92 protein-coding genes are annotated in these 105481 nt (G+C 61.3%); 40 read left to right on the top strand and 52 right to left on the bottom strand.

The genetic code is table 11. From position 1 onward, the window contains the following. From IE093_RS15745 to IE093_RS15735, 3 genes are all read left to right on the top strand, one after another. Window positions 1-94: transposase domain-containing protein (locus tag IE093_RS15745; protein ID WP_189470829.1), on the top strand; the 94-nt coding region annotated here is incomplete at its 5' end. A 360-nt stretch (window positions 95-454) separates the two neighbouring features. Beyond that, window positions 455-1462 carry a TAXI family TRAP transporter solute-binding subunit gene (locus tag IE093_RS15740; RefSeq protein ID WP_189470827.1) on the top strand — a complete coding sequence of 336 codons (1008 nt, stop codon included), beginning with the start codon at window positions 455-457 and terminating at the stop codon, window positions 1460-1462. An 86-nt stretch (window positions 1463-1548) separates the two neighbouring features. Continuing rightward, window positions 1549-3630 (top strand): TRAP transporter permease, encoded by a 2082-nt coding sequence (locus IE093_RS15735; protein ID WP_189470825.1) that lies wholly within the window; start codon window positions 1549-1551, stop codon window positions 3628-3630. 16 nt (window positions 3631-3646) lie between these two features. Here IE093_RS15735 and nirD read toward each other — a convergent pair whose 3' ends face one another. The 3 genes from nirD to IE093_RS15720 all read right to left on the bottom strand — a co-directional run bounded on the left by nirD (window position 3647) and on the right by IE093_RS15720 (window position 7879). After that, window positions 3647-4036, bottom strand: a complete 390-nt coding sequence (gene nirD / locus IE093_RS15730) for a nitrite reductase small subunit NirD (protein ID WP_189470823.1) — start codon at window positions 4034-4036, stop codon at window positions 3647-3649. Between the two features lie 76 nt (window positions 4037-4112). After that, window positions 4113-6629, bottom strand: a complete 2517-nt coding sequence (nirB, locus tag IE093_RS15725; protein WP_189470821.1) for a nitrite reductase large subunit NirB — start codon at window positions 6627-6629, stop codon at window positions 4113-4115. Next, window positions 6626-7879, bottom strand: coding sequence for an NAD(P)/FAD-dependent oxidoreductase (locus IE093_RS15720; RefSeq protein WP_189470819.1), 1254 nt, complete (start codon window positions 7877-7879; stop codon window positions 6626-6628). Before IE093_RS15720 ends, nirB begins: the two co-directional genes overlap by 4 nt. Window positions 7880-8466: 587 nt before the next feature. Here IE093_RS15720 and IE093_RS15715 point away from each other — a divergent pair. Both IE093_RS15715 and cobA read left to right on the top strand, forming a co-directional pair. Then, on the top strand, window positions 8467-11181 hold the full coding sequence (locus IE093_RS15715; RefSeq protein ID WP_189470817.1) for a nitrate reductase: 2715 nt from the start codon (window positions 8467-8469) through the stop codon (window positions 11179-11181). Then, a complete protein-coding gene (gene cobA / locus IE093_RS15710) occupies window positions 11138-12055 on the top strand; it encodes a uroporphyrinogen-III C-methyltransferase (protein ID WP_189470815.1) in 918 nt (305 codons plus the stop codon). Before IE093_RS15715 ends, cobA begins: the two co-directional genes overlap by 44 nt. An 11-nt stretch (window positions 12056-12066) precedes the next feature. Here the strand turns inward: cobA and IE093_RS15705 are convergent, their stop codons facing one another. Further along, complete coding sequence (locus tag IE093_RS15705; protein ID WP_229803640.1) at window positions 12067-12507, bottom strand: cupin domain-containing protein; 441 nt, start codon at window positions 12505-12507, stop codon at window positions 12067-12069. A 202-nt stretch (window positions 12508-12709) separates the two neighbouring features. Further along, complete coding sequence (locus IE093_RS15700; RefSeq protein ID WP_189470814.1) at window positions 12710-13663, bottom strand: DMT family transporter; 954 nt, start codon at window positions 13661-13663, stop codon at window positions 12710-12712. Between the two features lie 107 nt (window positions 13664-13770). On the opposite strand from IE093_RS15700, the gene IE093_RS15695 reads away from it, so the two are divergent. After that, window positions 13771-14676 carry a LysR family transcriptional regulator gene (locus tag IE093_RS15695; protein ID WP_189470812.1) on the top strand — a complete coding sequence of 302 codons (906 nt, stop codon included), beginning with the start codon at window positions 13771-13773 and terminating at the stop codon, window positions 14674-14676. Between the two features lie 76 nt (window positions 14677-14752). Beyond that, window positions 14753-14896, top strand: coding sequence for an alternative ribosome rescue factor ArfA (arfA, locus tag IE093_RS15690; RefSeq protein ID WP_189470810.1), 144 nt, complete (start codon window positions 14753-14755; stop codon window positions 14894-14896). Between the two features lie 490 nt (window positions 14897-15386). Here the strand turns inward: arfA and IE093_RS15685 are convergent, their stop codons facing one another. The 5 genes from IE093_RS15685 to IE093_RS15665 form a co-directional block, all read right to left on the bottom strand. Further along, a complete protein-coding gene (locus IE093_RS15685; RefSeq protein WP_189470808.1) occupies window positions 15387-16739 on the bottom strand; it encodes an FAD-binding oxidoreductase in 1353 nt (450 codons plus the stop codon). A 132-nt stretch (window positions 16740-16871) separates the two neighbouring features. Next, a complete protein-coding gene (locus tag IE093_RS22780; RefSeq protein ID WP_189470806.1) occupies window positions 16872-18509 on the bottom strand; it encodes a LuxR family transcriptional regulator in 1638 nt (545 codons plus the stop codon). A gap of 173 nt (window positions 18510-18682) precedes the next feature. Beyond that, a complete protein-coding gene (locus IE093_RS15675) occupies window positions 18683-19201 on the bottom strand; it encodes a GNAT family N-acetyltransferase (protein ID WP_189470804.1) in 519 nt (172 codons plus the stop codon). Window positions 19202-19281: 80 nt separating this feature from the next. After that, window positions 19282-19758 (bottom strand): peroxiredoxin, encoded by a 477-nt coding sequence (locus IE093_RS15670; RefSeq protein WP_189470802.1) that lies wholly within the window; start codon window positions 19756-19758, stop codon window positions 19282-19284. Next, window positions 19755-20204 (bottom strand): GFA family protein, encoded by a 450-nt coding sequence (locus tag IE093_RS15665; RefSeq protein ID WP_189470800.1) that lies wholly within the window; start codon window positions 20202-20204, stop codon window positions 19755-19757. Before IE093_RS15665 ends, IE093_RS15670 begins: the two co-directional genes overlap by 4 nt. A gap of 155 nt (window positions 20205-20359) precedes the next feature. On the opposite strand from IE093_RS15665, the gene IE093_RS22675 reads away from it, so the two are divergent. Next, window positions 20360-20482: a hypothetical protein gene (locus tag IE093_RS22675; protein WP_268247405.1), complete on the top strand. Its 123-nt coding sequence runs from the start codon at window positions 20360-20362 to the stop codon at window positions 20480-20482. On the opposite strand, the gene IE093_RS15660 is transcribed toward IE093_RS22675, so the two are convergent. Next, window positions 20472-21878, bottom strand: coding sequence for an NAD(P)/FAD-dependent oxidoreductase (locus IE093_RS15660; RefSeq protein WP_189470798.1), 1407 nt, complete (start codon window positions 21876-21878; stop codon window positions 20472-20474). The genes IE093_RS22675 and IE093_RS15660 overlap by 11 nt on opposite strands. 137 nt (window positions 21879-22015) lie before the next feature. On the opposite strand from IE093_RS15660, the gene IE093_RS15655 reads away from it, so the two are divergent. Next, a complete protein-coding gene (locus IE093_RS15655) occupies window positions 22016-22216 on the top strand; it encodes a hypothetical protein (RefSeq protein ID WP_189470796.1) in 201 nt (66 codons plus the stop codon). A gap of 14 nt (window positions 22217-22230) precedes the next feature. Here the strand turns inward: IE093_RS15655 and IE093_RS15650 are convergent, their stop codons facing one another. From IE093_RS15650 to IE093_RS15640, 3 genes are all read right to left on the bottom strand, one after another. Next, on the bottom strand, window positions 22231-24030 hold the full coding sequence (locus IE093_RS15650) for an ABC transporter ATP-binding protein (RefSeq protein ID WP_189470832.1): 1800 nt from the start codon (window positions 24028-24030) through the stop codon (window positions 22231-22233). A 160-nt stretch (window positions 24031-24190) separates the two neighbouring features. Continuing rightward, window positions 24191-25057 (bottom strand): class I SAM-dependent methyltransferase, encoded by an 867-nt coding sequence (locus tag IE093_RS15645; RefSeq protein WP_189470794.1) that lies wholly within the window; start codon window positions 25055-25057, stop codon window positions 24191-24193. Between the two features lie 179 nt (window positions 25058-25236). Then, window positions 25237-26583, bottom strand: coding sequence for an MFS transporter (locus IE093_RS15640; protein ID WP_189470793.1), 1347 nt, complete (start codon window positions 26581-26583; stop codon window positions 25237-25239). A gap of 540 nt (window positions 26584-27123) precedes the next feature. On the opposite strand from IE093_RS15640, the gene IE093_RS15635 reads away from it, so the two are divergent. The 3 genes from IE093_RS15635 to IE093_RS15625 all read left to right on the top strand — a co-directional run bounded on the left by IE093_RS15635 (window position 27124) and on the right by IE093_RS15625 (window position 28994). After that, window positions 27124-27699, top strand: coding sequence for an ANTAR domain-containing response regulator (locus IE093_RS15635; protein ID WP_189470791.1), 576 nt, complete (start codon window positions 27124-27126; stop codon window positions 27697-27699). Between the two features lie 223 nt (window positions 27700-27922). After that, on the top strand, window positions 27923-28267 hold the full coding sequence (locus IE093_RS15630) for a hypothetical protein (RefSeq protein WP_189470789.1): 345 nt from the start codon (window positions 27923-27925) through the stop codon (window positions 28265-28267). 106 nt (window positions 28268-28373) lie between these two features. Beyond that, on the top strand, window positions 28374-28994 hold the full coding sequence (locus IE093_RS15625; RefSeq protein WP_189470786.1) for a TetR/AcrR family transcriptional regulator: 621 nt from the start codon (window positions 28374-28376) through the stop codon (window positions 28992-28994). 27 nt (window positions 28995-29021) lie between these two features. Here the strand turns inward: IE093_RS15625 and preA are convergent, their stop codons facing one another. The 4 genes from preA to IE093_RS15605 form a co-directional block, all read right to left on the bottom strand. Beyond that, complete coding sequence (preA, locus tag IE093_RS15620) at window positions 29022-30314, bottom strand: NAD-dependent dihydropyrimidine dehydrogenase subunit PreA (protein WP_189470784.1); 1293 nt, start codon at window positions 30312-30314, stop codon at window positions 29022-29024. Then, on the bottom strand, window positions 30311-31690 hold the full coding sequence (locus tag IE093_RS15615) for an NAD(P)-dependent oxidoreductase (protein WP_229803638.1): 1380 nt from the start codon (window positions 31688-31690) through the stop codon (window positions 30311-30313). Before IE093_RS15615 ends, preA begins: the two co-directional genes overlap by 4 nt. A 47-nt stretch (window positions 31691-31737) precedes the next feature. Continuing rightward, on the bottom strand, window positions 31738-33180 hold the full coding sequence (gene hydA / locus IE093_RS15610; RefSeq protein ID WP_189470783.1) for a dihydropyrimidinase: 1443 nt from the start codon (window positions 33178-33180) through the stop codon (window positions 31738-31740). A gap of 62 nt (window positions 33181-33242) precedes the next feature. Next, window positions 33243-34109 carry a nitrilase-related carbon-nitrogen hydrolase gene (locus tag IE093_RS15605; protein ID WP_189470781.1) on the bottom strand — a complete coding sequence of 289 codons (867 nt, stop codon included), beginning with the start codon at window positions 34107-34109 and terminating at the stop codon, window positions 33243-33245. Between the two features lie 563 nt (window positions 34110-34672). Between IE093_RS15605 and IE093_RS15600 the strand changes: the two genes are divergently transcribed. Then, window positions 34673-36175: an NCS1 family nucleobase:cation symporter-1 gene (locus IE093_RS15600; protein WP_189470778.1), complete on the top strand. Its 1503-nt coding sequence runs from the start codon at window positions 34673-34675 to the stop codon at window positions 36173-36175. A gap of 102 nt (window positions 36176-36277) precedes the next feature. On the opposite strand, the gene IE093_RS15595 is transcribed toward IE093_RS15600, so the two are convergent. Then, window positions 36278-37714, bottom strand: a complete 1437-nt coding sequence (locus IE093_RS15595; protein ID WP_229803636.1) for a peptidoglycan DD-metalloendopeptidase family protein — start codon at window positions 37712-37714, stop codon at window positions 36278-36280. A 55-nt stretch (window positions 37715-37769) separates the two neighbouring features. Between IE093_RS15595 and IE093_RS22495 the strand changes: the two genes are divergently transcribed. After that, window positions 37770-37994, top strand: coding sequence for a hypothetical protein (locus IE093_RS22495; RefSeq protein ID WP_229803635.1), 225 nt, complete (start codon window positions 37770-37772; stop codon window positions 37992-37994). A 237-nt stretch (window positions 37995-38231) separates the two neighbouring features. Here the strand turns inward: IE093_RS22495 and IE093_RS15590 are convergent, their stop codons facing one another. Further along, the gene (locus IE093_RS15590; RefSeq protein ID WP_189470774.1) at window positions 38232-39077 is read right to left on the bottom strand and encodes a pirin family protein; all 846 of its coding nucleotides are present in this window, start codon (window positions 39075-39077) and stop codon (window positions 38232-38234) included. Window positions 39078-39176: 99 nt separating this feature from the next. Between IE093_RS15590 and IE093_RS15585 the strand changes: the two genes are divergently transcribed. Further along, window positions 39177-40127 carry a LysR family transcriptional regulator gene (locus IE093_RS15585; RefSeq protein WP_189470772.1) on the top strand — a complete coding sequence of 317 codons (951 nt, stop codon included), beginning with the start codon at window positions 39177-39179 and terminating at the stop codon, window positions 40125-40127. Between the two features lie 48 nt (window positions 40128-40175). Further along, window positions 40176-41177: a glutathione S-transferase family protein gene (locus IE093_RS15580; protein ID WP_189470770.1), complete on the top strand. Its 1002-nt coding sequence runs from the start codon at window positions 40176-40178 to the stop codon at window positions 41175-41177. 192 nt (window positions 41178-41369) lie between these two features. Here the strand turns inward: IE093_RS15580 and IE093_RS15575 are convergent, their stop codons facing one another. Genes IE093_RS15575 through IE093_RS15545 form a run of 7 tightly spaced genes read right to left on the bottom strand, consistent with a single transcriptional unit; the run spans window position 41370 to window position 47562 of the window. Beyond that, window positions 41370-41819 (bottom strand): YaiI/YqxD family protein, encoded by a 450-nt coding sequence (locus IE093_RS15575; protein WP_189470769.1) that lies wholly within the window; start codon window positions 41817-41819, stop codon window positions 41370-41372. A 56-nt stretch (window positions 41820-41875) separates the two neighbouring features. Continuing rightward, window positions 41876-42706, bottom strand: a complete 831-nt coding sequence (locus IE093_RS15570; RefSeq protein WP_189470767.1) for a phosphodiesterase — start codon at window positions 42704-42706, stop codon at window positions 41876-41878. Continuing rightward, a complete protein-coding gene (locus tag IE093_RS15565; protein ID WP_189470765.1) occupies window positions 42699-43781 on the bottom strand; it encodes an ABC transporter ATP-binding protein in 1083 nt (360 codons plus the stop codon). The genes IE093_RS15570 and IE093_RS15565 overlap by 8 nt, the downstream gene beginning before the upstream one ends. 34 nt (window positions 43782-43815) lie before the next feature. Further along, the gene (locus IE093_RS15560; RefSeq protein ID WP_189470763.1) at window positions 43816-44604 is read right to left on the bottom strand and encodes an ABC transporter permease; all 789 of its coding nucleotides are present in this window, start codon (window positions 44602-44604) and stop codon (window positions 43816-43818) included. Next, a complete protein-coding gene (locus tag IE093_RS15555; RefSeq protein ID WP_189470761.1) occupies window positions 44601-45503 on the bottom strand; it encodes an ABC transporter permease in 903 nt (300 codons plus the stop codon). The genes IE093_RS15560 and IE093_RS15555 overlap by 4 nt, the downstream gene beginning before the upstream one ends. Window positions 45504-45505: 2 nt before the next feature. Then, window positions 45506-46522 carry an ABC transporter substrate-binding protein gene (locus IE093_RS15550; RefSeq protein WP_189470760.1) on the bottom strand — a complete coding sequence of 339 codons (1017 nt, stop codon included), beginning with the start codon at window positions 46520-46522 and terminating at the stop codon, window positions 45506-45508. Continuing rightward, the gene (locus tag IE093_RS15545; RefSeq protein ID WP_189470758.1) at window positions 46519-47562 is read right to left on the bottom strand and encodes a LacI family DNA-binding transcriptional regulator; all 1044 of its coding nucleotides are present in this window, start codon (window positions 47560-47562) and stop codon (window positions 46519-46521) included. Before IE093_RS15545 ends, IE093_RS15550 begins: the two co-directional genes overlap by 4 nt. A gap of 572 nt (window positions 47563-48134) precedes the next feature. On the opposite strand from IE093_RS15545, the gene IE093_RS15540 reads away from it, so the two are divergent. Together IE093_RS15540 and IE093_RS15535 are read left to right on the top strand one after the other, a co-directional pair. Then, complete coding sequence (locus tag IE093_RS15540) at window positions 48135-49838, top strand: DEAD/DEAH box helicase (protein ID WP_189470756.1); 1704 nt, start codon at window positions 48135-48137, stop codon at window positions 49836-49838. 125 nt (window positions 49839-49963) lie between these two features. Next, window positions 49964-50935, top strand: coding sequence for a DMT family transporter (locus IE093_RS15535; RefSeq protein WP_189470754.1), 972 nt, complete (start codon window positions 49964-49966; stop codon window positions 50933-50935). Here the strand turns inward: IE093_RS15535 and IE093_RS15530 are convergent. Beyond that, the gene (locus tag IE093_RS15530; protein WP_189470751.1) at window positions 50905-52095 is read right to left on the bottom strand and encodes a fumarylacetoacetate hydrolase family protein; all 1191 of its coding nucleotides are present in this window, start codon (window positions 52093-52095) and stop codon (window positions 50905-50907) included. The genes IE093_RS15535 and IE093_RS15530 overlap by 31 nt on opposite strands. A 324-nt stretch (window positions 52096-52419) precedes the next feature. On the opposite strand from IE093_RS15530, the gene IE093_RS15525 reads away from it, so the two are divergent. The 5 genes from IE093_RS15525 (at window position 52420) to nanR (ending at window position 57339) form a co-directional block, all read left to right on the top strand. Further along, window positions 52420-53415: a sialic acid TRAP transporter substrate-binding protein SiaP gene (locus tag IE093_RS15525; protein WP_189470749.1), complete on the top strand. Its 996-nt coding sequence runs from the start codon at window positions 52420-52422 to the stop codon at window positions 53413-53415. Window positions 53416-53487: 72 nt separating this feature from the next. Further along, entirely contained in the window at window positions 53488-54039 is a 552-nt protein-coding gene (locus tag IE093_RS15520) for a TRAP transporter small permease (RefSeq protein ID WP_189470747.1), read from the top strand. A gap of 23 nt (window positions 54040-54062) precedes the next feature. Next, a complete protein-coding gene (locus IE093_RS15515; RefSeq protein WP_189470745.1) occupies window positions 54063-55448 on the top strand; it encodes a TRAP transporter large permease in 1386 nt (461 codons plus the stop codon). A gap of 9 nt (window positions 55449-55457) precedes the next feature. Then, window positions 55458-56558 (top strand): Ldh family oxidoreductase, encoded by a 1101-nt coding sequence (locus tag IE093_RS15510; RefSeq protein ID WP_189470744.1) that lies wholly within the window; start codon window positions 55458-55460, stop codon window positions 56556-56558. Window positions 56559-56619: 61 nt separating this feature from the next. Next, complete coding sequence (gene nanR, locus IE093_RS15505) at window positions 56620-57339, top strand: transcriptional regulator NanR (RefSeq protein ID WP_189470743.1); 720 nt, start codon at window positions 56620-56622, stop codon at window positions 57337-57339. Between the two features lie 53 nt (window positions 57340-57392). On the opposite strand, the gene IE093_RS15500 is transcribed toward nanR, so the two are convergent. The 9 genes from IE093_RS15500 to IE093_RS15460 all read right to left on the bottom strand — a co-directional run bounded on the left by IE093_RS15500 (window position 57393) and on the right by IE093_RS15460 (window position 67810). Next, window positions 57393-59033: a UxaA family hydrolase gene (locus IE093_RS15500; protein ID WP_189470742.1), complete on the bottom strand. Its 1641-nt coding sequence runs from the start codon at window positions 59031-59033 to the stop codon at window positions 57393-57395. After that, a complete protein-coding gene (locus IE093_RS15495; RefSeq protein WP_189470741.1) occupies window positions 59030-59887 on the bottom strand; it encodes a fumarylacetoacetate hydrolase family protein in 858 nt (285 codons plus the stop codon). The genes IE093_RS15500 and IE093_RS15495 overlap by 4 nt, the downstream gene beginning before the upstream one ends. A 37-nt stretch (window positions 59888-59924) precedes the next feature. Beyond that, on the bottom strand, window positions 59925-60674 hold the full coding sequence (locus IE093_RS15490; RefSeq protein ID WP_189470740.1) for an SDR family oxidoreductase: 750 nt from the start codon (window positions 60672-60674) through the stop codon (window positions 59925-59927). 285 nt (window positions 60675-60959) lie between these two features. Further along, window positions 60960-61166, bottom strand: coding sequence for a hypothetical protein (locus IE093_RS15485; RefSeq protein ID WP_422730989.1), 207 nt, complete (start codon window positions 61164-61166; stop codon window positions 60960-60962). A gap of 141 nt (window positions 61167-61307) precedes the next feature. Continuing rightward, window positions 61308-62885 carry an aldehyde dehydrogenase (NADP(+)) gene (locus tag IE093_RS15480; protein ID WP_189470739.1) on the bottom strand — a complete coding sequence of 526 codons (1578 nt, stop codon included), beginning with the start codon at window positions 62883-62885 and terminating at the stop codon, window positions 61308-61310. A 131-nt stretch (window positions 62886-63016) separates the two neighbouring features. Further along, a complete protein-coding gene (locus tag IE093_RS15475) occupies window positions 63017-63904 on the bottom strand; it encodes an NAD(P)-dependent oxidoreductase (RefSeq protein ID WP_189470737.1) in 888 nt (295 codons plus the stop codon). 174 nt (window positions 63905-64078) lie between these two features. Further along, window positions 64079-65656, bottom strand: a complete 1578-nt coding sequence (locus IE093_RS15470) for an aldehyde dehydrogenase (NADP(+)) (RefSeq protein ID WP_189470735.1) — start codon at window positions 65654-65656, stop codon at window positions 64079-64081. Between the two features lie 16 nt (window positions 65657-65672). Continuing rightward, window positions 65673-66659, bottom strand: a complete 987-nt coding sequence (araD1, locus tag IE093_RS15465) for an AraD1 family protein (RefSeq protein WP_189470734.1) — start codon at window positions 66657-66659, stop codon at window positions 65673-65675. Window positions 66660-66790: 131 nt separating this feature from the next. Further along, window positions 66791-67810, bottom strand: a complete 1020-nt coding sequence (locus tag IE093_RS15460) for a TRAP transporter substrate-binding protein (protein WP_189470732.1) — start codon at window positions 67808-67810, stop codon at window positions 66791-66793. Between the two features lie 177 nt (window positions 67811-67987). Between IE093_RS15460 and IE093_RS15455 the strand changes: the two genes are divergently transcribed. Further along, window positions 67988-68914 (top strand): Gfo/Idh/MocA family protein, encoded by a 927-nt coding sequence (locus IE093_RS15455; RefSeq protein ID WP_189470730.1) that lies wholly within the window; start codon window positions 67988-67990, stop codon window positions 68912-68914. Window positions 68915-68916: 2 nt separating this feature from the next. Here IE093_RS15455 and IE093_RS15450 read toward each other — a convergent pair whose 3' ends face one another. Then, window positions 68917-69873 (bottom strand): LysR substrate-binding domain-containing protein, encoded by a 957-nt coding sequence (locus IE093_RS15450; protein WP_189470728.1) that lies wholly within the window; start codon window positions 69871-69873, stop codon window positions 68917-68919. A gap of 170 nt (window positions 69874-70043) precedes the next feature. On the opposite strand from IE093_RS15450, the gene IE093_RS15445 reads away from it, so the two are divergent. The 6 genes from IE093_RS15445 to IE093_RS15420 all read left to right on the top strand — a co-directional run bounded on the left by IE093_RS15445 (window position 70044) and on the right by IE093_RS15420 (window position 78301). Beyond that, window positions 70044-71036: an arabinose ABC transporter substrate-binding protein gene (locus tag IE093_RS15445; RefSeq protein WP_189470726.1), complete on the top strand. Its 993-nt coding sequence runs from the start codon at window positions 70044-70046 to the stop codon at window positions 71034-71036. Window positions 71037-71234: 198 nt separating this feature from the next. Next, a complete protein-coding gene (gene araG, locus IE093_RS15440; RefSeq protein WP_189470724.1) occupies window positions 71235-72728 on the top strand; it encodes an L-arabinose ABC transporter ATP-binding protein AraG in 1494 nt (497 codons plus the stop codon). A gap of 36 nt (window positions 72729-72764) precedes the next feature. Continuing rightward, complete coding sequence (gene araH / locus IE093_RS15435) at window positions 72765-73793, top strand: L-arabinose ABC transporter permease AraH (protein WP_189470723.1); 1029 nt, start codon at window positions 72765-72767, stop codon at window positions 73791-73793. 27 nt (window positions 73794-73820) lie between these two features. Continuing rightward, the gene (locus tag IE093_RS15430) at window positions 73821-75566 is read left to right on the top strand and encodes an IlvD/Edd family dehydratase (RefSeq protein ID WP_189470721.1); all 1746 of its coding nucleotides are present in this window, start codon (window positions 73821-73823) and stop codon (window positions 75564-75566) included. An 11-nt stretch (window positions 75567-75577) separates the two neighbouring features. Next, window positions 75578-76471: an SMP-30/gluconolactonase/LRE family protein gene (locus IE093_RS15425; RefSeq protein WP_189470719.1), complete on the top strand. Its 894-nt coding sequence runs from the start codon at window positions 75578-75580 to the stop codon at window positions 76469-76471. A gap of 18 nt (window positions 76472-76489) precedes the next feature. After that, the gene (locus IE093_RS15420; protein WP_189470717.1) at window positions 76490-78301 is read left to right on the top strand and encodes an IlvD/Edd family dehydratase; all 1812 of its coding nucleotides are present in this window, start codon (window positions 76490-76492) and stop codon (window positions 78299-78301) included. 79 nt (window positions 78302-78380) lie between these two features. On the opposite strand, the gene IE093_RS15415 is transcribed toward IE093_RS15420, so the two are convergent. Beyond that, window positions 78381-79139, bottom strand: a complete 759-nt coding sequence (locus IE093_RS15415; RefSeq protein WP_189470715.1) for a FadR/GntR family transcriptional regulator — start codon at window positions 79137-79139, stop codon at window positions 78381-78383. Window positions 79140-79220: 81 nt separating this feature from the next. Then, the gene (argE, locus tag IE093_RS15410) at window positions 79221-80384 is read right to left on the bottom strand and encodes an acetylornithine deacetylase (RefSeq protein WP_189470713.1); all 1164 of its coding nucleotides are present in this window, start codon (window positions 80382-80384) and stop codon (window positions 79221-79223) included. Between the two features lie 119 nt (window positions 80385-80503). Between argE and IE093_RS15405 the strand changes: the two genes are divergently transcribed. The 7 genes from IE093_RS15405 (at window position 80504) to IE093_RS15375 (ending at window position 87020) form a co-directional block, all read left to right on the top strand. Next, complete coding sequence (locus IE093_RS15405; RefSeq protein WP_229803632.1) at window positions 80504-81250, top strand: FadR/GntR family transcriptional regulator; 747 nt, start codon at window positions 80504-80506, stop codon at window positions 81248-81250. Window positions 81251-81443: 193 nt separating this feature from the next. Beyond that, entirely contained in the window at window positions 81444-82394 is a 951-nt protein-coding gene (locus IE093_RS15400; protein WP_189470712.1) for a Bug family tripartite tricarboxylate transporter substrate binding protein, read from the top strand. Between the two features lie 100 nt (window positions 82395-82494). Further along, complete coding sequence (locus IE093_RS15395; protein WP_189470710.1) at window positions 82495-84033, top strand: tripartite tricarboxylate transporter permease; 1539 nt, start codon at window positions 82495-82497, stop codon at window positions 84031-84033. After that, the gene (locus IE093_RS15390) at window positions 84030-84485 is read left to right on the top strand and encodes a tripartite tricarboxylate transporter TctB family protein (RefSeq protein ID WP_189470708.1); all 456 of its coding nucleotides are present in this window, start codon (window positions 84030-84032) and stop codon (window positions 84483-84485) included. Before IE093_RS15395 ends, IE093_RS15390 begins: the two co-directional genes overlap by 4 nt. A 10-nt stretch (window positions 84486-84495) precedes the next feature. Further along, window positions 84496-85662, top strand: coding sequence for a mandelate racemase/muconate lactonizing enzyme family protein (locus IE093_RS15385; protein ID WP_189470707.1), 1167 nt, complete (start codon window positions 84496-84498; stop codon window positions 85660-85662). Window positions 85663-85795: 133 nt separating this feature from the next. Then, the gene (rhuM, locus tag IE093_RS15380; RefSeq protein ID WP_229803631.1) at window positions 85796-86338 is read left to right on the top strand and encodes a RhuM family protein; all 543 of its coding nucleotides are present in this window, start codon (window positions 85796-85798) and stop codon (window positions 86336-86338) included. A gap of 385 nt (window positions 86339-86723) precedes the next feature. Beyond that, window positions 86724-87020, top strand: coding sequence for a hypothetical protein (locus tag IE093_RS15375; protein WP_189470705.1), 297 nt, complete (start codon window positions 86724-86726; stop codon window positions 87018-87020). Window positions 87021-87046: 26 nt separating this feature from the next. On the opposite strand, the gene IE093_RS15370 is transcribed toward IE093_RS15375, so the two are convergent. Both IE093_RS15370 and IE093_RS15365 read right to left on the bottom strand, forming a co-directional pair. Continuing rightward, complete coding sequence (locus tag IE093_RS15370) at window positions 87047-87364, bottom strand: CcdB family protein (protein WP_189470703.1); 318 nt, start codon at window positions 87362-87364, stop codon at window positions 87047-87049. Then, window positions 87364-87609 (bottom strand): type II toxin-antitoxin system CcdA family antitoxin, encoded by a 246-nt coding sequence (locus IE093_RS15365; protein ID WP_189470701.1) that lies wholly within the window; start codon window positions 87607-87609, stop codon window positions 87364-87366. Before IE093_RS15365 ends, IE093_RS15370 begins: the two co-directional genes overlap by 1 nt. Before the next feature lie 92 nt (window positions 87610-87701). On the opposite strand from IE093_RS15365, the gene IE093_RS15360 reads away from it, so the two are divergent. After that, window positions 87702-88721: an SWIM zinc finger family protein gene (locus tag IE093_RS15360; protein ID WP_189470699.1), complete on the top strand. Its 1020-nt coding sequence runs from the start codon at window positions 87702-87704 to the stop codon at window positions 88719-88721. Window positions 88722-88867: 146 nt separating this feature from the next. Further along, window positions 88868-89428 (top strand): hypothetical protein, encoded by a 561-nt coding sequence (locus tag IE093_RS15355; protein WP_189470697.1) that lies wholly within the window; start codon window positions 88868-88870, stop codon window positions 89426-89428. A 166-nt stretch (window positions 89429-89594) separates the two neighbouring features. Here the strand turns inward: IE093_RS15355 and IE093_RS15350 are convergent, their stop codons facing one another. The 5 genes from IE093_RS15350 to IE093_RS15330 form a co-directional block, all read right to left on the bottom strand. Beyond that, entirely contained in the window at window positions 89595-91565 is a 1971-nt protein-coding gene (locus tag IE093_RS15350) for a putative bifunctional diguanylate cyclase/phosphodiesterase (RefSeq protein ID WP_189470695.1), read from the bottom strand. A gap of 92 nt (window positions 91566-91657) precedes the next feature. Then, window positions 91658-92170: a YfiR family protein gene (locus IE093_RS15345; protein ID WP_189470693.1), complete on the bottom strand. Its 513-nt coding sequence runs from the start codon at window positions 92168-92170 to the stop codon at window positions 91658-91660. Beyond that, window positions 92167-94146, bottom strand: a complete 1980-nt coding sequence (locus IE093_RS15340) for a TonB-dependent receptor plug domain-containing protein (RefSeq protein ID WP_189470691.1) — start codon at window positions 94144-94146, stop codon at window positions 92167-92169. Before IE093_RS15340 ends, IE093_RS15345 begins: the two co-directional genes overlap by 4 nt. A gap of 362 nt (window positions 94147-94508) precedes the next feature. Then, window positions 94509-94610, bottom strand: coding sequence for a type II toxin-antitoxin system YoeB family toxin (locus tag IE093_RS15335; protein ID WP_189470689.1), 102 nt, complete (start codon window positions 94608-94610; stop codon window positions 94509-94511). Next, the gene (locus IE093_RS15330; protein WP_308427206.1) at window positions 94607-94837 is read right to left on the bottom strand and encodes a type II toxin-antitoxin system Phd/YefM family antitoxin; all 231 of its coding nucleotides are present in this window, start codon (window positions 94835-94837) and stop codon (window positions 94607-94609) included. Before IE093_RS15330 ends, IE093_RS15335 begins: the two co-directional genes overlap by 4 nt. Window positions 94838-95068: 231 nt before the next feature. Between IE093_RS15330 and katG the strand changes: the two genes are divergently transcribed. After that, window positions 95069-97282 carry a catalase/peroxidase HPI gene (gene katG, locus IE093_RS15325; protein WP_189470687.1) on the top strand — a complete coding sequence of 738 codons (2214 nt, stop codon included), beginning with the start codon at window positions 95069-95071 and terminating at the stop codon, window positions 97280-97282. A 77-nt stretch (window positions 97283-97359) separates the two neighbouring features. On the opposite strand, the gene IE093_RS15320 is transcribed toward katG, so the two are convergent. The 5 genes from IE093_RS15320 to IE093_RS15300 all read right to left on the bottom strand — a co-directional run. Next, on the bottom strand, window positions 97360-100656 hold the full coding sequence (locus IE093_RS15320) for an AAA family ATPase (RefSeq protein ID WP_189470685.1): 3297 nt from the start codon (window positions 100654-100656) through the stop codon (window positions 97360-97362). After that, window positions 100653-101921 carry an exonuclease SbcCD subunit D gene (locus tag IE093_RS15315; RefSeq protein ID WP_229803627.1) on the bottom strand — a complete coding sequence of 423 codons (1269 nt, stop codon included), beginning with the start codon at window positions 101919-101921 and terminating at the stop codon, window positions 100653-100655. The genes IE093_RS15320 and IE093_RS15315 overlap by 4 nt, the downstream gene beginning before the upstream one ends. Before the next feature lie 207 nt (window positions 101922-102128). Then, the gene (locus IE093_RS15310) at window positions 102129-102833 is read right to left on the bottom strand and encodes a DMT family transporter (protein WP_189470681.1); all 705 of its coding nucleotides are present in this window, start codon (window positions 102831-102833) and stop codon (window positions 102129-102131) included. Window positions 102834-102864: 31 nt separating this feature from the next. Beyond that, the gene (locus IE093_RS15305) at window positions 102865-103881 is read right to left on the bottom strand and encodes an IS30 family transposase (RefSeq protein ID WP_189470679.1); all 1017 of its coding nucleotides are present in this window, start codon (window positions 103879-103881) and stop codon (window positions 102865-102867) included. A 493-nt stretch (window positions 103882-104374) separates the two neighbouring features. Then, window positions 104375-105481 (bottom strand): MFS transporter (locus IE093_RS15300; RefSeq protein WP_229803625.1); only part of this gene is annotated, 1107 nt, incomplete at its 5' end.

Genomic DNA, 105481 nt, shown 5'->3' with positions numbered 1-105481 from the left:
TGCCTACCTGAAAGATGTACTGGCTCGGCTGCCGACCCAGAAGGCCAGCCAGATCCACGAACTCCTGCCTCAGAACTGGAAGCCGGTCGACTGATCACTCGCGAAGGGTGATGACCGGCCGCTTACCCATCGTGGTGAGTTGGATCCTCAAGGGCGACAGGCGACCTGCCCAATACGCTGCTCGGGTGGTTGCTGGCAAGATCGAGTAATGTGCATCGAGGAAAGGAATGTTCAGGGAGACCATCGAAGGGCCTTCCGCCTACGAGTCGTTGGTCGTCATTCGGGCTGAGCATGGCAGCGTGGCCGATGGCAGGGCCCTGTGCCCTATGGCCATACCTGCAACTGAGCTTATTTGCGCTTCCCCCTATCGCCCATTAGCTTTAATCAAGAAGTGTCATGTTCACGTTTACACCCTGAAAAATGGCCACATTCAGGCAACACGGGGGGTAGAACAATGAATCTGAAATTAGGCAAACGATTATTGACGGCGGCCTTCGGTCTGGTTTTGACAACGACCATGGCCTGGGCCCAATCGACCACCTTCATCACCATTGGCTCTGGCTCCACATCTGGCTTGTATTATCCCACCGCCGTTGGCATGGCAAAGATCCTTACCGAAGCGGATGTCGGACTGCGCGCCAACGCGCGCTCTACCGGCGCGTCGGTATTCAATGCCAATGCGATCGGCGAGGGCTCCCTGCAGATGGGGCTGATGCAGAACAACATTGCCTATTACGCCTACAACGGGACCGGCGTAAGGGCATTCGAAAACAACAAGATAGAGAATCTGCGCGGGTTGATCGGCTTGTATCCCGAGGCCATCCATATCCTGGCTCGGGAAGATGCGGGTATCGACAGTGTCGACGACCTGGCCGGCAAGCGAGTCTATGTCGGTGACGTGGGGTCGGGCACCGAGCAGGATGCCATGAATATCATGGGCGTTTACGGTGTGACAGTCGACGATCTGCAAGGGGCGGTACGTGGCAGTTCAGGCGATGCGGTGGGCCTGTTGCGCGATGACCAGATTGCCGCAATGTTCTACACCGTGGGCCTGGGGTCGGCGGCGATCGTCGAGGCGGCGCAGACGGCACCGATCACCGTCATACCGATCTCGGACGATCAACTCACCCAGCTTCAGGAAGAATATGGCTTCTATACACCATTCACGATTCCCGCTGGCACCTATCCCGGTGTCGATGAGGACGTGCAGACGGTGACCTTGACGGCCATGCTTGGTGCCGCCGCGGAGCTGTCCGAAGACGATGTCTACACCTTCATGAACACGGTGTTCAACGAGCATCTGGATACCTTCTACAGGGACGTCCAGAATCCCAACCTGGACAAGTTCTTTACCGTCGAGAAGGGGATCGAGGGGATGCCCATTCCCTTGCATCCCGGTGCGGTCAAGTTCTATGAGGAGCAGGGTGTCGAGGTTCCCGACGACCTGATACCGTCCGAATAACACTGGGCCTGGCGAGCCCCGTAAAAAGGCGGGGTTCGCCGGTTGCAGCGAACGGCTCGGAACGGGTTCGGGGGAGCTAAGGCACGATGGCCGAACAGCCAGCTCATGGGACTACCGACAAGGAACGTGCCGAGGCTCAGCGTATTGTTCAGGCGAGCGAGTTCGGTGCGCGAGTGCCGCGGCGGCCGTGGCTGCGCTGGCTGCTGGTTCTGATCGCGGTCGGCTGGAGTCTGTTCCAGCTTTACGCCACCTACTTCGGTGCAATCACCCCGCAGAAGCTGGGTGCCATCCATTTGGCATTCGGCTTCGCGTTGGCATTCCTGGCCTATCCGGGTAAGAAGGGGCCTGCCGAGCGTATTCCGTGGAGTGACTGGCTGCTGGCTATTGCCGGGGTCGTTACGTCGTTATATATCGTCGTCAACTACTATAATCTGGTCGCCGTCCAGGGCGGGCTGCCGATAACCCGCGATGTATGGGCGGGATCGGTCCTGTTGATCGTCCTGGCGCTCGCGGCGTCACGCCTCGTCGGCATCGCCCTGCCGATCATCGCCGGTATCGCCATCCTGTATGGTGTTACCGGTCCAGCCGGCATCATCCCGGTGACCCCGCCCGACGTGATATTCCTGCACAACGGCTACGATTGGCGGCAGATCGTCCAGCAACTCTATATTACCACCGAGGGCATCTGGGGGACGCCCATCCAGGTGTCGGCATCCTTCGTGTTTCTGTTCGTGCTGTTCGGGGCGCTGCTGGATCGGGCTGGTGCGGGGCAGTATTTCGTGGATCTGGCCTATAGCGGCCTTGGCACCTATCGCGGCGGTCCGGCCAAGGCGGCGGTCGTGGCGAGCCTGCTGACCGGGATCATTTCCGGCTCGTCGACTGCCAATACGGTGACCACGGGCACTTTTACCATCCCGTTGATGAAAAAGATCGGCTATCCGGCAGTCAAGGCCGGTGCGACCGAATGCGCAGCCTCGACCAATGGCCAGTTGATGCCTCCGATCATGGGGGCCGCGGCCTTCATCATGGCCACTTTCCTCAACATTCCCTATTCCCAACTCATCCTCTATGCCATCGTCCCCGCGCTGCTGTCGTATATCGGCCTCTTGTTCACCGTGCATCTGGAAGCACTCAAGCTGAACCTGGCTGGGATGCCCAGGGCCGAGCTCCCACCGTTCTGGTCGACGTTCATGAAGGGTGCTCATTACCTGATCCCGGTGGCATTTCTGCTCTATGAACTCATGTGGGTCCAGCTCACTCCGGCGCGCAGTGCACTCAATGCATTGCTCATGTTGATCGTCCTGATCCTGATTCAGGAGGTTTGGCGCGGCATGCGTGGCGGAGAGGGGGTGGCAGCGGGGCTGTGGAAGGGCGTCAAGGCGGTCTTCCAGGGCCTGGAGATGGGCGCTCGCAACATGACGACCATTGCCATTGCCACCGCGGCTGCCGGCATCATCGTCGGTATGGTCACCATGACCAACCTGGGCTACGGCTTGACCCAGGTCATCGGTGTGCTTTCCTTCGGCAATATCTGGCTGGTGCTGATTCTGGCGGCGGTGACGTCACTGATATTGGGCATCGGGTTACCGACCACAGCCAATTACATCGTGATGGCGGCGCTGGTGGCGCCGGTGATTGCCAACCTGGCCGGCGATGCCGGCATCGCCGTGCCTATGGTGGCCATTCATCTGTTCGTTTTCTATTTTGGCATCCTGGCCGATGACACGCCGCCGGTGGGTCTGGCTGCCTATGCAGCCGCGGCCATCTCCAGGGCCGATCCGATACGTACCGGCGTTCAAGGGTTCACCTATGACTTGCGCACGGCAATCCTGCCGTTCATGTTCTTCTTCAATCCGGAACTGCTACTGTACGAGGTGGAGAGCTGGTATCGAGGCGTCTGGGTGATCTTCACGGCGATGACGGGCATGTTGGCCTTCGTTGCCACGATACAGGGGTATCTGGTGACCTGGGTGCGCTGGTACGAGCGTCTGCTGATACTGGGTGGTGCCTTGCTGATGATCAAACCAGGCCTGATGACCGACATTCCTGGCCTGATTCTGTTGGCTCTGGTGTTCATCTACCACCGGCATCGCTCCATCTCCGGCGGTGGGCCATCGGCACTGTTCGGCAAGGGAAGCTACCCGGCCAGACAAAGGTCGGCCGGATAGTGTTGGAAATGCCTGGTTACAGCGCTTCGATGGCGATCATTACCTGATCGCCCTCGAAACGTACCGGCCAGGTGCGTAGTTGCACCGATTCGTCTTCCAGACATACGCCGTCCTTGAGGCGGAAGTGCTGCTTGTAGATTGGAGAGGCCACCACCGGCTGGCCCTTGAGGTCGCCGACGATGCCGCGCGCGATGACGTTGGCGTTGGCGAAGGGGTCGTGATGGTCCACGGCGTAGAGTTCGGTTTCGTGACCCGGCAGATAGAACAGTGCCACCTGGGCCGGGCCCTCGGCGGTTTCGATCCACGCGGCAACCCCGGAAAAGGCCACCAGGTCGCTCTTGATGCAAAGTGTTTGCCAGCTCACGTCAGCCTCGGTCTCGGTCTTCAAAACGGTTGCGGTGCTCATATCGTTATCCTCGTTATATCCGGTTGTTGATTTGTGCTGAAAGTCGGCGAGCGAGCGCCGCTCTTTTCAGCGCAAATCAAGCGGGGCGCAGTTGGCCGCGCTCTTCTGTCACGATGATATTGGGGTCGGGACGATCGTCATTGACGTAGCTGCGGAAGCGCTTGAGCTTTGCCGGGTCCTTGAGCGCGTTGGCCCATTCGCACTCGTAGCGATCCACGACTTCTTGCATCTGGCTCTCGAGTTCTTCGCCGATCCCCAGGCTGTCATGGATGATCACGTCCTTGAGGTAATCGAGGCCGCCATCGAGGTTCTCGCGCCACACCGAGGTGCGCTGCAGGCGGTCGGCGGTGCGGATGTAGAACATCAGGAAGCGGTCGATGTACTTGATCAGCGTCTCGTCGTCGAGGTCGGTGGCGAACAGTTCGGCGTGACGCGGACGCATGCCGCCGTTGCCGCACACGTAAAGGTTCCAGCCGTTCTCGGTGGCGATTACCCCGACGTCCTTGCTCTGCGCCTCGGCACATTCACGGGTGCAGCCTGAGACTGCGAACTTGAGCTTGTGCGGCGAGCGCAGCCCCTTGTAGCGGTTCTCGATATGCAGCGCCATGCCTACACTGTCCTGTACCCCATAGCGGCACCAGGTGCTGCCGACGCAGGACTTCACGGTACGCGTGGCCTTGCCATAGGCGTGGCCGGTCTCGAAGCCGGCATCGATCAACTCCTGCCAGATGTCTGGCAGGTCGTGGAGCTGGGCGCCGAACAGGTCGACACGCTGGCCGCCGGTAATCTTGGTGTAGAGCTGGTATTTCTTAGCCACCTCGCCGAGCGCGATCAGCTTGTCGGGGGTGATTTCGCCGCCAGGCACGCGCGGCACCACTGAGTAGGTGCCGTTCTTCTGCATGTTGGCCATGAAGGTGTCATTGGTGTCCTGCAGCGGGATGTGCGAGGCGTCGGTAATCGGCTCGTTGAAGCACGAGGCCAGAATCGAGGCCACCGCTGGCTTGCAGATGTCGCAACCGAGGCCCTGGGTTTGTGAAGAGCCGTGCTTTTCGATCAGCTCGCTGAAGGTCTTGATGCCCTCGACGCGCACGATGCCGTAGAGCTCCTGACGGGTATAGGCGAAGTGTTCGCAGATCGACTTGTCGACCTCAACGCCGCGAGATTCCAGCTCATGGTCTACCACGCTCTTGAGCAGTGCCGCGCAGCCGCCACAGCCGGTGCTGGCCTTGGTTTCGAGCTTGACCGCGCCAAGGTCGGTGCAGCCGGCGTCGATGGAGGCGCAGACGTCGCCCTTGGTGACGTTATGGCAGGAGCAGATGGTGGCTGTCTCGGGCAGTGCGTCGGCACCCAGGGCCGGTGCACCCTCGGTGCTAGGCAGAATAAGCGAAGCCGGATCTTCGGGCAGTTCCAGGCCGTTGCTGTAGTACTGCATCAAGGTGTCGTAGTAGCTGTTGTCACCGACCAGCATGGCGCCAAGCAGCTTCTTGCCGTCGCTGGAGACCACCAGCTTGCGGTATTCCTGCTTGATCTGGTCCAGATAGCGGAACATGCGCGCACCGGGCGAACGGTCGCCGTGGGCATCGCCGATCGAGCCGACATCGACACCCAGCAACTTGAGCTTGGTGCTCATGTCGGCGCCACGGAAGGTCAGTTCTCCTTGGGTCAGGGTGTAGGCGGCGGCCTTGGCCATCTGGTAGCCGGGGCCTACCAGGCCGAAGATGCTGTTGTTCCACAATGCCACTTCCCCGACGGCGAGAATCGCCGGGTCGCTGGTCAGACAGTGGTCGTCGATCACCACACCGCCGCGCTCGCCCATTTCCAGGCCGCATTCACGGGCCAGTTCATCACGCGGTCGGATCCCGGCGGAGAACACGATCAGATCGGTTTCCAGCACCTTGTCGTCCTGGAACACCATGCGATGGAAGCTGGCTCCGCCGTCCTCGATGCGTTGGGTAGCGCGTTCGGTCAGTACCTGCACCCCCAGCGACTCGATCTTCTCGCGCAGCAGCTCGCCACCTTCGCTGTCGACCTGCATCGGCATCAGCCGGGGGGCGAACTCCACCACCGCGGTGTCCAGGTTCAGCCCACGCAGGGCGTTGGCGGCTTCTAGGCCCAGCAGGCCGCCGCCGACCACCACGCCGGTGGTAGCCTTTTCTGCCGCTGCGCGGATGGCGTCGAGATCTTCCAGGGTGCGGTAGACCAGGCAGTTGGGGCGGTCGTTGCCAGGAATCGGCGGCACGAACGGATAGGAGCCGGTGGCCAGTACCAGGCGGTCGTAAGCGTAGCGGCCTTTGTCGGTCACCACTTCGCCGTTGTCGCGGTCGATCCCGGTCACCGCCTCGCTGAGACGCAGCTCGATGCCATGCTCGGCGTAGTAGTCGGAAGCGCACAGCGCTAGCGACTCGGCGTCGCGGCCGGCGAAGTATTCGGAGAGGTGGACCCGGTCGTAGGCCAGGTGGCGCTCTTCGCCGAACACGATGATTCGATACGCCTCGGTGGCGCCGCGTTCGACGAGTTGCTCGACCAGGTGGTGGCCGACCATGCCGTTACCGATGACGATCAACTGTTGTTTGTCGGAATGGGAGATGTTCATGCGGCCTCCTCCTCGAGGGGGATGGGGAATTCGAGAAACGGTTTGGCATCGCTGGCACCGAACAGCAGTGCCTGGCGACAGGGCCGGACGTCGCGGCCGGCCAGCGATTGTTCGAAGTACCAGGGGCCGGCCGAGGTGTCGCCGTAGAGCACGGCACCCTCGATGCGACCCTCGCGCAGCAGCAGTCGGCGGTAGTCGCCATGCTGGGGGTCGTGATAGGTCAGCACCTCATGGTCGTCATCGGCATCGATGCGACCGAAGGAGTACAGCGAGACGCCACTGATCTTGAGCTTGGTGGCAGTGGGGCGTTCGACATAACCGGTGACCGGTTCGCCGCAAAGACGAGCGGCCAGGACGTCGACCTGGCGCCAGATGGGTTCCACCAGGCCATAGGTCAGGCCCTGGAATTCGCAGCATTCCCCCACGGCATGGATCATGGGGTCGGAACTGGTCAGGAACTCGTCGACGACGATGGCGCGATTGACCTCGAGTCCGGCGGTGTTGCCCAGTTCGATATTGGGGGTGATGCCGGCAGCAATCACCACGCAGTCGGCGCCCAGGAAACGGCCGTCCTCGAGCCAGGCACCGGTGACATGACCGTTACCGTCGTCTTGCAGGGAAACCAGGCTGCCGTTGGTCACGATCTTCAGGCCGCGGCATTCGAGCTCGCCTTCGAGCAGGCGAGCGGCGGTGACGTCGAGCTGACGGTTCATCAGTCGGTCGTCGCGTTGCACCACGCTCACGGCCATGCCGCGCTTCCTTAGGCCCTCGGCAGCTTCCAGCCCCAGCAGACCACCACCGATCACCACCGCCTGGCTACCGCGCTCGGCGGCGCGAGTCAGTGACTCGGCATCGTCGAGATCGCGGAAGCCATGCACGCCATCGAGGTCGGTGCCAGCCACTGGCGGTATGAAAGGGCGCGAACCGGTGGCCAGCACCAGGCGGTCGTAGCTTATCCGGCGGCCGGTAGTGGTGGTCGCCATGCGTGCGCGGCGATCGATATTCTCGACGCGCTCACCCAGTATCAGCTCGACACCCTGCTGCGCGTACCACTCCGTGTCGCGCAGTGTCAGTGCCTGACGCTGTGTTTCGCCGGCCAGCCAAGGCGATAGCAGGATACGGTTATAGGCTGGCGCTTGCTCGGCACCGATCACGGTGATCCGTGCCGGGCGCCTGGGCTTCTTGAGCAGTGACTCCACCAGGCGGTGTCCAGCCATGCCGTTGCCGATGATCAGCAGGTGCTCGCTCATGTCTCTCCCCCACAAACGACAATGGCGCCTGACGCTAGGGACCTCGGGTCCGCTTGCGCCAGGCGCCATTGCCTGAATTCGCTACTGCCTTGCTTGTGTCGTGTTGCTGGCTTTCGGTAGCCAGCAGGCGGTAGTCGGCTTTCGGGAATCGTCTTTGATCCGTGATTACCGCGTTTGCCCTGATCAAAGCGAATAGCGTGCCGACAATTCCAATAGACAATAAAAGTCAATGAGTTACTGGAGGCGTGGAAAGCCAGGAGAGAATGAGCGAGGGGGAGGATGGTCTTCTGCCGTGCATGGTAGGGGAAAAATGCACCAGCATGGCGCATGGGGCGTGGTTTCCATGCGGGAAATGGTGTCCCGCAAGCTGCGTTTCTCTAGTAATTGCATGAAATTAAAGGGCTTGATGGATGGTGGTCAGGAGTTTGCTACCCATGACGTAACATTTTCCAATTCGTGTTCTGCCCATCACCGCCGGTTTGGCGGTGGCGCCAACGGCGGCGATGGCGGAGACGTTCGTGATACAAGGCAAGGGGGCCTGACGCTGCTAGCGGCGTCAGGCCCCCTTGCGTTAAGGAGGGAAGGTCATGCAAACGTCTACGACGTGTCCCTATTGTGGTGTCGGCTGTGGGGTGCTGGTCGACCATGATGGCAACACCATTCACCATGTCGAAGGTGACCGCGATCATCCAGCCAACTTCGGCCGGCTCTGCGTCAAGGGCTCGGCGTTGCACGAAACCTTGGGTTGGCATGGCCGCCTGACGCGACCCCGCGTCGACGGCCTCGAAGTCGATTGGGACACCGCACTCGACGCCGTGGCTGGCCGGCTCGACGCCACGCGTGCCGCTCATGGCAACGGATCCGTGGCCGCCTATCTCTCCGGACAGTTGCTGACCGAGGACTACTACGTCGCCAACAAGCTGTTCAAGGGCTTTCTCGGCACGCCGCATCTGGATACCAACTCGCGATTGTGTATGGCCTCGGCGGTGGCCGGCTACAAGCGCGCCTTCGGTGCCGATGCGGTGCCGTGCAGCTACGAGGACCTGGAAGACGCCGAGCTGGTGGTGCTGGTCGGCTCCAACCTGGCCTGGAACCACCCGGTGCTTTATCAGCGCCTGCGTACTGCGAAGACCCGCAACCCACTGATGCGGGTGGTGGTGATCGATCCGCGCGTGACCGACACCTGCGAGATCGCCGATCTTTATCTGGGCCTCAAGCCCGGCAGCGATGCTCGGTTGTTCAACGGCCTGCTGGCGTGGATGGCCGACAAGAAACGCCTGGATCACGTCTATCTCGATGCCCACACCCACGGCCTGGATGAGGCTCTCGCGGCGGCCCGCGAGGACGATACCAGCATCGAGGCCGTCGCCGCCGATTGCGACGTCGATCCTGAGCGCCTGCAGACCTTCTACTACTGGTTCGCCAGCCAATTGCATGTGGTGACGCTCTATTCCCAAGGCGTCAATCAGTCATCCAGCGGTACCGATAAGAGTAATGCGATCATCAATTGCCACTTGGCCGGCGGCAAGATCGGTTTGCCTGGGGCAGGGCCGTTCTCGATCACCGGCCAGCCCAACGCCATGGGCGGCCGCGAGGTAGGGGGGCTGGCCAACCAGCTCGCCGCCCACATGGACTATCACACCCCCGGCGCCATCGACCGCGTGACACGCTTCTGGTCCACCGACTCGCTAACGCCGGACCTCCCGCAAGGGCCGGGTTACAAGGCCGTGGAACTGTTCGAGGCCATCGAGCGTGGCGAAATCCAGGCACTTTGGATCATGGCCACCAATCCAGCGGTCAGCCTGCCCGATGCCAATCGGGTGCGTGCGGCGCTGGAAAAATGCCCGCTGGTGATCGTCTCCGAGTGCATGGTCGACACCGACCTGCTGGAATATGCCGATATCGTGCTGCCGGCTTCTTCATGGTCGGAGAAGAACGGCACCGTAACCAACTCCGAACGCCGTATTTCGCGACAGCGCGGTATCCTGCCACCACCAGGGGAAGCACGCCACGACTGGTGGATCATGGTCGAGGTCGCCAAACGACTGGGCTTCGGCGAGGCCTTCGCTTACGCCCACCCGTGCCAGATCTTCGACGAACACGCGCGGCTCTCCGGCTTCGAAAATGAGGGGGACGGTTCCCGGCTGTTCAATATCTCCGCTCTTGCCGGGCTCGACCGCGCCGACTACGACGCTCTTGCACCGATCCAGTGGCCGGTTACCGAGCAGGCACTGCACGGTACGGCACGGCTGTTCGAGGATGGCCGCTTCGCCACGCCTGATGGTCGTGCCAAGCTGGTGCCGGTGTGCCCGCGCGAGCCGTCCCAGCCACTCAGCGAGGCTCGACCGCTGCGACTCAATACCGGCCGGGTGCGCGACCAGTGGCACACCATGACGCGCACCGGCCGGGCACCGAGGCTGATGAATCACCGTGCCGAACCCTTCATCGAGGTGCACCCCGACGATGCTCTGACGTATGGTGTCGGCGATCAGCGGCTTGCCCGCCTGGTCAGTCCCAGCGGTGAATACCGTGGCCGAGTGCGTGTCTCCAACAGTCAGCGTCGCGGCGAGGTGTTCGTGCCCATGCACTGGACCGACCGCTTCAGCGGCAACGCACGCATGGGCAGTCTGCTCGAGGCGCATCTGGACCCGGTTTCCGGGCAGCCGGAATCCAAGCATGGCGCCGTGTCGCTCGAACCGTTCGACACCGGCTGGGAAGCCACGCTGCTGGTGGCCGGCGATCTGGCCAGCGATGCGGCGTGGCGTGAGGAGGCTGTCTACTGGGCACGCATTCCCTTGGCCAACTGCCAACGTTGGCAGTTGGCCGGTGGCGAGAACGAAGCCCGTGATTGGCTGGCCTGGGTGCAGCAGAAGCTGCCGGTGGCGCCGACACTATGGTGCGACGACCCCGCCAGCGGTCGCCTGCGGGCCGCCGGGATCGACAATGGCCGCTTGCGCTGGTGGCTGATGGTTGCTCCGCCCGCCGAACTTCCCGGCTTGGCTTGGCTCGACGAGCGTTTCGCCGAGGCGCAATTGGGCAAGGAAGCACGCCGCCGCCTGCTGGCCGGCTGCGAAGCCGGAGAGGCCGATAGCGGGCCGCTGGTGTGCAGTTGCCACCAGGTAGGCCAGAAGGCCATCGTCGAGGCCATTCGCGGTGGTGATACCAGTGTCGAAGCGCTGGGAGCGCGACTGGCCTGCGGTACCCAGTGTGGCTCGTGCATCCCCGAACTGAAATCCCTGATCGAAGAGGAGAGGGCCCATGCGCGCTCTGAGCAAAAGCTTGAAGTCGTTGACGTTGCCTGAAACGTTGGGCGATGCCGTCAGCGCCATGGCGCGTCTTGGCAGTGTGGCCAGTCGCTATCTCGCGAGTTTCAAGGGAAGCAGCGATGCTACGCGCCCACGCTTGCCGTTGCGCGGCGACTGCCGCCCCGGCACCGTTTACCTGGTCGGCGCCGGCAGCGGCGACGTGGAACTGCTGACCATCAAGGCGGCGCGGCTGCTGCAGCAGGCCGATGCCGTGGTTTACGACCGATTGGTCGGCGACGATGTGTTGGCACTGATTCCCGCCGGGCGCGAGCGTTATTACGTGGGCAAGGCTCGCGGTCATCACAGCGTGCCCCAGGCCGAGATCGGCGAGCTGCTGGTTGAGTTGGCGCAGCAGGGCAAGTCGGTGGTGCGTCTCAAGGGCGGCGACCCGGGTGTGTTCGGACGCATGGGCGAAGAACTTGCCGCGCTTGCCGATGTTGGACTGCCCGCCGAGATCGTTCCCGGTATCACCGCCGCATCGGCAGCCTGTGCCAGCATGGGCATCCCCCTCACCGACCGTGCCCACGCCCAGCAACTGCGCTTCATCACCGCCCAACTGTGCCGCGAAGGCGGCGAACCTGACTGGAGCTCGCTTGCCCACCAGGACGAGACCCTGGTGTTCTACATGGGCCTGTCCAAGGTCGATGCCATCTGTGCCGGCCTGCGCCGTGCCGGGCTTCCCGACGACTGGCCGATCATGCTCGTCGCCAACGCCAGCCTGCCCGAGCAGAGCGCACTTATCGGTACCCTGGCCGACATGCCTGCCAAGCTCGCCGAACGGCCGCTGCCTTCACCCTGCCTGATCGTGGTCGGCAGCGTGGTGCGGATGGTCGAGACTAGTCCTGCGGCGGTGGGCGCCATTTGCGGATAAGATTGGCGAACCTAGCGTTCGAGTATTGTCGTTCCGCTGGGTCCGATTCCGGACTCTTGATAGAGTGCCTCTCCATCCTTGGCCCATATATAGTGCGGCATATTGGCCGGCGCGATGTATATTGCGCCGGCAGGGACGGCTACCATGTTGGCTTCGTCGAAGGTCTCTCCAAAACCGACATAGAGCGTGCCACTCATCACGGTGCTGCTGCGCTCGTCGGGATGAGTATGGGGAGGAATCTTGGTCCTTGCGGCAAGTTTGACGCGAAGCAGATAGAGACCGGCTTCTTCCTCTTCTCCCAGTAACCATGCCGCCTGTACACCGGGAAGGTTCGGAGGACTCACCCATTGAGCGTTTTCGGGGAAGATGGGTGTCGGTGCGCCTGCTTGGCTGAATGCTGGGTTAGGAAAAATAGCTATGACCAACATTAGGCTGACCAGTGATTGCCTCATATCGTTCCCCTTTGTATAGTGAAAGGGGGAATATAAGTTTAGAGATGGCGGTCTCAAGTTCCAACCGCAACACTATTGAACCCGGCTTATTCATCGAAGCCTTGAGTGAGTCCAAGAAAAGCGCCGCATCTCCTTTACGGACTTATAGCTCCGGTGTCGACAATAGAAGCGCACCGTCGACCAGGAAGGTGCTAAGAGGGACCTAGCGGGTTGCCATGACAACGCCGATGGCGGCTACGCCCATGCCTACCCAGGACAGCGGTGGCATCGCTTCATCGATCAATAGCCACGACAGCAATGCGGCGCAAGGTGGCACCAGATAGAACAGTGCCGAGACGCGCGAGGCTTCCCCACGACGAATCATGGCCAACAACAGGGTGATGGCAATCAAGGAGTTGCCAATCACCAGGTAGGCGAGGGCAGCGATCATTTCGCCGGACCAAGTGATATGCAAGCTGCCGAACAGCAGTCCGAGCGGCAGCGTGGTGATCAGGCCCGCGGCATATTGCACTGCGTTGGCGGTGACGGGGTGTTGCGCCATGCTGAAGCGCTTTTCGTAAAGGGTGGCGGCAGTCATGCCGAGCAGCGCGGCCACGGCACTGGCCAGGCCCAGCCACGAGGTGGCTTCGATCGTCGAACGCCCCAGGATGACGATCACGGCCCCCGCCAATCCGAGCCCGAAGCCGACCCATCGCTTCGGGCCGATCACCTCCTTGACCAAGGCCGGCGCCAATAGCGCAACGAGAATCGGCTGCAGCGAGACCACCAGCGCCACGGTGCCCGCCGAGGTGCCTAGCGCGAAGGCGGTGTAGCAGAACCCGAAATAGACCGTCTGGATCAGGGTGCCGACTACGCTCAGGTGCAGCCAGTCGATTCGCCGCGTGGGCAGGGGCGGGCGCAACCAGATGGCCAACGGTGCCAGCACCACGAGTACTAGCGCAAAGCGTAACGTCAGGAAAACGATGGGGTCGACGTAGGCAGTGCCGATCTTGGCGACCGGAAAGCCCAATGACCACAGCAGCAGAAAGGCGGCCGGGGCAGCACGCAACCAGGGGGAGGAAGCGATAGCGGTCGGCGCTCCCGTCGCGGGGCTACGCTCGTTCGCGGCGATGGCCTCTTGGCCACCCTTGGGCTTGGCGCTAGCGCCACTGGGCATGGCGGGTCTCCGGTGGTTTGGGGCGACATGTATTACGGAGAGTAGGTGGGAGACTAAGTTAAGTCATGTTACTGAAAAATAAATCAGATATAAGCTACACTTAACTTATGAATCTGACACAACTGCGCGCGTTAGTTGCTGTTGCCGATGCTGGCAGCATCAGTCAGGCGGCCGAGCGGCTTGGTGTGACGCAATCGGGAGCCAGTCAGGCGATCTCTTCCCTGGAGGAGTCGCTTGGTGTACGCCTCGTCGTGCGTGGCCGGCGTGGCATGTCGCTAACCGCGGTGGGCGAGAGAGCCGTCGTGAAGGCGCGGGAGTCGCTCGCCAGCCTGGAGGCGATCCGCACGATTGCTGACGAGGCACTGGGCATCGAACGCGGACAACTGACGCTAGCCAGTTTCCCGTCGGTATTCTCGACACTGCTCCCTCCGCTGCTGCAGCAATTCAACACCCAGCACCCGGGAATCAAGGTTGTTGCCTTGGAGGCGACCGACGAGGAGGTCGACGCATGGTTGGCGGCAGGTACGGTGGATATCGGTGTCGTGATGCGGCTGTCTCCCGAGCGTGTTGGCGCAACGTTCTATCGCGATGAATGGGTCGCCGTGGTGCCGGCGGGCCATCCATTATCACGTCCCGCCGGCCGCGTTATACCCTTGGCGACACTGGTGGCCGAACCGTTCGTTTTGGCCACCGGCGGTTGTGCGACTCACGCGCGCCTCATTGCCCAGCAGCATGGGCTGACACTCGACGATGTGAGGGTCGAGGTGCGTGACTGGGCCAGCGCGTTCGCTCTGATTCGCGAAGGGTTGGGAGTCTCGCTGGTTCCCGAGCTGAATCTGCCGGAAGATCGGCGAGGGCTGCGGGTGCTGCGGTTGGAGACACCGATCCATCGCGATCTGGGACTGGAGGTGGCGCCGCGGAGTGCCGAATCCAGCATTGCGCTGGCTTTTCTGCGCATGGCATCGCAGGTGGCGACTCATCCAAAATCACCGGTCCACAATGTAGAGACTTGAGAGCGAAGGAACCTGTCGGGAATGGTCTTGTCTTTAGACCGGCGCTATATCCCCTCATTGCAATAGGAGAAATTTGATGAAGAAAACCAGGATCCGCGATAACGCCTTGAAGGCGCAACTTCGCACGCCGATGTTCAAGATGCAGCAGCAGAAGCCCAAGAAGGGCAAGGGAAGCTACTCTCGCAAGGGTAAGGGGCGGGAGTATCGCCAAGCGGCCTGATCAGGCGGTTTCGCGATACCCCTGCCGCTATGCGTGTTCAGGAAATCAGCAGGATCTTGTGGCCGGTCATTAAACGAAGGTCGGATTGTATTGGCTTTTGTGCCGCGTAAAACTGCAAGATCGATGCATCGTTTTTGGTGCCGGCTCATACCAGAAAAACAAACCAACAAAAAAAGTCCCCCGAAGGGGACAGGGGAGCACGCCAGCTCACTCGATTTATCGCTACTCCGTAGCGACGTTGAAAATCGGAAATGTTTTCAATTTACCTCCTTTCCCTGAGGCCAAGCCATGCTTGGCCTCATCTGTATATTACTATTCGAGAATTGTGCCAGCCTAAGAAAAGTTATTGAAATTCAAATGGTTGGCTGGTTGATGCTGTTTTTTATTCCTTGTGGGGGCATTTCGTCTAGATTTTCATGCACCAAGCCGGGCGTTTTTCTACCGCCGTGCATCATGTCGGCGCATGGGCATGGGGTGATAGCGGCATGTCCTATGCCGGCTTGATGTTCTGATGGAAGCGGAAGACGTTCGCTGGATCGTATTTGTTCTTGAGTGCGACCAGCCGCTCGTAGTTGGCGCCGTAAGCAGCCCTGACTCTGGCCTCACCTTCGTCACCCAGATAGTTGACATATACCCCACTTTCCAGGAACGGCTCCGCAATACCGTAGCACTGCCGCCCCCATGCGATATTGGCTTCGGACTTTTCGGGATCCTGCCAAGTGCGTAATACCAGCAGGCTGTGTTGTGCCTGCCTATGACTGAAAGCCGTGTCCTGTTCTCCGATGCGGCCGATCACACCGCCAAGGTGTTCGAAGGTAATGACGGCAAGGGGTGGAGGAACGGCAGCCGTGAAGAAGTCGACGATCGTGTCGATGGCATCGTCGCTGAATTCCCGGACGAAGCTACTCTTCCAGTAATGATGCATGCCCGGCGGGAATATGTCGGTCAGCAGATTCTGGACCGTTTCGTACGGAACGCAGTCGATGGTGTCGAGCATGGGCGAGCCGAGTTTCCTCAATGGCAGCAGCACCTTCTCGCCGGCGTCGATCGCTCCGCAGTAACAGACCTCGATCGCAAGTCCCGGGCCATCTGGTGTCGATGCGAGGGTCGCATCCGCGCGCAGTTCATCCGGGGCATCGGTCGACCAGTCGCGGTAGAATCGCAGCGCTGTCCTGGCCTGGTCCAGTGGAAAGATGATCTCTCCTCCCAGTACGGGCCCCACGGGGTGAAGCTGATACTCGAAGGACGTCACTATCCCGAAATTGCCGCCACCGCCACGAAGACCCCAGAACAGGTCTTCGTTCTCATCGGCACTGGCTGTCACGAGCGTGCCGTCCGCGGTTACCACGTCGGCGGATAACAGGTTGTCGCAGGCGAGGCCGTACTTGCGGTTGAGGCGTCCGATTCCGCCTCCCAGGGTGAGCCCTCCTATTCCTGTGCTGGGTACGATCCCGCCGGTGGTGGCCAAGCCGTATCTTTGAGTGGCGCGGTCGAAGTCACCCCACGTGGTACCGCCCTCGGCACGGGCGGTTCGTTTGTCCGGATCGACGCTAACGTCCTTCATGCCCGACAAGTCGATGACCAGGCCTTCATCGCAAACGGCGCTGCCCACGACACTATGGCCGCCGCCGCGCACGGCTATCGGCAATTCCGTTTCACGAGCGAAATGGACAGCCGCGATCACGTCCGTCACATCCGCGCAGCGCACTATCAGGGCCGGGCGTCGATCGATCATCGCATTGAAGACCTTGCGAGCATCGTCGTATCCCTCGGCCTCCGGTTGGAAGAGCTGTCCCTGTAACCTATCCCCAAGTTGTCGAATGTTGCTGCTGTTGACGATCATGGCAGATCTCCTTTCCCAGGAATGATGTTCCGCAAGTCAAGCTTGGGACAGGGAACCCGGGCAGCGCTTCGGCGAGGCTACCCAATTACACTACATGGCGTTATGGGTAGTTTCCGCCAGCCATGGAGTGGGTCAGCAGAGGTTGTGATGGCCTGCGTAGGCCGCGGCGGCGGCCCGCGAAGGCACGTTGAGCTTGGCGAGGATGTTGCTTACGTGTCGGTCGATCGTGCGCTCGCTTAAGGAGAGTTCGGCCGCAATCGCCTTGTTGGTCTTGCCCGAGGCGATTAGCCGAAGTACCTGGACTTCGCGACGCGTCAGGTGGTGGCGATTGTCGGAAGCGCCAATGGGGAAGAGAGTATCGAGGCGAGACAACTCCGGAGCGGCACCCAGTTGCTGAAGGCTCCAATGGGCTGCGTCGAACTCCATCCTGGCCGTGTCGTCGTCGCCTAGCTGGTGGCAGGCGAGTCCGATGAGAATTCGGATGCGGGCCAATTCATACGGAGCTTCAAGTTCTTCCCAAATCCTGGATGCCTGACGCAGCGGTTCCAGGGCCGTCAGGGGCTCATCTTCGGCAAGCAGGATAGCGCCCTGCGCGCCAGTCGTCAGGGCCCACAGGAAGGGGGCATCGAGAGTTGCAGCGATCCTGGAAAGTTCATCGGCGCCGGCACGAGCCGCCGGCACATCTCCCACGCTGAGCATGATTTCGACATAGGCGGGAAGAACGCCGGTGCGGGTCGTCCGATCGGTTGCCTCATTGACGATCCGTCTAATTGCAGCTTCGGCGACGGCGACTTGGCCCTGAGCCAGTCGCAGGAGGGCCAGGCCGGGTTGAAGCGTATATCCCCATCTGCTGGCCTGTTCGTACGCTTGCTTGGCTTTGGTGAACTCGCCACGTAGACGGTGAAGCTCGGCACACAGGTAGAAGGCATAGCCGGTCGCGGCCTCACCGGGCCGATGACATAGCTGATAGCACGCTTTCTCCGCTTCGCTCATGGCCTCTGACCAGGCGCCATGTAACTGCATGATCTCGGCACGGTGCACCAGACATCGCCCACGGTAGGGGACCAGGTCTGGCTGGGACTCGCACCATCGTGTCAGCGCCGTTGTCCACTCCTGGGCCCGGCGCAGATCGAAAATCTGCTGGCATGTCTCGATCACGCCGCAGTAAATGATCCCCGCAGCCATAGGGGAAAGCTCTCCGGCTTCCATTGCCACCATGGCTTCATCCAACAGAGTTGCGCCTTCCTGGATCCTGCCCGCCTCGATCAGAGACTGGCCTCGGCCGAGACAGGAGATGGCCACAAGGTTCGGGTCTGCGAAGCGGCGACCGAACTCACCCGCCTTATCGAAGATGGCATGAGCCTCCATGTGGTCACCCTTGCCAAGGCTCTTGAGCGCGTCGGGGACTATCACGTAGCCAGCTTCCACGCAGTCGAGTCCTTCCTCCTCCAGGAGGCGCCGAGCCCGGGCTACCCAGGCGCCGCCGCGCGCCTTCTCACCACTCATGAGTAGTCCGAAGCCCAGCCAGAATGCACACCGGGCGGAACGTGCAATGTCACCCGCGGTGAGAGCATCGTGGTGAATGCGTGCCCACAGGTCGCAGCTTTCGATATCCTTGCCTACCAGATAGGCGGCGGTGGCGAGTCGTTCAAGGTCGTCCAATTCCAACGAGGTACCCTGAGTCGCGCTGGACAACTCGGCGTAGGCATCCGCCCATGCTTTCCGCTGAAAGGACGCCCGCCCTGGATGAAGTGTGCCGGCCGTCTTCATAAGCCCTCTGCTGGTTTACCGGTCGTATCGAAGAAGCCCGTTGCTCTGCGCTTTTACTAGTGCCTTCGATGGTTATAGCGCAGATTTCATTTCCGCGGCCAATTGGCTGGCAGGGCGGGTCGTTGCACTTCGTTTTTCCGGCTTCCTGGGCATACAAGGGAGCAAGGGCTTGTTCAGGGTGACGATGTCGCTTTTTCTCGTGCCTGGTGACTCAATGCCTTGTACATGATGTAAGTGTCCACGAGCCCCAGCCGTTTGTGGCGATATCCGTTGGCCACCGTGCCGATGATCTCGAACCCCAGCGACTTCCATAGCTTGATGGCGGCTTCGTTGGTCGATACCACCGCGTTGAATTGCATGGCCAGGTAGCCAGCCTCGATGGCCCGGTCTTGAGAGTGCAGGCACATCGCCTTTGCGACTCCTCTACCGCGTGCTTCGGGCGCGACCATGTAACCGCAGTTGCAGACATGGGCGCCAGGTCCTGCCGCATTGGGTTTCAGGAAATACGAGCCCAGCACCTCGCCATTCTCCTTGGCGACGAAAGTGAACTGCGGGAGTTGGCACCATAGGGTGTAGGCATCCTCATAACCGATATCGGGATCGTAGGCGTAGGTTTCCTGCGCCTCGACAATGGCCTTGAAGGTGGGCCAGAGCTGCCTGAAGTCATCTGCCCTGATTGCCGCGATTTCCATGAGTCGGTTCCCTGGTGCTGGATGTTTTCCCGGAAGGAGAAGAGCCGGTGCGGCATGCACCGGCTGCCGAGGGTGTAGCGTCAGAGTTGGGCGAACACCGTCTCGGCGCTGCTTTTCTCCACGCCCTTGGTGTCGACGCCGAGATATTCCACGACACCATCATTGGCAATCAGCGCGAAGCGCTTGCTGCGGGTCCCCATGCCGCCACCGCTGGCGTCCATATCGAGTCCCAGTGCCTTGGCGAACTCGGCATTGCCATCGGCCAGCATCACGATCTTTTCGGCGTTCTGCTGTTTCTGCCAGGCATCCATCACGAAGGCATCGTTGACCGCCATGCAGGCAATGGTGTCCACGCCCTTGGCAAGAATATTGTCAGCATTGATCACGAAACCTGGCATGTGGGTGTTGGAGCAGCCCGGAGTGAAAGCACCAGGCACCGCGAACATCACCACCCGCTTCCCGGCGAACAGCTCAGCGGTGGAAATATCCTCCGGTCTTCCGGAACCGTTAGTCTTGATGGTCACATCGGGAATTCTTTCGCCCACGCCGATGGTCATACGTTACCTCCTTTATCTTTATCCGCCGAACCTGCAAAGGCCTCGAACACTTCGTGGCCGGTCATGTTCCTGGTCTGGTTGGCGAAGTCGTAGAAAGACGGCTTTTCGTCGATGAAGATTTGCGTGGTGAAGTTCCAGGGCCCACTGCTATCGACCAGGCCAACCGGAATCGCGTAGTGGTTGCCATCCTGGAGCCGGTAGAACAAGTGAGTGCCGCATTGACGGCAGAAGCCGCGCTCGGCCCAGTCCGACGATTGGAACACGGTGACCTCATTCTCACCGTCGATCTTCACTTCCTTGATCGATTCCAGGGCCAGCAGAGGGCCGCCGCCCCAAGTCTGGCACATGTTGCAGTGGCAAGCTCCTACGTCTTGGTCATCGGCCTTGATGGTCAGGCTGACGGCACCGCACAAACAGCTCCCGCGATATTCGTTGGTGGCTGACATCTTTCTTTCTCCTTGCTGGTATTCCCGGTTCCTGTATTGGGCGCACATACGGCGCTACCAGTGTAGTCAGTGCTATTTGCGATGGGGAGGTGACTAGCCGTTGCCGGTGATTTTCTCCCTTATCAGTGCCAGCAGGGGCGCCGGCAACTGTTCGTGTGATCGTAGACTTGGCCATGGCAGCGGAGTCGGATACCCATGATAAGTACAATCACTACCGGCTGTTGAACCTGTCCGGCATGAACGTGGTGATCGACGATGTGTTTCCATTCACTCGATGATCGAAGCGAAGTAATCGTTCACTCTCGTCAGGGTAGGCTTCAGCAATGGGGTGGATTTATGGTGCTTCATGAGTGTTTCTTCGGCGGCGTAGCTGAAAGTGATGGCTTGCGCGGCGAGCCAGCGTAACGGTTCGGGTTCCCAGCGCTTGAGCAACTCCCGGTGACTGGCATTGGTGAAGGCCCAGGGCATGCGGCAAAGTTTGCTGTCGCGTTCGAGGATCAGGTCGGCCAGCGTGCGAGCGAACAGATGCGAAGCGGCAACGCCTTCGCCTGCATAGCCGCCAACGGTGGCGATACCAGATTTGCGGTCGAGAACGACATGGGGCCGGAAATTTCTCGATAGTCCTAATGAGCCTCCCCAGCCGTGGGTGATCTTGATGCCTTCCAACGGCGGGAACAGGTCTACCAGCAGGTCACGACGCATGCGGATATCGGCGTCACTGATGGCATGGTCGACCTTGGGCTTGCCACCGAAGCGATAGGTGCCGCGCGCGCCGAACACCAAGCGGTCGTCGGCGGTGCGGTGACCGTAGTTGATTAGACGGCTGGCATCGGCGAAGGCGGGGCGCTCGGCCATACCGATCTCTTGCCAAGTGGCCTCCGATAGCGGCTCGGTAGCGATCACCAAGCTCTGTACCGGGATGACGTGCCGCCAGAGATCGTGGAAGCGCTCGGCGTAGCCTTCGGTAGCGCAGACGATGGTGGGGGCTTCGAGGGTGCCCCCGTGAGTACTCACTTCGCCCGAACCGATTGCGATAGCACGACTTTGCTCATGAATCGTTACTCCCAAGCGTTCGACCATATCGGCCAGGCCGGTGACCAGCTTGACTGGGTTCACAGTAGCTACCTGACGATGGTAGATGCCGCCGTAGCCATTGCGGAAAAGGGCTTTCTCCGCCAACTGGTCGGCGTTCAGCCAGTGACAGGCCCTCTCGCTATGGCCGAGTTCATGCAGGTGGGCAAGGTAGTCTTGCTGGATGGCGATCTGGTCTCGATAGCGTGCTGCCGCATAGATGGCACCGCCCTTGTGGAAATCCGCGTCGATACCAGCCCTGCTTAGTGTATGGCCGATTTCATCGACATTGTCGGCCAGCACCTGGCAGCAGAAACGCCTCTGTTCCATTGGCAGACTGCCGATATGACGCTCCAGTCCAGCAATATTGCCGACCACCCAGCCGCCGTTGCGCCCTGAGGCTCCATGGCCGACCCGCTCGGCCTCGAGTACCGCGATATCGAGGTGGGGCGCGAGGGTTTTCAGGTAATAGGCGGTCCACAAGCCGGTGAAACCGGCGCCGATGATGGCGACATCCACCTGGCGGTGTTCGGTCAGCGGCGAACGAGGCGCCAGCGTTGGTAGGGCCGAAGCCCAGAAAACATGTTGTCGATCAATGTGCATGGGAGATGTCCCGCGTCGATCACTTCACATATAGCCGAGCGTTAGATAGCTCAGGGCGGCCAAGCAGCCAGCCAGAACTGCATAGGGTAGCTGAGAAAACGCATGCTGGAAGGGAGTGCAGCCGCTCGCAGGTATTGTTGCCGTTGATCGAAAGCCTATGGCTGCAGTATGGCCCGAGCATGCGCTATATCTGCATGCGTTGGGGAGCCTCGCATATCGCCGACGACTATCATCGTGAAGTCACCCTGGCGTTATCGCGTGGCGATGAAGAGGTATTCTGCCAAGCCATCGCTGCAGATATTGAGCAAGGGATGCAGCTACTGAGTCAGATGGAGTGATCGCGCTTGCCGGGTTACTGATACCCCTTGGCCTGTAGCCGGAACAAGTGTGCGTAGCAGCCGTTCTCGGCCAGCAGGGTGGCGTGGTCGCCGTGTTCGACGATGCGGCCCCGGTCGATCACCAGGATCTGGTCGGCGGCGCGCACCGTGGAGAAGCGGTGCGAGATGAGGATGGTCATCTTGTCGCGGCTGTGCTCGCGGAAGCGGACGAAGACCTTGGCTTCGGCGGCGGCGTCCATGGCCGCGGTGGGCTCGTCGAGCACCAGGATGTCGGCTCCCTCGCGCATGTAGGCGCGTGACAGGGCGATCTTCTGCCACTGCCCGCCGGAGAGTTCCTGGCCGTGCTTGAACCAGCGACCCAACTGGGTGTGATAGCCGCTTGTCATGCGCGAAATGAAATCATCGGCCAGGCCGCTGCGTGCTGCTGCCTGCCAGCGGGCTTCGTCCTCGAAGGCCTCGACATCGCCGACCCCCAGGTTCTCGCCGACCTGGAGCTGGTAGCGAACGAAATCCTGGAAGATCACCCCGATGCGCCGGCGCAGGGTTTGGATATCCCACTCGCGTAGGTCACTTCCGTCGAGCAGGATGCGTCCCGTGGTAGGTGGGTAAAGGCGGGTGAGCAGCTTGATCAGGGTGGTCTTGCCCGAGCCGTTCTCGCCAACCAGGGCCAGGCTCTGCCCGGGGCGCAGGTGCAGGTTGATGTCGTGCAATACGGGGGTGTCGGTCCCGGGATAGGTGAAACCGACATGTTCGAAGCGGATGCCGTCGCCGGGGATGGCGCCCTCGGTCAGGGTGCCGCTGTCGGACTCGACCGGCTGTTCGAGGTATTCGTAGAGGTTGGACAGGTAGAGGTTGTCCTCGTACATGCCACTGATCGCCGTCAGGCTTGCTGAAAGCGCCGCCTGTCCTTGCTTGAAGACCATTAGGTACATGGTCATCTCGCCGAGCGTGAGATTGCCGCCCACGGTCTCGATCACCACCCAGGCGTAGGCGCCGTAGAAGGCGAGGGTGCCCAGCAGACCGAGCAGGAAGCCCCAGGTGTCGCGGCGAATGGTCAGGCGCCGGTCCTCGTCATACAGGGTGTCGAAGATGGCGCGATAGCGGTCGAGGAATAGCGGCCCCAGGCCGAACAGCTTGACCTCCTTGATGCTGTCCTCGCGTGCCAACACGGTTTCCAGATACATCTGCATGCGCGTCTGTGGCGAGCGCCAGCGGAATAGCCGGAAAGCGTCGCCGGAGAACTTGGCCTCGGAAACGAACACCGGTAGGGCGCCGAGCATGAGGATCAAGAGCGCCCAGGGCGAGAATTGCACCAATAGTACGCCGAAGCTCACCAGAGAGATGGCATTCTGCAAAAGCGAGAAGGTCTTGTTCACCAGCGCCAGTGGGCGGGCAGAGGCTTCGCGCCGGGCGCGGGTCAATTTGTCGTAGAGCTCCGAGTCCTCGAATTGGGCCAATGACAAGGTGCCGGCCTTCTCGAGAATCATCACGTTGACCTTCTGGCCAAGCAGGGCGCGCAGCAGCGATTGCTGGGCCGAGAGACCGCGTTGGGCCAGGGTGATCAGAGCGATCACCAGGGCTTCCAAGGCCACGTAGCGCAGCACCGGCCATAGTGCGGCCTCTCCCGTTTCGCGGTGTGTCTGCATGGCGGCGACCACCGCATCGACGATCAACTGACCGACCCAGGCCGCCACCGCCGGCAATACCCCGGCGACCAGGGTGCAAAGCGCCAGGCCGAACGTCAGGCCGCGAGAGGTGTCCCACACCAGCTCGAGCGCCCGGCGACTGTAACGGAATACCCCGAAGAAGCCCATCAGGGGGCCGGCATCGGTACTGGTGGACGGGGGTCGGTCGGTATGCGAGGACAAACGAACGAACCCTTATCGCAATCGGAAAAGGACAGTGTAACCGCTGGCACATTCAGCGTGTGCCGCCTTCCCTGGCGGTAGGAGGAGGAGAGTATCAGTGCATCCCCTATTCGGGGTTGCGTGCCGTGATAGTCCACGAACTGGAACCCATTACGATGGCATCGCCCTGCAGGTAGGGGCGCAAGACATCGCGGAGTGCCTGTTCGATGCTGTCGCGCTGGCGCTCGGCCAGTTCGCCGGCCTCGCGGAACACTTCACCGGCTGGTCCCAGGGCGAGCTGGAACTGCATGGCATTTTCTACCGAATCGCCCACCGTGACCGGTCCGTCATTACGTTCGAAGGCTATGTCGGTGAAGCCGGCGATCTCGAGTTGCTGGGTGACCACTTCCGGGTTGGCCATCGAGAACGGGCCCGGCCCGCAGGTGCGGGCGTCCTCTCCCGGGGGAGGCAGGAAGTCCAACACCACCTGCTTGGGGATGCCGAGCCACGGATTGTCCTCGATATCGCGCCACACGATGAACATCAAGCGGCCACCCGGGCGCAGCGCGGTGCGGATATTACGCATGGCGACCACGGGGTGTTCGAAGAACATCATCCCGAAGCGCGAGAAGCACAAGTCGAATTCAGGATCGAAGGGGTAGCGCTCCACATCGGCGGCCACGAAGCGGATGTTCTCGAGCCCGGCGGCCTCGGCCTCCTGTCGACCCTTCTCGAGGAACTGTTCGACGCAGTCCAGGGCCAGCACGAAGCCTTGCGGTCCGGTCCGCTGCGCCAGGTGGATGGCAGTGTCGCCCCAGCCGCATCCGACATCGACGATGCGTGATCCCGGCGTGAGATCCAGCTTCTCGAGCGGGACGCGACTGTGATAGCTCAGCCCGTTCATCAGGATCTCGCGAAAGCGTTCGAACTTTTCGGCGAGAGTGTCGTTCCAGAATTCGACATATTCGCTGGGCTGTTCGCTGACCTGTGTCATGGTCGTGCCTCCAGGATCGGTTTGAAGGGGCCGGCGACTTTTCCGTTGCGTCGGCCCCCTACAGTATGGGGGATCATGGTAATTCTGGCCCGTCTGTCAGCTGGTTCGAAACGAAGCCGCCGCCCAATCGGGCGGCGGTGCATGTTGCAAGCCAGAGCGACTGGCGATATGGCTGGTGCTCAGCGCAGCGACAGGGCGGGAGAGTCGTCGCCAGCGGCTTCGCGATAGGCGGCTTGTTCCTCGGCTTCGACTTCCGGAGAGAAACGCACCACCAGTGCACACAACGAGGCAATCACCACGGCGATGCCGAGATAGAACAGGCCCTGCTGGTAGCTGAGAGATTCGGAGCGGAACAGGAAACCGGCGGCCACGGCCCCGGCGTTACCACCGGCGCCGACGATGCCGGCTACCGCCCCCAAGGCCTTCTTGTTGACGAAGGGCACCACGCCGAAGGTGGCGCCTTCGGCCATCTGCACGAACAGGCTGAAGACCAGCATGATGCCGATGGCCAGTGCCAGGACATGCATCTGTGAGAAGAACATCAGTGCGACACCCTCGCACAGCATGGCGATGAACAGCCAGCGCACACGGCCCTTGAGTCCGCCATTGCGGGCGAAAAGGTCGGAGAAGACACCCCCCAGGGTGCGGGCGAAGATGTTCATCAGGCCGAACAGGCCGGCAATCAGACCAGCGGTGGCCAGCGTCAGGTCGAAGTTGTCGAAGAAGTAGATGGCGGCGATGTTGTTGATGGTCAGCTCGACGCCGAAGCAGGCGGCATAGACCACGAACAATGCCCACACGCGAACGTCCTTGGCGGCGGCCGCGAAGCTCTGGCCCATACCGTGTTCGCCGCTGGCCGGGGGCAACTCGCCCCGGGCACGCAGTTCGTCGAAGTTGCCGTTCGGGGCATCCTGGGTAAAGAAGTAATAGGCGATACCGACTAGGAACAGCACCACGCCGGGCACCACCATGGCCAGACGCCAGCCAAAGGCCTCGTTGACGCCGAGCATCAGGATGCCGGAGAAGATCAGCGGCATCAGGATTTGGGTAGTACCGCCACCCAGGTTGCCCCAGCCCGCCGAGGTGGCGTTGGCGGTACCGACCACGTTGGGGGCGAACATCACCGAGGTGTGATACTGAGTGATCACGAAGGAGGCACCGATGGCGCCGATTGCCAGGCGGGCTAGGAAGAAGGTTTCGAAGCTCGAGGCCAGGCCGATGCCCATCACCGGCAGGGAACCCAGGCACAGTAGCCAGGTGTAGGCCTTGCGCGGACCGATACGGTCACATAGCACCCCAATCGCCAGTCGCACGATCACGGTGATGGCCACCGAGGCGATGATGGTGTTGCCGATCTGGGTCTTGGTCAGGCCCAGGTCGTCACGCACTATCGCCATGAGCGGTGCGATGCCGAACCAGCCGAAGAAACAGATATGGAAAGCGAACCAGGAGAAGTGGAAGGCGCGCATTTGTGGCGTCTTCAGATTGAACAGACGGATTCTGTTGGCCTTGTTGTGAATTTCCATGTGGGCAAACCTCGTCGAACGCAAGTTGAGTACCTTCGTCGTTGAAGGCCTGGGGTTCGACGCACTCGTGCCCGTCTTGGGCCTGGTCCACGTCATGCGAATATCTTTGTCGGCCAACTCTTAGCAACTGGCATGCCAGTTTTTATAAATATTGGAAAATCATTAAGTTGTAGGGGGTGCGGGGATATCGTCGAGCGCTTCTTTGGCGCATGTCAGGGGGAGTTTGCACCATGAAAAAGCATCCTGGCCCGGGCAATTCCTCGGAATGGCGCGAATATGGCGCTGCAAGGTGTCATCTCTATGTGGCGTGATTCTTGCTTGCTTGAGAGGTAAGGCAGAATTCGCTTCGTGAATACGCACGCCGCGCTCAGGGGGTGTTTACAAATGTGACGAGCGACGGTCAGGCAAGGCGAAATCAGCCGAAAAAGCGGAGTTTACGAGTTTGTAAATGAGCATTTTGAGGCTGATTTCAACGCAGCATGGCCTAGCGCAGTAGTTTGTAAACACCCTCTTCACGGGCACCATCGTAGAGGAATCAGAATGACCATCAGGGTGCTGATCGTGGATGCCAAACCCGAGCGCTCCCAAGTGCTGGAAAAGGCGCTGGTAGAGGCAGGGTTCGACGTTCTGGCCACCGTCGATGAACAGCAGGACCTGCATGCCGTGGTCGAGCGGCTGCAGCCGGATGCCGTGATCATCGATGCCGCGCTACCTAGTCGCGATACCTTGGAACATGTGGGACAACTCGGCCGGCGTTACCCCAAGCCGATGATCATGCTGGCCGAGGAAGAAACGCCGGATCTTACGCGACAGGCCGCCAAGGCCGGCGTCAGTGCCTATGTCGTCGACCATGTGAAGCCGGCGCTGATGCGTTCGATGGTCAATGTCGCCATCACCAGCTTCGAGTCTCACCGCGCCCTCAAGGGCGAACTGACACGTACCCAGGAAACCCTCGCTCAGCGGCGCAGTATCGATCGTGCCAAGGCGTTGATCATGGAAATGCGCGGCATTGGTGAAGAGGTCGCTTACCAATATCTGCGCTCGACGGCGATGAATCGGCGCATGACCATTCATGAGCTGGCGCAGGAGATGCTGGCCGCCGCAGGCAAGAGGTAAGCGTTGTCCGAAAACTCCCTGCGCTTGGCGATTTTCGGACAAACCTAGGAGAAGAGGATGAACCCCGAAATAATACGTTTGACCCTGGGCCTGGACGGTCGGGCAACCCCCATGCTCTCGGCGTTGACTCTCAACCTGGGCGGCAATGCGATCACCGTATCGCCAGCGTTATACCGCCAGATGGAGGCTTTTGCGACCGACGGGTTGGAGAATCCCGTCGCCAGTGCTCAATCCGGCCGATATTCGGGAGGGAGAGCGCTTGCCCGGCGCGACGTTGTTCCATCGTCATGCTGCCAATTTCCCTTGGTATTCGCAGACACGCTGGTATGCGGAGCAGATGCGACGCTGGGGGCACCTGCCGCAAGCGTGTGACCTGGAGGCCACCATTGCCCGTTGCGTGCGGCCCGATCTTTACCGTCAGGCTGCGGCCGATCTGGGAATTTCCGTGCCCTTGATCGATAGCCGTGCCGAAGGTGCCCATGATCGCCCCTGGTCGCTACCGGGAAGTCGTGGCGAAATCGCCATGGCTCCGGATGCCTTTTTGGATGGTGTCGTGTTTCGCGAGTGACGCCACGCATACCAAAGGGGGCGCGGCCTCCTGGCCCGAGATGGTAAGCTGGAAACCGCCGATGCCTATCGGCGGTTTCTGCTGTTCCACGGGGCACGAGGACAGGATGGCAAAGAAGAAAGGCGAGATTCGTCGGCGCAATGTCGAGAAGATTCTGCTGGTAGCCGAACAGGTGTTCGCGGAGAAGGGGTACGCCGGAGCATCGATGGGTGAAATCGCTCAACTGGCGGACATTCCCAAGTCCAATGTGCATTACTACTTCGCCACCAAGGAAGATTTGTATCGCGAGGTATTGCTTGGACTACTCGAGGTATGGAAGCAGGATGCGCTCTGCTTCGAACTCTACGACGACCCACGGATCGTGCTGTCTTCGTATATCCGTGCCAAGATGGCCCATTCCCGGGATCGAGCGTATGGCTCCAAGGTGTGGGCAGCAGAGGTGATGCAGGGAGCACCCATCCTACAGGAGCAGTTGCGCGATAACCTCTACGAGTGGGCCAAGCTAAAGGAGGCCAAGATCCGCGAATGGATCGATGACGGCCGTATCCTGCCGGTCGAACCCTCGCACCTGCTGTACATGATCTGGGCTTCGACTCAGCATTATGCCGATTTCAATTACCAGATATCCCTGCTGAATGATGACCGCCCCCTCGACGATCTCCAGTTCGAGAAGGCGGTCCAGTCGGTGACGTCAGTGATACTGCGTGGGATTGGCTTGACTCCCTGAGCGGTACACGAGAGTGAGGCCGTTCTTTCAACTCGCCTTACGGAAGGGGTTGCGAGGATCCTGTTCCCAGCTCATGTAGGGTTTTCCGGTCTCCTGCGGCACCATGCTGATGCAGTTCTCTACCGGACAGGTGATCTGGCACAGGTTGCAGCCCACGCACTCTTCCTCGATGACCTCGTAGCGTTTGGCGCCGCTGGTTTCGACCAACTGGGCGATCGACTGGTGCGAGGTGTCCTCGCAGGCGATATAGCAGCGCCCGCACTGGATGCACCTGTCCTGGTCGATATGGGCGATGGTCTTGAAGTTCATGTCGAGGTGTTTCCAGTCGGTGGTATTGCTCACCGCCTTGCCGGAAAAATCGGCGACCGAACGATAGCTTTTTTCCGCCATCCACCGCGATAGCCCGTCCTTCATTTCCTCGACGATGCGGAAACCGTGCAACATGGCGGCGGTACATACCTGTACGCTGCCGGCGCCGAGGGCGATGAACTCCGCGGCATCCCGCCAGTTGGATACCCCGCCGATACCGGAGATCGGCAGGTTGCGGGTGGGGGCGTCGCGGGCGATCTCGGCGACCATGTTCAAGGCGATTGGCTTGACCGCACTGCCGCAGTAGCCGCCATGGGTGCTCTGGCTGCCCACTGTGGGCTTGGCCACCATGTTGTCCAGATCGAGGCTGGTGATCGAGTTGATGGTGTTGATCAGCGACACCGCGTCGGCACCGCCACGTAAGGCAGCCTGGGCCGGGGCCCGGATATCGGTGATGTTGGGCGTCAGCTTGACGATCACCGGCTTGGAATAATACTGCTTGCACCAGCGAGCGACCTGCTCGATCAGGTCCGGGTTCTGGCCCACCGCGGCACCCATGCCACGCTCGGGCATGCCGTGAGGGCAGCCCAGGTTGAGTTCGATGCCATCGGCACCGGTGGCCTCCACCAGCGGCAGGATATGCATCCACGAGGCTTCCTCGCAGGGCACCATGATCGACACGATCAGCGCGCGGTCCGGCCAGTCCTTTTTAACCTGGGCAATTTCGCGTAGGTTGATCTCCAGCGAGCGGTCGGTGATCAGCTCGATATTGTTGAAGCCCAGTACCTCTCGATTCTTGCCGAAGTGCGCCGAGTAACGCGACGAGACGTTGACCGCGGCCGGATCCTCGCCAAGGGTCTTCCATACCACGCCGCCCCAGCCGGCCTCATAGGCGCGCACTACGTTGTAGGCCTTGTCGGTGGGCGGTGCCGACGCCAACCAGAAGGGATTGGGTGCCTTGATACCGGCAAAGTCGATGCTGAGATCCACTCCGTTGACGATGCTGTTCATGCTGCCTCCTGCTTGGCCATGAGATCCTGATGGATAGCGTGGGCGGCAAGCTTGCCGTGCTGTACTGCCTGTACGGTGAGGTCCTGCCCGGGGGCGATACAGTCACCGCCGGCATAGACGTTGGGCAGTGAGGTGCGGAAGCTACCGTCGACCCGGATTCGCTCGCCGTCACGCTCGAGTTCCACCGCCAGCGGGTCGGCAAGGCTCGCCTCCGCAAAGGACTGGCCGATGGCCTTGAACACCGCATCGGCGGCGATTTCGAAGGTCTCGTCGGTACCGACAAGGCGGCCGTCTTGCTCATGGGTCTTTTCGAAACGCATGCCGGCGACGCGCCCCCCGTCGTCGAGCAGCACTTGCAGAGGCCGGGCCCAAGTCAGTATGCGTACCCCGTTTGCCCTGGCGATCTCCTGCTCGTGGTCGGTGGCTGACATCGCCTCGACACCGCGGCGGTAGACCAGCGTCACTTCGTCAGCACCGAGTCGAGCCATCTGCGTCGCCATGTCGATGGCGGTATTGCCGGCGCCGATCACCACGCAGCGCTTGGCCAGCGGTAGCTCGCCGAGGTCATCGGCCTGACGCAATTCCTTGATGTAGTCGACGGCGGGTGCGAGGCCCGGCGCGTCCTCGCCGGTCAGCCCCAGTGCGCGGCTGGCGCCTAGGCCAAGCCCCAGGAACACGCTGTCATAGTCGGCATGCAGACGTTCGAGGTTCAAGTTGTCGCCCAGGCGCTGACCGTAACGAATCTCGATGCCACCGATCTCGAGCAGAAACTCCACCTCCTTGCGGGCGAAGTCGTCGGTCATCTTGTAACGGGCAATGCCGTATTCGTTGAGCCCGCCGGGTTTGGCTTCGGCCTCGAAGATCACCACCCGGTGGCCGAGCATGGTGAGCCGGTGGGCGCAAGCCAGGCCAGCCGGACCAGCACCAACCACGGCAATGGTGCGGCCGCTATCGGCGGTACGGGCGAATGGGTGCTGGTCGAAATTCATGTGATCGGTAGCGTAGCGCTGCAGCAGGCCGATCAGCACTGGCTGGCATTCAGCGTCGTGATTGCGCACGCAGCTCTGTTCACAGAGGATCTCGGTAGGGCAGACCCGCGCGCAACTGCCACCCAGGATGTTCTGCTCCAGGATCGTCTGCGCGGCGCCATTGATATTTCCTTCGCCGATCTGACGGATGAAGCGCGGGATATCGATATCCGATGGGCAGGCCTCAATGCAGGGAGCGTCATAGCAGTACAGGCAGCGTTGGCTCTCGATGACCGCTTGGCGCTCGGTGAGCGGAGGATGCAGGTCGCGGAAGTTGTCGGCCAGCGCCTGCGGCGTCATTTCCGGGTTTTCACCGACCCGGGGCAGGTGCTTCAAGTCATTGGTCACGGTAATGGCCCCTTGTTGTTATGGTGCCGTTTGCTGAGCGGGCGTCGTTAGCTGCGCTCGACCGGCTGCGGTGCGTCGTATTCGGCGCGGCGTTGCAGGACATCGAACACGCCTGGATAGGCAGGGCGTTCCAGGTAGCGGCCGGCGCCGCGTTCGGCGCGAAGCTCGCCGTCTCGCCATACCCATTTGCCCTGGCTGATGGTATGGCGCGGAATGCCGTGCACTGTCTTGCCCTCGAAGATATTGAAGTCGACGTTCTGGTGGTGGGTCTTGGCCGAGATGGTGCGAGTCCCCTGCGGGTCCCAGAGCACCAGGTCGGCGTCGGCACCGACGCGCACGGCGCCCTTGCGTGGGTAGAGGTTGAATATCTTGGCGGTATTGGTGGAGGTCAGCGCCACGAAGTCGTGGATCGACAGCTTGCCGGTATTCACCCCTTCGTCCCACAACACCGCCATGCGATCTTCGACGCCGGCGGTGCCGTTGGGAATCTTAGTGAAATCCTCCTTGCCCATGGCTTTCTGTTCGGCACAGAAGCAGCAATGGTCGGTGGCGGTGGTCTGCAGGTTGCCGGATTGCAGCCCGTTCCACAGTGCCTCCTGGTGCCCCTTGGGCCGGAAGGGGGGGCTCATGACGTGTGCTGCGGCGCTGGTCCAGTCGGTGTTCTGGTAGACGCTGTCGTCGAGCACGAGGTGACCGGCCAGACACTCGCCGTAAACCGGATGGCCCTGCTGGCGGGCGTAGGTGATCTCGTCCACGGCGTCCTTGGTCGAGACGTGCACCAGGTACACGGGGGTGCCGAGGGTACTGGCGATACGGATCGCACGGCTGGCAGCCTCGCCCTCGACCTGGGGAGGGCGCGACAGCGGATGAGCTTCCGGTCCCGTCATGCCCTGGGCAAGCAGCTTCTGTTGCAAGTGGTAGACCAGTTCGCCGTTCTCGGCATGCACCGTAGGCACCGCGCCGAGTTCCAGGCAGCGTGAGAAGCTCTGCACCAGGATGTCGTCGGTGGCCATGATGGCATTCTTGTAGGCCATGAAATGCTTGAAGCTGTTGACTCCATGCTCCCGCACCAAGGTACCCATGTCTTCGTGAACGCTGTCGTCCCACCAGGTAATGGCGACGTGGAAGGCGTAGTCGGCGGCGGCCTTCTCCGCCCAACCGCGCCAGGTCTGGAAGGCCTCCATCAGAGACTGACCAGGGCTGGGAATCACGAAGTCGATGATCGAGGTGGTACCGCCGGCGAGTGCCGCAGCGGTGCCGGTGTAGAAGTCTTCGCTGGCTACGGTGCCCATGAAGGGCAATTGCATGTGGGTATGCGGGTCGATGCCGCCGGGCATCACGTATAGATCCCCCGCCTCGATCACCTCGCAACCGGCGGGAACGTCAAGATTCTCGCCGATCGCCTGGATCTTGCCGTCGTCGCACAGCACGTCGGCGCGGTAGGACTCTTCATGGGTGACGACGGTGCCGCCACGAATCAGTAGGGTCATGGTCGCTCTCTCCGTTCTCTTGTGCTTGTAGGTTTAGGCCTGAGCTGAAGGTCAACGAGCGCCTATTCGCCGTCGGTCAGGCGGCCATAGGCATCCGGTCGCCGGTCACGGAAGAACTGCCAGTTGTTGCGCACCTCACGCACCATCGCGAGGTCGATCTCGTGGATCAGCAGTTCGTCTTCCTTGTCGCTGGCTTGGGCCTCGATCTGCCCGCGCGGATTGACGATGTAGGAGGAACCGTAGAACTCGCCGATGTTCCACGGTGCCTCGGTGCCGACTCGGTTGATGGTGGCGATGAAGCAGCCATTGGCGGCAGCGGAAGCGGGTTGTTCCAGTTCCCACAGGTATTGGGACAGACCTGCGACGGTGGCCGACGGGTTGAAGATCATCTCGGCGCCGTTCAAGGCCAGGGCGCGCCAGCCCTCGGGGAAGTGGCGGTCATAGCAGATATACACACCGATCTTGCCGTAGGCGGTATCGAACACCGGCCAGTCCGATTTTCCGGGTTTGAAGTAGAACTTTTCCCAAAAGCCAGCGACCTGGGGGATATGAGTCTTGTGGTACTTGCCCAGGTAGCTGCCGTCGGCATCGAATACCGCGGCGGTGTTGTAGTAGACACCGGTCACGGTTTCTTCGTAGACGGGCACGATCATCACCATGCGGTGCTCGGCGGCGAGCTTCTGCATCAACTGGCAGGTCGGGCCTTCCGGGACGCGCTCGGCGGCGGCGTACCACTTGGGGTCCTGGCTGGGGCAGAAGTAGGGTTGGTTGAACACTTCCTGGAAGCACAACACCTGCACGCCGGCATCGGCGGCCTGCTGGATCAATGGCAGGTGAGCCTCGTTCATGGCGTCGCGAATCGCGGCGGGATCCAGGTCGGTACTGGCTTTCAGGCCCATCTGAATAAGGCCGATCTTCATTTTCTGCATCGTGGATTGTCCGTTTCGTATTGTGGTTGTTTAAAACTGACACCATGGACAGCTTTTTGAAAGCTAGACCCGCTGGCAGGAGAAATGCAAGACTTTTTTCAAGATCAAATTATTCTGCCTTAAGTTATTGTAATGAAAGGTATTTGAGCAATCTTTGGTTTGGTAAGCACATTTTTGGTGAGGATGTGCACCGATTGGGTGAAACAGTTAGGATTATAAAAAATACAATAAAAACAGATAGTTAAATTATTTTGTCTTGTGATTTTGATTAGGGTGTTAATCAAACTTGAACCATTATGAAAACTGACTAGCCTGTCATGAAGCGTCAGAATTTCAGGGAGAACGATGCTGAATTGGATCTTGATATATCCATGCTTATTCTTGTCAGTATCGTCAGTTTTTTCTGGAAATCATTAAGTTGCCGCTCATTTCCAGCCACGAGGAGTGAATGGGGAGCGCTCTTTGTAGGTTGCAGATTGGCACTTGGGCACGCTTATTGCTTTGTGTTTGGCACGTCCGCCAGGTAGGCGCCGTGAATCAATCAAGTGACGAGGAGAACAACAATGACCGTCAAGTCATCTCGAATGTTGGATAGGCAGGGCTTGATAGAGCTCGATGAGGGTGACGACGTCCGTGACAGCCCGCGTTTCAATACCGATATCGCACCAACCAAGGCGAGTGAGCGGACCTGGTCACGCTGGAACATTGCCGCGCTGTGGGTGGGGATGTCGATCTGCGTGCCGACCTATACGCTGGGCGGCGTGCTCACGGCCTATTTTGGGTTGAGTGTGGGAGAAGCATTGCTGGCCATTTTGTTGGCCAATGTTATCGTGCTGATTCCGCTGACGCTGAATGCTTTCCCCGGTACCAAATTCGGTATTCCCTTTCCGGTGGTATTACGCTCTTCGTTCGGGATTCTTGGCTCCAATGTACCGTGCCTGATCCGGGCGCTGGTCGGCTGTGGTTGGTTCGGTATCCAGACCATGTTCGGTGGCTTGGCGATCCATCTGCTGCTGTCGGCAATCTTTCCGCCTTGGCAAGCATTGGGCGGTGTCGGTGAAGTGATCGGTTTCTTCGTCTTCGGCGCTATGAATCTGTATGTGGTGATTCGCGGTGCCGAGTCGATCAAGTGGCTGGAAACCCTGGCGGCTCCCTTGTTGCTGGCGGTCGGCGTCGGGCTGATGTTCTGGGCATGGCCGCACATGTCGATGACCGAGCTGCTGGCACAGCCGCCGTCGCGCCCGGAAGGGGCGCCGGTCTACGGTTACTTCTTTGCCGGGCTGACCGCCATGGTCGGGTTCTGGGCCACGCTGTCACTGAACATTCCCGACTTCAGCCGTTTCGCCAAGAGCCAGAAGGATCAGATCGTCGGTCAGATTATCGGTTTGCCGCTGACCATGTTCTTCTTCGCCGCCCTGGGGGTGGTGATGACGGCCGCGTCGGCATCGCTGGTCGGCCGCACCATCGCCGACCCGGTCAACCTGATCGGCATGATCGACAATCCCTTCTGGGTCGGTGTCGCGATGATTCTGATCATCATCGCCACCCTGTCCACCAATACGGCGGCGAATATCGTCTCGCCGACCAACGATTTCCAGAATGTGGCGCCGAAGCTGGTCGACCATCCCCGCGGCGTGCTGATCACCGGCCTGGTGGGCGTGTTGCTGATGGGTTATGACTTGCTGCAGAAGGCCGGTGTGATCACCTCGGGCGTGACCCTGGAAAGCCTCTACTCCAACTGGTTGCTGGGTTATTCGAGCCTGCTGGGGCCGATCGCCGGGATCATGGCGGTGGATTATTTCCTGATCAAGCGTCAATCCCTGGATGTGCCGAGTCTCTATCAGGACAACAAAGCCTATCCGGCGATCAACGCGGCGGGTTTCATTGCCTTCGGTGTTCCCGTGCTTCTGACGCTGGTGGCACTGACAACCGGCACCATGGCGTGGTTCTATGATTACGGCTGGTTCACCGGCTCCGCCCTGGGGGCCATGACCTACTATGTGGCGAGTCTGATTCTATCGCCCGCCCAGCAAACCGTGCCGATAGCGACTGCCGATATGGAGTGACTCTGCTGGGGGGCATTGTCGCGATATATTGGATTCGACACGCCAACGCCCCGCAAACATGCGGGGCGTTGGCGTGTTGGTAACGGCGATGGATAACGGTAATCAGATGCCGTCGTGGGGGTGCGGATCGCGGTTGCCGGTACTGGCCACCACGGTGCCGGTTTCGCCGCTTTCAAGTGCGGCCAGTAAGGGCTCGGACTCTTGCTGGAAGGCGGCCAAGGCGTCGCCTTCGAGGCTCTGGTTTTCCGGCAGGTCGACGCGCATGGGGTCTACCCGCTTGCTGCTGACCATCACTTCATAGTGCAGGTGAGGGCCTGTGCTGCGACCGGTGTTGCCGGAAAGAGCGATGCGTTCGCCCATGGTCACGCGGTCACCACGATTGACCAATGGCCTTGAGAGGTGGAGATAACGGGTGCGGTAGCCGTTATCGTGGCGTATTACGACGAAGCGCCCCGCGAGCGGGTGGCTGCCCACTTTTTCCACGCGCCCATCGGCTGGAGCGGTAACGGGAGTGCCCCTGGGCATGGCGAAATCAGTGCCGTAATGTGGGCTGATACGACCGGTAACCGGGTGCTTGCGCTGAAGGTTGAACGACGAACTGAGCCGGTAATTACCGTTGAAGGGATAGCGAGCGAAGGCGGGGTCGAGACTATTGCCTTCCGGAGTATAGAAACGGTTGTCGGCGCTGTTGCGAACCACGGTCAAGTCCATTCTCGCCCCCTCGTACTGGACGGCGAGAATGCGGGGATCGAGATTCTGCCCATCGATGACGTCATGCTCGACCAGTACTTGGAAACGATCGCCGCGACGGGTGTCGCGGCGAAAATCGAGTTTTTTCGAGAGGAGGCTGCTGAGTTGAGCAACCTCGGCGGCCGACAGGCCGGTTGCCTCGGCTGAGCGACCGAAGCTGCCACTGACGGTACCGGCAAACAGGCGTTGGGTCGCTTCACCCGATTTTTCGATACTCGCGATGTCGAAACCCTGCTCGACGTCGCGTTCGATCAGGTAGCCACTACGGGCGTTCTTCATCACGCGTAGCGCTAATAACTGGTCATTTTCATCGAGCTGGTATTCGAAGCTGTGTCCGACCCGCAGTCGCGTCAGCACTTGCTTTTCGGGGAGACTTTCGAGAAGACGCATGACCTCGCTATAGCCCAGACCCAGATTGCGTTCGGCCAGAACGGCGAAAGTGTCGCCTCGTTGAATGGTGTAGGTTTGCCACTCGGGTGTATAAGTCTGCTGAGCGATGATCTCCTCATCGAGGAAGACATTTTCATCGTCGAACAACACAAGCGGGTCTTCGTAGGAAGTGCCGCCTGAGGACTCTTCTTGCTCTTGGTTTTCCTGGTCTCCCGATGCGGAATACCGAGGCAAGGTCATGGCCAGGTGCAGGACATCGCTATCGATGTGGGGAGACGCTTCGGTCTGCGATGAGTCGGCAGTGGCAATATGAGGTTCTGAACTTGCCGGCATCATGATGTCGCGGACTTCTTCCTCCTCCCCTTTAGCCGCTGCGGGAGAAACGAAATCGATATCCATGACTTCCTTGACGGCTAGTTCACGGATCGGTACATGTTGACGAGTAGCGTCTCGCGTGTTCGATGCCAACGGGACTGACTCGGTAGCGAGAGAATTGCTGACTACCAGTTTCGAGTCGCTGGAAGAAGAAGTGTCGAGTTCGACGGGGATGGAAGTGATAGCAGAGTTGCTGTCACTCGCATTGCCATCGAAAGCGCTGAAAATCTTTTGTGTGCCCAGCACGGTGACCATGGTGGCGACCGGTAAAAGTAACAATTTGTGCGTGCGGGGCAGCGAATGAAGAATTCGCAACATGATAAAGGCCGTACGTGTTAGATGGATATAAAAAGGCAGACGAACCTTAACCCATGACGCAAGACCTGCCTAGTCTGTATGTAGATACAGTAACGAAGAGGCGGCTCGAGACCGCAGAGTCTCTGTGGTCTCGAGTCCGTGCAGAGTGAAAAAAAGAGGGACTTTCCGGCGTCTGTTTTTCGCTTTGGAAGTGGCTAATTTTTGATCAAGGCATGGCCGATTTCTAACCTGTCAAGGTGCCATCACGATACTCGGCCAGCGTCTGTTCCAACTCGGCATGCGTGTTCATGACGAAAGGACCATAGTGCGCGATGGGCTCCTGGTGGGGGGTGCCCGCGAGGATCAGCGCTTGAGCGCCCGGCGCACTAGAAAGCTGTAGTTCATCGCCCGCGCTCAGTTTGGCGAGCTGCCCCCGACCGATATGTTGATCCGAGACCGTCAACTCGCCGGCGAAGACATAGAGCAGCAATGTCGGGGCGGCATTGACCAGATCCAGAGTTCCCCTTTCTTCCAGCGTGACGTGTGCCACTGCACCGTGTCCGGCCAGCGCATCCAATGGACCACTGATCGCAGTACCATCCTGGAGTTGCCAGTCACCGCCCAAGGCTACCAGCCGTGCACCTTCGGCCACGAGCGTGGACATTTCGTGGGCACGCACATCGCGATAGGTCGCCGGGCTGAGCTTGTCCTTGGCGGCCAGGTTCAGCCATAACTGAAAGGCGTGCAGGCCCTGACTGTCGGTCAAGGGCATCTCGGAGTGAATGATGCCACGGCCGGTGTGCATCCATTGGGCATCGCCGGCACCGATAGTGCTGGTATGCCCCATGTGATCCTCATGGGTCAGGCCGCCATGGATCACGTAGGTCAGGGTCTGAATGCCCCGATGAGGATGCGGTGGGAAGCCACCGATATAGTCGTCCGGTTGATCGGAGCCCAACTCGTCGAGCATCAGGAAAGGGTCGAGGCCGCCACCGAAGTCGTGGATGCGGCGAATCTTGACCCCGTCGCCATCCTGGCTGGGATGGCTTTTGAGCAGGCGTTCAACTCGGCGTGAGGAAGAGGTCGGCATGGAGATATCCTCTTGGTGAACCAGTCTGACTGGCATTTTAGGTCATGTTTTTCGAAAATTAAGCGCATAATTTGCCTTTAACGATTCGAGGAAATCGAAATGTCGCGTGTCACCCTGGCCCAGTGGCAGATGCTGGCCGCCGTCATCGACCATGGCGGCTTCGCACGCGCCGCCGAAGCGATTCACAAGAGCCCATCGACCTTGAACCACGCCGTTCATAAGCTCGAGGAGCAACTGGGCATCCAGGTACTGGAACCAGTGGGGCGTCAAGTGCGCCTTACCGAGGCAGGGGAGATGCTGCTGCGCCGGGCACGGCAACTTCTCGAAAATGCCGAAGCCTTGGAAGATGTGGCGGAGCGCCTGGCCGAAGGGCTCGAGGCCGAAGTAATACTGGCCGTGGATCAGATCTTCCCTCCCGATGCCTTGGCCCATGCCTTGGAAGACTTCTCCGCCGCCTATCCCTACGTGCGAGTGCAGTTGCATGAAACCGTGCTCAATGGCGGCATCGAGATGCTCTACGATGCTCGTGCCGATATGGTGGTTTCAGGGCTCGCGGCGCAAGGCTTCCTCGGCGAGCCATTAGTGACCGTGAACTTCATCGCCGTGGCACATCCGTCACATCCATTGCATCGCTTGGGTCGCGAACTCGACCTGCGCGACCTCGAGCAGCATCGCCAATTGGTGGTCCGTGACTCGGCCCTGCGTCAGTCGATGGATGCCGGTTGGCTCAAGGCCGAACAGCGTTGGACGGTCAGTCACCTCGACACCTCAATCGACATGCTGGCGCGCGGCCTGGGGTTTGCCTGGGTGCCGGAAACCCGCATTCGCGACCTGCTCAACGACGGCTCGTTGGTCCCCCTGCCGCTGTCGGTGGGCGGTACCCGTGAGGTGCCCATGCAACTCATTCATCGCGACCGGGACTGTGCCGGGCCAGCGACGCGCGCCATGGCCGATGCGCTGAAGGCGGCTGTACTGGCTTGCTGTTCGGAGCACAATGATTCGATTTTGTCGAATGATAGGGCGGAAAACATGCGCTTGAGCATCGATTGAATCGGTTTAGGCTAGAGGCAGTGATTCCAAACCGTTCAGGAGATGACCATGGGCCTGTTGATCGATGGCAAGTGGCACGATCAGTGGTACGACACCAAGAGACATGGCGGTGAGTTCGTGCGCGAATCCGCCAAGTTGCGTGACTGGGTGACTGCCGATGGCGGCCCGGGACCGACTGGACAGCCGGGGTTGCCCGCCGAGGCCGGGCGCTACCATCTCTATGTCTCCCTGGCCTGTCCTTGGGCGCATCGCACTTTGATACTGCGCAAGCTCAAGGGGCTAGAGGGACTGATCAGCATGTCCTATGTCAGTCCGCTGATGCTCGATCAGGGCTGGACCTACAACCGCGAACAGGGCTCCAGCGGCGACCCCATCAGTGGTGTGGAGTTTCACCATCAACTCTATACCCTCACCGACCCGCACTATACCGGTCGTGTCACGGTGCCGGCACTGTGGGACAAAGAGCAGCGTCGCATCGTCAACAACGAGTCCGCCGAATTGGTTCGGATGTTCAATTCAGCTTTCGACGCACTCACTGGCAACCGCCTGGATTTCTACCCCGAGGATCTGCGCAAGACCATCGACGCGGTCAATGCCGATGTCTACGAGCACATCAACAACGGCGTCTACAAGGCGGGGTTCGCCACCGAGCAGGCTGTGTACGACAAACATGTCACAGCATTGTTCGAAGCGCTGGAGCGCATCGAGAGGCGTCTGGGCGAGTCACGCTACCTGGCCGGCGAGTGGTTGACCGAGGCCGATATCCGCCTGTTCACCACCCTGATACGTTTCGACGCGGTTTACTACGGCCACTTCAAGTGCAACCTCAAGCGCATCGAGGACTATCCCAACCTGTCGAATTACCTGCGCGAACTCTACCAGTGGCCTGGGGTGGCGGAGACGGTGAACCTGGAACATATCCAGCGCCACTACTATTACAGTCACGACACCATCAACCCCACGCGCATCGTGCCCAAGGGGCCGCTGCTGGATTTCGACCGGCCACATGATCGTGAGCGGTTGCGGGGGAAGGGAGTCCGTGAGAAGTAAGAGGGAAGAAGGAAAGAAGGAAAGAAGGAAAGAAGGAAAGAAGGAAAGAAGGAAGAGGTGGGGCGTTCACCGGAATGGAATTATTCCGTGGGAGCGCAGATTTTCTGCGCGAATGGCGCCGTCAGGCGCCCATACGGCCTCCGCTATCGCCCAGCAAGCTGGGCTCCCACGGCCATGCTAGCCTCATGGTTCTTAGGCATTCTTGGCCAGCCAGCGGTCCAGGGCATTGGCGAATTCGCGCCGGTCGCTGTCCGAATAGCCCTTGGGGCCGCCGGTGTGCTCGCCGCTAGCGCGTAGCGTCTCCATGAAATCCCTCATTTGCACCCGCGCGCGGATATTGTTGTGGTCGAGTGATTCGCCGCGGGTTGTCATCACGGCTGCGCCCTTGTCGAGCGCTTCCATGGCCAAAGGCAGGTCCGAGGTGATCAACAGGTCGCCCTTTTCCAGACGCGCGACGATCTCATGATCGGCGGCATCGAAACCGCTGGCGACGGCCAACGATTTCACCCAACGCGAGGCCGGCAGTGGCACTTGATGATTGGCGACGAACCAGGTCGTTGTGTTGGTGCGCTCGGCGGCACGCACGATGATGTCCCGTGCCACGCGAGGGCAGGCGTCGGCATCGATCCACAAGGTCGGCATGGGGGCTCCTGAATGGGTACGACGCTGGATGATAGCATGCGCCAGCTCTTCTCTCCTCAGTCGATCAGCCCACTGTCGTCATAGAACGGGAAGGGACCAGGGTATTCCACGATGAAGCCCTGGTGGGTCACCATGCCGATGGAGGGTGTCCAGTGGTGCAGTAGATACCCGGGGGGTTCAAGATGAAAGCTTGAGGGGCCTTCGGAGGTGAGATCCAGGCTGACCTGGTGGGAGGCGCCAGGGCAACTGATCGCCAGCGTATTGGCAAAGCGAGCCTGGATGCCGCGATGCAGGTGGCCGCATAGCACCCGTTCCACCTGGGGGTGCTGGCCGATGACCTTCGCCAGGGCATCGGCATTTCGCAGACGCTGGCGATCCATATGCCCGATGCCGCTGACGAAAGGGTGGTGATGCAGCATGACCAGGGTGGGGCGTGCCGGCTGCTGGAGCAATGTCTCGTCGAGCCAGCGCAGGCGTTCCAGGCACAGGGTGCCATGAGGGTGCCCGGGTAGCATGGAGTCGAGCCCGATCAGCCGCACCGGATAGTCGTCCACTACCCATTGCACGAAGCGGGGGTGCTGGAAGAGATAGGAATGATCCGGAAAGGTGGTGCGCAGTTTGTCGCGATCATCGTGGTTTCCCGGGATCAGATAGACCGGCAGCCTGAGGTCAGCCAGGATTTCCCGAAGGGTGACGTATTCTTGGGATTGGCCGAAATCCACCAGGTCACCGCTGATCAGCAGTAGGTCCGGGCGTGGTGTCAGGTGGTTGAGTTTGTGGATCGCTTGGCGAAGTGCTCCGGCGGTGTCCACTTGGCGGTAAGAGAGGCGTCCCCCTGCCTTGATATGGGGGTCGCTGATCTGGGCGATCAGGCAGTGCTCAGCCATGGGCAACCTCCTGTACATCTCGCTGTGAGTTGCACTGCTCGGGATGGAACAGCACCTCGGGCGGTATTGTCAGGCCGATGACCTCGCCGACTCGCCAGTGCTCGCGTGAGGGTGCGTCGACCTGCAGCGGTGTGCTGCTGCCGGTATCCACCATCAGGCGCTGGGTTTGTCCTAGGAAGACGCTCTGGATCACGCAGCCCTGGATGGCGGCAACGTTCGTTTCCACTATCTGGATATCCTCGGGCCGGCAGTAGATGCTAGGTAGCCCCGAGAGGTGCGGGCCGTGCAACTCGCCGCCGTGAACCACAAGTCGTCCCTGGGGGCGAGAGCCGATCACCTCCAGTCGATTGACGGCGCCGATGAAGTCAGCGACGAAGGCACTGGACGGGCGGTGATAGATTTCCTGGGGCGTGCCGAGTTGGGCGATGCGCCCCGCCTGCATAACGGCGATACGGTCGCCCAGGGCCATGGCCTCGGCCTGATCGTGGGTGACATAGACGGCGGTGATGTTCAGTTCACGCAGTAGCTGGCCGATCTCGATGCGCAGCCGATCGCGCAGCTTGGCATCCAGGGCGGCCAAGGGCTCGTCGAATAGCAGCACCTTGGGGCGTACAGCGATGGCCCTGGCCAGCGCCACACGCTGTTTCTGCCCGCCGGAAAGAGCGTCGATACGACGCTCGCCAAAGCCTTGCAGATCGACCATGGCCATGACTTCGTCCACACGCTGGCGTATCTCGGTGGCCGGCAGGCGCTGGATCTTCAGCCCGTAGGCGATGTTGTCGGCGACGCTCATGTTGGGAAACAGTGCATAGTTCTGGAACACCATGCCCACGTCGCGCTTCTCGATGGGCCGTTGGGTGACATCACGCTCGCCGAAGCGTACGCGTCCTCCGGCGTCGGGGGATTCCAGGCCGCTGATGATGCGTAGGGTGGTGGTCTTGCCGCACCCGGAGGGGCCGAGCAGTACCAGGGTCTCGCCGGCGGCGATGCTCAGATCGAGGGGGTGCAGGGCGGTGTGGCCGTTGGCGAAGGTACGTCCGCAGCGCTCCAGGGTAATGCTGACGGATGAGGTCATGACGGTCTCGTTGGCTATTCGCAATGAAAAGGTGTCAGTGGTGTTGGACGGTGAGGCGTCCCGCCCACTGGATGGCGACCAGCAGGGGCACGATCATCACCAGGAAGATCAGGGTGTAGGCCGAGCCGATCTCCAGGCGCATGGAGGCGTAGCTATCGGCGAGTCCCACGGGCAGTGTTTTGGTCAGCGGGGTATGCAGCATCCAGGTGATGTTGAATTCACCGATCGACAGGGTGACCACCATTAGCGCGCCGGCCAGGATGCCACTCATACAGTTGGGCACTACCACGGTGAGGAAGCGTCGCCAGAAGCCTGCACCCAGGCTGGCAGCGGCTTCTTCCAACTGCGGTAGCCGAGCGGTGCGCATCACCGAAAGCACCGGACGGATCATGAACGGCAACGTGAACAGCACGTGGCCGACCAGGATGAACAGCCAGCTGTCGCGGAACTCGCGGTAGTGGCCATAGGCCAGAAGCAGCGCCAGTGCCGTGGCCAGCCCGGGTACAGCCACCGGTAGTAGCAAGGCTTCCTCGATGGCGTTGGCCCAACGCCGTCGGCTGCGCAGCAGGCCGTAGGCAGCAGGCACCCCGAGCAGCACGGTGACGGTAAGGCAGGCCAGGGCCAGCCGAATCGACAGCCAGATGGTGTCGGCGTAGAGCTGCCAGACATCATTGACCCAGCGCAACGTCAGGCCACTTTTCAGACCGACGAAATAGTTCTCGGTGAGCCCGGCCAGTGCGGACATCACTACCGGCACGATCATGAACAGACACACCAGCAGGGTGAAACCCAGCTGCAAGAGGAAGCGAATGCGAGTCGTCATGCTGGAGCTCCCAGGCTACTGCCGGCCAGCTTGCGGGCTATGCTCAAGGCCAGCCAGGTGATGAGCCCCAGCACCACTGAGAGGGCGGCGGCCATGGCGAAGTTGGCGTAGTTGGTGAATTCACCGTAGATATTGAGCGGCAGAATGCTCATCCGGGTGCCCAGGGTGAAGGCTGTACCAAAGGCACCCATGCTGGTGGCGAAACAGATCGCCCCGGTAGAGAGTAGCGCTGGGGCGATGCCGGGGACTATCACGTCGCGGGTGACCCGCCACGTGTCGGCACCAAGTGAGCGGGCTGCTTCTTCCAGGCTGCGGTCGAGCGTTTCGCAGGCCGCCATCACCGTGGTGATCACCCGTGGTATGGAGAAGTAGAGGTAACCGACGAACAGCCCTGTGAGGGAGTAGGCGAATATCCAGCGCTCGTCGAATAGCCACTGGCTAAGCTGTGCCAGGATGCCTTGTCGGCCGCCCAGCATGATTACCAGAAATCCCACGACCACACCCGGAAAAGCCAGCGGGAAGGTCAGGATGGCGACCAACGCCGCCTTTCCCGGGAAGCAGTGCCGAGCCAGGAAGAAGCCCGCCAGGCCGGCAATCCCCACGGCGGTTATCGAGACCACGAGGGAGACGCCCAGCGTGGCGGCCAGGCTGATCAGGTACTGGCGATGGGTCAGGATGGCCAAGTAGGCACTGATGCCACTGCCACGGTCGATCTCGGCCCCCATTAGCACCAGGCGGGCAAAGGGCAACAGCCAGAAGGCGCAGAACATGGTCAGCGCTGGTGCCAGTGCCAGCAGGGCCAGACGCTGTTGACGTCGCGTGCCGGCCGGACCTGCCGCCGCCTTGGCCGAGGATGAAGCGGCTCCTGCCCGGAGCCGCCACTGTGAAACCGTCGTCATGATCAACGCACCTCGGACAGGTACCGATCGGAGAACTCGCGCTGGGCCTCGGCCATGTCGTGATAGTCCACCGTCCTGGCGCGGGCGTAGTCGCTGGCGGGAAGAAACACCTCGCGCGCTTCCTCGGAAATGGCGCTCTCGCGCACCGGGCGCAGGTAGGCGTTGGCCCACACCGCCTGGCCCTGATCCGAGAGTACGAAGTCCAGCACCTGGCGTCCGTTGTCGGCGTTGGGACCATCCTTCACCAGACTCATCACATAGGGCACCACCACGCTGCCCTCTTCAGGGATGACGAACTCGACGTTGGCCCCATCCTTGTGGCGGGCGCGATAGGCGTTGAAGTCGTAATCCAGCAGGATCGGGATCTCGCCGGAAAGCACTCGGGCATAGCTGGTCTGCTTGGGTACGATGGGCGCGTTGTCGGCCAGCGCGTTGAAGTAGTCGATGGCGGGAGAGAAATCATCGAGATCGCCACCCTTGGCGAGGTTGACTGCTACGGCGCCGACATAGCCGACGAAGGCACTGGAGGGGTCGAGATAGCCGATCATGCCGCGATACTCGGGTTTTAGCAGGTCATCCCAGGAGGTGGGCACTGGTGCACCATCCAAGGCGTCTACGTTGACCATGAAGCCCAGTGTGCCGGAATGGATGGCGAACCAGTGACCCTCGGGATCCTTTAGACCATCAGGAATCTCGTCCCAGTGGGCGGGCTCATAGGGGGCGACTACGTCGGCCTCCATGGCCTGGATGCCGAAGGTCACGCCGTAGTAGACGACATCCGCCACGGGGCTCGCGCTCTCGGCCACCAGCTGAGCCAGCGATTGGCCGGAATTCTTGTTGTCCTGGGGAACGTGGATGCCGGTCTCCTGCTCGATAAGGCGCAGCTGGGAGCCCCAATCCGCCCACTCCGGCGGGCAGTTGTAGCAGATAGCAGTGTCGTTGGCCTGAGCGGTGACGAGCGTACTGGCGCCAAGCAGCGCGGAGGCCAGCAGGGCCTGACGAAGACGCGGGAAACTCATGGTGTATTCCTCTGGGGGTTGCGAGTGACGAGGACTTGCCGGGATGTCGGAGGCGCTCCGACGCTTTCGCCCTCACGCAGCGCATGGGGAAGGGGAAGCGGTTGGGGAGTCTCTCCCCGAATCATGGCCAGCAGGATCTGCACCGCTGAGCGGCCGATCTCTACGCGGGGTTGTTCCACGGTACTTAGTGAGGGGTAGAGGCAATGGCCAAGGTTGATGCCATCGAAGCCCATCACCGAGAGATCACCCGGTACCGAGCGTCCGGAGCGCTGCAGTTCGCCGATCAGGCTGATGGCGAGCAGGTCATTGGTGCAGATCACCGCGGTCAGGCCGTCGTGGCCTGAGAGCTCGGGTTCGAGGCAGGCCAACTCGGCCTGGGTATGCCGGGGCATCTCGATCAGCGGCCGTGGCGTGAGTCCGTGATCGCACATGGCCTGGCGGTAACCCTCGTAGCGCAACCGGGCGCGATCCGACTGCAGCAGCGAACCTGCCACCATGCCGATGCGGTGGTGGCCCAGAGCGATGAGGTGCCGGGTGGCCTCGGCCACGGCAGCGCGGTTGTCCACTCCGATGGTCGGAATGTCTGCCGCCTCCGGTTGGTTGTAGACCAGCAGGTAGGGGCAAACCTCCCTGTGCAGCTTGGCGAGTACCTCGCTGCGATCCGCGTCGGCTATGGTGAGTACCAAACCGTCGACGCGCTGGCGCAACATTTCCTCGACGATTTCGCTCTCGCGGCTGGCATCGTATTCGCTGGTGGTGACGATCAGTGAGTAGCCGGAGGCGCGGGCTGCGACCTCCATGGCCTGTAGTTGCTCGGCAAACACCGGGTTGTCGAGGCTCGGCACCATGACGCCGATCATCTTTGTGGTCTGGGCACGCAGCTGACGGGCCACATTGTTGGGCCGGAAGGCGAGCCGGTGGGCCGCCTCAAGCACCTTGTGGCGCGTCTCGGGACGCACCAGTTCGGGGCTAGAAAAGGCTCGTGCCGCGGTGGCGCGGGAAACCCCTGCCAATTTCGCCACGCTAAGTAAATCTGCCATTCGTTACCTCATGCACGATCGATGAGATCGATCTCATGAGGGCGACTCTAGTCGTGGCAAATGACGAAACGATGATGATCCGGTTGCGAATTGAGGACAGGTGCGGAACAAGCTATCGATGGAGCCTCACGTTCGCCGGAGGTGCTTAGATGGGATTATCAGAGGGGTGACGAAAAGACTAGCTAGAGGCGGGCAGCGATGATAGCATGCGCACTCCTCGCATGTGCTGACCCCACCATCGTAACGGATCGCCCTTGCCGCGGGTCGTCGGAAAGACGACAGGCAGGACGACGCTTGCAAAGACGCCAGGCAACGAATTGCGCGTCTTGATAGGTAGATGGAGCGCCCAAGTGCCATCGTTCCTCCTCGAACGGGCACGGCGCGAATGGTCGCCACAGCGGTTCGCTGGCCCGAACGTGGGCCCGAATGAACCTGATGCCAGGTGCGACCGGTGTCCCAGACTCCGCTAGACAATCTCCCCATTGCGGCAGATTCGAGCATGAACGTGTGTCGGAGCGGGGACACCAACAAATTCTGTTGCCGGTAATGTCCGGCCTACCAAGGTGTGATTGATGACCTCGACTTCTGTCGCCTCGCCGAGCTTCGGCGAATTGGCACTGCTGCCTGCCGTGCTGTCCGCTGTTGAAACCCTGGGCTACGAGACGCCCTCGCCGATTCAGGCACAAACCATCCCGGCGCTGCTGGAAGGCCGCGACATGCTGGGCCAGGCCCAGACCGGTACCGGCAAGACCGCGGCCTTTGCGTTGCCGCTGCTGTCACGTCTCGAACTCGAGCGTCGCGAACCCCAGGTGCTGGTGTTGGCGCCGACCCGCGAGCTGGCCCAACAGGTGGCCATGTCCTTTACCAAGTACGGCCAGAACCTGAAGGGAATGGGCGTGGCCACCCTGTGTGGCGGTCAGGAATACCGTGAACAGATCAGTGCACTCAAGCGTGGTGCCCAGGTCGTCGTCGGCACTCCTGGTCGGGTGATCGACCACCTCGATCGTGGCACCCTCAAGCTCGACGGTCTCTCCGCACTGGTGCTCGACGAAGCCGACGAAATGCTGCGCATGGGCTTCATCGACGACGTCAAGCGCGTGGTCGCCGATACTCCGACCGACGCCCAGCGCGTGTTCTTCTCCGCGACCCTGCCGGACGAGATCGAGCGCATCGTCAACCGCTACCTGGTCGATCCCGTCAAGGTCATGATCGAGTCCAGCGTGGGGACCGCCGAGAGCATCGACCAGCGCCTGGTGCGCGTCGAAGGCGGTGCCAAGCTCGAAGCCTTGTCACGTATCATCGAAGTCGAGCCGGTAGATGCCGCCATCGTCTTCGTGCGTACCCGAGCGGCCTGTACCACGCTGGTCGAGCAGCTCACCGCGCGTGGCGTCAATGTCGCCGGTCTGTCCGGCGATCTCGACCAGAGCCTGCGCGAGCGCACCATCATGCGTCTCAAGCGCGGCAAGGTCGACGTACTGATCGCCACTGACGTGGCGGCGCGTGGCCTCGACGTGCCGCGCATCACCCATGTCATCAACTATGATTTGCCGCAGGACAGCGAAGCCTATACCCACCGCATCGGTCGTACTGGCCGTGCCGGCCGCACTGGTGTGGCGATTACCTTTGCCGGCTTCCGCGAGACCCGCAAGGTGCGTTGGCTGGAGCAGGCCACCGGCCAACAGATGAGCGATATGCCGTTGCCTGATGAGAAGGCGATTCGTGCCCATCGTGACGAAGTTTTCCGCGAGCGAGTGGTCGGCGCCCTGACCGCTGGTACCGACGAGCAGCGCAGCCTGGTCGAGCGCCTGGTCGCCGACGGGCACGATCCGCTCGAGTTGGCCTGTGCTTTCGCTACCATTGCGCGCGCCGACGAGGCGCCGATTGGCCGGTTGCCGTCACCGCGTGCCGAACGCACCGAGCGTGGCCCTCGCGAGGGCAAGCCGCGTCGTAGCGAGGATCGCGGTCCCAGCGAGGGTATGACGCGTTATCGTGTCGCGGTGGGCCACAAGGATGGCGTCAAGCCTGGCCAATTGGTCGGAGCGCTTGCCAATGAAGGCGGGATCGAAGGTAACCGCATCGGTCGCATCGACATTCGCAATGCCTTCTCCGTGGTCGAGCTGCCCAGCTCGCTGCCGACCAGCGTACTGGCCAAGATGGCCCGCGCTCGAGTCGCCGGCCGCGCGCTGGAAATCAGTGAAGATCGTGGGGTTCCGGAGCGCGCTCCACGGCGTCGTAACGAGGATGACGCGCCGATTCGCCGTCGCGAACGCGCCTGAGGAAACCGCCGTCGAGTCGACGGTGGCAACAGTCGCAACCACACAGGCCGGGGACGTTCCCCGGCCTGTGTTTTTTAGTGGGTAGCTGATACTCGAAGTCCCGGGGTGAACCAAGGAGAGACGGCATGTGGCAACGGTTGTCGTGGCGCGTGCGCGGCTATCTGATCACTGGCGCCGGCGTGATGTTGTTGTCGCCGGATGCGTTGTTCGTAAAGGATACCCAGCTCGATGTGGCGGCCTTCATGTTCTGGCGCGCGCTGTTGTTGTTCGCGGTGCTATCGCTGGTGGCCTGGTGGCGTTACGGCAAGCGCTTGCCGGAAGCCGTGCGTGCCTGTGGTCCGGCCATGTGGTGGTGCCCATTGGCGTTTGCCGTCAGCGCTTGGGGATTCGTTGCCGCGAACCGGCTGACCGCCGCCGGCAACGTACTGGTGATTCAGAACTTGGCCCCCTTGCTTGCCGGGTTGATCGGCTTGGTCGTCTACGGTCAACGCCTGCGTTTGCAGACCTGGTGCGTGATCGTCTTATGCGTGCTGGGGGCTAGTCTGATGGCTGTCGGAGAGCTTGGTGCCGGCAGCCCCCTAGGGTTGGTCGTGGCCTTGGCGGTTCCGTTGGCGATCGCGGTCAACACCACCGTGGCCAGTGCCCAGCGTGGCGTGGACACTACGGTGATTCTGCCGTTGGGTTGCCTGGTGATACTGATACCGGCCATCGCCATGGGTGGCATGATATTGCCGTCGCTGGCGGATCTGCAGCGCCTGGCTTTGTTGGCGCTGGTATTCCTTCCCGGCGCCTATCTGTTGATCCAGACCGGGCCGCGTTATCTTCCGGGTGCCGAGGTCAGCCTGGTGATGCTTCTGGAAACCTTCGTTGGCACCCTGCTGGTATGGTGGTGGCTGGGCGAGGTACCGCCACCGCTGGCCTTCGTCGGTGGCGCAGTGATCGTGACCGCGTTGCTCGGTAGTGGCGCTCTGGACCTTTACCGACAGCGGCGCAAGGTGGCCGCCGGCGCGCCGGATCCCTGTCAAGCAGTCTCACCAGCCGTCAAGGGTGTTCTGGATACTAGAAGTCAGGGTGTCGTCTTGTTGGATGGAGAGTAGCGCTTGGCCAGGCTGGCGTGCCACTGGCGAATGCCGAAAGTCCAGGGCGGTAGGCGGTCCGAGCGGTCGACGCGGTTGATCAATGCGCCCAACGCTGGCGTGGCGATAGTCACCGTATCCCCCAGATGGTGGGTGAACCCCTGGCCTTGGCCGTCACGATCCTGGATTGGCGAGAACATTGTGCCGAGGAACAGCATGAAACCGTCGGGATACTGATGATGCGCGCCGATGGTCTGCTGGACGAGATCAAGGGGATCGCGGCTGATCTCGCGCATGTCGCTGCTGTCCTCTAGCACGAAGCCATCGTCAGCGCCTTCGATACGCAGCGAGACTTGAGCCTCGCGCACCGCCTCCAGGGTGAAGCGCTCGTCGAACAGACGAATGAAGGGGCCAATGGCGCAGGAAGCATTGTTGTCCTTGGCCTTGCCCAGCAGCAGGGCGCTGCGGCCCTCGATATCGCGAAGATTGACGTCATTGCCGAGTGCCGCCCCCTTGGCATGGCCAGCGGCGTCCACCGCCAATACGATCTCGGGTTCGGGATTGTTCCAGCGGGATGCCGGATGCAGACCGACCGCAGCACCGAAGCCTACCGCCGAGAGCGGCTGGGCCTTGGTGAAAACTTCGGCATCGGGACCAAGCCCCACTTCCATATATTGCGACCAGGCTCCGCGCTCTTGCAAGGCTCGCTTGAGCGCCATGGCGTCGTCAGAGCCAGGAGCAATGCGGGACAGGTCCTGGCCGATCACCTCGTTCAGTTCCGCCCTCAGTTCGCTGGCACGGTATGGGTCGCCACCGGCCTGTTCCTCGATCACGCGCTCCAGCAGGCTCACCGCAAAGGTCACCCCGCACGCCTTGATGGCTTGGACATCGCAAGGCGCAAGCAAATAGGGCGCGCGCTGCGGTTCGGCCAGGGAGTTGTCAAGCAGGGCCTCGACGGTGCCCAGCGATTCTCCATGAACCGAGGCGGCGAAGGTGGCGGCATCGTCACGATCCAGCAGGTCGGCCATGCAGGCACAGCTCTCCGAGATATCCAGCACTTCGCCTCGGCGCACGACCACCAGTGCTGGGCCAGGGACGGGAGTGGTGCGCCACACGCGCCCTACCAACAGGGCCTGTTCCAAGTCGTGTGGCAGCAGATCGTCGTGCTTTATTGTGCTCATTGTGCCTCCGGCATTCAAATGGCCTATGCTTGGTCTGTATGTATGATAGGTATGCTATCAACCCTATTGCCAAAGCAAGGGGACGTCAACGACATCCACAGTGTGACAGTATCGCCTTGGCTGGCGGGCCGTTTCATCGAGGTGGTCGGTGATTGGTCGCGGCTAGCGGCGAGCGTGACGAAAATTAGCGCCAAGTCAGGTTGCAGAGTGGCAGGTGACGGACTAGCTTTCTTTATGATGGTATGACACGTATACAGTTAAGCCATCAGTTCCGGTGATTTGAAAATTATCCTCGCACCGTTTTCATGCAAGGAGAACAACAAGATGGTCAACAAGAGCAATCGCCAGTGGAACCGTTGGATATCGGCCACGCTGCTAGTGGCGGGTGTGGGCACCGCCGGTATGGCCAACGGGACCGAAACGCTCAATTTCGCGCATGTCTATGAAACCTCGGAACCCTATCACGAGTGGGCGCTGTGGGCGGCCGATGAAATCGAGGAACGCACCGATGGCCGCTACAAGATCGAGGTCCATCCGGCCTCTTCCCTGGGCAAGGAAGCCGATATCAATGAAGGGCTGAGTCTGGGCACCGTGGATCTGATCTATACCGGTAACCAGTTTGCCGGACGCTCCTACGGGGCCATCGGAATCGCAGGGGCGCCGTACATGTTCCGCGATTTCGACCATTGGCGGGCTTATGCCGACAGCGAACTCTTCCAGGAGATCGCTCAAGGTTATGAGGATGCCACGGGCAACGTGCCACTAGCCATGAACTACTATGGCCGACGGCATACCACTTCCAACAAGCCGATCAATACGCCCGAGGACATGCAGGGCCTGAAGATTCGCGTGCCCAATGCACCCATGTACATGATGTTCCCGGAAGCCGTCGGAGCCAATCCGACCCCCATCGCCTTCGCTGAAGTCTATCTGGCACTGCAGCAAGGCGTGGTGGATGCCCAGGAAAACCCGCTACCGACCATTCGGGCCAAGGCATTCTATGAGGTGCAGGACTACATCAACCTGACCGGTCATATTACCGACTCCCTGATTACCATTGCTGGGGGACCACTGTGGAACCGGCTCTCGGAAGAGGACCGCGAGATCTTCCGTGACGTTTACATGGAGGCTGGCGAGCGTATTACCGACGACATCCTGAAGCAGGAGGAAGAACTCGTCTCCTGGTTCGAGGAACAGGGCGTGACCGTCAACGAAGTGAACACCGAGCCGTTCCGTGAGGCAGTGTTGCCGCACCACAACGGCGAGGCCGCCACTTGGGACCAGGAAACCTACGATCGCCTGCAAACACTTGGTCAGTAAACCTTCTCACTTCCGTTCACGACCACCGTATCTCGTCATCATGGCGGGGTGCGGTGGCGAGGAGTCTCGTCCATGTCCAACGACCGTTTGCCTCCGGATCCCGAAGCCGGCCTGATAGAGACCGAGGAAGAGGACAAGTTCGACTTCAAGGATTATGGCCCGGAGGACTATGTGACGTTGGTCCTGTTCTGGGTATTGCTGGTGGTGGTATTCCTGCAATTCTTCAGTCGCTATGTGATGGGCGACTCCATCGCCTGGACCGAAGAAATGGCGCGTTATTTCCTGATCACGGTGGGTTTCCTGGGCAGTGCCATGGCAGTCAGGAAAAACTCGCATATCGCGGTGGAATTCTTCTTTCGCTACATGCCGGGAAACGTCGGTCTGGCCATGTCGACGATCGTCGATCTGGTGAGGGTCGTGTTCCTGGTCGCGGGGGTCTTGATCACCTACAAGCTGGCCGATAGAACCAACGCCATGATGGTGTCGGTGGATATCCCCAAGAGTGTCATCTATTACATCGTGTTGGCGGGCTTCGTCTTGATGCTCGTGCGTTCCATCCAGGTCGCCATCCGTCATTGGCGCGAAGGAACGAGCGAACTGATCTTCACCGAAGATGACCGATGACAAGAATTCCCAGGAGAATCGCCATGTCAGCCCCTGCCACGTCATTCACCAAGCGGCGCGGCCTCTTGGTCCCTCCATTCATCATTGTTCTTGCCGTACTGTCATGCGCCTTTCTGGCTTGGCAAGGCCATTATCTGGCGTTCTTGTTTGCCAGTCTGTTCACCATGCTGGTGATGGGAGTTCCGATCGCCATCGGCCTGGCAGGCTCGTGCCTGATGTATGTCTATCTCAGCGGGCAGGTGCCAGACGTAGTCGTGGCACATCGCATGATCAACGGGGTCGATAGCTTTCCCTTGCTGGCCATTCCTTTCTTCATTCTGGCCGGTAATTTAATGAATAACGGTGGTATCACGACCCGCATCTTTGCGTTTGCCAAGGCCTTGATGGGGTGGATGCGCGGTGGCCTGGGGCATGTCAATGTCGGGGCCAGCATCATCTTCTCGGGCATGTCGGGAGCTGCGGTTGCCGATGCCGGTGGCCTGGGGACCATCGAAATCAAGGCCATGCGCGATGCTGGCTACGATCAGGATTTCTCCGTGGGCATCACGGCGGCGTCGTCCACCATCGGACCGATCATTCCTCCTAGTCTGCCGATGGTTATCTACGGAGTCATGGCGTCGGCATCGGTAGGGCAACTATTCGCCGCGGGCTTGATCCCTGGGTTGCTGATGGGGGCGGTCTTGATGGTCATGATCACGCTGCTTGCCCGCCGTCGGGGGTATCCGCGTGATGCCCGCTTCTCGGTAAGCTTTCTTCGTGAGTCGGCCAAGCGCGCCTTCCTGTCGTTACTGACGCCGGTAATCATCGTCGGAGGCATCATCAGCGGAGCCTTCACGCCGACCGAAGCCGCTATCGCGGCTGTCATCTATGCCTTGTTCCTGGGGGTGGTGGTATATCGCACCCTGACCTGGAGACGTCTGCTCAAGGTCAGCATGGAGACCATCGAGACCACGGCGATCATTCTGTTCATCGTTGCCGGTGCCTCGATCTTCGCCTGGATTCTGACCAGTAATCAGGTCACTCAGCATGTCGTGGCATTGCTGGGGCCGTTCTCGGACAACCCCATCGTCATCCTGCTGCTGATCAATCTGGTATTGCTCGTGGTTGGTTGTTTCATGGAAACCATCGCAGCCATCACCATTCTGGTTCCCGTCCTGCTGCCGGTGGCGGTCGCGGCGGGGGTCGATCCGGTGCACTTCGGGGTGATCATGGTGCTGAATCTGATGATCGGCTTGCTGACGCCACCGGTGGGAATGGTGCTCTATGTGCTGTCGCGAGTCTCGAACATTTCCTTCGAAAGGTGCATGCGTGGAACCCTGCCGTTCCTGGTTCCGCTGTTCATCGCCCTGCTGTTGGTGACGTTCGTGCCGGCCATTTCCATGTGGCTGCCCACCCTGATTTATCGTTGAGGAACCCTTATGAGTCACACTCAGGAGGCCGCACACGTCACCACTTCGGAGTTGGAAGCCTTCATGCGCCGAGTGCTGACACACTGCGGCGTCAATAAACCGTCGGTCGAGGCGGTGACGCGGGCCTTGCTGACGGCGTCGCGCATGGGAATCGACAGTCATGGCCTGCGCTTGTTGCCGCACTATGTGCAGGCTGTGAAAGGAGGGCGGGTGAGCCCGAATCCGCAGATGACGTTCTCGCGCCGCATGCCGGCCACCGGTTATCTGGATGCCGACGACGGCTTCGGTCACCTGGCTGGCTACACCGCGATCGCGCATGCCATTGCCATGGCCGATGACACGGGCATGGGGGCGGTGGCGGTCGGCAATTCCTCGCACTTCGGGGCCGCGGGTTGCTATCCGCTGGAAGCTGCGCGGCGTGGCCTGATCGGGATGGCGGTATGCAATTCCGATCCGTTCGTGCGCCTGCACCAGGGCCAAGGGGCTTTTCATGGTACCAACCCCTTTGCCTTTGCCGCACCGGTGGAAGGAGAGAATCCGTATTTGCTGGATATGGCGACCAGTTCGATCCCCTGGAACCGTGTGCAGCAGTACGCCGCTATTGGCCGCGAGCTACCGCCCGATGTGGCGGCCAATATCGCGGGTAACACCACGACGGAGCCCACGGAGGTGAGTTCGCTGCTGCCGTTGGGTGGCGCTCAGTTCGGTTTCAAGGGGGCAGGCCTGGCGGGAGTCGTCGAGGTGCTGAGCTCCACCCTGGCAGGCATGCTCAACGGCTTCCGGCTGTTACCCATGGCGGGGCCCGACATGTCGACTCCGCGAGGTGTCGGTCACTTCTTCCTGGTCATGCGACCCGAGGCCTTCGTCGACCTGGAGACCTATCGGGCGAGGATGCGCGAGTACCTGGCCGATCTGCGGGCCCAGCCGGCCTTGGAAGGTGCCGAGGTGCTGGCGCCCGGTGATCGCGAATGGCGTTGCCAGGCACACCGTGACGCCGAGGGCATTCCGCTGGATTCGGCCAATCTGGAAGCCTACCAGCGTCTGGCCGAGGAACTGGGGGTGGCCCCGTTGAGCATGTCATGGCAGCCGAACGGTGACCGGATGCAGTAACATAGAGATAACGACCCAATGGCAAGGGTCAAAGAGACAGAATGGCCAGGAGTCGCAACGCATGACCAGATACAAGGTGGAACGCAAGACGCTTTCCGAACAGGTGGCCGAGCAACTCGAGGCGGATATCCTCGAGGGCCGGTTGCGCGAGGACGATCAACTGCCTTCCGAGCGCGAGCTGATGGAGCAGTTTGGCGTCGGTCGGCCGGCGGTGCGTGAAGCCTTGTTCTACCTGCAGCGGCTCGGTTTGATCGCCATCAACAGTGGGACACGCGCCAGGGTGATCCGGCCCACGGCGGAAGCGGTCATGGCCAGGCTTTCCGGGGTGACGAAACAGTTGCTGGCCAAGTCGGAAGGGCAGCAATACTTCCAGGAAGCGCGGGCGATGTTCGAGATCTCGTTGGCCCGCTATGCGGCACAGCATGCCAGCCAGGAAGACCTGGCCAACCTGCGCCAGGCGCTGGAAGACAACCGCAGCGCGCTGGGCGACGAAGCACGCTTCAAGCGCTCCGACAACGACTTCCACGGAGTGCTGGCTTCCATCGGCCACAACCCGATCTTCGACGCCATTCACGTGGCGCTCTCGGAATGGCTCGACGACCGCCGTGCCCATGCCTTGCAGCGTGAGGGCGAGGACCAGGCCGCCATGAAGGCGCACACCGAGATCGTCGAGGCCATCGAATCGCGCGACCCCGACGCCGCCGAAGCGGCGATGCGTCGCCATCTGGACCGGCACTATGGAACTTATCGGCAGCTCAAACAGCGCCTGACTGATGCTTGACCGCTGAACGTGTCTGCAACTCGACTACGTTCAGCAGGCCAGTCAAACCTCCCTTATAACGAGACACCACGTTTCCACGGAATAAAATCATACTGTGCCAGCCGCACCGCCTTGGGCTGGTAGCGTCCGGAAGCGGTGTCGATGCACAGTTTCAGCAACTCGTCGGCCAGCTTATCGATCTGTGCTTCGCCACGGATGATCGGGCCGGCGTCGAAGTCGATCACGTCCGGCATGCGCTTGGCCAGTTCACTGTTACTGGCAATCTTCAGCACCGGCGCCACGGGATTGCCGGTGGGGGTGCCGAGTCCGGTAGTGAACATCACCAAGTTGGCGCCGGAGCCTACCAGGGCGGTGGTCGATTCCACATCGTTGCCCGGCGTGCATAGCAGATTCAGGCCTTTGTGTACCGTCGGTTCGGTGTAATCGAGCACATCGACCACCGGACTGTCGCCGCCTTTCTTGGCCGCACCAGCAGACTTCATGGCATCGGTGATCAGGCCATCGCGGATATTGCCTGGTGAAGGGTTCATCGAGAAGTGGGCTCCCACCGAGGCAGCGTGGCGCTGGTAGGCGTCCATCAACTGACGGAAGCGCTCGGCGACATCGGCATTACGACAGCGAGCCATCAGTTCGTGCTCGACGCCGCATAGCTCGGGAAATTCGCTGAGGATGCCGCTCCCCCCCAGTGCCACCAGGCGATCGGTCACCGCGCCCACCAGCGGGTTGGCGGAAAGCCCCGAGAAGCCGTCGGAGCCGCCGCATTCGAGACCGATGGTCAGTTCCGACAGCGGGGCCGGTGTGCGCGTGACGCGGTTGGCTTCGGCCAAGCCATCGAAGATGGTGGTCAGGGCTTCACGAATCAATTCCTCTTCGCTGCCGGTGGCCTGTTGCTCGAAATAGTGCACCGGACGCAGCCCTTTCGGGTCACGTTCGGCCACGGCGGCCTTGAGCATGCCGATCTGCGACTTCTGACAGCCCAGGCTGAGCACGGTGGCACCGGCCACATTGGGATGACAGATATAGCCGGCCAGCAGTTGGCACAGTGCCTTGGCGTCATCGTCGGTGCCGCCGCAGCCAAGGGTATGGGTCAGGAAGCGCACGCCATCGACGTGGGGGAACAGACGCTCTCGAGGTGCTGGCTCCGGCTTGGGGGCCGCCCGGCCATGCAATAGTTCCCGTGCCATGCGTTTGTAGTCGCGGTAGGGGTCTTCGCCCAAAGCATCGGCCACGCATTGGCGCAGTACTTCGATATTGCGGTTCTCGCAGAACACCAGGGGCACCACCAGCCACACGTTGGCGGTGCCGACCCGGCCATCGGGACGGTGATAGCCGTCGAAGGTCACCCCCTGGAAGGCCTCGACATTCGGAGCATTCCAGTGGTCATGCCGGCCCTGCGGCTGGCTGCTGTCGGTGGAGTGCTCGACATTGTCGGTGGTGATGGCGGCCCCAGCGGCGATTGGCTGGGTGGCGCGCCCCACGGTGACCCCATACATGATCACCCTATCGCCTTCGGCCAGGTCCACGAGCGCGAACTTGTGCTTGTGACGAATGGATTCGACGAGGCGCACGATGCGCCCTTTGTCCTCGACTTCGTGACCCCTGGGCAGATCCTTTAGCGCGACGCGTACGTTATCGGCGGCATGTACGCGTAGACTGGAATGGGCGAAGGTATCGCTGGCGATGGTTTGGCTCATGTCGTGCGCTCCTCGTCGGCCACCACGAACTGCTGCTGTTCACCGAGCCCTTCGATACCCAGGCGCATGCGTTGTCCCGGCTTGAGGTAAATCGGCGGCTGTTGGCCCATGCCGACCCCAGGCGGAGTGCCGGTGGAGATGACATCGCCGGGTTGTAGGCTCATGAAGCGGCTCAGGTAGCTGATCAGGAACGGTATCTGGAAGACCATGGTCCGGGTGCTGCCGTCCTGGTAACGATGGCCGTCGACCTCCAGCCACATGGCCAAGTCGTGCGGGTTGGCAATCTCGTCGGGGGTCACCAGCCATGGGCCCAAGGGGCCGAAGGTGTCGCAGCCCTTGCCTTTGTCCCAGCTACCACACCGCTCGAGTTGGTACTCACGCTCGGAAACGTCATTGACCACGCAGAAGCCGGCCACGTGCGACATGGCGTCGGCCTCGTCGATGTAGCGGCCGGCCTTGCCGATCACCACGCCAAGTTCCACTTCCCAGTCGGTCTTGCGTGAGCCTCGCGGGATGATGACATCGTCGTTGGGGCCGCAGATGGCGCTAGTCCACTTGTTGAAGACCACGGGTTCTGTGGGCACTTCGGCCCCGGTTTCGGCAGCATGGTCGGAGTAGTTGAGCCCGATGCAGATGAACTTGCCGACCCGGCCGACACAGGGCCCCAAGCGTGTGTCCTCTGGCACTGCAGGGAGGCGAGCGGGGTCCAGCGAGGCCAACTCGTTCAGATAGTCGCGGCCAAGGTGGGGGCCTGCGAGGTCGTTGACATGGGCCGAGAGATCGTGAATCACGCCATCCGCGTCGAGCAGGCCGGGTTTCTCGTGGCCACGTGGGCCGAAGCGAAGCAGTTTCATTGTCGTTGGTTCCTTTGCATTCCGTTCACTCAGGTATTCAGGTCAACCAGCCGCCGTCGATGATCTGAGCCGTGCCGGTGGTATAGGCGGACTCGTCCGACGCCAGGTAGGTGGCCAGGGCGGCTATCTCCTCGGGTTTGCCCAGCCGCCCCAATGGTTGGCGGGCAATGAATTCGCGATAGACGTCGTCTTCATCGCGCCCTTGCTGCGCGGCCTGGGCGCGGATGCGTTCCCTGAGCGAGGGAGATTCCACCGTTCCCGGGCATATGGCATTGCAGCGAATGCCCTGGCCGATGTAGTCGGCCGCCACCGATTTGGTCAGGCCGATGACTGCGGCCTTGGTGGTGCCATAGGCGAAGCGATTAGGCACGCCCTTCAAGCTCGAGGCCACCGAGGCCATGTTGACGATACTGCCGCCTTCCTTCTCGAGCATACCCGGCAGAAAAGCCCGGATCATGCGGTACATGGCGGTGACGTTGAGTGCCAGGGAAAACTCCCAATCGGCCTCGTCGCATTCCATTAGAGTACCGCTTGCCACATGGCCGGCACAGTTGAAGAGCACATCCAAGGGGGGCAGCTCGTTAGCCAGTGACGCGATGGCCCCGGCATCCAGAACGTCCAGACGATGCGTCTCTATGCCTGGCGTCATGGCCAGGTCCTCGAGCTTGTCGGCATCGATATCGGTGGCCATGACCCTGGCCCCCTCGCTGGCGAAGCGCAGGGCGGTAGCACGGCCAATACCTTGGCCGGCAGCAGTGATCAATGCGGTTTTGTGCTGGAGTCGCATGGCAAGCGTTTCCTGCTTGTTATTATCGTATACCTATATGACAGGATACTAGGATGACTATCACTTCGAGTATGGTACAGTTTGCGTGTCTTGCCAATGTGTTCGCGGCCATTGTGGCCTGGAATCCGCAAATGAAAGGGGGCGGCCCATTCGGGCCGCCCCCTTTCATGGCAGCGTGGTTTGTAAACCCCCTAGGTCTCGCGCTGGCCATCCACCAGCCGGTTCACCCCCAACGGGTTGCCGTCTTGCAGCGCCTCAGCAATATCCGGTATGGCATGACGCCGACTAGAGTGAGCGCACCTGCCAGGGGGTAGCGTTGCCTTTTGGCTCGAAGCGCACTGGGTTGCGCAGGGGGCGTCCCAGCGCTGGCAGTTCGACCTCGAAGCGGTCGCCGTCACGGGTCTGGATGCCATCGGCGAAACTCAGGGTAGCGGTACCGAAGAGTTGAAGCGTGGCGATCCGGATGCCTCTGAACGCGCCATGCTCGCCCACCTCGATAGCGTCTATCGCACGACCAAGGAAAAGATGGTGCCTTGAACGGCATGTTGAAATGAACGATCCCCGTGCCAGGGGAAATACAAGGGTCAGCCCGATGAGGGCGCCCCCCTTCGTTGGTGACGTGGCTCAAGTTGGCTAGACTTCGCGCTTACCGTCTACCAGCCGGGTCACACCCAGCGGGTTATCATCCTTGAGCGACTCGGGCAACAAGTGCTCTGGCAAATTCTGGTAGCACACCGGGCGCAAGAAGCGCCGGATGGCCGCCGAGCCCACCGAGGTGGTGCGCGCATCGGAGGTTGCCGGGAAGGGCCCGCCATGGACCATGGCATGGCACATCTCGACGCCGGTCGGCCAGCCGTTGGCGAGCACCCGCCCGGCCTTGCGCTCGAGCATTGGCAGCAGCGCGCGGGCCACTTCGAGATCGCCGGCGTCCATTTGCAAGGTGACCGTAAGCTGGCCTTCCAGATGCGCAGCGACACGTTGCATTTCTGAGAGGTCGGCGCACTCGACCACCAGTGCGCTGGGGCCGAATACCTCGGCCTGCAGGGCGCTGTCGGCGAGAAAGTCGCTGGCACTGGTCACGAATAGCCCACTCCGAGCTTGATGGGAGCCACTGCCGGCTTGGCCACGTGCCACCTGCCGCACATGGGGATGGGCAGCAAGCGCCTCCACGCCATGCTCATAGGCGCCATGGATGCCTGGCGAGAGCATGGTCTGGGCGTTACTCTCGGTCACTCTCATACTAGCGGTGTCAATGAAGGCTTCCAATTCCGGGCTCTGGATACCGATTATCAGCCCAGGGTTGGTACAGAATTGCCCGGCACCCAAGGTCAACGACGTGACGAAACTCGCCGCGATATCCTCGCCATGGTGCTCGAGAGCACCGGGCAACAGGAATACCGGATTGATGCTACCCATCTCGGCATACACCGGGATCGGCCGTGGTCGTGATCGGGCGGTGGCCATCAGCGTCGTGCCTCCACTCCGCGAGCCGGTGAAGGCGACCGCCTGGATACGCGGATCGGCGACCAGCGCCTGGCCGACTTCGTTGCCCAATCCGAACAGCAGCGAGAACATGCCATCCGGCAGACTGCACTTGGCTACGGCACGCTGCACGGCGCGGCCGACCAGCTCGGAGGTGCCGGGGTGGGCGGAATGCCCCTTGACCACCACCGGGCAGCCGGCGGCGAGTGCCGAGGCGGTGTCGCCACCGGCCACACTGAAGGCCAGTGGGAAGTTGCTGGCGCCGAAGACGGCGACGGGGCCGAGGGCGACATGGCGCTGACGCAGGTCGACTCTGGGCTGTGGCTGGCGCTCGGGCAGTGCCGGGTCGAGGCGCACGTCGAGCCACTTGCCGGCGCGTACCACGCTGGCGAACAGCCGCAACTGGCCGCAGGTGCGGCCGCGCTCGCCCTCGAGCCGCGCGCGGGTCAGGCCGGTTTCCGCCATGGCGCGCTCGATCAACTCATCACCGGTGGCCTCGATCTCGCTGGCGATGGTCTCGAGAAATGTGGCACGCTCGTCGAGCGAACTCTCTCGGTAGGTGGTGAAGGCTTCCTCGGCCAGGGCGCAAGCTTGCTCGACATCGGCCTTGCTGGCCCCCAGGTAGGCAGGCGTCAAGGTTTCGCCGATGGTAGGGTCGATGGCTCGAATCTCGACCTGACTGCCCCTGACGGCACGTTGACCGATCAGTAACTTGCCTTCCAGTGTCATCTTCGACTCCAGGTATGCTCGACATGTCACCGTCGTCTCTTAGCTTTAGCATGCCTGGTGAGTCGGTCAACTTGTTGACCAGCGCCCTCATCGCCTGGACGAGGGCGTTAGCATTGCGGGTTGGGTAAGGGCTAGAGAGGTAGCGCGTTGCGGCGCCTCAGCTCCCGAATCAAGGCACTGTGATCGAGGTCACCGTCGCCATTGGCGACGAGTGACTCGAAAAGGCCGTCGACCAGTTTGGAAACGGGCAGATCCAGTGAAAGCTCGCTGGTCAGTGCCATGGCGGTCTGGGTGTCCTTCAGCTGCCATTTCGCGGGGCCGCCGGGGCGAAAGTCGCCATCGATCATGCGTTGGCCGTGCGCCTTCAGGATCGCCGAATCGGCAAAGCCACCCATCAAGGCTTCACGGACCCGGGCTGGATCGGCGCCACCCCGTTCGGCCAGCAGCAGTGCTTCGGCGACAGTGGCGATGGTGTTGGCGACGATCATCTGGTTGGCCAACTTGGCCAGTTCCCCGCTACCCGACGGTCCGACATGCACAGGTCTGCCCAGGCACTCGAGGACGGGGTTGATGTCGTCGAACGTGGCGGCTTCGCCGCCGACCATGATCGCCAGGGTTCCCTCCTTGGCGCCTTGCTCTCCGCCGGATACCGGTGCATCCAGGTAACGAATCTGGCGTGCTGCTGCGGCCTCGGCCTGACGCCGTGCCGTCTCCACCGGGATCGAACTCATCACTACCAGCGTGCTCCCCGGTCTCATCGCATCGAGGATCGCATCCTCGCCCATGATGATCTCATCGCACACAGGTCCGGAGCTGAGCATGACGATAACCACATCAGCTTCATGGACGGCTTCAGTGGGAGTCGTGGCGACATCGATTCCCTGCGGGGCAAGCGCCTCGGCCTTGGTCACGGTGCGGTTCCAAGCACGTACCCGATGTCCCGCCTTGGCCAGGCGAATGGCCATTGGCGCGCCCATGATGCCGGTGCCGATAACGCCGATTTGTAATGGTTGTTGCATCGGTGAGCTCCTATATGCCCCATGCTCCGGTTGATGCTGCTCGTTGATTTATCAGAACCTTCCTGGTGGAAGGTTCCCGCACGAGCTGCGGAATAGAGTCGCTCCTCATCCTAGCGATGAAGAGCCCACGGCGACAGGCCGCGGGCTCTTAAGGTTTGTGTCTCGCCAGTGGCATCACACCTCGCGCTTGCCATCCACCAGCCGGCTCACGCCCAGCGGGTTGCCGTCCTGCAAAGCCTCGGGCAGCAGCCCCGCCGGCAGGTTCTGGTAGCACACCGGGCGCAGGAAACGCTGAATGGCCGCCGAGCCCACCGAGGTGGTGCGCGCGTCGGAGGTCGCCGGGTAGGGCCCGCCGTGGACCATGGCATGGCACACCTCGACCCCGGTCGGCCAGCCGTTGGCGAGGATCCGGCCGGCCTTGCGCTCCAGTATCGGCAGCAACTGGCGAGCGAGGTCGCGATCGCCGTCGTCGAGCTGCAGGGTGGCAGTGAGCTGGCCCTCGAGGTGGGCGGCGACGCGCTGCACTTCGGCGAGGTCGGCGCACTCGACCACCAGCGCGCTGGCGCCGAACACCTCGGCCTGCAGGGCCTCGTCGGCCAGGAAGTCGCTCGCCGTGGCGGCGAACAGCGCGGCCTGGCACTGATAGGGGCCGTCGCCGGCCTCGCCCCGAGCCACTTCGCGGACCCGTGGATGGCCGGCCAGCGCGCCGACGCCGTCCTGGTAGGCGCCGTGGATGCCCGGGGTGAGCATGGTCTGGGCGGTGCTGGCCTGGACCGCCTCGCCGGCGGCGGCGAGGAAGGCGTCGAGCTCGGGCCCCTTGACGCCAAGCAGCAGCCCGGGGTTGGTGCAGAATTGTCCGGCGCCCAGCGTCAGCGAGGCGACGAAGCCCTCGGCGATCGCTTTGCCGCGGTTTTTCAGTGCCTCGGGCAGCAGGAGCACCGGGTTGATGGAGCTCATCTCGGCGTAGACCGGGATCGGCTGCGGGCGGCTTTGCGCCGTCTGCATCAGCGCAGTGCCACCCTGGCGCGAGCCGGTGAAGCCCACCGCCTGGATGCGCGGGTCGGCGACCAGCGCCTGGCCGATCTCGTTGCCCGCCCCGAACAGCAGCGAGAACACGCCCTCGGGCAGCTTGCACTGGGCCACCGCGGCCTGCACGGCGCGGCCGACCAGTTCCGAGGTGCCGGGATGCGCGGAGTGGCCCTTGACCACCACCGGGCAGCCGGCCGCGAGCGCCGAGGCGGTGTCGCCGCCGGCCACCGAGAAGGCCAGCGGGAAGTTGCTGGCGCCGAACACCGCCACGGGGCCCAGGGCGACGTGGCGCTGGCGCAGGTCGACCCTGGGTAGCGGTTGGCGCTCAGGCAGCGCCGGATCGATTCGCACGTCGAGCCATTCGCCGGCGCGCACTACCGAGGAGAACAGGCGCAGCTGGCCGCAGGTGCGGCCGCGCTCGCCCTCGAGGCGCGCGCGGGGCAGGCCGGTTTCCAACATGGCGCGCTCGATCAGGTCATCGCCGAGGTCCTCGATCTCGCTGGCGATGGTCTCCAGAAACACGGCGCGCTCCTCCAGCGAGGTCTCGCGGTAGGTGGCGAAGGCGTCTTCGGCCAGGGCGCAAGCCTGGTCGACCTCAGTTTCGCCGCCCCCGGGGTAGACTGGCGTCAGGGGCTTGCCGGTGGCCGGGTCGGTGGCCTGGATCTCGGCTCGGGTGCCGGTGACGGTGCGCTGGCCGATCAGTAGCTTGCCTTGCAGTGTCATGGATAACTCCTGGTGCTCAGAGTGCATGAATGTCGATAGCGGGGGCATCCGGTTCAAAGCGTAGTGGATTGCGCAGCGGGCGCCCGAAGACGGGCAGACCAATCTCGAAGCGGTCGCCGTCACGAGTCTGGATGCCATCGGCGAAACTCAGGGTTGCAGTGCCGAAGAAATGCACGTGCACGCCGCCGGGGCGGCGGAAGTTTGTGTACTTGAAGTGGTGGTGTTCCAAGTTGGCCAGGCTGTGCGCCATGTTGGCCTCGCCGGTCAGGAATGGTTTTTCCCATAGGGTCTCGCCATCGCGCACGATGCGGCTTATGCCCTCCAGGTGGTCGGGCAGCTCGCCGAGCCACAATTCCGGGCCGAAACTACAGGCACGCAGCTTGGAGTGTGCCAGCCATAGGTAGTTGAAGCGCTCGGTGACGTGGTCGGAGAACTCGTTACCGATGGCATAGCCGACCCGCCAGGGCGTACCGTCGTCGCCGATCACGTAGAGACCAGCCAGTTCCGGCTCCTCGCCGGCATCCTCGGCAAAGGCAGGCACTGGGATCGCAGCCTCGGGGGCGACGATGCAGTCGCCGTCGCCCTTGTAGAACCATTCCGGTTGGGCACCTGTCTCGCCGGATGCGGGCTTGCCGCCCTCCACCCCCAGCTTGAACATGCGCATGGAGTCGGTCAACTCGGCGTCGTCGACCTGCGTCTTGGCATGCATGGCATCGCGGGTATCGGCACTGCCCAGGTGGGTCAGGCCGGTGCCGGTGACCAGGCAATGTGCCGGGTCCGGATGGGTCAGTGGCGGCAGCAGACGACGTTCGTCGATCAAGGCTTGGTAGTCGAGCCGCGTGTCAGTCACCGATGACTCGACGATGTCGCTGAGCGGCTTGCCGGCAGCGATAGCGCGATGGGCCAGAGTGTAGGTGTCAGCATCGAGCAGCCTGACCTGTTGCTCGTTTTCGACCAGAGCGGCTCGCACCTGGCCTTGGTAGTCACATTGAATCAAGCGCATGGAGGATTCCTCGCAAGGGGGATTCATCATCGTTGGTCAAGCGGTGTCGTGTTGGACAAGGCTACGTTTCCACGCGTGACGCGGGTCGCCAGTGACACTGGCGACCCGCGGTCGGTTGATGTCGATCGCGATCAGAGGAGATTGCGCGAGCGCAGGAAGGCAGTGGCCGAGTCATAGATATTCTGGGTCATCGCGTTCTCGCCGGCCCATTCCTGCCACTCCTGCTCTGCCGCGGTGCGGAACTTCTTGCGTTCCTCGGCGGGCAGGTCGAAGGGATGCACATCAGAATCTTCCTGAAGCTTCTGCAGGGTTTCGATGTCCTGCTGCTTGAGACGTGCAATCAGGTCATAGGCCATGCCGTCGAAGGCTGTCTTGAGCGTCGTCTGCAGTTCCTCGGGTAGGCCATCCCAGATGTCCTTGTTGATCGACACCGCGATCATCGGCATGGAGTGGAAGCCCGGGTACAGCGGGTAGGGAGCGAACGCATGCAGACCCATGGCGTCGTTGTTGGACAGTACCGTGGAGTCGGCGGCGTCGATCACGCCTTTCTCGAGGCCGGTGTACACCTCGGAGCCGGGCAGGTTGACCGGGGTGGCGCCGATACGTTCGAAGATGTTGTAGACCATGCCCTGCGGTGCGCGAATCTTCAGACCCTGGAAGTCCTCCAGGGATTCGATGGGCACGGTGGAGGGCACCGACTCCAGGGGGAAGGTCGCCGCGCCGATCAGGTGTACGCCGTAGGGCTCGACCAACTCGTTGTAGAGGTCTTCGCCACCAGCGTGCTTCATGAACTCCAGGAAGTCATAGGGGTTCTGCCAGGCGCCGACCAGATTGCCCAGCATGCCGAAGGCCGGATCCTGGCCCGAGAAATAACTGGGATCGGTCATGTGTCCCTGGAGGATGCCGGCACTGACGGCGCTCAGGGTCTCAGTGGGGCCAACCACGGAATTGATTGGCATCACCTCGATCTCTACGCGGCCGTCGGTCATCCTGGTGATCTTTTCGGCCCATTCCTGCTTGATCTTGAAGCTCGGTTCTCCGGAAGTCTCCGAGGCCTGGAATTTCCATTCGTATTCTGCCGCCTGGGCGGTGGACAGGCCCAGCAGCAGTGCCGAACCGGTCAGGAGAATGCGGCTCTTGAGGTTGAGCATTGGTGCCTCCAATGGGGGATGGATGTGTTGTTCTAATCATCGTCACGTCGTTTGAGCGCTTCTGAATGTTGAACATATATGAATCATGTTCAACATATACTTTAGTAGTGTCGCGTTTTACGCGGGCCATGAATTGGCCTCAGAATGCCCCTCTCACTACAACGACAGGCTATCCGTATGAGTAGCATCGATATCGGCCTGGTGGGGGTTGGCAAGATCGCACGTGACCAGCACCTGCCGGCCATTGACTCCAGTCCTGACTTTCGCTTGGTAGCGACCGCCGATCCGTATACCCGCCTGGAAGGTATCGACGGCTATGACTCACTGGCGGCCATGCTCGATGGTGTGCCGGATTTGCAGGCGGTGGCGATTTGCACGCCGACGCATCTGCGCCACTCCCAGGCGCGGCTCGCCTTGGAGCATGGCAAGGCGGTGCTGTTGGAAAAGCCGCCTGGTGCCACGCTGAGCGAGGTCGAGGATCTCGAGGCGCTGGCCGAGCGGCGGGGCTGCCCGATGTTTGCGGCCTGGCATTCACGCTTCGCTCCTGGTGTGGCCCAGGCACGGGAGTGGCTGGCCGAACGAGAAATTCATCGCATCGAGATCGAGTGGAAGGAAGACGTGCGGGTCTGGCACCCGGGCCAGGCATGGATCTGGGAGCCCGGTGGCATGGGGGTCTTCGATCCGGGAATCAACGCCCTGTCCATCGTCACCGAGATTCTGCCGCAACCGTTCTTTCTGCGTTCAGCGAGGCTTGCCGTACCGAGCAACTGTCAGACGCCGATTGCCGCCGAGCTGGCCTTCAGCGATGCGCAAGAGACGCCGATCCAGGCAGCTTTCGACTTCCGTCAGACTGGTCCCCAGACCTGGGATATCCATGTCGATACCGAGGACGGTCGACTGAGCTTGACCCAGGGTGGCAGCCGACTGGTCATCGACGGGCAGGTCGTGCTCGAGGCCGAGGAGCGGGAATATCCCGAAATGTATGACCATTTTGCTGAGCTGGTCACCGGCCGAGTCTCCGATGTCGATGTCGCGCCGCTGCGCCATGTCGCGGATGCCTTTCTCCTTGGGCGGCGCGAGACGGTGGATGCCTTCGTGGAGTGAATTCATTCCGCACTTGCCGCGCGCTGATGGGCAATGATTTCTCGCAGAGTACTCATCAGAGCGCCGGCGCCTGGCGATAGGTGCTGATCGCGCAAGCTCACCAGCCCATAGGGCTGCACGCTGAGCGCATCCTGCAAGGGCAGGATGCGAAAGCGCTGCGGCGCGCATAGCAAGCCTGCTACCTCGCGGGTGGTGGCGGTGATGGTGTCCGACTTGTCGACCAGTGCCAGGGATACCAGCACGTCTGGGGTGTCGACGATCTGTGACGGAGGGGATACCCCGTGGTGCAGAAACAGGCTGTCGACCCGCTGGCGCATCAGGGCGCCGGGAGGCTGAAGCGACCACGGATAGGCCGCCATGTCCTCCAGGGTCAGGGGAGAGCGCCCCGTCAGGGGGTGGCCTTCCCGGCACACGAAGCAAATATCTTCCTCGCCGATTTCCTCGAACACGAAACGTTCCGTCGGAAACCCGGCGGGAATGCGTGTGATGGCGAAATCGAATTCACCTTCCAGCAAACGCGGGATCAGCACCTTGCTGACATCCACGTCGACGTTGATCTTGAGCCCCGGCCGGTCGCGGTGAACCCGCTCGATGGCGCTGGTCAGCAAGGTAACGGCCGGTGCCATCACGGTGCCAACCGCCACCATCCCGGCATTGCCCTCGCGTAGCGCGTTCAGTTCTTCGCCGGTATGGCGCAGCTCGGAGAGCATGGTGCGGGCATGACGCACCATGATCTCGCCATACCAGTTGGGGGCCAGGCCCCGGGCATGGCGGTCGAAAAGCTTCACGCCCAATTGAGACTCGATATCTCCCAGCATCTTGGAAGCCGCCGGTTGGCTCATGCCTAGCCTGGCAGCAGCGCGATGCAGGTTGCGCTGCTCGTCCAAGGCCAGAAACAGCTGCAGATGGCGCAACTTTAGTCGCACGCGTAGAAACCAGTCGTCGGGCAGAACCCCCATGGCAGCGGCTCTCTTGGTTGAGTGATATGCAAAAAGATATCAAAGGTGATGAGTTTTGACATTGGTTGGTTATGAGATCCGCTGGCTAGTGTAGGGCGTGAAACATGCAGCGGTGATCGTAGCGCTGCCGACAACAACAATCCCCGGTTCGAAGCCGACAGGAGAAGATCATGCCATTCACTTCCGCTTTCTCACGCCTGGCGCTCGGCGCTGCAGTGGCGCTTGCATCTTTGGGCAGCGCTCAAGCGCAGGATGAGGTCAAGATGGGATTCATCGTCAAGAAGCCCGAGCAAGCCTGGTTCATCAACGAGCAGCGTGCCGCGACCGAGCTTGGCGAGGAGATGGGCTTCGAAGTGGTGAGACTGGCGGGCGAAGACGGCCAACAAGTTCTCAGCGCCATCGACAACCTCAATTCCCAAGGAGCCCAAGGTTTCGTCATCTGCCCGCCGGACGTACGTTTGGGTCCGGCGATCATGAACCGTGCCAATCAGTACGGGATGAAGGTGGTCACCGTCGACGATCGCTTCGTGGGCAGTGATGGCGAACCCATCGAAGAGGTGCCTCACCTGGGGATGTCCGGCTACAAGATCGGCCAGCAGGTCGGCGAGGCAATTGCCGCCGAGATGGAGGCGCGTGGCTGGGATCCGCAGGAAGTCGCCGCGTTGCGGATCACCAACTACGAACTGCCCACCGCCAAGGAGCGCACCGACGGTGCCTCCGATGCGCTACTGGCGTGGGGATTCCCCGAAGCCAACATCCTGGATGCACCTCAACAGAACACCGATACCAGCAGCGCTTTCTCGGCGGCTTCGCCGGTGATCTCCAAGAACGGTGACTTCGAACATTGGGTCATCTATGCACTCAACGAGGAGAGCGTGCTCGGCGGCGTGCGGGCCAGTGAGCAGTACGGCCTCAAGGCCGAGGATGTGATCGGCGTCGGCATCAACGGCTCAGGTGCCGCTTTCGCTGAGTTCTCGCGTGAAAATCCCACCGGTTTCCACGGCACCGTGGCGGTGAGTTCCACCATGCATGGTCGCCAGACGGCGGAAGATCTCTACACCTGGATTACCGAAGGTGAGAAGCCGCCCGCCAACACCGAAACCAGCGGCACCCTGATGACCCGTGACAACTGGCAGAGCGTACGCGACGAGCTCGGCCTGTGAGCCTGGGAGCCCGGGTGTCGACCGCCCGGGCATCAGGGCTTGTCTGAAAAGTCGCCGAGCGAGGACCAGACAAGGCAAAAATCAGCGAGAAAGCAGAGTTTACGTGGTTGTAAATGAGCATTTTGAGCTGATTTTTAACGCCGTATGGTCGAGCCGCAGGCAGGTTTGAGACAAGTCCTCGTTCTGGAGTGCAAGATCATGTCTAACCCCTATCTCAGTTTCGATGGCATCAGTGTCGAATTTCCCGGTGTGCGTGCCCTCGATGGCGTCAGTTTCGGCGCCCATGCCGGCCAGGTACATGCGCTGATGGGCGAGAACGGTGCCGGCAAGTCCACGCTGCTCAAGGTACTCAGTGGCGTCAACCGCGTGACCGAAGGCGCCTTGTGGATCGATGGCGAGCGCCATGTGTTCTTCAATGCCAGGGAGGCACTGGGCCAGGGCATTGCCATTATCTATCAGGAGCTGACGCTGTCGCCGAACATGTCGGTGGCCGAGAACCTGCTGCTCGGGCAACTCCCGGAGAAGCGGGGCTTCATCGATCGCCGGCGGCTGCGTGAGCAGGCGCTACGGATCCTCAAGGATCTTGGGGAGGAAGATATCCACCCCTCCACCAAGGTCCGTGACCTGTCCATCGGCCAACAGCAGATGATCGAGATCGGGCGCGCCCTGTTGCGCAATGCCCGCGTGATCGCCTTCGACGAACCGACCAGCAGCCTGTCAGTGCAGGAAACGCGCCAACTCAAGCGCATTGTCAAGCGCCTGCGCGATGAAGGGCGGGTAGTGCTCTATGTCACCCATCGCATGGAGGAAGTCTTCGAGATGTGCGATGCGGTCACGGTGTTTCGTGACGGTCGACACATCCGCACGCATGACAATCTCGATGCCCTCGATCACGACACTCTGGTCAGCGAGATGGTGGGCCGGGATATCGAAGACGTCTACGGCTATCGCACTCGTGAGCAAGGTGAGGTGATGGTCGAAATCGACGCTATCGAAGGACGAGGCGTGAATGCTCCAGTCAGCTTCGGTATCAGGCGGGGCGAGATTCTCGGACTCTTTGGCTTGGTTGGTGCCGGCCGCAGCGAGCTCATGCGCCTGGTATGCGGCGTGGAAACGCCCCGCGCGGGAGAGGTGCGCTTCGGCGGTGAGCCTCGGCGTTTCAAGAGCCCGTCGGAAGCCATTCGTGCCGGTATCGCCATGTGTCCAGAGGATCGCAAGTCGCAGGGGATCTTTCCCGTCGCCAGCGTGACCGACAACCTCAACGTCAGTTGCCGACGCTTCTTCAAGCGCTGGGGCATGTTCCGCAACCCGCGTCGTGAACTTGCCAACACCGAAGACTATATCCGTCGCTTGAGTATCAAGACGCCGGGTCCAAAGACCCGTATCAACACCCTGTCCGGTGGCAATCAGCAGAAGGTGATCCTGGCTCGCTGGCTGTCCGAGGAGATCGAGCTGTTCGTCATGGACGAACCCACGCGAGGCATCGATGTCGGCGCGCGTCGCGACATTTACACCCTGCTCTATGACCTGGCCGAGCAGGGCAAGAGCGTGGTGGTGATCTCCAGCGACCTGGCCGAGGTCAGCTCGATCTGCGATCGCATCGGCGTGATGCGCGATGGCGCCCTGGTCGACATCGTGCCGCGTGACGAGGCGACCCCCGAACGTCTGCTGGGGCTGGCCTTACCTGCCTGAATCCTTACGCCAAGACAACAATGAAGAGACAACGTCATGACGACCAACAAGCTTGCTCAGGGCGATAGCACGCCTGCTGACCTTCAGTCTCCAGGGCAGCCCCAGGGACGCCAGGAACTGGTCAAGCCATTGCGCACCCTGCTGGACACCTCCGGGCTGATCGCCATCTTCGTGGTGCTGTTCGTGGCACTGTCCGTATTCATTCCCGACTTCCTGACCGGTCGCAACATGGTCGGGTTGCTGCTCTCGGTGACCCTGATCGGCACCATCGCCACCACCATGATGATGGTCCTGGCACTGGGTGAGGTGGACCTGTCGGTAGCCTCCATCGTGGCTTTCGCCGGGGTGGTGGCAGCAGTCGTGACCTCGACATCCGGCAGTGTCGTCATCGGGGTACTGGGAGGCGTGGTAGCCGGCGGGGCCGTGGGGGCCTTCAATGGCTTCGTGGTGGCACGCTTCGGCATCAATTCATTGATCGCCACCCTGGCCGCCATGGAATTCGTGCGTGGTCTGGCCTACATCACTTCCGGCGGCGATGCGGTGATGATCACCGTACCGGCCTTCTTCGATCTGGGCAGTGCTTCCTTCCTGGGGCTGACGCTGCCGGTGTGGACCATGATCGCCTGTTTCGTGATCTTCGGCGTGTTGCTCAACATGACCGCCTTCGGCCGCAACGTACTGGCTACCGGCGGCAATCCCGAGGCGGCGGCCCTGGCCGGGGTCAACGTGCGTCGGCTCAAGGTCATCGTCTTCGGCCTGCAAGGGGTTGTCGCCGGCATTGCCGGTGTGTTGCTGACCTCGCGTATGGGGCTTGGCGATCCCAATACCTCGATGGGCCTCGAATTAGCCGTCATCTCGGCCTGTGTACTGGGCGGCGTGGCGTTGTCCGGTGGCGTCGCCTCGATCACCGGGGTGCTGGTCGGGGTGCTGATCATGGGCTGCGTGCAGAATGCCATGGGCCTGCTCAATGTGCCGACCTTCTATCAGTACCTGGTGCGTGGCGCCATCCTGCTGCTGGCGGTGATGTTCGACCGCTGGAAGCAGACCCGACGCCAGCGCGCCTGATTCGCTTTCCTCGCAGGAGATATGTGTATGACCGATCGCAAGCGTCCTTTGCGTTCCGCCCAGTGGTTCGGCAGCGCCGACAAGAACGGCTTTATGTACCGCAGCTGGATGAAGAACCAGGGCATTCCCGATCACGAATTCCAGGGCAAGCCGATCATCGGCATCTGCAACACCTGGTCGGAACTGACGCCTTGCAACGCGCACTTCCGCAAGCTCGCCGAGCATGTCAAGAAGGGGGTGTTGGAAGCCGGCGGCTATCCGGTGGAGTTTCCGGTGTTCTCCAACGGCGAGTCCAATCTTCGCCCTACGGCGATGTTCACTCGCAACCTGGCGAGCATGGACGTCGAAGAGGCGATTCGCGGCAACCCCATGGATGCTGTGGTGTTGCTGGTGGGCTGCGACAAGACCACGCCGGCGCTGCTGATGGGGGCGGCGAGCTGTGACCTGCCGACCATCGTGGTCACCGGTGGGCCGATGCTCAATGGCAAGCATCAAGGCAAGGACATCGGTTCGGGCACCGTGGTCTGGCAGCTCTCCGAGGAGGTCAAGGCAGGCAAGATATCGATACACGACTTCATGGCCGCCGAGGCGGGGATGTCGCGCTCGGCGGGCACCTGCAACACCATGGGCACGGCATCGACCATGGCCTGCATGGCCGAGTCGCTGGGTACCTCGCTGCCGCATAACGCGGCGATCCCGGCGGTGGATTCGCGGCGCTACGTGCTGGCGCATCTCTCCGGCATGCGCATCGTCGAAATGGTCGACGAGGACCTCACGCTGTCCAAGGTACTGACGCGCCAGGCCTTCGAGAATGCCATTCGTACCAATGCCGCCATCGGCGGTTCCACCAACGCGGTGATCCACCTCAAGGCCATCGCCGGGCGGATTGGCGTCGATCTCGCTCTTGACGACTGGACGCGTATCGGTCGCGGTACACCGACCATCGTCGACCTGCAGCCATCGGGGCGTTTCCTGATGGAGGAGTTCTACTATGCTGGCGGCCTGCCTGCAGTGCTGCGCCGGCTGGGTGAGGCCGATCGCCTGCCGCACAAGGATGCTTTGACCGTCAACGGCAAGACGCTATGGGAAAATATCAAGGACGCGCCGCTTTACAACGATGAGGTGATCCGGCCGCTGGACAATCCCCTGCGCGAGGATGGTGGCATGTGCATCCTGCGCGGCAACCTGGCGCCGCGCGGCGCGGTGCTCAAGCCGTCGGCGGCCAGCTCCGAGTTGATGAAGCACCGGGGTAGGGCAGTGGTCTTCGACGACTTCGATCACTACAAGGCACGTATCAACGACCCCGACCTGGATGTCGATGCCGACAGCATCCTGGTGATGCGCAACTGTGGGCCGCGTGGCTACCACGGCATGGCCGAGGTCGGCAACATGGGGCTGCCCACCAAACTGCTCGAGCAGGGAGTGACCGACATGGTGCGCATTTCCGACGCGCGGATGAGCGGCACTGCCTACGGTACCGTGGTATTGCACGTGGCACCCGAGGCCGCCGCCGGCGGGCCGCTGGCTGCGGTGCGCGATGGCGATTGGATCGAGCTCGATTGCGAGGCTGGGCGGCTGCACCTGGACATCAGCAATGCCGAGCTCGAGGCCCGCCTGGCGGAGAGCGACCCCACCGAGAAGTCGCGTCGCATTGCCAGCGACGGTGGCTACCGTCAGCTCTACATCGAGCATGTACTGCAAGCCGATGAGGGCTGCGATTTCGACTTCCTGGTCGGCAAGCGTGGCGCCGAGGTGCCGCGTCATTCACACTGAGGCTGAGCACCATGGTGGATGCATCGAAGATCGAATGCGTGTGGCGCGGCCGGGCGATGCTTGGCGAGGGACCCTTGTGGTGTCCACAATTCGGCGCCATGGGGTGGCTGGTGTTCGTCGATATCCTCAAGGCACGCCTGCATGCCTATGACTTGGCCAGCGGTGACACGCATGGCTGGGCGTTGGAGGAAGCTTGTTGCTGGCTGGCACCTCGAGAGGATGGCGATGGCTTCATTGCCGGACTGCGTTCGCGACTAGTGCATTTGCGGTTGAGCGAGAGCGGGCCGAATATCGGCGCCGAATTGGCAACTCCTGCCGGCGAGCCGGCAGGCAACCGCTTCAACGATGCCAAGGTCGACCCCCAGAGCCGCCTGTGGTTCGGCTCCATGGACGACGAGGCCGAGCGCCCCAGTGGCTCGCTATATCGTCTGGATCGACGCGGTCCGGTATGCATGGATATCGGTTATCGAGTCGCCAACGGCCCGGCCATCAGCCCCGATGGCGCTACCCTGTATCACAGCGATACGCCGCTAGGCGTCATCTACGCCTTCGACCTTTCGCCGGATGGTGAACTGTCCAACAAGCGCGAGCATGTTCGCTTCAACGCGACCCAGGGGTTTCCCGATGGCATGACCTGCGATGCCGAGGGTGGGCTTTGGGTCGCGCACTGGGATGGTGGTCGTGTGAGCCGATTCCGGCCCGATGGCGGTTTGGACGAGACCTTGACGCTACCGGCCTCGCGGGTGACGTCCTGCACCTTCGCTGGGCCACGGTTGGATCAGTTGTTCATTACCACCGCGGCTGTGGAGCGTGACGAAGAGGGGCTGGCCGGCGGGCTGTTTCGGGTGAAGCCGTGCGTGAGCGGCGTGATGCCGGCAGCCTATCGGATGTCCACCGAATACTGACGATCCCAGGATTCCGTTATGACGAGTCGACCGACCGACGCAAGAATCACCCCCGACCAGTTGCGCTCGCGGTGGTGGTTCGACAACCCTGACCATCCGGCAACCACGGCGTTGTGCATCGAGCGCTACCTGAACTACGGCATTACCCTCGACGAACTGGCCAGCGGCAAGCCGATCATCGGTATCGCCCAGTCCGGTTCCGACCTGACCCCGTGCAACCGCCACCACATCGAGCTGGTCAGGCGGGTCAAGGACGGCATTCGCGCCGCCGGCGGGGTGCCTTTCGAGTTTCCCCTGCATCCGATCCACGAGAACGTGCGCCGCCCCACGGCGGCGCTGGACCGTAACCTGGCTTACCTTGGCCTGGTCGAGGTATTGCACGGCTATCCGCTGGACGGCGTGGTACTGACCACCGGTTGCGATAAGACTACCCCGGCCTGCCTGATGGCGGCAGCCACGGTCAATATCCCGGCCATCGTGCTCTCCGGCGGGCCGATGCTCAATGGTTGGCGCGAGGGTGAGCGGGTCGGTTCCGGCACTATCATCTGGGAACTGCGCAAGCGCTTGGCCGCCGGCGATATCGATTACGACGAGTTCCTGTCGCGAGCCACCGATTCGGCACCCTCCATCGGCCATTGCAACACCATGGGCACTGCCTCGACCATGAATTCGATGGCCGAGGCGCTGGGCATGAGCCTGCCCGGTTCGGCGATGATCCCGGCACCCTACAAGGAGCGCGCCGCGGTGGCGTACGAGACGGGGGTACGCAGCGTGGCGATGGTGTGGGAGGACTTGCGGCCCAGCCATATCCTGACCCGCGAGGCCTTCGAGAACGCCATCGTAGTCTGCTCAGCGCTGGGGGGGTCCTCCAATGCGCCGATTCACATCAATGCTATCGCCCGCCACGCTGGAGTCGAGCTGACCAACGACGATTGGCAGCGGCTGGGGCACGAGGTTCCACTGCTGGCCAACGTGATGCCGGCTGGGGCCTATCTGTCCGAAGAGTTCCATCGTGCCGGCGGGGTGCCCGCGGTGCTCCACGAACTGCTTGCGGCCGGGCGTCTCCACGGCGAGGTGATGACTGTCAACGGCCAGACGCTGGCAGCCAACACCCAGGGGCACGAGACCCTCGATCCCGAGGTGATTCGCCGCTATGACAATCCGTTAGTCGAGCACGCCGGGTTCCTCAACCTCAAGGGCAACCTGTTCGACTCGGCGCTGATGAAGACCAGCGTCATATCTGCCGAATTTCGCCAGCGCTTCCTCAGCGATCCCGCCGATCCCGACGCCTTCGAAGGCAAGGTGGCGGTGTTCGATGGTGCCGAGGACTACCACGCGCGCATCGACGATCCCGCGTTGGCTATCGACGAAACTACCATCCTGGTGATGCGTGGGGTCGGGCCGGTGGGGCATCCCGGTAGTGCCGAGGTGGTCAACATGCAGCCGCCCGAGGCCTTGCTCAAGCGCAGTATCGAATCGCTGCCGTGTCTGGGCGACGGTCGCCAGTCGGGGACCTCCGGTTCGCCGTCGATCCTCAACGCCTCGCCGGAGGCGGCCACTGGCGGTGGCCTGGCGCTGCTCGAGAGTGGCGACCGGTTGCGCATCGACCTGAAGCGTGGCGAGGTGCGAGTGCTGATCGATGACACCGAGCTCGCGGCACGTCGCCAACATCTCGAAGCCCAGGGCGGCTACTCGTATCCCGCACATCAGACCCCTTGGCAAGAGATCCAGCGCAGCCTGGTCGAGCCGCTCGACCGCGGCATGACGCTGGAGCCGGCGACGAAATATCGCGACGTAGCGCGTGTCAGCCCGCCCCGGGATAATCACTGAACGTTCTCGGCAATGCGTGCCGCTGGTTGAGCGCCTGACCCACAGGCGCTCGTTTTCTATGGACGTTGCCTAGGAGACGTCAGACCAGGTCCAGGTCCCGACCCAGGGTACTTTCGCCGGGTTCGATGCCCAACGCCTGTGCCGTTCCGTCGAGTACTGCCTGGGCTGCCAGAAAGGCTTCGCGCGGACGGCGGCTCCGTATGCACTCCATCAGCTGCCGGTGACGCTCGAGACTATCCTCGGGATCGGTAGCGCTGATATTGGACATCTCGATCAACAGGTAGATGGAAGGGCGCAGGATGTGGGAAAGCTGGGCCCAGACGATATTGTGAGTCGCCTTGTAGATGGCGATATGGAAAGCGACATCGTAATCGCTGTGCAGGCGACGATCTTCGGGACTGCTCGCCTTGTCCAGGTTCTGCCCCATGCCCTCGAAAGCTTCTTCGATGGCGACCAGGTCGCGTGCCTTGGCCCGCTTGGCGGCGGTCATGGCGACATAGGGCTCGACATCCAAACGGAAGGCAAGGATTTCACGCTGGATCTTGGGGTTGGGGGAGGCATAGCGGGTCATCCAGTCGGTCACCGCCGGATCGAGAATGTTCCACTCCTCGTATTCTCTGACCTTGGAGCCATGACCGGAGATACGCTCGATGATGCCGACATCCACCAACTGCCGCAGGTCGCTACGCACCGCGGAACGGTTGATAGCGAACTGCTCGGCAAGATCGATCTCCTTGGGTACGAAGTCACCGGGCTGATAGCTCCCGGAAAAGATGGCTTCGGCCAGGAATTCAGCAATGCTGGGGCGATTCGACGACTTGAGCGGCTTGTCCTTCACGATTGCGCTATGTCCAATGGGATTTATACATAACCTGCCATATGTTGAACATTTGGGCAATCCGACGATCGTCCCCTACGATCACGCTTGGCCATGACGCTGTCGTTCTCCCAGCCGCTCCATGAATCTGGCTCCGGCCTCGAGCTGTTCGATCTCGATGTATTCATCCGGCTGATGCGCCTGGGCGATGCTGCCGGGGCCGCAGATCACCGTGGGCAGCCCTGCGCTCTGGAACTGGCCGGCCTCGGTGGCATAGGCCACGGCTTCGCTGCGGCGCTGGCCCATCAGTTCGTGACATAGCGTCAAGGCAGCGGCGTTGTCGCGGTCGGCCAGTGCGGGCACGGTGCTGGTCAGGCGCTCGGTACGAATGCCGGCTTCCGGGGCACGGCTCTTGAACTCGGCTTCCAGTGCTTCGGCGAAGGTGGTGAAGCGAGCGAGCAGTTCATCGAAGCTGTCATGGGGCAGATGGCGAATCTCCCAGTCGAAATGACATTCCTGGGCCATGATGTTGATCGCCGTACCGCCTTGGATCTTGCCCACATGCAAGCTGGAGTGGGCGACATTGAAGGCCTCGTCGACACGACCCTCCTCGCGCAGCTCGGCCATGATGTCTTCGATCCTGGCGACCAGTCTGGCGGCCACGTGGATCGCCGAGACCCCTTGGTTGATCTGGCTGGAGTGGGCGGCGCGACCGGTCACGGTGGTACGCAGGTTGGTGATGCCCTTTTGCGCCACTACCGGCGCCATCAGGGTCGGCTCGCCGACGATCACCGCGGCGGGGCGGGGATGATCGGCCATCAGGCGTTCGATCAGACGTGGTGCGCCCAGACAGCCGACTTCCTCATCGTAGGAGAAGGCCAGATAGATGGGCCGCGTAAGATCCTGCTGTACCCAGTGGGGGAGCTGGGCCAAGGCGCAGGCGATGAAGCCTTTCATGTCGCAACTGCCGCGGCCGTAGAGGCGGCCATCACCCTTGTCGACCAGAGTGAACGGGTCGGTCGACCAGGGTTGACCGTCCACCGGCACCACGTCGGTATGTCCCGACAGCACTACGCCGCCTTCGACCTTGGGGCCGATGCGGGCCAGCAGGTTGGCCTTGGTATGGTCATCGTTCTCGATGCGCTGGTGGGGCACGCCATGCTCGTCGAGATAGCCCTCGATGAAACGAATCAATTCCAGGTTGGAATCCCGGGATACGGTGGCGAAGCTCACCAAGGTCTCGAGCAGTTGTGCGGGTGTCTTCATCCTGGCGTGTCCTCGACTGATAACGTGGCGGGCGACTACCTTCAGCCTAACACGGCTCGCCCATTGGTTACGTCAATAGCATCTGGAGTATGTTGTAGGAAAGCGCAAGAGAGAGCCCTATGACAACCCGCAATGACGCCCGTGACGAGGGCCAGATGACACTTTCCTTGGCCGAAGAACCTCGGCGACGCTCCTTCAAGCTCAGCGATCGCGTATACGGCGATATCGTTGACCGCATCATCAAGCGCGAGTTTAGTGAAGGGGAACGCCTGCCGTCGGAAGAGACGCTGGCAAGCTTGCATGGGGTATCGCGTCCCATCGTGCGCGAGGCATTGGCCAAGCTCCGCGAGGATGGCCTGATTCGCTCGCATCGCGGGGCCGGCAGTTTCGTCTGTCTGCGTCCCGATCGTGCCATGCTCGAGTTCGCCCCGCTCGAGAGCCTAGCGGATATCCAGCGTTGCTTCGAATTCCGCATCGCCGTGGAAACCGAATCCGCGCGCCTAGCGGCGCTCAATGCCAGTCCTGAGGACAGAAGGGCGATCAGCCGTGCATTGGAGCTGCTGGAACAACGCATTCGCGATAATGCTCTGGGGGTCGATGCCGATTTCGGCTTTCATCTGGCCATCGCTAAGGCGACTCACAACCGCTTCTTCTCCGAGACGTTGCTTTCCCTCAAGGAATCGATCACTTATGGCCAGAACCTGGCACGGGGCTTGGGCTTACGCCGTCCCACACATCATCTGCCCGAAGTCCAGGACGAGCACCAGCGAATCCATGACAGTATTCTCGCCGGTGATGCGGAAGCTGCAAGCCTGTGCATGCGCGAGCATTTGAGCAATTCTCGTCGCCGGGTTTTCGAGGGGTGATGCAACAGGCTGGCATATGAGTTTTCCGGAATAAAATTTGACAACTTTTACAACTTGGCTAGCTTCAAGGTAGGTCCGCGGCGCGTGCCGATAAAAAGCGCCGGTGTCGGCCTGGCAGCCATGCATCTTTCTGATTTCTTCTTCTCCATGGCTGCCTCGTGAAACGCTAATACAACAAGATTGGGAGCATGCCATGACGTTCACCTACACCAAGCTTGCCGGTGCGCTGTCGGCCATCGCCATCCTGGGAGTGGCCGGAACCGTACAGGCCGACTATCCCGAGGAGTCCATCACCTATGTGATTCCCTTCAACCCCGGTGGTGAGTCCGACGTCACCGCGCGTTTCCAGGAGCCTATCCTGGAGGAGATCCTGGGCGTCAGTGTCAACGTGACCCACCGTCCGGGTGGCGGGGGGGCCGTGGCCTGGAGCGAATTCCAGAACGGTGCCGAGCCGGATGGCTACGAGATCATCGGGGTCAACATCCCGCATATCATCGGCCAGCCGATCCAGCGCTCGGACGCCGGCTTCGAGACCGACAACTGGGACATCATCACCTTCTTCCACTCCACGCCCAATGCCCTGATCGTGCCGGCTGATAGCCCCTTCGAGACGCTCGACGACCTGGTCGAATACGCGCGCGAGAACCCCGAGGCCGTCACCCTCGGCGGTAGCGGCACCTATAGCGCCAATCACCTCGACATGCTGCGCTTCGAGCAGGAAGCCGACATCGACCTGACCTACATCCCTTTCACCGGCACCGGTCCCCTGCCTGCCGCCCTGGAAGGCGGGCATGTCGCCGGCATTTTCAACTACACCATGCTCGGCGTACAGATGGAGGACCGGGCCCGGGTGCTGGCAGTGGCGTCCGAGGAGCGGGTGCCGGCACTTCCCGACGCTCCGACCTTCAAGGAGCAAGGCTATGACATCGTCGGCGGTGCCTATCGCGGCGTAGCAGCACCCAAGGGAACGCCCGACGAGGTCATCAGCGTACTCGAGGACGCCTTCGCCGAAGCCAATCGCCAGATCACCGAGAAGCAGGAGCCGCTGGGCTTCGTGATGGAATACATCACCGGTGACGAGATCGACGAGGTCATCGCTTCCCTTCGGGAGGCCTACACCCCGATTCTCGAAGCCGCCGACTGATCCTCCCTCCACCAATCCCCTGGCCCACCGAGGCCAGGGGATTGGCCTGCTTGCCAACATTCCGTCACTGGAGTGAACAGCGCCGCCAGGGGGATTAAGTATGGACATGCTATTGCAAGCGCTGGCCTCGCTGCTGACCTTCGAGAGTTTCATCACGGTGCTCGTCGGGGTTTCGGCTGGCCTGTTGATCGGTTCCTTGCCGGGGCTTACAGCGACCATGGCGTTGGCCGTGCTGCTGCCGTTCACCTTTTCCATGGAAGCGCTTCAGGGCCTGATTGCCCTGGGCGCGGTCTACATGGGCGCCATCTATGGCGGCGCCTTTACCGCGATCCTGATCAATACGCCGGGCACGCCCTCGTCGATCGCCACTACCTTTGATGGTTACCCGATGGCGCGCCAGGGGCGTGCCTACGAAGCCCTGGCAGCCGCCACCATCGCCTCGGTCGTCGGGGGGCTGGTCGGGGTGGCCTTCCTGCTGGTTCTGGCCCCGCCACTGGCGCGTCTGGCGGTGGCCTTCGGCCCTGCCGAGATGTTCTGGGTGGCGATGCTGGGGCTAACGCTGGTGGCCAGCCTGTCGAGCGACTCCCTGCTCAAGGGACTGCTGGGTGGCTGTATCGGCATGCTGCTCAGCACCATCGGTGTCTCCCCCGTCGGTGGCGAAACGCGTTTCACCTTCGGCTTTCCGCCCTTGCAAGGGGGCGTCGAACTGATCGTCGCCCTGATCGGGTTGTTCGTGATTCCCGAACTGCTGACCATGGCGGCCGAAGGGCGGGGTGCCTTGTCCAAGGAGGGTGGTTTCGGCAAGAGCCACGTCTCGATACTTCAAGTGGCCAAGCGCATCTTCACCAAACCTGTCAACCTGATTCGCTCCTGCCTGATCGGGCAGCTCATCGCCATCATTCCCGGTGCTGGCGGTAACGTGACCAGCCTGGTGGCCTACAACGAAGCGCGGCGCTTTTCCAAGGATCCCGATAGTTTCGGCAAGGGCAATGTCGATGGCGTGGTGGCCTCGGAATCGAGCAATAACGTGATGGTGGCGGGCAGCATGGTGCCGTTGCTGACGCTGGGCATACCCGGCGCGCCACCAGATGCCATCATCCTTGGCGTACTGCTGCTGCATGGCCTGCGCCCGGGTCTCGACCTGTTCACCGAGACCGGGGTATTGACCAATGGCTTCATCCTGTCGATGGGTCTTGCCGCCTTGATGCTGCTGCCGGTGGGACTGATCGGTGGGCGCTTGATCCACCGAGTGGTGATCAAGACCCCCTATTACTTCCTGATGCCGTGCATCGCCATGGTCACCATCCTGGGGACCTTCGCCTTGCGTAACAGCCTGCTCGATGTCGGCATCATGCTGATCCTAGGCAGCGCCGGGTATTTTCTGCGCTTGATCGGCATCCATGCGGCACCGATCGTGCTCGGCCTGATCCTTGGCGGCATCGCCGAGCAGGGTTATGTGCAGACCATGTTGGCGGCGGTGATCGATCCGATTCCGTGGCTGCGCCTGGTCAGCAATCCCTTGTCGAAAGTGCTGGCCGGCCTGGTGGTGATCGGCGCGGCGACAGCATTGTTGCCGGCTTGGCTGGAACGCAGAGGTCTGCTTGACAAGGTGTCATCGAAGGCAGGAGGTGACGCATGATCCTGCGCTTGAATACCGATATCGCCGCGGGGATCGTCGGCTTGGCGTTTGCCGCCGTGCTGTGGTTGCCTCGTGGCGAGATGGGGCGGCTGAGCATCATCTTCCCGCGCGCCGTGCTGGTGATCCTGGTAGTGATCGCCGTGGGGTTGATCGTCAAGGGCTTCATCAGGCCCGGTAGCCGACGGGTCGTGATATCGGGAAGCCTACGCCGTCTGCTGGTGGTCATGACGGGGTTCTTCGTCTGGTGGTTCGCCATCGGCACGTTGGGGTTCGTGGTGTCCACCTGCGTGGCCATCTTCCTACTCACCTGGTACCTGGCCCGGGTGGACGGGCCGGTGTCGTGGCGCCGCTTGCTGCAGTGGGTTCCGATCATTGGCGTGCTGGTTGGCGTCTTCTATCTCACCTTTACCCAGGTTCTCAACGTACGCTTGCCCACCGGGCTGCTGCTGTAGGAGTCGCACGATGCGAATTACTGATATCCGCGAGGCACGCGTGTCTATCGCCTCCGACATCGCCAACGCCTATATCTCCTTTGCCAAAATGGATGTCTCGGTGCTCGCCCTCTACACCGATGCTTGGGTCGACGGCCGACAGGTCGTGGGTTACGGCTTCAATTCCAACGGACGCTATGCCCAGAGCGGTCTGCTGCAGGAGCGCTTCCTGCCGCGCCTGCGCGATGCCGAGCCAGCTTCCTTGCTCGCCGAGAGCGGCGACAATCTCGATCCCTTTCGGATCTGGGATGTGCTGATGGCCAACGAGAAACCCGGAGGACATGGCGAGCGCTCGGTGGCGGTCGGCATCATCGACATGGCCGTATGGGACATTGTCGCCAAGGTCGAAAATCGCTCTCTGGCGCAGTTGCTCGCCGAACGTTATGGCGATGGCGAACCCGATCCGCGGGTGCCGGTCTATGCCGCGGGCGGCTACTACTACCCGGGCAAGCAGATCAGTGCCCTCAAGGACGAGATGCGCGACTATCTCGACCTGGGCTACATCTGTACCAAGATGAAGATCGGCGGCGTGCCCCTGGCGGAGGACCTGGGGCGGGTCGAGGCGGCGATCGAAGTAGTGGGCGATGCCTCGCGTCTTGCGGTCGACGCCAATGGACGCTTCGACTTCAGGACCGCGCTGGCTTTCGCCGATGGCCTGGCGCCCTATGGGGTGCGCTGGTACGAAGAAGCGGGCGACCCCCTCGATTATGCCCTGCAGCAGCAGCTTGGCGAGCACTATGACCCGCCCATGGCCACCGGCGAGAACCTGTTCTCCCACCAGGATGCGCGCAACCTGTTGCGTTACGGCGGCATGCGCGCCGACCGCGATATCCTGCAGATGGACCCGGTGCTGAGCTATGGGCTGGTCGAGTACCTGCGCATACTCGATGAGCTACGCAAGCACGGTTGGTCGCCGCGCCAGTGCATCCCGCATGGCGGTCACCAGTTCGCGCTCAACATCGCCGCCGGGCTCAAGCTGGGCGGCAACGAGTCCTATCCGCGGGTCTTCGCGCCGTTCGGTGGTTTTGCCGATTCCACGCCGGTGGAAGAGGGCCTGGTAGCCTTGCCCGACGTGCCGGGAATTGGTTTCGAGGACAAGCGGGAACTGATGAAGGTGTTCAAGGAGCACCTGGGGTAACAGCGAGTCGAGCGGCGTCGCCGATGACGTCGACCCTGTACCGAGATGCATGATGTGTCTTACTAAAATAGCGCCACAGCTTATTTTAATTTCGGCCTGAAATTAAAATAAGGCACTGCCATGGCTTGCCGGTGTGAGTACGGGCCACCAACGCCGAACCTCCACCGATAACATCAGCCTGCACCTGAAGAACATTTATGCTGACGAGGAGCTGGACGAAGCGGCAACTACCGAGGAATCCTCGGTAGTGCGCCAGGAGGGGCGTCGGCGGGTGAGGCGTCGCGTCAAGCACTACAACCTCGATGCCATTATCTCGGTGGGCTACCGCGTCAACTCAAGGCGCGCGGTGCAGCTTCGTCAGTGGGCCACGCGGGTGCTCCGCGAGCACCTCACCCAAGGCTGGACCCTGAACCGCCAGCGATTCGAGGCCAATGCCCGCGAACTGGAGGCGGCCATGGCCTTGGTGCGCAAGACGGCCCAGAGCTCAGCGTTGGATACCGCCAGTGGTCGTGGCCTTGTCGATATCGTCACCCGCTACGCCCAGACCTTCCTGCTGCTGCAGCGTTATGACGAAGGGCTGCTGACCGAGCTTCGCGCCCAAGTGGGTGGCCAACTGCCAACCTTTCCTCATATCGCAACGACCGCCTGCTCAACGAGCATGGCGAGGCGGTGGTAAACGATGTGGGGTTAGCGGCCTTGACGCTGCTGATCGCCGAGTCCGACCCGGCCAACAAGGAGACCATGATCCGGTTGATCATGAATATGTTGGCTAGCCCCAGTGAAGATCGATAAGACCGCTGTCTTGGTGGGGTTTGATAGGCATTTATGTCGGGCGCGAACTGCTATTGAGAAGGTGATCATACCCCGTGGGAGCGCAGCTTTGCTGCGCGATTGGCGCCGAAGACGCCCAGCAGAAGTCACCAAAATCGGACGGTCAGGTGGAGCCTCATAGATCAAAAGATTACGATGCGTTGACTAGATGATATTGTTTAACGTGCCGGTGCGATGATGCAATATCATGATGTGCGTCATAATCACTGTTAGCACCAAAAAGTTCAGATATGGCAAAGGTCAAGAAAGAGCTCACTCCGGCCCAAAAGCGTGCAAAGAAAGCCGCCAAGGAAGAGCGGAAGAGGAAATACGAGTGGGTCTTCATAAGCGGCAAGCAAGTCAGAATAAAGCGGCCTCCAACCGTGGATGGCATACCGGTAGATCAGTTCATTGAGGAAAATGCTGATCCGGTCTGGCTACACCAGAATGAATTGTGGGAACTGATACCGGTGGAAGATTCTACTTTCGACCTTGACCCACCTTCTGAATTAGATGTAATGGAAGACGAGAACGAGATACCATTTTAACTTTAGCCGCCGGAATCAATCAAAGATCATATACCGGAGATCATGAAATCGACAGCAGCGATGATCTTCTCTCGGTCTTGGTTGAGGTCACGAACCTTGCTCCCCAGGCGTTGCCTGTCTATGCCAGCAAGATCTTGAATCATGGCGATGAAATCTTCGCCATTGAACTCGAGGCTGGGATTGAGCCGAGAGATTTGCATTCCTTCTGCCAGGCTGGCAGGGCAAATCGGAACAACAACGGTGGTGCGGAGTTCGCTCAGTAAGTCACTTTGGATATCGAGCAGGTAAGGGTATTGCTTGCGTGATGCCGGGTTCTTGTTTTCATACACGCAAAACTGGGCCATCAGAATTTCCTTGCGCTATCGCTGAACGTTCCGTTTTCCTCAACGAATTGGTTGTACGCCTGGATCGCGCCAGCATTCTCCTGTTGCCATTGGGCACGTTGCTCGGCACGGACCTGCTCTGCGAGGATGCTTTCCAGCGAAGCGGATAGGTTGATGCCAAGGCTTCTAGCTTTTTCAAGCAAGTCACTGTTAATGCTGACGTTTGTTGGCTTCTTGGGAGCTTGGGTATCGTAGATCTGGTACATGGTCGCTGCCTCGCCAAGGTCATGCGTATAGCCTATGCGCATTGGTGATGACGGGCAAGGCATGCGAGCAAGAAACAAGCAGAGGCATAACGATGGCTTCAATGCAGGATGAAGAGGCGCTTCTTTCCGACCGGCAGCTCGTTCTGCTTGCCGGCGAGGCCGCGTTTGGCCGTGGTGTGGATTATTTCAGGCAGGGCCTGGTGCTGGGCTGGAACAAGAAAGGCGCTACCATCACTGCCGAGGTGGAGGGCAGCGAGCGGTATCACGTCACTCTGGAACTCAGTAAGCGAGGCTTGGATGGCGGTTGTGATTGTCCGGCCTCCGAGGGAATCGATTTTTGCAAGCACTGCGTGGCGACGGCCTTGGCCTACCGTGCGGAGCAGGCTGAGCAGACCTGTTTAACTGGGGGCGATGACACTGACCGTATCCGCGCCTACCTGCAGCAAATGGACAAGCCGGCCCTGGTGGATGCCTTGCTGACGCTGATCGAGGATGACCAACTGCTGCTCCAGCAGTGGTCGCTGCGGGCCGATGCGGTTCTCGGAGTGCTGGACTACAAGGCGCTGAAAAAGCGGATTACTGCGGCATTTCCACTTAACCGTGATCTGTACCGTTACGAGCAGGTGCGAACCTACTTCGCCAAGGCGGAAGCCGTGGTTGATTTGCTCGCCGAGCAGGCACCCCAGTTGCCCCCGGAGCAATGCCTGACGCTGGTGGACTATGCGCTGGCGCGGATGGCCCGGGCGCTGGAAACCATCGACGATTCCGGTGGTTTCCGCTTCCACTGTGAGCAGACCTTGCAGGAGTTGCATGTCCAGACCGTGCAGCGGCTTGGCTGGCCACCCGGCAAGCTGGCGAAATATCTCTATGAACTGGCGTTCGGCGATAGCGAGAATTTTTATCCTGGTATTCCGGACGCCTACCACGAGGCTTTGGGTGGCGACGAGATGGATGCTTACCACGCTTGCCTGCAGCAGGCCTGGGATGCCTTGCCGAACCTGACAAAGGACGCTGGCTGGCCGGAGAAGTACCGCTACCTTCGGTTACGCGATCCCTTGCTCAAGCGCGCCGAAGCGAATGGGGATTTCCCGGCTATCCTGGCGCTTTATTAGAAAACCGCCAACGATGAGCAGGATTGCTTGCGCGTTGCCGAATTATGTATTGCCCATGATGCCTGGGACCAGGTGGAACTGTGGCTGGCGCGGTCGGCCGGGCTGCTGATCGCCCTCGGTGGAAGCGCGATCGGCAACGGTTGCAGGTGCAGCTGCTAGTACATCGCGGTGAGGTTGAGTCGGCGGCGGAGCTGCAGTGGGAGATATATCGAAACACGCAGCAACTGGATGATTACCGCCGCTTGGTGGAACTGGCTACGGAGCATGGCCTTCCCACCGATTACCGCCAACGCGCATGTGACTGGCTGATTGCCCGGCTCGACAAAGCGCCTGAGACGCCATTTACTTTTTCGCCCAGTGCGGTGAATAGCCTGCTGGAAATCTATCTGTTCGAGCACCGGCTGGCTGATGCGCTGGCATTGTGCGCCGATAGGCCGGTAGACCCAGGCCTGTTGCGGAAACTGGCACGAGCCCTGGGCAACCCCGACGATAGCCTGCCGTTGTATATGCGCCTGGTGCGCAGTGAAGTTCGCAACACCGACAACCGGAGTTATCGGCAGGGGATCGCCCTGCTGCAGGAACTGCACGGCACCCTTGAGACAGCGGCCCAGCGACAGGTATTCGCGCAATCGCTGATACAGTTGCGCACCGAGTTCAAGGCCAAGCGCAATTTCATCAAATGGTTGAATGAGGCCTTTGCACAGTGAGTCGAGCGAGCAGGACGCGTAGGCAATGACAGCAGTTCTCTCCCACGTTGAGAAGGTTCTGGCGTATTGGCACAAGATCGAGTTCTTGGCTTCGACTGATTCGGGATGTGAGCCGAGTGAGTCGACAACTATGTCACAAAATGCTCGCTTACAGGACGCCAGCGGCCTATTGCTCGAACAGTGCCTGCGCCTCGTCGGCCGACATGGGTTCACCCAAGTACAGCCCCTGCACAAGGTCGCAGCCGATCGCCGAGAGGATGCCCAACTGTTCTTCGCTTTCGACTCCCTGAGCGGTGATCCCGAGATCCAGCGCTGCGGCGATGGCGACCATGGTGCGAATCAATGCCTGGCTGTCTGACCTCGACTTTATCCGCTCGATAAAGCCGCGATAGATTTTGATGCGGGTAAACGGAAAATTATGCAGGTAGAAGAGGGAGGAGTGGCCGGTGCCGAAATCGTCGAGCGCCAGCAGGAAGCCCGCCTCCAGCAGTAGCTGCATCCGGATGCGGATGGACTCCGTGGTTTCCGGCAGCGAACTTTCTGTCAGCTCCAGTTCGATGTCGCCGCGGGCAAGGGGAGAGGCGTGCAGGATTGCTATCATCCGGTTGATCGCCGCTTCGTTCTTCAACTGTTGGCCGGACAGGTTGACGCTGATCTTGAGATCGGATTTGACCTGCTTCCATTCGACCAGTTGCCGGCTCGCCTGCTCCAGCACCCACTCCCCAATCGGGATGATCAGCTCGGTATCTTCCGCCACGGGAATGAACTCTGCGGGCGAGATCCAACCCAGCTTGGGATGGTGCCAGCGCAGCAGCGCTTCGAAGCCGACCAGCGTTCGACCGCTGGTGGTGAACTGGGGCTGGTAGTGCAGCTGAAGTTGGTTCGACGTCAGAGCCTCGTGCAGGTCGTTTTCGATCATGAAGCGGGTGTCGAGATAGGCCGCCGCCCCGGGATGGTAGACGCAGTAACCGTTTTTGCCCTTATCCTTGGCCTGGTACATGGCGATATCGGCGTTTTTGACCAGCATATCCTTGTCTGTCGCCTGTTCCGGGCAGAGACAGGCACCGATGCTGGCGGTGACGAACACCTGCTTGTCCTGCAGCCGGTAGGCCGGCGCCATCTGTTCGACGAGGCGTTCGGCGAGCTGTTCCACCTGCTGTCGGGTGGCATCGCATTTGGCGATGATGGCGAACTCGTCGCCACCCAGCCGGCAGACGATATCATCGTCGCGCACCCCGTGCTTGAGCCGTAGCGCAACCTGGCGTAGGAGTTCGTCGCCCATGTCATGTCCCAGGGTATCGTTGACCTTCTTGAATCCGTCCAGGTCGATGACCAGCAACGCGCAGTTCTGGTTGTACTGACGAGCGCAACCGATGACGCTCTCCAGTTGTTCCATGAAGTAGTGGCGGTTGTGCAGGCCGGTGACGTTGTCGTGGTAGGCCAGTTGATTGAGCTGCTCTTCGACCTTGCGGCGCTGGCGCAGTTCTTCCTTCAAGCGCACATCGTAGCGCTGCAACTGTCCCATCATGCGATTGAAGTTGTGGGTCAGCCTGCCAACTTCGTTGCGCGAGACGACATCGGCCCGCAGGCTGAAATCCTGACGTATCCTTACCTGCTGTGTCACTTTGGACAGGTGGAGCAGCGGGTGGGTGATGCGAGTTGCGAAGCGCCGCCAGATCAGCAGCGACAGCAGCAGGGTAACCAGGATGGCGATGATGCCGAACAACAGCTCGAATAGGATACTGGAGACCAGCGGTTCAAGGCTGGCTTCGAGGGCGACGCTACCGATGCGTTGCCCGTGCAGGATAACCGGCTTATGGATCAGTACGCTGCACCAGGAGAAATTCAGGCCGTCCGTCGTATTCGATCCGATCGATCCGCTCGCAATCCTGTGCGGGCAGCCGAGACCGCCGTCGGAATGGTATTCCGCCAGCCGGGTACCATCCGGCAGGAAAATGGCGGCATGCAGAACCTGCGGTGCGCCCACCAGGGATGACAGCACGTCGGCGGCGTCTCCGGCATCTCTGAACAGAATGGCCGCCGCGCTGTTGCGGCCGATGACGTCGGCCCCGACGTGCATTGCGTCGATCAATACGCGGCGCTTGTCGAGCGTTTCGTACACCAGGGTGCCCAGCATCAGTATCGCCAGAGCCAGGGTGGTGAGGTAAACACCGAAGGTGATCAGTTGCTTGCGTATCGACCGGTGGCTCTGTTTCATCGTGTCGTGGCTTATCGGGTGGCGACATAGCGCGCTAGTTTCAGTAACCGGGCGCTGAAGTCCATATCGGCCCGGTGGGCCGCGCTCAGATTGATCTCGAAAGCGACCTTGTTGTGCAGGGTGTCCATCTCGATCATCACGCCACGGTCCGCCAGACCCTCCGCATCGCTGATCGTCAGGATCGGCGCTGCATTCAGTTTTCTCAGCAACGAATCGAGCTGCCTGCGCTGACTGTCATCGAAATAGAGCGAGTGGCAGAACCCGAGGTCGTCACCGATGGTGACATGCTCGACGGCGATGGTGATGTCGTGGCGTACCTGTTGGTTCTCCAGTTGCTGCAACTCATCGTCCAGTGGTGTCCGCCCCAGAATGCACAGGTAGAAGGGCTCCTCTAGCGGAATGGGCCATTCGGTGAAGTGGAGGAAGTTGTAGATGTAGGCGGCCTTGACCGCACGCTCATCCTGCTGTGCCATGGCCGATGGCGCCCACAGCAGCAGTGTCAGGAGCAGGCGGGCGAACCTCATTGGAACCGGTACCCCAGCCGCAGCCAAACCGTGCGGCCGTCCTGGGCCAACAGGCCGTCGTCGCCGCCGTAGGCGATATGGCCGTAACGGGTGTCGAACAGGTTCCTGACCGCCAGTGTGAGGGTCGTGCCGGGAAGCGGTTCCAACGACGTCAGGGTCAGGTCGGTTAGCGTATAGCCGTCGACGTCGGCGTAATCCTGATTCTTGTGCTCGCCGATATAGCGCAGTGCCAGACTGGCCCGCAGCCGCTCGCCCGCCAGTGGCATCGACAGTTGCAACTTGCCGATATCGCGGGGCACGTTGAGCATCTCCTTGCCCAAGTCGTCCTCCGAGTTCTGCCAGGCATAACTGAGCCGCAAGGTCTTGCCGCCGGGCCATTGCCACTCCGACTCCAGCTCCGCCCCCTGTATGTGCTGGGATTCTATAAAGCTGTACTCCGGCAGTTTGTCGACGCGGTAGCGGTACAGGGAACCAAGCAGGCGCCAATTGTCTTCGTTGTATTCGGCTACGAACTCGGTGGTGCGTACGCGGGATGGTTCGGGCACGTCGAAGCGGACCTCGTCCAGGGATGCGAAGCGGCTCGCCTGGCCATAGGACAGCTTGAGCGACAGGGCTTCCCACGGGGTATAGATCAACGCCAGACGCGGGTTGAAGGCGCTGTGGGTCGTGTCGAGCGACCGGTAGCGGCGCTTGTCGTAGCGCCCGCCAATGCTGGCGCTCAGGGTGGGCGAGAGCGCGATCATGTCTTCGCCGTAGAGGCTGAAGGTATCGCCGCTGTGGTGTATGCCGTTGCTGTACGGTGGCTCACCACTCATAGGGATATAGAACCCTTGGTGAGCGTCCTGTTGCGCGTCGATGCGATACTCGCCGCCGAACAGGAGCTGGTGCCCCTCCAGCCCGAGATAGATCAGTTTGCTGTCGACGCCATACCACTGGCCGTCGATCCGGCCGGATCCCTCATAGAAGGATGTGTGTTCACGACTGTTGAACAGGTAGTCGCCATAATAGAGCCGGGTGGTCGTGCGCCAGTTCAGGCCAAGGTCCGCTTCGTAGCCGATATTGATGAAACGGTTGCGGTCCCTGTAACGGTAGTTTCTCCCCTGGATGCTGTCTTCGTTGTCCCGCCACTTGTCGGCGGAAGCGGCTTCCAGCGACCAGTTCCGGTAACTGCCCTTCAGGTACAGGCGTTCGCCGAGCAGGTCGGCGTCGGCGTTGGTTTCGCCGTCATAATAGCGGCGCACGCCGTCGTTGCTGAGGCGCGAGGCCGAGATCAGCCACTCCGCGCCGTTGTCGAATCGTTTGCCCCAGGTGACCCGGCCCTCGCGGTCACGGTGGGAGCCCGCCGTCAGTTCGGTGTCCAGGCCGTCGAAGTCCCGCCCCTTGCGGGTGATGATGTTGATGACACCGAGAAAGGCGTTGTTGCCGTAGATGGCCGAGCCCGGGCCCGGGGCGTACTCGACCCTTTCGATCAGGGCGGTATCGAGGTAGCCGTCTTCGGCGATGAATATCTGGTTGAAGTAGTTTTCCGCGGCGGAGTAGCCATCGATCAGGATCATGATACGGCCGGCATACTCACCCGGCGCGCCGTAGCCACGACCGCCCAGATAGCTGTAGTCGCGGTCCCGCGTGATATGGATGCCGCGCATGCTGTCGAGTATCTCGGCGATGGTCCTGTAACCGAAGCGCCGGATCTCCTCGGCGGTGACCACCGACACCGCGGATGGCGCATCGACCACCTGCTGCGCGAAATCCGCTGCGCTGATCACTTCGGTTTCCGCCAGTTCCTCGAGCGACAACTGGGTGAGGTCCGCAAGATCAGTGGCCGCTCGTTCCGCGCTCCACACGCTGGCGGGAAAGAGTGTGATGAGAAGCACGAGCACCGGCACCGTCGGTAACAGCAGTGCCCGCGCTTTCAGTATCGGTCTTGATGCATGAGAGGGGGAGGCATCGAAGAAGGAGTGAATCAAGTTCAACATGAAAGCGTGGGGCACTCCTCGGGTTCACTATCTGAACACGGATCCTTTGCTGCCCCATTCGATAGCCACTTTCAATGGAAGTGACTTTAGATAGTTATTATGTGCAAGAACTTTGCTTCGGCTGCTGGTGTGCCAAAGCTGCTTGCGACTTCAAGTATCCCGCGCGTGTGGCCTGAACAGTATGCGGATTAGACTACTTTTTATATGGCTAATTACTGATTTGTGAGTGGGAGCATGTGATAAGTCCCACGAGGGAAGCGCTGAAGAAATCGACGAACGGCATCAAGCACAAGGCGCCCGGGGCACAGAACTGAGCGCAGCGACAAACATCCGAAGGATGGCCCAGTAGGTATTGAACCACTTCACTCCTTGAGCAGTTGGTTGATACGGCGTAGCACCTTCTTGTCGGTCTTCTGCCAGTAGAGGTATCCCTCCCAATCGTGCTCGGAACACGTCCGCTTCATTCTCCAATGAGCTCCCGCTCCTGTCCCTTGCCTTCTTCCAGTTGTGTGATGGATTCGAGCAGGCGCCGCGCGTTCTTCGGTGAACGCAGCAGGTAAGCGGTTTCCTGCAGCGCTTCGTAGTCTTCCAGCGAGATCATCACCACCGAAGGCGCTTTACTGCGGGTGATGATAATGGGCACATGGTCGTCGCAGACTTGCCATAAAAACAAACTATTGATCTGGTGCAGAAAATCAAATCCATCCTATGGCGCGGAATTGCTATACCTATATTAGGTCAGTGACGGGTAAGGAACGCCAAGGCCGCTTCGCGTCGCGACCTCTGACGAGGTGACACCCGTCAGGCACTCTAGACCATCGTACAGGTCGTGAAAGCGGATCCCACAAGAGGAGATGGTTGATAGACGAGTTACATCTACGCAGCAACCATGAGCAACGATCAGCCACCACTGGAGAGCGATATGGACCAGAAAACTAGCAACACTGCAGGCGGGTGCCCCGTCATACACGGGGCTCAGACCTCCGTGCATGGTAACGGCGCAACGAACGAGCACTGGTGGCCGGATCAGCTCAACCTGAGGATTCTCCACCAGCACACCACCGAGTCAAATCCCCTGGGCCGGGATTTCAACTACCGGGAAGAGTTCAAGAAGCTCGACTACGAGGCCCTGAAGAAGGACCTCCACGACCTCATGACCGATTCCCAGGAGTGGTGGCCGGCGGACTTCGGCCACTACGGCGGGCTCTTCATCCGCATGACCTGGCACGCCGCCGGCACCTACCGGGCCGCCGACGGCCGTGGCGGTGGCGGCACCGGCAACCAGCGCTTCGCCCCGATCAACAGCTGGCCGGACAACGCCAACCTGGACAGGGCCCGCCGCCTGCTGTGGCCCATCAAGCAGAAGTACGGCAACCGGATCTCCTGGGCCGACCTGATCATCCTGGCTGGCAACGTCGCCATGGAGTCCATGGGCTTCAAGACCTTCGGCTTCGGCGGCGGCCGCGAGGACATCTACGCCCCGGAAGAAGACATCAACTGGGGCGCCGAGAAGGAATGGCTGGCGAGCGAGCGCTACCGAGGCGAGCGGGAGCTCGACCAGCCCTTCGCTAACGTCCAGATGGGCCTCATCTACGTGAACCCGGAAGGCCCGGATGGCGAGCCCGACCCGATAAAGGCCGTCAAGGACATTCGCACGACCTTTTCGCGCATGGCGATGAGCGACTACGAGACGGTAGCGCTGATCGCCGGCGGCCACACCTTCGGCAAGACCCACGGCGCCGCTCCCGACAGCACCCTCGGCCCGGAGCCCGAGGCCGCGCCCCTCGAACAGATGGGCCTGGGCTGGAAGGGCACCCACGGCACCGGCATGGGTGACGACTCCAGCACCAGTGGCCTGGAAGGCGCCTGGACCCCGAACCCCACCCGGTGGGACATGGGCTATTTCGACCTCCTGTTCCGCTATGACTGGGAGCTCACCAAGGGCCCGGGCGGCAAGAACCAGTGGCGGCCCAAGAACGTCAGGGAAGAAGACAAGGTGCCCATGGCGCACGATCCGTCGAAGAAGGTCGAGCCGATGATGCTCACCACGGACCTCTCCCTGAAGCTGGATCCGGACTACCGCAAGATCGCCGAGCACTTCCACAAGAACCCGGAGGAGTTCGCGGACGCCTTTGCCCGCGCCTGGTTCAAGCTGCTGCATCGCGACATGGGACCGAAGGCTCGCTACCTCGGCCCCGAGGTGCCGGAGGAAGACCTCATCTGGCAGGACCCGGTTCCGCCTGTCGATCACGAGCTGATTGACGACAAGGACATCGCCGACCTCAAGAAGCAGATCCTGGACTCCGGCCTATCCACCTCGGAGCTGGTCAAGACCGCCTGGGGCTCCGCCTCCACCTTCCGCGGCTCCGATAACCGCGGTGGCGCCAATGGCGCGCGCATCCGCCTGGCCCCGCAGAAGGATTGGGAAGCGAACGAGCCGGCCCAGCTGAAGAAGGTGCTCGACACACTGGAGAAGATCCACAAGGCCTTCAACGACGCCCAGTCCGGCAACAAGCGGGTGTCACTCGCGGACCTGATCGTGCTCGGTGGCAACGCCGCCATCGAACAGGCCGCGAAGCAGGCAGGGCACGACATCGAGGTACCCTTCCATCCGGGCCGCACCGATGCCACGGAAGAGCAGACCGATGCGGAATCCTTCGAGTACCTTGAGCCGATCGCCGATGGCTTCCGCAACTACCTCAAGCAGCGTTACACCGTCCCGGCCGAGGAATTGCTGCTGGACCGGGCACAGCTGCTCAAGCTGACCGCGCCCGAGATGACGGTGCTCATCGGCGGCATGCGCGCGCTGGAGACCAACCACGGCAATTCGCAGCACGGTGTCTTCACCGACAAGCCCGGGACACTCACCAACGACTTCTTCGTGAATCTGGTCGATATGGGCACGGAGTGGAAGCCCACCGACGCCGATGAAGACGTGTTCGAGGGCCGTGATCGCAAGACCGGTGAGGTGAAGTGGACCGGCACCCGTGTGGACCTGGTCTTCGGTTCCAACTCCCAGCTCCGCGCCCTGGCAGAGGTCTATGCCCAGGACGACGCCAGGGAGAAGTTCGTGAAGGACTTCGTGGCAGCGTGGAACAAGGTGATGAACGCGGATCGCTTCGACCTCGTCGCGTGATTTGGCCCGGCAACGCTCGGGTTCTCCCAGGGACGGGGGAGCCCGGGTATCCTTCCCGATCACCCCGGCTATGCCCCCTACACGCTGACCAACCTCGCCCGGCTGGTGCCGTTGCCCATCGGCTCCACTTGTATCTGGACGGGGATGCGTTCGTGCATCTCCTGGACGTGGGAGATCACCCCCACGCGGCGGCCCAGGGCCTGCAGGCCGTCCAGCGCTTCCATGGCCAGTGCCAGGGATTGCGGATCCAGGCTGCCGAAGCCTTCGTCGATGAACAGCGATTCGATCACCAGTTCGCCGGAGGCCATGGAGGCGAGCCCCAGCGCCAGGGCCAGGGAGACCAGGAAGGTTTCGCCGCCGGAGAGCGAGTGCACCGAGCGGCGTTCGTCGCCCATGTCATGGTCCACCACCAGCAGACCCAGCGGCGTGCCGCCGCGTGCCAGGCGGTAGCGACGGCTGAGGCCGGCCAGATGCAGGTTGGCGTGCTCCAGCAGTTGCTCCAGGTTGTAGGCTTGGGCGATGCGCCGGAACACCTTGCCGTCGGCGGAGCCGATCAGTTCGCTGATGCGTCCCCAGCGCACCTGCTCGGCCCGCGCCGCTTCCAGCTCGGCCTGGCCCTCCTGCTGGCGTTCCCGGCGCCGATCGTCGTCACGCAAGGCGTGAACGGCGTCATCACGCGCCGGCTGGGCGGCTTCCAGTCGTGGGGCAAGCGCTTCTCGCTCGCTGGCTAGCGCTTCCCGGCGCAGTTGGATCTCGGCCTCTACTTCATTCCCCAGAAGAGCTTCGTCACTCTCGGCCAACGCTTGTTCACGGCGGTGCTGGATCAGCGCCTGGTGGCGCTCTGCCAGGCTGGCGTCGGCGCGCTGACGCGCCTCCTCGGCCTCGGTCAGCTGCCGCTCCTGACGTCTGGCCTCCTCGTCCGACTGGGCCAGCAGTCTTGCCAGGGTGGCGTCATCGAGCTCGGGGTGCGCTCGGCGCCACTCGGCCAGCTCACGATCCAGAGCTTCGCGTTCCTTGTGTAGCTTGGCGGTTTGATCCGCTTCATGGCTTGCCTGCTGGGTAAGTCGCTCCTGCTCGCGCTGTGCCGCATGAAAACGATCGAGGGCGGTGTCCCGGGCCTTTCGGGCGTTATCCTGGCAGGAGTCCAGATGCTGCTGCCAGGCGTCGGGGGAGGCGTGCTCGCCGAGTATGCCTTTGAGTTGGCTAGCGGTCTTGTCTCGTGCCTGGCGCAGGGGAGGCATCTGCTCGGCCAGCCTGGCCAGCTCCTGCTCGAGGCTGACTCGCTGTGTCTCGAGCTGGGCGAGCTGGATTTCCCCCTGGCGCAGCGTTTCCTCCAGCGGTGCCAGTTCGGCCTCAGCCTTGGCCAGCTCTTGTAGTGTCTGTTCATGGCGCTGGCGCGCGGCGTCGCTTTCCTTCTGTTGGTGTGCGAGCCAGGCGTCGCGCTCGGCGGCGTCGATGGCGTCAAGCTCGGCATGCAGTGGATGGTCGGTGAGGGCCTGCCGGGCCTTGGCCAGGCGCTGTTCGGCTTCCCGCAGGTCTCGGTGTTGCTCTGTGAGCGACGCCTCGACAGCTCGGTATTGCCCCAGCAGGTCATCGCGTTCCCGTTGAGCCTGGTCCCGTTCTTGCTCTGCTTGCGCCAGTTGGCGATCCTCCTCGGCCTGCTGGGCGGCGAGCTGGGCCGCCTCGGGCGTCTCAGGAGGGTGGTGGCGCCAGGGATGGTCGAGGCCACCGCAGACCGGGCAGGGCACGTCCTCCTGCAGTCCTTCGCGGAGTTTCACCACGCTTTCGCTGCGCACGGCACGGTTGCGTTCGATGACCTCGTACACGCTGCGATAGTGACGCTCCTGATCGTCCAGCCGCCGCCGGGCGGCCTTGCCTTGTTCAACCAGATGCGCCTTGCGTCGTTCGTTTGTATCCAGGCGGCTGGTCAGCGTCCGCTGGGTCTGTTCAGCACGACAGACTTCCTGCCAGACGGTGGCCAGCTCGCTCAGGGCCAGGCTGCGCCGCGCAGCTCGGTCATGCTCCCGCTGTGTTGCCTGGCGTGCGCTGTCCAACTGCGTGTGATCGCCCATCAGTTGACGCAGGGTGGCCTGCCACTCATCGCGCTGGCGCTCCAGTTTGCGCTGGTCATCCTCGGCCTGCTGGCGCTCCTTGGCGATCGTGCTGGCCTGCTGCTGGCGTTCGCGGTGGTTCGTATCGAGATCCGCGAGTTGCTTCTCCAGGGTGGCGAGCCGCTGGGCATACTCACGTGCCTCTCGCAGTGCGGGCTCAGCCTGCTGCCGAGCCTTGTTGGCTTCGGCCAGCGCCTGCTCGGCCTGATCCCGGCCCTTGTCGGCGTCTTGCTGCGTGGCCTTGGCCTCCTCCAGCGCTTTGCATGTTCGGGCGTGGGTTTGCTCGAGCGTTGCGATCTCGCCGGGCAGCTGGGCCTGGCGGGTCAGGCGATGGCGCTGGGGGGCGAGCAGGCGACGCCACTCCCTGTCCGCGCGGGTTTCGGTCAGTGCCTGCCAGCGGGCCTCGGCATTCTGCTGTTGCTGGCGTCCTTCGGCGTAGGCTTTGCTCAAGCGTTCGTCCGTTTCGTGCCACCGCTGCTGGGTCTCCAGGCGCTGCGCTTCTTGTTGCACGCTGTCGAGCTCGCGCTGGGCATCCTCGGCGGTGCGCTCGAGTTCGGCTCGGGCCTCGGGCTCGGCGGGCAGGTCGTCGGCGAGTTTGGCCTCCAGGGCATCAACCTGCTTTTTCGCCTCGTTGGCGCGTTGATAGGCGGCGATGGAGATCGCGGAGTATTCGGCGGTGCCGGTCAGGCGCTCCAGCAGGTCGCTGCGCTCGTTGTCGTCGGCCTGCAGGAAGGCGGCGAACTCGCTCTGCGCCAGCAGCACGGCGCGGGTGAACTGGTCGAAGCTGAGCCCCAGGCGTTCCGGTAGCAGGCGATCGAACTCACGCTTCTGGGTGGTGAGCAGGCTGTCGTCCTCGAGGTCGCGTAGCGACTGTTCCACGGCCTGCAGGCGTCCCGTGATCTTCTCTCGGGCGCGACGCACGGCCCAGCGGGCGCGGTAGCGGCGGCCGTCGCGACCCAGGAAGTCCACCTCGGCATGGCCGCCGGCCGTGCCGCGGCGCAGCAGGGTGCGGGGATCGGCGGTGCTCACCGTCTCGTCGCCCACGTCCGGCAGCGGGGCGTCGCGGCCAGGCGCCTGGCGCAGCCGCGGTGTGCTGCCGTAGAACGCCAGGCACAGGGCGTCGAGCAGGGTGCTCTTGCCGGCGCCGGTGGGACCGGTAATGGCAAACAGGCCGGCGTCGCGCAGGGGGGACGCAGTGAAGTCGAGTTCCAGGGGGCCGGGCAGGGAGGCCAGATTGGTCAGGCGCAGGGCAAGGATCTTCATGCGTGTTCCTCACCGTGAGTGTCATCCAGCACGTCCTGGAGCAGCCGGTCGAAGTCGGCCAGCACCTCCTCGGTGACAGGCTCGCCCCAGCGTTCCTGCCAGGTGCGCTCGAAAAGCCGTCGCGGTCCCAGCTCCTCCAGGTCGACCCGGGCCTGGGCGCCCTCGCTGTCGACCTGAGGCAGGCGACGTTCCAGTCGCAGCAGGCGCAGTGCCTTGCTCTCCAGCGCCGCTTCCACCCGGGCGCGCAGGTCGGGCACCGGGGCGCTGAGCTCGACGCGCACCTCCAGCCAGGGCCACTGCTCCCGGGGAAGGGCGGGGTCGTGCGTCAACCCCTCGAGCTCGGCCAGCACCTCGGGAAGCCCGGCGGGACCGATGCGGTGCATGGCCACCGGGCGCGGCACTGGGATCGCTTCCACGGCGGATAGGGACTCGCCTTCCAGGGTCACCTCCACCACTTGGTGGGGGTAGGCCACTTCGCTGAAGTCCAGGGGCAGGGGGCTGCCGCTGTAGCGGATGCGCGCCTCGCCGACTCGTTGTGCGCGGTGCAGGTGGCCTAGTGCCACGTAGGCGATCTCCTCGGGAAACAGCGCCGCCGAGATCGACTCCTCACCACCGATCACGATAGGGCGTTCGCTGGCCTCGGAGACGGCCGCGCCGTGCAGGTGGGCGTGGCTCATGGCCACCAGTGCCTGGCCGGGCCGGCGCCGGTCACGGGCCGCTGCGATCAACTGCTCGTGGACACGGGAAATGCCGGTCACATAGTCGTTTCGGCTGTCGCTCCCAGCGTCGTCGTCGCGGGCCAGCCCGCCACCGGTGACCTCGGCGGGGCGCAGGAAGGGCAATGCCAGGCACCAGGCACGTGTCTCGCCACCGGCATCGGTCAACGGTACCAGCAAGCGTCGAGTATCGAGGGTGCCATCGTCGCACCAGCTCACTCGACCCAGGGCGTGGGTGTTGAGGCGTTTCATCAGCGGCGCCGGCAGCTCGATGCGGTTGCCGCTGTCGTGATTGCCGGCAATCAGCACGATGTCCAGCGTCGGCAAGCGCTCGTGGGCGCTGACGATGAAGTCATAGAGCAGTTCCTGGGCACGCAGCGAGGGGTTGACCACATCGAAGATGTCGCCGGCCACCAGCAGGGTATCGGCCTGTCGCGCCACCAGGGTGTCGAGCAGCCAGGTCAGGAAGGCGCGATGCTCGAAGTGGCGCTCCTGGCCGTGGAAAGTCTGGCCCAGATGCCAGTCGGCGGTATGAATCAGCTTCAACACAGGCTCCAGTTACGCTCGTTGGGACACTGGTCACGATAATACCGGTTGGTGAACGTCTTTTCCGGTTTTCAACGCGAGTACTACCCGTATATGTCGTGTCGCTGTAGCCATGGACATGATCTTGCCCGGCAGCAATGGCCGTCGTGAAGCGGTACATGGAAATGAGGTGCCCATGGCGAGCTTTGGCGATTTCCCATGGTAGACGCTTTATGCAAAGCCCTCTTCTTCAAGACAATGGGTCTTTCTTGAGGTGCTGTTTGAGGACAAAATGCCGGCCATGGCTATTAAGATGATTCCAAACATCTCAAGCGGTTCCAAGGGATCATCAAAACAAAAGTAATCCAGAAGGACTACTGAGACAAGTTCTAGATAGGCAAGCGTGGAAAGCGAACTTACGGGGCCTTGGGTGAGAGCGCTCAAGACCAGGAAGTGACAAATTGCTGTCAATGCTCCCATGGCTACAAGAAGCGATATTGTTTTTGGGCTGAATTGTATCATGTCAGGTATGTCATGGAATGATAGAGGAAAAAGAAGTAGTGTGCCAAATGCAAGAGATACAAGCGTAGAGGCGGTTGGGGAGATATGTCCTTCTCCAAGAGATGAAGTGATAAGATAGAAAGAAAAGAACAGCCCCGCTAAAAGGGATAAAGCAGAGCCAGGTCCAAAATCAGTGTCAGGCTGCAGTACCATGAATGTCCCGGCGATACCTAAGCCAATGGCGACGTAGCCCGTGGTTCCGACTTTTTCTTTTAAAATCGTTCGTGATATGATCAATGAAAAGACAGGGGCTGTAAAATACCCTCCAAGAACCGTGGTCAATGGCGTAGTCTTGAGTGCGGAAAAGAGGCACGCGATGGCGCAAATTATGGAGAGGGAGCGAGAGAGACCTATAAGTAGGCCTTTATATGTCATTCGGCGGATGCAGGCTCTGAGTGCAACACTGTCATTGGATTGATGATGGCCCTTCGTGACACTTCGCCATCAGCTCTTCCATCATTTCGATGGGGCACTTGAAGTCGAAACGTTTGCGAGGACGCATATTGAGTTCGAGGGCAATGGCATCGAGCTCCTCCTGGCTATGGACCGATAAGTCGGTGCCTTTCGGGAGATACTGGCGAATCAGGCCGTTGATGTTCTCGTTACTGCCCCGTTGCCACGGGCTGTGGGGATCACAGAAGTAGATGGCAACGCCCGTGTGCTGGGTGATCTCCGCATGCTTGGCCATCTCTCGGCCCTGGTCGTAGGTCAGGCTTTTGCGCGCGGCCAGCGGCATGCGATTCAGTGCCGCACTGAAGCCCTCGACAGCCGAGGTCGCCGTGGCATCGTGCATCTTGGCCAGGATCAGATAGCCGCTGCTGAGCTCTACCAGCGTGCCGACCGCTGAGGCATTGGCTTTCCCCTTGATCAAGTCGCCCTCCCAGTGACCGGGCATCTCGCGTTTCCCGACCTCGGGGGGACGGAGATGAATGCTGACCATCTCGGGAATCTGGCCGCGCCGATCCACTTGCCCGCGGCGCGGCTTGCGCGTTGACTTGCCCTGTCGCAGGCAATGGATCAGTTCCTTGCGCAGCTCACCAACGGGCAGCGCATGGATGGCGTCGTAGATCGTTTCACGACAGACGTAGGCGTCTCGGAGGCTGGGTATCGTCATATGTCTGAGCTTGCCGGCGATCTGCTCGGGAGACAAGCGCTGACGTAACAGGTACAGGACCAGCGCGAAGCGTTCGCCACCGGGGAGCAACTTGCGTCTCGGGCGACAGGTCGCCCGTCGTTCGTGCCTAAGGTGTTGGGCATGCGGGACACAGTAGCGGCCATCAGGCTGTTGGTTGCGTCGTATCTCTCGACTGATGGTGGAGGGGGCACGCCCCATCATGCGAGCGACTTGTCGCATGCTCATGCCTTGCGCATGGCTGACCTGGATCGTGGCGCGTTCTTCGATACTGAGCTCAGAATAGGACATGGATGCAACACCTTACCGGAATGGTCAGGTGTTGCACTCAGTTTCTGGGGCCAAGCCGTGTTGTGATAGCCACAGGCATGATCTTGTCCAGCAGCAATGGCCCTTCCTAAGAGCTGTACACTGATATAAGGTACTCCATGCCAAGGCAAGCTGCTCCGATGAAGAAGCTCCCTTGCTACCAGCAGAGGATAACTTCTTTGGCTCACCAGTTCATCCGAGGCCCCACAAATAGCAGTGATAAGTGAAGAATTTTATGTAAATTTTTCTTTTTTAACTCGTTGGTTTTTCTTGTTATTCTTCTTGAAGACAATATTCCGATAACGGATATTAAAAATATCCTAAATATTTCAGCTGGGCCAGGAGCCATGCTAAAATAAAAATAGTCTAGAATAACTGCCGAAACAATCTCTAGGTGGGCAAGCGTAGAAAGAGAGCTCAAGTGCCCTCGAATGAGAGCACTTAAAACCAGTAAATAAACAAGGTGCCCCCCGGGCTAAGCCCGGGGGGCACCTTGTTTATTTATACTAACCCTCCACCTCCCTGCCTTCCGTGTAAGGCTGAGACAATTAAAAAAAACAACAGTCATCCCCATGCCTATCAGAAAATATACTAGGCCATTAGCCCCATAAACGTCAACTGAGAAACCAGCGGCGATGGGTCCTGAAAAGCTCCCCACTCCCCACACAAAACTAAACACCGAATTTATAGCGACCAAAGACACTCCATTAAACTTATCGCCAGCTCTAACAAGTGCTAAAGTGTAAATCCCGCCGCCCGACGCTCCCAGTATAAAAAGAATAAACCAGAACCCCTTTGTTCCTACTGATAAGTACACAAGCACTATTGAGATTAAAAAGACAGTACAGCACATAAAGTGCATTCTGGCATGACCTACACGATCAGAAGCCCAGCCTATCAGCGGCTGAGTGACAGCATCCCCTAGAAAAACCACCGTTATAATCAGTGCAGCAACCTCTACGGAGTAACCGTTATGGACTCCGTAAGCCGGAAACATAGCTAGCACAACACCATCAAAAGAAGCAAATATGAAGACTGAATAGACTAAGAAAGGGACTGATAGAATCAAAGGAAGAAGGCTGCTCCCCTTGCCCCGGCTAAAGTCAATCTCATCATACCGAGAGAATAAAATCATAACAGAAAGAATGAATATGAACGCACATATCATTACGGTAGGAGAAATGCTCTCATAGCCAAATAAGTAAATCAGAAACGGCCCAAGAAGTTGGCATCCTGTAAAAAGCCCAGCATATAGCCCAACAAAGCTTCCTCTCGACTTTTCTGAACCTCTAGCACAAACCCAAGATTCCCCCATAATCACCAACAGGCCACAGAAAATCCCATACAAGACTCTCAAAAAAGCCATTAGATAAATGCTTTCAACAACTAGCGACAAAGATAAACTTAGCCCCAGGGATACCGATGAAACAATCAATATCGGCTTCAGACCAAGTATTGAACCGCCCCGGGATTCCCGGAGACTCCATTTCTTGAGAGGATGGAGTGATGACAACATCGAAGAAATACTCACCTGAGGTGAGGGAACGGGCGGTTCGGATGGTGCGCGAGCACCAGGATGAAT

Source organism: Litchfieldella qijiaojingensis, assembly GCF_014651875.1.
In the GTDB taxonomy this organism is placed as follows: domain Bacteria; phylum Pseudomonadota; class Gammaproteobacteria; order Pseudomonadales; family Halomonadaceae; genus Litchfieldella; species Litchfieldella qijiaojingensis.
The sequence above is the reverse complement of the archived record's forward strand: the minus strand, read 5'-3'. Positions and strand labels throughout refer to the sequence as shown.

Bases quoted from the DNA above. Each gene is read 5' to 3' on its own strand.
- IE093_RS15625 (WP_189470786.1), top strand. From the start codon at position 28,374: ATGGCAAAGAAGAAAGGCGAGATTCGTCGGCGCAATGTCGAGAAGATT.
- IE093_RS15665 (WP_189470800.1), bottom strand. From the start codon at position 20,204: ATGTCAGCCACCAACGAATATCGCGGGAGCTGTTTGTGCGGTGCCGTC.
- IE093_RS15375 (WP_189470705.1), top strand. From the start codon at position 86,724: ATGGCAAAGGTCAAGAAAGAGCTCACTCCGGCCCAAAAGCGTGCAAAG.
- araG (WP_189470724.1), top strand. From the start codon at position 71,235: ATGTCTAACCCCTATCTCAGTTTCGATGGCATCAGTGTCGAATTTCCC.
- IE093_RS15715 (WP_189470817.1), top strand. From the start codon at position 8,467: ATGCAAACGTCTACGACGTGTCCCTATTGTGGTGTCGGCTGTGGGGTG.
- IE093_RS15445 (WP_189470726.1), top strand. From the start codon at position 70,044: ATGCCATTCACTTCCGCTTTCTCACGCCTGGCGCTCGGCGCTGCAGTG.
- hydA (WP_189470783.1), bottom strand. From the start codon at position 33,180: ATGACCCTACTGATTCGTGGCGGCACCGTCGTCACCCATGAAGAGTCC.
- araD1 (WP_189470734.1), bottom strand. From the start codon at position 66,659: ATGCGCTTGATTCAATGTGACTACCAAGGCCAGGTGCGAGCCGCTCTG.
- nanR (WP_189470743.1), top strand. From the start codon at position 56,620: ATGACCAGATACAAGGTGGAACGCAAGACGCTTTCCGAACAGGTGGCC.
- IE093_RS15670 (WP_189470802.1), bottom strand. From the start codon at position 19,758: ATGACCATCGGCGTGGGCGAAAGAATTCCCGATGTGACCATCAAGACT.
- IE093_RS15705 (WP_229803640.1), bottom strand. From the start codon at position 12,507: ATGAGGCAATCACTGGTCAGCCTAATGTTGGTCATAGCTATTTTTCCT.
- IE093_RS15575 (WP_189470769.1), bottom strand. From the start codon at position 41,819: ATGCCGACCTTGTGGATCGATGCCGACGCCTGCCCTCGCGTGGCACGG.
- IE093_RS15580 (WP_189470770.1), top strand. From the start codon at position 40,176: ATGGGCCTGTTGATCGATGGCAAGTGGCACGATCAGTGGTACGACACC.
- argE (WP_189470713.1), bottom strand. From the start codon at position 80,384: ATGAAGACACCCGCACAACTGCTCGAGACCTTGGTGAGCTTCGCCACC.
- nirD (WP_189470823.1), bottom strand. From the start codon at position 4,036: ATGAGCACCGCAACCGTTTTGAAGACCGAGACCGAGGCTGACGTGAGC.
- IE093_RS15660 (WP_189470798.1), bottom strand. From the start codon at position 21,878: ATGCACATTGATCGACAACATGTTTTCTGGGCTTCGGCCCTACCAACG.
- IE093_RS15395 (WP_189470710.1), top strand. From the start codon at position 82,495: ATGGACATGCTATTGCAAGCGCTGGCCTCGCTGCTGACCTTCGAGAGT.
- IE093_RS15365 (WP_189470701.1), bottom strand. From the start codon at position 87,609: ATGTACCAGATCTACGATACCCAAGCTCCCAAGAAGCCAACAAACGTC.
- IE093_RS15645 (WP_189470794.1), bottom strand. From the start codon at position 25,057: ATGACACAGGTCAGCGAACAGCCCAGCGAATATGTCGAATTCTGGAAC.
- IE093_RS15360 (WP_189470699.1), top strand. From the start codon at position 87,702: ATGGCTTCAATGCAGGATGAAGAGGCGCTTCTTTCCGACCGGCAGCTC.
- IE093_RS15520 (WP_189470747.1), top strand. From the start codon at position 53,488: ATGTCCAACGACCGTTTGCCTCCGGATCCCGAAGCCGGCCTGATAGAG.
- IE093_RS15420 (WP_189470717.1), top strand. From the start codon at position 76,490: ATGACGAGTCGACCGACCGACGCAAGAATCACCCCCGACCAGTTGCGC.
- araH (WP_189470723.1), top strand. From the start codon at position 72,765: ATGACGACCAACAAGCTTGCTCAGGGCGATAGCACGCCTGCTGACCTT.
- IE093_RS15685 (WP_189470808.1), bottom strand. From the start codon at position 16,739: ATGATCGTCAACAGCAGCAACATTCGACAACTTGGGGATAGGTTACAG.
- IE093_RS15405 (WP_229803632.1), top strand. From the start codon at position 80,504: ATGACAACCCGCAATGACGCCCGTGACGAGGGCCAGATGACACTTTCC.
- IE093_RS15430 (WP_189470721.1), top strand. From the start codon at position 73,821: ATGACCGATCGCAAGCGTCCTTTGCGTTCCGCCCAGTGGTTCGGCAGC.
- IE093_RS15740 (WP_189470827.1), top strand. From the start codon at position 455: ATGAATCTGAAATTAGGCAAACGATTATTGACGGCGGCCTTCGGTCTG.
- IE093_RS15550 (WP_189470760.1), bottom strand. From the start codon at position 46,522: ATGAGTTTCCCGCGTCTTCGTCAGGCCCTGCTGGCCTCCGCGCTGCTT.
- IE093_RS15470 (WP_189470735.1), bottom strand. From the start codon at position 65,656: ATGACACTGCAAGGCAAGCTACTGATCGGCCAGCGCACCGTCACCGGC.
- IE093_RS15425 (WP_189470719.1), top strand. From the start codon at position 75,578: ATGGTGGATGCATCGAAGATCGAATGCGTGTGGCGCGGCCGGGCGATG.
- IE093_RS15560 (WP_189470763.1), bottom strand. From the start codon at position 44,604: ATGACGACTCGCATTCGCTTCCTCTTGCAGCTGGGTTTCACCCTGCTG.
- IE093_RS15320 (WP_189470685.1), bottom strand. From the start codon at position 100,656: ATGAAGATCCTTGCCCTGCGCCTGACCAATCTGGCCTCCCTGCCCGGC.
- IE093_RS15735 (WP_189470825.1), top strand. From the start codon at position 1,549: ATGGCCGAACAGCCAGCTCATGGGACTACCGACAAGGAACGTGCCGAG.
- IE093_RS15450 (WP_189470728.1), bottom strand. From the start codon at position 69,873: ATGGGGGTTCTGCCCGACGACTGGTTTCTACGCGTGCGACTAAAGTTG.
- preA (WP_189470784.1), bottom strand. From the start codon at position 30,314: ATGAACAGCATCGTCAACGGAGTGGATCTCAGCATCGACTTTGCCGGT.
- IE093_RS15555 (WP_189470761.1), bottom strand. From the start codon at position 45,503: ATGACGACGGTTTCACAGTGGCGGCTCCGGGCAGGAGCCGCTTCATCC.
- IE093_RS15595 (WP_229803636.1), bottom strand. From the start codon at position 37,714: ATGGATATCGATTTCGTTTCTCCCGCAGCGGCTAAAGGGGAGGAGGAA.
- IE093_RS15495 (WP_189470741.1), bottom strand. From the start codon at position 59,887: ATGAAACTGCTTCGCTTCGGCCCACGTGGCCACGAGAAACCCGGCCTG.
- IE093_RS15475 (WP_189470737.1), bottom strand. From the start codon at position 63,904: ATGCAACAACCATTACAAATCGGCGTTATCGGCACCGGCATCATGGGC.
- IE093_RS15720 (WP_189470819.1), bottom strand. From the start codon at position 7,879: ATGAGCGAGCACCTGCTGATCATCGGCAACGGCATGGCTGGACACCGC.
- IE093_RS15510 (WP_189470744.1), top strand. From the start codon at position 55,458: ATGAGTCACACTCAGGAGGCCGCACACGTCACCACTTCGGAGTTGGAA.
- IE093_RS15340 (WP_189470691.1), bottom strand. From the start codon at position 94,146: ATGTTGAACTTGATTCACTCCTTCTTCGATGCCTCCCCCTCTCATGCA.
- IE093_RS15400 (WP_189470712.1), top strand. From the start codon at position 81,444: ATGACGTTCACCTACACCAAGCTTGCCGGTGCGCTGTCGGCCATCGCC.
- IE093_RS15585 (WP_189470772.1), top strand. From the start codon at position 39,177: ATGTCGCGTGTCACCCTGGCCCAGTGGCAGATGCTGGCCGCCGTCATC.
- IE093_RS15385 (WP_189470707.1), top strand. From the start codon at position 84,496: ATGCGAATTACTGATATCCGCGAGGCACGCGTGTCTATCGCCTCCGAC.
- IE093_RS15345 (WP_189470693.1), bottom strand. From the start codon at position 92,170: ATGAGGTTCGCCCGCCTGCTCCTGACACTGCTGCTGTGGGCGCCATCG.
- IE093_RS15675 (WP_189470804.1), bottom strand. From the start codon at position 19,201: ATGGAAATCGCGGCAATCAGGGCAGATGACTTCAGGCAGCTCTGGCCC.
- IE093_RS15370 (WP_189470703.1), bottom strand. From the start codon at position 87,364: ATGGCCCAGTTTTGCGTGTATGAAAACAAGAACCCGGCATCACGCAAG.
- IE093_RS15455 (WP_189470730.1), top strand. From the start codon at position 67,988: ATGAGTAGCATCGATATCGGCCTGGTGGGGGTTGGCAAGATCGCACGT.
- IE093_RS15525 (WP_189470749.1), top strand. From the start codon at position 52,420: ATGGTCAACAAGAGCAATCGCCAGTGGAACCGTTGGATATCGGCCACG.
- IE093_RS15335 (WP_189470689.1), bottom strand. From the start codon at position 94,610: ATGAAGCGGACGTGTTCCGAGCACGATTGGGAGGGATACCTCTACTGG.
- IE093_RS15310 (WP_189470681.1), bottom strand. From the start codon at position 102,833: ATGACATATAAAGGCCTACTTATAGGTCTCTCTCGCTCCCTCTCCATA.
- IE093_RS15530 (WP_189470751.1), bottom strand. From the start codon at position 52,095: ATGAGCACAATAAAGCACGACGATCTGCTGCCACACGACTTGGAACAG.
- IE093_RS15650 (WP_189470832.1), bottom strand. From the start codon at position 24,030: ATGGGCTTCTTCGGGGTATTCCGTTACAGTCGCCGGGCGCTCGAGCTG.
- IE093_RS15305 (WP_189470679.1), bottom strand. From the start codon at position 103,881: ATGTCCTATTCTGAGCTCAGTATCGAAGAACGCGCCACGATCCAGGTC.
- IE093_RS15350 (WP_189470695.1), bottom strand. From the start codon at position 91,565: ATGCTGGGCACCCTGGTGTACGAAACGCTCGACAAGCGCCGCGTATTG.
- IE093_RS15515 (WP_189470745.1), top strand. From the start codon at position 54,063: ATGTCAGCCCCTGCCACGTCATTCACCAAGCGGCGCGGCCTCTTGGTC.
- IE093_RS15490 (WP_189470740.1), bottom strand. From the start codon at position 60,674: ATGCGACTCCAGCACAAAACCGCATTGATCACTGCTGCCGGCCAAGGT.
- IE093_RS15695 (WP_189470812.1), top strand. From the start codon at position 13,771: ATGAATCTGACACAACTGCGCGCGTTAGTTGCTGTTGCCGATGCTGGC.
- IE093_RS15535 (WP_189470754.1), top strand. From the start codon at position 49,964: ATGTGGCAACGGTTGTCGTGGCGCGTGCGCGGCTATCTGATCACTGGC.
- IE093_RS15640 (WP_189470793.1), bottom strand. From the start codon at position 26,583: ATGGAAATTCACAACAAGGCCAACAGAATCCGTCTGTTCAATCTGAAG.
- katG (WP_189470687.1), top strand. From the start codon at position 95,069: ATGGACCAGAAAACTAGCAACACTGCAGGCGGGTGCCCCGTCATACAC.
- IE093_RS15590 (WP_189470774.1), bottom strand. From the start codon at position 39,077: ATGCCGACCTCTTCCTCACGCCGAGTTGAACGCCTGCTCAAAAGCCAT.
- IE093_RS22780 (WP_189470806.1), bottom strand. From the start codon at position 18,509: ATGAAGACGGCCGGCACACTTCATCCAGGGCGGGCGTCCTTTCAGCGG.
- IE093_RS15540 (WP_189470756.1), top strand. From the start codon at position 48,135: ATGACCTCGACTTCTGTCGCCTCGCCGAGCTTCGGCGAATTGGCACTG.
- IE093_RS15390 (WP_189470708.1), top strand. From the start codon at position 84,030: ATGATCCTGCGCTTGAATACCGATATCGCCGCGGGGATCGTCGGCTTG.
- IE093_RS15635 (WP_189470791.1), top strand. From the start codon at position 27,124: ATGACCATCAGGGTGCTGATCGTGGATGCCAAACCCGAGCGCTCCCAA.
- IE093_RS15600 (WP_189470778.1), top strand. From the start codon at position 34,673: ATGACCGTCAAGTCATCTCGAATGTTGGATAGGCAGGGCTTGATAGAG.
- cobA (WP_189470815.1), top strand. From the start codon at position 11,138: ATGCGCGCTCTGAGCAAAAGCTTGAAGTCGTTGACGTTGCCTGAAACG.
- IE093_RS15480 (WP_189470739.1), bottom strand. From the start codon at position 62,885: ATGACACTGGAAGGCAAGTTACTGATCGGTCAACGTGCCGTCAGGGGC.
- IE093_RS15565 (WP_189470765.1), bottom strand. From the start codon at position 43,781: ATGACCTCATCCGTCAGCATTACCCTGGAGCGCTGCGGACGTACCTTC.
- IE093_RS15500 (WP_189470742.1), bottom strand. From the start codon at position 59,033: ATGAGCCAAACCATCGCCAGCGATACCTTCGCCCATTCCAGTCTACGC.
- IE093_RS15605 (WP_189470781.1), bottom strand. From the start codon at position 34,109: ATGCAGAAAATGAAGATCGGCCTTATTCAGATGGGCCTGAAAGCCAGT.
- IE093_RS15460 (WP_189470732.1), bottom strand. From the start codon at position 67,810: ATGCTCAACCTCAAGAGCCGCATTCTCCTGACCGGTTCGGCACTGCTG.
- arfA (WP_189470810.1), top strand. From the start codon at position 14,753: ATGAAGAAAACCAGGATCCGCGATAACGCCTTGAAGGCGCAACTTCGC.
- IE093_RS15545 (WP_189470758.1), bottom strand. From the start codon at position 47,562: ATGGCAGATTTACTTAGCGTGGCGAAATTGGCAGGGGTTTCCCGCGCC.
- IE093_RS15570 (WP_189470767.1), bottom strand. From the start codon at position 42,706: ATGGCTGAGCACTGCCTGATCGCCCAGATCAGCGACCCCCATATCAAG.
- nirB (WP_189470821.1), bottom strand. From the start codon at position 6,629: ATGAACATCTCCCATTCCGACAAACAACAGTTGATCGTCATCGGTAAC.
- IE093_RS15700 (WP_189470814.1), bottom strand. From the start codon at position 13,663: ATGCCCAGTGGCGCTAGCGCCAAGCCCAAGGGTGGCCAAGAGGCCATC.